This is a genomic window from Nocardia sp. NPDC003183, assembly GCF_053590715.1.
Map to the genome: position 1 here is coordinate 1,534,601 of NZ_JBSFTG010000001.1, position 115,343 is coordinate 1,649,943.

Annotated in this window: 102 protein-coding genes and 2 pseudogenes (2 of these 104 running past the window's edge); 49 read left to right on the plus strand and 55 right to left on the minus strand. The window is 64.7% G+C overall.

Annotated elements, in window-relative coordinates; translation table 11 throughout:
• From ACWDXS_RS07045 to ACWDXS_RS07060, 4 genes are all read left to right on the plus strand, one after another.
• Positions 1–445, plus strand: the 3' end of a protein-coding gene (locus tag ACWDXS_RS07045; RefSeq protein ID WP_378991958.1) for an LLM class flavin-dependent oxidoreductase. The gene continues 896 nt to the left of window position 1, outside the view; 445 of the gene's 1,341 nt are visible here — the last part of the coding sequence; the start codon falls outside the window, past its left edge; it ends in the stop codon at positions 443–445.
• A gap of 108 nt (positions 446–553) precedes the next feature.
• Entirely contained in the window at positions 554–1,489 is a 936-nt protein-coding gene (locus tag ACWDXS_RS07050; RefSeq protein ID WP_378991957.1) for a TauD/TfdA dioxygenase family protein, read from the plus strand.
• Between the two features lie 92 nt (positions 1,490–1,581).
• Entirely contained in the window at positions 1,582–3,174 is a 1,593-nt protein-coding gene (locus ACWDXS_RS07055; protein ID WP_449962984.1) for an FAD-binding protein, read from the plus strand.
• Positions 3,171–3,509, plus strand: coding sequence for a 4Fe-4S dicluster domain-containing protein (locus ACWDXS_RS07060; protein WP_379315814.1), 339 nt, complete (start codon positions 3,171–3,173; stop codon positions 3,507–3,509). Before ACWDXS_RS07055 ends, ACWDXS_RS07060 begins: the two co-directional genes overlap by 4 nt.
• Here ACWDXS_RS07060 and ACWDXS_RS07065 read toward each other — a convergent pair.
• The gene (locus ACWDXS_RS07065) at positions 3,499–4,218 is read right to left on the minus strand and encodes a 2'-5' RNA ligase family protein (protein ID WP_387444236.1); all 720 of its coding nucleotides are present in this window, start codon (positions 4,216–4,218) and stop codon (positions 3,499–3,501) included. The genes ACWDXS_RS07060 and ACWDXS_RS07065 overlap by 11 nt on opposite strands.
• A 184-nt stretch (positions 4,219–4,402) precedes the next feature.
• Here ACWDXS_RS07065 and ACWDXS_RS07070 point away from each other — a divergent pair, with 184 nt between their 5' ends.
• A complete protein-coding gene (locus ACWDXS_RS07070; protein ID WP_449962989.1) occupies positions 4,403–4,744 on the plus strand; it encodes a hypothetical protein in 342 nt (113 codons plus the stop codon).
• Here the strand turns inward: ACWDXS_RS07070 and ACWDXS_RS07075 are convergent, their stop codons facing one another.
• On the minus strand, positions 4,745–5,146 hold the full coding sequence (locus tag ACWDXS_RS07075; protein WP_378991950.1) for a YybH family protein: 402 nt from the start codon (positions 5,144–5,146) through the stop codon (positions 4,745–4,747).
• A gap of 78 nt (positions 5,147–5,224) precedes the next feature.
• Positions 5,225–5,791: a hypothetical protein gene (locus tag ACWDXS_RS07080; protein ID WP_449962992.1), complete on the minus strand. Its 567-nt coding sequence runs from the start codon at positions 5,789–5,791 to the stop codon at positions 5,225–5,227.
• A 784-nt stretch (positions 5,792–6,575) separates the two neighbouring features.
• Here ACWDXS_RS07080 and ACWDXS_RS07085 point away from each other — a divergent pair.
• The 5 genes from ACWDXS_RS07085 to ACWDXS_RS07105 are packed head-to-tail and all read left to right on the plus strand — an operon-like array spanning position 6,576 to position 12,610.
• Entirely contained in the window at positions 6,576–8,108 is a 1,533-nt protein-coding gene (locus tag ACWDXS_RS07085; RefSeq protein ID WP_449962995.1) for a condensation domain-containing protein, read from the plus strand.
• A 4-nt stretch (positions 8,109–8,112) separates the two neighbouring features.
• The gene (locus ACWDXS_RS07090) at positions 8,113–9,426 is read left to right on the plus strand and encodes a glycosyltransferase (protein ID WP_449962998.1); all 1,314 of its coding nucleotides are present in this window, start codon (positions 8,113–8,115) and stop codon (positions 9,424–9,426) included.
• Entirely contained in the window at positions 9,423–10,370 is a 948-nt protein-coding gene (locus tag ACWDXS_RS07095) for an ATP-binding cassette domain-containing protein (RefSeq protein WP_449963001.1), read from the plus strand. Before ACWDXS_RS07090 ends, ACWDXS_RS07095 begins: the two co-directional genes overlap by 4 nt.
• A gap of 20 nt (positions 10,371–10,390) precedes the next feature.
• Entirely contained in the window at positions 10,391–11,227 is an 837-nt protein-coding gene (locus tag ACWDXS_RS07100) for an ABC transporter permease (protein ID WP_449963003.1), read from the plus strand.
• Positions 11,228–11,236: 9 nt separating this feature from the next.
• Positions 11,237–12,610 (plus strand): hypothetical protein, encoded by a 1,374-nt coding sequence (locus ACWDXS_RS07105; protein WP_449963006.1) that lies wholly within the window; start codon positions 11,237–11,239, stop codon positions 12,608–12,610.
• Between the two features lie 10 nt (positions 12,611–12,620).
• On the opposite strand, the gene ACWDXS_RS07110 is transcribed toward ACWDXS_RS07105, so the two are convergent.
• The 8 genes from ACWDXS_RS07110 to ACWDXS_RS07145 form a co-directional block, all read right to left on the minus strand.
• On the minus strand, positions 12,621–13,994 hold the full coding sequence (locus ACWDXS_RS07110; RefSeq protein WP_378991938.1) for an FAD-dependent oxidoreductase: 1,374 nt from the start codon (positions 13,992–13,994) through the stop codon (positions 12,621–12,623).
• A gap of 112 nt (positions 13,995–14,106) precedes the next feature.
• Positions 14,107–14,466 carry a hypothetical protein gene (locus ACWDXS_RS07115; protein ID WP_378991937.1) on the minus strand — a complete coding sequence of 120 codons (360 nt, stop codon included), beginning with the start codon at positions 14,464–14,466 and terminating at the stop codon, positions 14,107–14,109.
• Positions 14,456–14,758 (minus strand): hypothetical protein, encoded by a 303-nt coding sequence (locus ACWDXS_RS07120; RefSeq protein ID WP_378659886.1) that lies wholly within the window; start codon positions 14,756–14,758, stop codon positions 14,456–14,458. Before ACWDXS_RS07120 ends, ACWDXS_RS07115 begins: the two co-directional genes overlap by 11 nt.
• A 48-nt stretch (positions 14,759–14,806) precedes the next feature.
• Positions 14,807–15,610 (minus strand): HEAT repeat domain-containing protein, encoded by an 804-nt coding sequence (locus ACWDXS_RS07125; protein ID WP_449963011.1) that lies wholly within the window; start codon positions 15,608–15,610, stop codon positions 14,807–14,809.
• Positions 15,611–15,950: 340 nt separating this feature from the next.
• Entirely contained in the window at positions 15,951–17,744 is a 1,794-nt protein-coding gene (locus tag ACWDXS_RS07130) for a multicopper oxidase family protein (protein ID WP_449963014.1), read from the minus strand.
• Positions 17,745–17,983: 239 nt separating this feature from the next.
• Positions 17,984–19,246: an acyl-CoA dehydrogenase family protein gene (locus ACWDXS_RS07135; protein WP_449963017.1), complete on the minus strand. Its 1,263-nt coding sequence runs from the start codon at positions 19,244–19,246 to the stop codon at positions 17,984–17,986.
• An 8-nt stretch (positions 19,247–19,254) separates the two neighbouring features.
• The gene (locus ACWDXS_RS07140) at positions 19,255–20,259 is read right to left on the minus strand and encodes a phosphotransferase (protein ID WP_449963020.1); all 1,005 of its coding nucleotides are present in this window, start codon (positions 20,257–20,259) and stop codon (positions 19,255–19,257) included.
• Positions 20,256–20,546: a DUF6285 domain-containing protein gene (locus ACWDXS_RS07145; protein WP_378991931.1), complete on the minus strand. Its 291-nt coding sequence runs from the start codon at positions 20,544–20,546 to the stop codon at positions 20,256–20,258. The genes ACWDXS_RS07140 and ACWDXS_RS07145 overlap by 4 nt, the downstream gene beginning before the upstream one ends.
• A gap of 159 nt (positions 20,547–20,705) precedes the next feature.
• Between ACWDXS_RS07145 and ACWDXS_RS07150 the strand changes: the two genes are divergently transcribed.
• Both ACWDXS_RS07150 and ACWDXS_RS07155 read left to right on the plus strand, forming a co-directional pair.
• Positions 20,706–21,995, plus strand: a complete 1,290-nt coding sequence (locus ACWDXS_RS07150) for a hypothetical protein (protein WP_449963024.1) — start codon at positions 20,706–20,708, stop codon at positions 21,993–21,995.
• Positions 21,992–22,759: a hypothetical protein gene (locus ACWDXS_RS07155; RefSeq protein ID WP_449963027.1), complete on the plus strand. Its 768-nt coding sequence runs from the start codon at positions 21,992–21,994 to the stop codon at positions 22,757–22,759. The genes ACWDXS_RS07150 and ACWDXS_RS07155 overlap by 4 nt, the downstream gene beginning before the upstream one ends.
• 537 nt (positions 22,760–23,296) lie before the next feature.
• On the opposite strand, the gene ACWDXS_RS07160 is transcribed toward ACWDXS_RS07155, so the two are convergent.
• The 4 genes from ACWDXS_RS07160 to ACWDXS_RS07175 form a co-directional block, all read right to left on the minus strand.
• A complete protein-coding gene (locus ACWDXS_RS07160; protein WP_449963029.1) occupies positions 23,297–24,637 on the minus strand; it encodes a tyrosine-type recombinase/integrase in 1,341 nt (446 codons plus the stop codon).
• 148 nt (positions 24,638–24,785) lie between these two features.
• A complete protein-coding gene (locus ACWDXS_RS07165) occupies positions 24,786–25,145 on the minus strand; it encodes a helix-turn-helix domain-containing protein (protein WP_449963032.1) in 360 nt (119 codons plus the stop codon).
• A 674-nt stretch (positions 25,146–25,819) separates the two neighbouring features.
• Positions 25,820–26,605, minus strand: a complete 786-nt coding sequence (locus ACWDXS_RS07170) for an SDR family NAD(P)-dependent oxidoreductase (RefSeq protein ID WP_449963035.1) — start codon at positions 26,603–26,605, stop codon at positions 25,820–25,822.
• A gap of 30 nt (positions 26,606–26,635) precedes the next feature.
• Positions 26,636–27,877, minus strand: a complete 1,242-nt coding sequence (locus ACWDXS_RS07175) for an SGNH/GDSL hydrolase family protein (protein WP_449963038.1) — start codon at positions 27,875–27,877, stop codon at positions 26,636–26,638.
• Between the two features lie 194 nt (positions 27,878–28,071).
• On the opposite strand from ACWDXS_RS07175, the gene ACWDXS_RS07180 reads away from it, so the two are divergent.
• On the plus strand, positions 28,072–29,004 hold the full coding sequence (locus ACWDXS_RS07180; protein ID WP_449963041.1) for a LysR family transcriptional regulator: 933 nt from the start codon (positions 28,072–28,074) through the stop codon (positions 29,002–29,004).
• A gap of 576 nt (positions 29,005–29,580) precedes the next feature.
• Here ACWDXS_RS07180 and ACWDXS_RS07185 read toward each other — a convergent pair.
• Both ACWDXS_RS07185 and ACWDXS_RS07190 read right to left on the minus strand, forming a co-directional pair.
• The gene (locus tag ACWDXS_RS07185; RefSeq protein WP_449963044.1) at positions 29,581–30,108 is read right to left on the minus strand and encodes a pyridoxamine 5'-phosphate oxidase family protein; all 528 of its coding nucleotides are present in this window, start codon (positions 30,106–30,108) and stop codon (positions 29,581–29,583) included.
• 470 nt (positions 30,109–30,578) lie between these two features.
• Positions 30,579–32,051, minus strand: a complete 1,473-nt coding sequence (locus ACWDXS_RS07190; RefSeq protein WP_449963047.1) for an MFS transporter — start codon at positions 32,049–32,051, stop codon at positions 30,579–30,581.
• Between the two features lie 21 nt (positions 32,052–32,072).
• Here ACWDXS_RS07190 and ACWDXS_RS07195 point away from each other — a divergent pair, with 21 nt between their 5' ends.
• Entirely contained in the window at positions 32,073–32,630 is a 558-nt protein-coding gene (locus tag ACWDXS_RS07195; RefSeq protein WP_449963050.1) for a TetR/AcrR family transcriptional regulator, read from the plus strand.
• Here ACWDXS_RS07195 and ACWDXS_RS07200 read toward each other — a convergent pair.
• Positions 32,613–33,395, minus strand: coding sequence for a TetR/AcrR family transcriptional regulator (locus tag ACWDXS_RS07200; protein ID WP_449963053.1), 783 nt, complete (start codon positions 33,393–33,395; stop codon positions 32,613–32,615). The two genes, ACWDXS_RS07195 and ACWDXS_RS07200, sit on opposite strands and share 18 nt — an antisense overlap.
• 126 nt (positions 33,396–33,521) lie before the next feature.
• Here ACWDXS_RS07200 and ACWDXS_RS07205 point away from each other — a divergent pair, with 126 nt between their 5' ends.
• Positions 33,522–37,244, plus strand: coding sequence for a type I polyketide synthase (locus ACWDXS_RS07205; RefSeq protein ID WP_449963056.1), 3,723 nt, complete (start codon positions 33,522–33,524; stop codon positions 37,242–37,244).
• A gap of 14 nt (positions 37,245–37,258) precedes the next feature.
• Here ACWDXS_RS07205 and ACWDXS_RS07210 read toward each other — a convergent pair whose 3' ends face one another.
• The 6 genes from ACWDXS_RS07210 to ACWDXS_RS07235 all read right to left on the minus strand — a co-directional run bounded on the left by ACWDXS_RS07210 (position 37,259) and on the right by ACWDXS_RS07235 (position 43,026).
• Positions 37,259–37,999 carry a flavin reductase family protein gene (locus ACWDXS_RS07210; RefSeq protein WP_449963059.1) on the minus strand — a complete coding sequence of 247 codons (741 nt, stop codon included), beginning with the start codon at positions 37,997–37,999 and terminating at the stop codon, positions 37,259–37,261.
• A 199-nt stretch (positions 38,000–38,198) separates the two neighbouring features.
• A complete protein-coding gene (locus ACWDXS_RS07215) occupies positions 38,199–38,663 on the minus strand; it encodes an MOSC domain-containing protein (protein WP_449963062.1) in 465 nt (154 codons plus the stop codon).
• Positions 38,663–40,036, minus strand: a complete 1,374-nt coding sequence (locus ACWDXS_RS07220) for a hypothetical protein (protein WP_449963065.1) — start codon at positions 40,034–40,036, stop codon at positions 38,663–38,665. The genes ACWDXS_RS07215 and ACWDXS_RS07220 overlap by 1 nt, the downstream gene beginning before the upstream one ends.
• Positions 40,033–40,482, minus strand: a complete 450-nt coding sequence (locus tag ACWDXS_RS07225; protein ID WP_449963068.1) for a cobalamin-dependent protein — start codon at positions 40,480–40,482, stop codon at positions 40,033–40,035. The genes ACWDXS_RS07220 and ACWDXS_RS07225 overlap by 4 nt, the downstream gene beginning before the upstream one ends.
• A 46-nt stretch (positions 40,483–40,528) precedes the next feature.
• Positions 40,529–41,743: a fatty acid desaturase gene (locus tag ACWDXS_RS07230; RefSeq protein WP_449963071.1), complete on the minus strand. Its 1,215-nt coding sequence runs from the start codon at positions 41,741–41,743 to the stop codon at positions 40,529–40,531.
• 260 nt (positions 41,744–42,003) lie between these two features.
• Positions 42,004–43,026: a hypothetical protein gene (locus ACWDXS_RS07235; protein WP_449963074.1), complete on the minus strand. Its 1,023-nt coding sequence runs from the start codon at positions 43,024–43,026 to the stop codon at positions 42,004–42,006.
• Between the two features lie 279 nt (positions 43,027–43,305).
• On the opposite strand from ACWDXS_RS07235, the gene ACWDXS_RS07240 reads away from it, so the two are divergent.
• Complete coding sequence (locus ACWDXS_RS07240; RefSeq protein ID WP_449963077.1) at positions 43,306–45,240, plus strand: FAD/NAD(P)-binding protein; 1,935 nt, start codon at positions 43,306–43,308, stop codon at positions 45,238–45,240.
• 30 nt (positions 45,241–45,270) lie between these two features.
• Positions 45,271–45,555: a YciI family protein gene (locus ACWDXS_RS07245; RefSeq protein WP_449963080.1), complete on the plus strand. Its 285-nt coding sequence runs from the start codon at positions 45,271–45,273 to the stop codon at positions 45,553–45,555.
• A gap of 34 nt (positions 45,556–45,589) precedes the next feature.
• Here ACWDXS_RS07245 and ACWDXS_RS07250 read toward each other — a convergent pair.
• Positions 45,590–46,767 (minus strand): IS3 family transposase gene (locus tag ACWDXS_RS07250; protein ID WP_449961616.1). Its coding sequence is split into 2 segments (ribosomal slippage): positions 45,590–46,480 and positions 46,483–46,767, totalling 1,176 coding nucleotides; the frame shifts between segments, so codons are not numbered across the junction.
• 229 nt (positions 46,768–46,996) lie between these two features.
• Between ACWDXS_RS07250 and ACWDXS_RS07255 the strand changes: the two genes are divergently transcribed.
• The 6 genes from ACWDXS_RS07255 (at position 46,997) to ACWDXS_RS07280 (ending at position 53,363) form a co-directional block, all read left to right on the plus strand.
• Entirely contained in the window at positions 46,997–47,350 is a 354-nt protein-coding gene (locus tag ACWDXS_RS07255) for a carboxymuconolactone decarboxylase family protein (protein ID WP_449963447.1), read from the plus strand.
• Between the two features lie 1,347 nt (positions 47,351–48,697).
• Positions 48,698–49,120, plus strand: coding sequence for a hypothetical protein (locus ACWDXS_RS07260; RefSeq protein ID WP_449963083.1), 423 nt, complete (start codon positions 48,698–48,700; stop codon positions 49,118–49,120).
• Positions 49,121–49,188: 68 nt separating this feature from the next.
• Positions 49,189–50,025 carry a hypothetical protein gene (locus ACWDXS_RS07265; protein ID WP_449963086.1) on the plus strand — a complete coding sequence of 279 codons (837 nt, stop codon included), beginning with the start codon at positions 49,189–49,191 and terminating at the stop codon, positions 50,023–50,025.
• 473 nt (positions 50,026–50,498) lie between these two features.
• Positions 50,499–50,849, plus strand: a complete 351-nt coding sequence (locus tag ACWDXS_RS07270) for a hypothetical protein (RefSeq protein WP_449963089.1) — start codon at positions 50,499–50,501, stop codon at positions 50,847–50,849.
• 55 nt (positions 50,850–50,904) lie between these two features.
• Positions 50,905–51,270 carry an effector-associated constant component EACC1 gene (locus ACWDXS_RS07275; RefSeq protein ID WP_449963092.1) on the plus strand — a complete coding sequence of 122 codons (366 nt, stop codon included), beginning with the start codon at positions 50,905–50,907 and terminating at the stop codon, positions 51,268–51,270.
• On the plus strand, positions 51,267–53,363 hold the full coding sequence (locus ACWDXS_RS07280; protein WP_449963095.1) for a caspase, EACC1-associated type: 2,097 nt from the start codon (positions 51,267–51,269) through the stop codon (positions 53,361–53,363). The genes ACWDXS_RS07275 and ACWDXS_RS07280 overlap by 4 nt, the downstream gene beginning before the upstream one ends.
• Positions 53,364–53,664: 301 nt before the next feature.
• Here ACWDXS_RS07280 and ACWDXS_RS07285 read toward each other — a convergent pair whose 3' ends face one another.
• The 4 genes from ACWDXS_RS07285 to ACWDXS_RS07300 form a co-directional block, all read right to left on the minus strand.
• Positions 53,665–55,509: an FG-GAP repeat domain-containing protein gene (locus ACWDXS_RS07285; RefSeq protein WP_449963098.1), complete on the minus strand. Its 1,845-nt coding sequence runs from the start codon at positions 55,507–55,509 to the stop codon at positions 53,665–53,667.
• A 26-nt stretch (positions 55,510–55,535) separates the two neighbouring features.
• A complete protein-coding gene (locus ACWDXS_RS07290) occupies positions 55,536–56,789 on the minus strand; it encodes an effector-associated domain EAD1-containing protein (RefSeq protein WP_449963101.1) in 1,254 nt (417 codons plus the stop codon).
• 12 nt (positions 56,790–56,801) lie between these two features.
• Positions 56,802–57,035: a hypothetical protein gene (locus ACWDXS_RS07295; protein WP_449963104.1), complete on the minus strand. Its 234-nt coding sequence runs from the start codon at positions 57,033–57,035 to the stop codon at positions 56,802–56,804.
• Between the two features lie 822 nt (positions 57,036–57,857).
• Positions 57,858–59,636: a DUF6777 domain-containing protein gene (locus ACWDXS_RS07300; protein ID WP_449963107.1), complete on the minus strand. Its 1,779-nt coding sequence runs from the start codon at positions 59,634–59,636 to the stop codon at positions 57,858–57,860.
• Between the two features lie 174 nt (positions 59,637–59,810).
• Between ACWDXS_RS07300 and ACWDXS_RS07305 the strand changes: the two genes are divergently transcribed.
• Positions 59,811–63,353: an NACHT domain-containing protein gene (locus ACWDXS_RS07305; RefSeq protein ID WP_449963110.1), complete on the plus strand. Its 3,543-nt coding sequence runs from the start codon at positions 59,811–59,813 to the stop codon at positions 63,351–63,353.
• Between the two features lie 14 nt (positions 63,354–63,367).
• On the opposite strand, the gene ACWDXS_RS07310 is transcribed toward ACWDXS_RS07305, so the two are convergent.
• Complete coding sequence (locus ACWDXS_RS07310; RefSeq protein WP_449963113.1) at positions 63,368–64,402, minus strand: trypsin-like peptidase domain-containing protein; 1,035 nt, start codon at positions 64,400–64,402, stop codon at positions 63,368–63,370.
• Between the two features lie 411 nt (positions 64,403–64,813).
• Between ACWDXS_RS07310 and ACWDXS_RS07315 the strand changes: the two genes are divergently transcribed.
• The 3 genes from ACWDXS_RS07315 to ACWDXS_RS07325 all read left to right on the plus strand — a co-directional run bounded on the left by ACWDXS_RS07315 (position 64,814) and on the right by ACWDXS_RS07325 (position 70,567).
• Complete coding sequence (locus ACWDXS_RS07315) at positions 64,814–65,254, plus strand: hypothetical protein (RefSeq protein WP_449963115.1); 441 nt, start codon at positions 64,814–64,816, stop codon at positions 65,252–65,254.
• A gap of 488 nt (positions 65,255–65,742) precedes the next feature.
• Positions 65,743–67,797, plus strand: a complete 2,055-nt coding sequence (locus ACWDXS_RS07320) for a DNA/RNA non-specific endonuclease (RefSeq protein WP_449963118.1) — start codon at positions 65,743–65,745, stop codon at positions 67,795–67,797.
• Between the two features lie 481 nt (positions 67,798–68,278).
• The gene (locus ACWDXS_RS07325) at positions 68,279–70,567 is read left to right on the plus strand and encodes a S8 family serine peptidase (protein WP_449963121.1); all 2,289 of its coding nucleotides are present in this window, start codon (positions 68,279–68,281) and stop codon (positions 70,565–70,567) included.
• A gap of 94 nt (positions 70,568–70,661) precedes the next feature.
• Here the strand turns inward: ACWDXS_RS07325 and ACWDXS_RS07330 are convergent, their stop codons facing one another.
• Together ACWDXS_RS07330 and ACWDXS_RS07335 are read right to left on the minus strand one after the other, a co-directional pair.
• A complete protein-coding gene (locus ACWDXS_RS07330; RefSeq protein ID WP_449963124.1) occupies positions 70,662–71,126 on the minus strand; it encodes a hypothetical protein in 465 nt (154 codons plus the stop codon).
• Between the two features lie 149 nt (positions 71,127–71,275).
• Positions 71,276–71,704 carry a hypothetical protein gene (locus ACWDXS_RS07335; RefSeq protein ID WP_449963468.1) on the minus strand — a complete coding sequence of 143 codons (429 nt, stop codon included), beginning with the start codon at positions 71,702–71,704 and terminating at the stop codon, positions 71,276–71,278.
• On the opposite strand from ACWDXS_RS07335, the pseudogene ACWDXS_RS07340 reads away from it, so the two are divergent.
• Positions 71,649–71,807: pseudogene (locus ACWDXS_RS07340) on the plus strand (NADPH:quinone reductase); the annotation flags it as partial. The gene ACWDXS_RS07335 and the pseudogene ACWDXS_RS07340 sit on opposite strands and share 56 nt — an antisense overlap.
• Before the next feature lie 110 nt (positions 71,808–71,917).
• On the opposite strand, the gene ACWDXS_RS07345 reads toward ACWDXS_RS07340, so the two are convergent.
• From ACWDXS_RS07345 to ACWDXS_RS07380, 8 genes are all read right to left on the minus strand, one after another.
• The gene (locus tag ACWDXS_RS07345) at positions 71,918–72,151 is read right to left on the minus strand and encodes a lipase family protein (protein ID WP_449963450.1); all 234 of its coding nucleotides are present in this window, start codon (positions 72,149–72,151) and stop codon (positions 71,918–71,920) included.
• 484 nt (positions 72,152–72,635) lie between these two features.
• On the minus strand, positions 72,636–72,800 hold the full coding sequence (locus tag ACWDXS_RS07350; RefSeq protein WP_449963127.1) for a hypothetical protein: 165 nt from the start codon (positions 72,798–72,800) through the stop codon (positions 72,636–72,638).
• Between the two features lie 336 nt (positions 72,801–73,136).
• Positions 73,137–73,373 (minus strand): hypothetical protein, encoded by a 237-nt coding sequence (locus ACWDXS_RS07355; protein ID WP_449963130.1) that lies wholly within the window; start codon positions 73,371–73,373, stop codon positions 73,137–73,139.
• A gap of 306 nt (positions 73,374–73,679) precedes the next feature.
• Positions 73,680–74,432, minus strand: coding sequence for an SDR family oxidoreductase (locus tag ACWDXS_RS07360; protein ID WP_449963133.1), 753 nt, complete (start codon positions 74,430–74,432; stop codon positions 73,680–73,682).
• Positions 74,429–74,857: a hypothetical protein gene (locus tag ACWDXS_RS07365; protein ID WP_449963136.1), complete on the minus strand. Its 429-nt coding sequence runs from the start codon at positions 74,855–74,857 to the stop codon at positions 74,429–74,431. The genes ACWDXS_RS07360 and ACWDXS_RS07365 overlap by 4 nt, the downstream gene beginning before the upstream one ends.
• Positions 74,858–75,015: 158 nt before the next feature.
• Positions 75,016–76,473 (minus strand): peptide MFS transporter, encoded by a 1,458-nt coding sequence (locus ACWDXS_RS07370; protein WP_449963139.1) that lies wholly within the window; start codon positions 76,471–76,473, stop codon positions 75,016–75,018.
• Positions 76,470–77,900, minus strand: coding sequence for a flavin monoamine oxidase family protein (locus ACWDXS_RS07375; RefSeq protein WP_449963142.1), 1,431 nt, complete (start codon positions 77,898–77,900; stop codon positions 76,470–76,472). The genes ACWDXS_RS07370 and ACWDXS_RS07375 overlap by 4 nt, the downstream gene beginning before the upstream one ends.
• Complete coding sequence (locus ACWDXS_RS07380) at positions 77,897–78,241, minus strand: RidA family protein (RefSeq protein WP_449963145.1); 345 nt, start codon at positions 78,239–78,241, stop codon at positions 77,897–77,899. Before ACWDXS_RS07380 ends, ACWDXS_RS07375 begins: the two co-directional genes overlap by 4 nt.
• 222 nt (positions 78,242–78,463) lie before the next feature.
• Here ACWDXS_RS07380 and ACWDXS_RS07385 point away from each other — a divergent pair, with 222 nt between their 5' ends.
• From ACWDXS_RS07385 to ACWDXS_RS07430, 10 genes are all read left to right on the plus strand, one after another.
• Positions 78,464–79,705 carry a PucR family transcriptional regulator gene (locus tag ACWDXS_RS07385; protein ID WP_449963148.1) on the plus strand — a complete coding sequence of 414 codons (1,242 nt, stop codon included), beginning with the start codon at positions 78,464–78,466 and terminating at the stop codon, positions 79,703–79,705.
• Between the two features lie 166 nt (positions 79,706–79,871).
• On the plus strand, positions 79,872–80,561 hold the full coding sequence (locus ACWDXS_RS07390; RefSeq protein ID WP_449963151.1) for an MspA family porin: 690 nt from the start codon (positions 79,872–79,874) through the stop codon (positions 80,559–80,561).
• A gap of 64 nt (positions 80,562–80,625) precedes the next feature.
• Positions 80,626–81,291, plus strand: coding sequence for an MspA family porin (locus tag ACWDXS_RS07395; RefSeq protein WP_449963154.1), 666 nt, complete (start codon positions 80,626–80,628; stop codon positions 81,289–81,291).
• Positions 81,292–81,592: 301 nt separating this feature from the next.
• Positions 81,593–82,954: a flavin monoamine oxidase family protein gene (locus ACWDXS_RS07400; RefSeq protein ID WP_449963157.1), complete on the plus strand. Its 1,362-nt coding sequence runs from the start codon at positions 81,593–81,595 to the stop codon at positions 82,952–82,954.
• Positions 82,955–83,009: 55 nt separating this feature from the next.
• A complete protein-coding gene (locus ACWDXS_RS07405) occupies positions 83,010–84,614 on the plus strand; it encodes an AMP-binding protein (protein ID WP_449963160.1) in 1,605 nt (534 codons plus the stop codon).
• A 67-nt stretch (positions 84,615–84,681) separates the two neighbouring features.
• Positions 84,682–85,860 carry an alpha/beta fold hydrolase gene (locus ACWDXS_RS07410; protein ID WP_449963163.1) on the plus strand — a complete coding sequence of 393 codons (1,179 nt, stop codon included), beginning with the start codon at positions 84,682–84,684 and terminating at the stop codon, positions 85,858–85,860.
• Positions 85,861–85,936: 76 nt separating this feature from the next.
• Positions 85,937–86,749 (plus strand): enoyl-CoA hydratase-related protein, encoded by an 813-nt coding sequence (locus tag ACWDXS_RS07415; protein ID WP_449963165.1) that lies wholly within the window; start codon positions 85,937–85,939, stop codon positions 86,747–86,749.
• Positions 86,750–86,868: 119 nt separating this feature from the next.
• Positions 86,869–88,407 (plus strand): class I adenylate-forming enzyme family protein, encoded by a 1,539-nt coding sequence (locus ACWDXS_RS07420; RefSeq protein WP_449963168.1) that lies wholly within the window; start codon positions 86,869–86,871, stop codon positions 88,405–88,407.
• Positions 88,408–88,502: 95 nt separating this feature from the next.
• Positions 88,503–88,919: an acyl-CoA thioesterase gene (locus ACWDXS_RS07425; RefSeq protein ID WP_449963171.1), complete on the plus strand. Its 417-nt coding sequence runs from the start codon at positions 88,503–88,505 to the stop codon at positions 88,917–88,919.
• A gap of 862 nt (positions 88,920–89,781) precedes the next feature.
• Positions 89,782–90,384, plus strand: coding sequence for a TetR family transcriptional regulator (locus tag ACWDXS_RS07430; protein ID WP_449963174.1), 603 nt, complete (start codon positions 89,782–89,784; stop codon positions 90,382–90,384).
• A gap of 94 nt (positions 90,385–90,478) precedes the next feature.
• Here the strand turns inward: ACWDXS_RS07430 and ACWDXS_RS07435 are convergent, their stop codons facing one another.
• The 3 genes from ACWDXS_RS07435 to ACWDXS_RS07445 are packed head-to-tail and all read right to left on the minus strand — an operon-like array spanning position 90,479 to position 92,930.
• Complete coding sequence (locus tag ACWDXS_RS07435) at positions 90,479–90,931, minus strand: MaoC family dehydratase (protein ID WP_449963176.1); 453 nt, start codon at positions 90,929–90,931, stop codon at positions 90,479–90,481.
• Positions 90,928–91,683 (minus strand): 3-oxoacyl-ACP reductase FabG, encoded by a 756-nt coding sequence (gene fabG / locus ACWDXS_RS07440; RefSeq protein WP_449963179.1) that lies wholly within the window; start codon positions 91,681–91,683, stop codon positions 90,928–90,930. The genes ACWDXS_RS07435 and fabG overlap by 4 nt, the downstream gene beginning before the upstream one ends.
• A 29-nt stretch (positions 91,684–91,712) precedes the next feature.
• Positions 91,713–92,930 carry an acetyl-CoA C-acetyltransferase gene (locus ACWDXS_RS07445; protein ID WP_449963453.1) on the minus strand — a complete coding sequence of 406 codons (1,218 nt, stop codon included), beginning with the start codon at positions 92,928–92,930 and terminating at the stop codon, positions 91,713–91,715.
• A gap of 390 nt (positions 92,931–93,320) precedes the next feature.
• Here ACWDXS_RS07445 and ACWDXS_RS07450 point away from each other — a divergent pair, with 390 nt between their 5' ends.
• Entirely contained in the window at positions 93,321–93,770 is a 450-nt protein-coding gene (locus tag ACWDXS_RS07450) for a hypothetical protein (RefSeq protein WP_449963182.1), read from the plus strand.
• A gap of 315 nt (positions 93,771–94,085) precedes the next feature.
• On the opposite strand, the gene ACWDXS_RS07455 is transcribed toward ACWDXS_RS07450, so the two are convergent.
• From ACWDXS_RS07455 to ACWDXS_RS07465, 3 genes are all read right to left on the minus strand, one after another.
• Entirely contained in the window at positions 94,086–94,682 is a 597-nt protein-coding gene (locus ACWDXS_RS07455; RefSeq protein ID WP_449963185.1) for an NADPH-dependent F420 reductase, read from the minus strand.
• Between the two features lie 43 nt (positions 94,683–94,725).
• Positions 94,726–95,559 (minus strand): inositol monophosphatase family protein, encoded by an 834-nt coding sequence (locus ACWDXS_RS07460; RefSeq protein ID WP_449963188.1) that lies wholly within the window; start codon positions 95,557–95,559, stop codon positions 94,726–94,728.
• Positions 95,560–95,696: 137 nt separating this feature from the next.
• The gene (locus ACWDXS_RS07465) at positions 95,697–97,652 is read right to left on the minus strand and encodes an alpha/beta fold hydrolase (protein ID WP_449963191.1); all 1,956 of its coding nucleotides are present in this window, start codon (positions 97,650–97,652) and stop codon (positions 95,697–95,699) included.
• A 107-nt stretch (positions 97,653–97,759) separates the two neighbouring features.
• Here ACWDXS_RS07465 and ACWDXS_RS07470 point away from each other — a divergent pair, with 107 nt between their 5' ends.
• A complete protein-coding gene (locus ACWDXS_RS07470) occupies positions 97,760–98,992 on the plus strand; it encodes a sensor histidine kinase (protein WP_449963194.1) in 1,233 nt (410 codons plus the stop codon).
• The gene (locus ACWDXS_RS07475) at positions 98,989–99,672 is read left to right on the plus strand and encodes a response regulator (protein ID WP_449963196.1); all 684 of its coding nucleotides are present in this window, start codon (positions 98,989–98,991) and stop codon (positions 99,670–99,672) included. The genes ACWDXS_RS07470 and ACWDXS_RS07475 overlap by 4 nt, the downstream gene beginning before the upstream one ends.
• 27 nt (positions 99,673–99,699) lie before the next feature.
• On the opposite strand, the gene ACWDXS_RS07480 is transcribed toward ACWDXS_RS07475, so the two are convergent.
• Complete coding sequence (locus ACWDXS_RS07480) at positions 99,700–100,266, minus strand: TetR/AcrR family transcriptional regulator (protein ID WP_449963199.1); 567 nt, start codon at positions 100,264–100,266, stop codon at positions 99,700–99,702.
• A gap of 120 nt (positions 100,267–100,386) precedes the next feature.
• On the opposite strand from ACWDXS_RS07480, the gene ACWDXS_RS07485 reads away from it, so the two are divergent.
• A complete protein-coding gene (locus ACWDXS_RS07485; RefSeq protein WP_449963202.1) occupies positions 100,387–101,400 on the plus strand; it encodes an NADP-dependent oxidoreductase in 1,014 nt (337 codons plus the stop codon).
• A gap of 130 nt (positions 101,401–101,530) precedes the next feature.
• On the opposite strand, the gene ACWDXS_RS07490 is transcribed toward ACWDXS_RS07485, so the two are convergent.
• Positions 101,531–101,677, minus strand: a complete 147-nt coding sequence (locus ACWDXS_RS07490) for a hypothetical protein (protein ID WP_449963205.1) — start codon at positions 101,675–101,677, stop codon at positions 101,531–101,533.
• A 233-nt stretch (positions 101,678–101,910) separates the two neighbouring features.
• Positions 101,911–102,489, minus strand: coding sequence for a helix-turn-helix domain-containing protein (locus ACWDXS_RS07495; RefSeq protein ID WP_449963208.1), 579 nt, complete (start codon positions 102,487–102,489; stop codon positions 101,911–101,913).
• A 47-nt stretch (positions 102,490–102,536) separates the two neighbouring features.
• Between ACWDXS_RS07495 and ACWDXS_RS07500 the strand changes: the two genes are divergently transcribed.
• The 3 genes from ACWDXS_RS07500 to ACWDXS_RS07510 are packed head-to-tail and all read left to right on the plus strand — an operon-like array spanning position 102,537 to position 106,176.
• Entirely contained in the window at positions 102,537–103,394 is an 858-nt protein-coding gene (locus ACWDXS_RS07500) for a methyltransferase domain-containing protein (RefSeq protein ID WP_449963211.1), read from the plus strand.
• A gap of 56 nt (positions 103,395–103,450) precedes the next feature.
• Positions 103,451–104,953 (plus strand): MFS transporter, encoded by a 1,503-nt coding sequence (locus tag ACWDXS_RS07505; protein ID WP_449963214.1) that lies wholly within the window; start codon positions 103,451–103,453, stop codon positions 104,951–104,953.
• Between the two features lie 47 nt (positions 104,954–105,000).
• Positions 105,001–106,176: a serine hydrolase domain-containing protein gene (locus ACWDXS_RS07510; RefSeq protein WP_449963217.1), complete on the plus strand. Its 1,176-nt coding sequence runs from the start codon at positions 105,001–105,003 to the stop codon at positions 106,174–106,176.
• Between the two features lie 254 nt (positions 106,177–106,430).
• On the opposite strand, the gene ACWDXS_RS07515 is transcribed toward ACWDXS_RS07510, so the two are convergent.
• Positions 106,431–106,634, minus strand: a complete 204-nt coding sequence (locus ACWDXS_RS07515) for a hypothetical protein (RefSeq protein ID WP_449963220.1) — start codon at positions 106,632–106,634, stop codon at positions 106,431–106,433.
• Positions 106,635–106,721: 87 nt separating this feature from the next.
• Between ACWDXS_RS07515 and ACWDXS_RS07520 the strand changes: the two genes are divergently transcribed.
• Positions 106,722–108,080, plus strand: a complete 1,359-nt coding sequence (locus ACWDXS_RS07520) for a diguanylate cyclase domain-containing protein (RefSeq protein ID WP_449963223.1) — start codon at positions 106,722–106,724, stop codon at positions 108,078–108,080.
• Between the two features lie 21 nt (positions 108,081–108,101).
• Here the strand turns inward: ACWDXS_RS07520 and ACWDXS_RS07525 are convergent.
• Positions 108,102–109,318 (minus strand): annotated as a pseudogene (locus ACWDXS_RS07525) (alkane 1-monooxygenase).
• Positions 109,319–109,469: 151 nt separating this feature from the next.
• Positions 109,470–110,720, minus strand: a complete 1,251-nt coding sequence (locus ACWDXS_RS07530; RefSeq protein WP_449963226.1) for a lipase family protein — start codon at positions 110,718–110,720, stop codon at positions 109,470–109,472.
• A 1,060-nt stretch (positions 110,721–111,780) separates the two neighbouring features.
• Here ACWDXS_RS07530 and ACWDXS_RS07535 point away from each other — a divergent pair.
• Positions 111,781–112,419 carry a hypothetical protein gene (locus ACWDXS_RS07535; RefSeq protein WP_449963229.1) on the plus strand — a complete coding sequence of 213 codons (639 nt, stop codon included), beginning with the start codon at positions 111,781–111,783 and terminating at the stop codon, positions 112,417–112,419.
• 467 nt (positions 112,420–112,886) lie between these two features.
• On the plus strand, positions 112,887–113,348 hold the full coding sequence (locus tag ACWDXS_RS07540) for a hypothetical protein (RefSeq protein ID WP_449963231.1): 462 nt from the start codon (positions 112,887–112,889) through the stop codon (positions 113,346–113,348).
• Positions 113,349–113,478: 130 nt separating this feature from the next.
• Here ACWDXS_RS07540 and ACWDXS_RS07545 read toward each other — a convergent pair whose 3' ends face one another.
• Positions 113,479–113,883: a hypothetical protein gene (locus ACWDXS_RS07545; RefSeq protein ID WP_449963234.1), complete on the minus strand. Its 405-nt coding sequence runs from the start codon at positions 113,881–113,883 to the stop codon at positions 113,479–113,481.
• 86 nt (positions 113,884–113,969) lie between these two features.
• Here ACWDXS_RS07545 and ACWDXS_RS07550 point away from each other — a divergent pair, with 86 nt between their 5' ends.
• Positions 113,970–114,473 carry a MarR family winged helix-turn-helix transcriptional regulator gene (locus ACWDXS_RS07550; protein WP_449963236.1) on the plus strand — a complete coding sequence of 168 codons (504 nt, stop codon included), beginning with the start codon at positions 113,970–113,972 and terminating at the stop codon, positions 114,471–114,473.
• A gap of 302 nt (positions 114,474–114,775) precedes the next feature.
• Here the strand turns inward: ACWDXS_RS07550 and ACWDXS_RS07555 are convergent, their stop codons facing one another.
• Both ACWDXS_RS07555 and ACWDXS_RS07560 read right to left on the minus strand, forming a co-directional pair.
• Entirely contained in the window at positions 114,776–115,213 is a 438-nt protein-coding gene (locus ACWDXS_RS07555; RefSeq protein WP_449963239.1) for an STAS domain-containing protein, read from the minus strand.
• Positions 115,210–115,343 carry the final stretch of a hypothetical protein gene (locus ACWDXS_RS07560; protein ID WP_449963242.1) on the minus strand. It continues 181 nt past the right edge of the window, so 134 of the gene's 315 nt are visible here — the last part of the coding sequence; the start codon falls outside the window, past its right edge — the gene reads right to left on this strand; the stop codon is at positions 115,210–115,212. The genes ACWDXS_RS07555 and ACWDXS_RS07560 overlap by 4 nt, the downstream gene beginning before the upstream one ends.

The window sequence follows — 115,343 nt, forward strand, 5'->3', positions numbered from 1 at the left end:
CCAACTGTCCTCGATGCTCGGCGTCGATCTCACCGCGCACGCGCTGGACGCACCGTTGCCGCCGCTGCCCGCCGAGAGCGAGATCGAGGGCGGCAAGAGCCGGTTCACGCTGGTCAAGCAACTCGCCGAGACCGAGGACCTCACGGTGCGTCAGCTCATCGGCAAGCTGGGCGGCGGCCGCGGTCACCGCACCTTCGCCGGCACCCCCGAACAGGTCGCCGATGAGCTGCAGAGCTGGTTCGACGCGGGCGCGGCCGACGGGTTCAACATCATGGCGCCCTACCTGCCCGGCGGCCTGGCGGACTTCGTGGACCGCGTGGTGCCGATCCTGCAGGAACGCGGACTGTTCCGCACCGATTACGAATCCACCACCCTGCGCGGCCATTACGGGCTCGCTCCGGTGGAAAGCCAGTTCGCCGAGCAGGACGCACGGGTGAGCGCCTGATGCGCGCCCGCCGACTCGATATCGAGTTCATGCGGGTGGTGAGCAGTTCCTGTCGGGAGTGAGGACTCCCGCACCCCCGCAACAGACTTCCCACGAAGGACCACCGACATGACCACCATCGAAAACCCCAGCGTCGTCACCGCTCTCGAGATCACCCCGGTCGCGGGCCACATCGGCGCCGAGGTGACCGGCGTCGACCTGCGCGAGCAACTCGCCGACTCCCAGGTCGACGAGCTCACCGCGGCGCTGCACCGGCACAAGGTGCTGTTCTTCCGCGACCAGCAGATCGGGCACACCGAACAGATCGCGTTCTCGCGCCGCTTCGGCGCGGTCACCCCGTCACACCCCTACGACGACGACGCGCCCACCGAGCACCCCGAGATCCTGGCTGTCGACAGTCGCCTCTACGAGAAGAAGTTCGGCCGCAAGAAGTTCAGCTACACCAACCAGTGGCACACCGACGTCTCGCCGCTGATCAACCCGCCCGCGGCCTCGATCCTGCGCGCCGAGATCGCGCCGGAGACCGGCGGCGACACCCAGTGGACCAACCTCGCCGCGGCCTACGCCGGGCTGCCGGAATCGCTGCGCACCTTCCTGGACGGGCTGCGCGCCGAGCACCGCTTCGGCGGCCGGATCCCGCCGTGGGAGGCGGGCAGCGAGTACGCCCGCAAGATCGCCGCCGCGCCGCTGGTGACCGAACACCCCGTCGTCCGCGTCCACCCGGTGACCGGTGAGCGCGTGCTGTTCGTCAACCCCGGCTTCACCACCAGGATCCTGGGGCTGACTCCGCCACAGAGCGATGCTCTGTTGCAGCTGCTGTTCGACGAGATCTCCCATCCCTCCTACACCGTCCGCTTCCGCTGGAGCAAGGGCTCCATCGCGTTCTGGGACAACCGCGCCACCGCGCATCTGGCACCCAGCGACCTCGACCACCTCGACGTCACCCGGGTCCTCTACCGCACCACCCTCGAGGGCGACATCCCGGTCGGCGTCGACGGCCGGTCGTCCACCCCGATCGCCGGCGCGAAGTTCACCGGCGCCTGAGAACCGTTGCGGTGCCCGCGTCCTCGATGCGGGCACCGCATTCTCGGCCCTCGGTGGCCACCACCTCCCCGCGCGACACACAGGAGCACACTATGACCGAACCATGGCACACCAGGACCGACGTGCTCGTCATCGGCGGCGGTCCCGCGGCATCCTGGGCCGCGATCCACGCCCGCGAGGCAGGCGCCGAGGTGATCTTGGTCGACAAGGGCTACTGCGGAACCAGCGGCGCCACAGCACCTTCGGGCACCGGTGTCTGGTACGTCGCGCCCGAGGCCGAGGCCCGCGCCAACGCGAAAGCGAGCAGGGAAGCCCTCGGCGGCTACCTCGCCGACCACTACTGGATGGATCGCGTCCTCGATCAGACCTACGTCAACATGAACCGACTCGCCGTCGAGGGCCGCTACCCGTTCCCGGTCGACCCGGCCACCGGTGCGCAGTTGCGCACGGGCGTCCAGGGGCCGGAGTACATGCGCCGGATGCGCGCGTGGCTCACCCGGCTCGGCGTCCAGGTCCACGATCACTCCCCCGCGCTGGAACTGCTGGTCGACGAAGCGGGCGCGGTGCGCGGCGCGGCGGGCTACCAGCGTCAACTCGACCGGGACTACCGGATCACCGCGGGAGCGGTGGTACTCGCGACCGGTGGTTGTGCGTTCCTCTCGCGTGCCCTCGGCACCAACGTCGACACCGGTGACGGCGCGCTGATGGCGGCCGAGGCCGGCGCGCGATTCTCCGGTATGGAGTTCTCCAACGCCTATGCCATCGTGCCCAAGGGTTCCACCATCACCAAGACCGCCTACTACGGCTACGCCACCTTCTTCGGCGAGGACGGCAGGGTGCTCGAGGAGGCGGGGTCGACGAAGGGCCGCTCGGTGATCGCCCGAACCCTCCTGCAGGAGAAGGTGTTCGCCCAGCTGGATCGCGCGGACGAGAGCGTGCAGGCGCAGATGCGGGTCGGTCAGCCGAACTTCTTCCTGCAGTTCGACCGGCGCGGCATCGATCCGTTCACCGACCGATTCGAGATCGACCTGCTCGCCGAGGGCACGGTGCGCGGCACCGGCGGCATCGACGTGGTCGACGACGACTGCGCGACAACGGTTCCCGGGCTCTACGTCGCGGGGGACGCGGCCACCCGCGAACGCATCTGCGGTGGTTTCACCGGAGGCGGGAGCCACAACGCCGCGTGGGCGATGTCGTCGGGAAGCTGGGCGGGCACGGGCGCCGCCGAACATGCTGTGACAGCGGCCCGATCCACCGGTGCGGTGCACGGCATCGGCGGGGTCGGCCTGCGCCCCGGCGACGCACCGTCGGTGACCGCGGCGGAAGTCGTCGCCGCCGCGCAGGACGAGCTGATCCCCTTCGAGAAGAACTACCTGCGCCACGGTGACCGGATGCGCCCCGCACTGGCTCGCCTCGACGAACTGTGGGACGTCGCGGCAGCCGGTCTCGGTGGCGGGACCGGCGACGAGCGGGTCAGGGCCCGGCAAGCGGCGGCGATCACCGCGGTCGGACGTCTCGTGTACCGATCCGCGTTGGCGCGCACCGAGACTCGCGGCATGAGCAAGCGCGCCGATCATCCCGACCTCGACGCGGCACAGCATCACCACCTGCACTCGGGCGGTCTCGACCGGCCGTGGGTCGATCCGTCGGACGCGCACAACTCGGGTCTGGCGGTGGCGTCGTGATCGAACTACTGCGCGCGCAGGACTGCATCGGCTGCGACAAGTGCGTGAGTGCCTGCCCCACCAACGTCTTCGACCGCGTCGACGGCGGGATCCCGGTTATCGCACGGCAATCCGATTGCCAGACCTGCTTCATGTGCGAGGCGTACTGCCCCACCGACGCGCTCTACGTCGCGCCCGAGGTGACCCCGCTGCCGCCGGACGCACCGGTCCCCACCGAGCACATCGGTCGATATCGGGAGAAGCTCGGGTGGGGACACGGGCGCATCGCCGGCGCCCAGCTCGCGGTGGGGCCGCGGCTTCCGCACGGCGCGCCGCCGCCGCGGCTCAACTCTTGAACGCGGCCACCGTCGGCTGCCGCAACGGACCGAACAGCGGGTCGTCGAACACGCTCCGCTCGACGACCGGGTCCGGCTCCCGCAACAGCTCGGCGGTGCTGATGTCGGACCAGTCGTAACGTCCGTCCTCGCACTGCATTTCGACCATCGAGACCGCCGAGACGGTGTCGTCGAGGGCGAAGTCGGCGAACCCGTCCTCGGCGAGCGCGGTGCGGATCTCGTGCACCGGTGACGGGTGGGTCACGTGGGCCAGCGCCAGGTAGGGACGCAGCGGCTCCCCGAAATCGGGGATCCGCTCGCGGATCCACACATCGGTCAGCGCATCGGTCAGATCCGCGCGCACCCGCAGCAGTTCCTCCGACACAGTGACCGGCAGCCGGATCGTCTCGGCGGTGACCTCGGGCGGCCCGAAGGCGAGCTGGAACGGCGCGAGTTCGGCGAGCAGGTCGCGGGCGCCCGCCACCAGCGCCGCCAGGTGCACCCCTTTGACCCCGTCGGCGAACCCGATGCCCTGCACGCCGATCCGCAGCCGGGCGGCGTCGACCTGTTCGAGTCCGGGCAGGCGTGACAACGTGGGCGCGAAGATCTCGACCAGCTTGTCGGCGACCGGCTGGGTCGGCATGATCTGCCAGTTGTAGAACGAACGACCCGGCGTCCACCCCGGACGCCACCACCAGCGACTGGCAACAGTCATTTCGCTCGCGATCATCGTGCGCCACCTCCCGATCTCGGCCGACCCGCGGGTGAACACCCGGCTGGCCGGTCGTCCGCCCGACACGATCGGCACCGATGCTGCGATGCCAGTTACCTCACAGCGACGGTATTCCCGGTGTGATCGGCGGGCAACCTGGTGAGACCGTTCCGTTGTGTCTTCGACGCACTACACTGACGCCATGCCTGTTCGACGGCTGATCACGCTCTCCGCGTTCGCCCTCCTGCTTCCCTTCACTGTTTCCGCGTGCACGATGACCGGACCCGGTACCACCTCCGAATGCAGTGTGAGCGGGTGCACCGTCACCTTCGATCGTGGAGTGAGCGCCAAAGCCTCGGTGCTCGGTATCGACGTGGAGCTCGTCGCGGTGAACGGTGACATGGTCACCTTGAGCGTCGGCGGTCAGCAGATCACGGTTCCGGTCGGCCAGTCGCAGGCCAGCAACGGGACCGATGTGCGGGTCAGCGAGGTGACCGACGACAAGGTCGTCGTCGTCTTCGCGACCGGCCTGAACCCGAACTGATCATCCGGGCACGTTCGACCGTTCTCCCGCTTCGCTGACCACCCAGGGCGCGTTCGGTTGATCGAGAATCCAGCGCCAGCTCCCGTCGGGTTGCCTGCGCGCCACCTCGACGGTCGCGCCGGTGCCTCCCGGCAACCGCGACGACGTCAGCGCCAGATCGCCCGCGAGCAAGGCGGGCGCCTGGTGCCCGGGTTGGAACACCGGTCGATCGGCGACCAGCCGCGCGTACGCCGCCCGTATCTCGTCCACGCCCGTCGCGACGACACCGTCGGGCAGTGCGAGCACCGCGTCGGACTCGTACAGCTCGACGAGTCCGTCCACATCACCGGCGTTCAATCGCTCGACCACCAGCCGACTCAGATCCTCCGGGCGCTGCGCACGTTCGCGCATCTTCTCGGCCATCGCCACCCTCCCTCGACTCGGGTTGTGCGACAACGGTAACGCCGGGGTCCGACATGAATCGGACACTCGGCACGGAGGTCAGGGGTGGTCGTGCATCGTCACCGCGAATCGGTGCCAATTCCCGTCATAGGGGGTGTAGACGGGCTGATATCCCGCACCGCCGTGATCCGGCGGCGGAGTTCCGGGCGGGAAGTAGGCCAGACCGCCCACAATCGCCATGTCATCGATAGTGAACTGGCACCCGCCGTCACTGGACCTGACCCTGTCGGTCCGAATGACCCCGAACCACTCTTCCTCGGATTCCCGGCAGCTCTGCGCGGCATCGGTCATCGCGTCGGCCGACAGCCACCACCCGACTTTCTCCGGCACCCCGAACCACACCAGACCCAGCCCGGCGATCACCACTACCGGCGCGACGGCGACGGCCCGGTACTCCCGATACCGAGCACACCCGATCGGCGCCAGAATCATCCACGACAGCCCGCAGGCCAGCAGTATCAGTACCGCGAGAACCCAGCCGAGAACGTCGATGTGCGTGGCATCGACCACTAGCATCAGCGCGATCGCCCCCATCGCGGCCCCGGTGGTGACCCGCATCGTCACCGACCATCGCCGTGGCGCCCGAACCGTCCCCACCGTCGTCATCAGCCCACTCTACGAGCGCCCCGCCCCCGCAGTGACGGCGAAACCCCCGAAGGCCAACGGCCTCCAGGGGTTTCGCGGACACCACGTGATGTCAGCCGATCACAGCGGCGGGAATCCCGACGATCCGGTCGCCATCCAGTTCCAGAACTCGGTGACGCGGTTGAGGACCAACGCCATGATGTCGAGGGCAGTGCTTCCCATTGTCTTCCTTCACATCCGAACGAACACTTCGCGCGTTCACCATAGCAACCGGCATCGAGTGAGCAACGTTGTGATAACGGACAGATGACAGCGACCATGGTGGTCTCCGGTGACGAGCCTGATCGCCGTGACCGGATAAATCCGGCAGCCGATCATCGGATGCACCGGTCGCCATATAGCGAAATGCCCATATGAAACGCGCCAGGTGAACGTCAGGGAAACGCACCTGTACAGACGGCTGCCGACAGTGTGACGGTGCCTACAAAAATCATCCCATCCGGAATGAACAAAATATAGACAGACAATCACGTACCCGAATACGGCCTTTTCCAACCCCGATGCAGGACAGGTGAATCCGTGCCGCAATCGCGAAAAGCAGCAGGCAACAGAGTTTTGTTCAGCTAAACCGTGATGCCCATCACGGTGCTGCTCTCAGCAGAATCACATATACGATCAATCTCGCCGAGGCTTCACGGAAATGTTTTCACCGCCGAAGTTCAACGCAGCAGGTGACACAGTGCGGTGTTCTCCTCCCCCATCCTTCCGCCGCTTCGGCATGCATTCGTCACGAGGTGAACCGGTCATGGAATACACCCACCTGTCCGAATTCGAAATCCGTTCAGGCGCTTTGTCGATGTGGACGCCCGAGCTCGCCGCCGACGCGTGGCAGCCCGACGATCGCCCGCTCACCAGCGTGCACGCCGATTACTGCGCGAGCGTCGATCCCACCGATCCGCTGCCCGGTCGCGGGCGCTGGATCGGCACCGTCTTCGAGATGGACGCCCCGCTCGACGGTCCCACCTGGCGTGAGACGCTGCGGCGCTGGCATGCCAGGCACGAAGGTCTGCGCACCACGGTGACCACCGCATCGGCGGGCGAGCCGCGCAGACTCGTCGCCGCGCCCACCGCCGTCGATATCACCGAACAGCCCGTTGCCGACTGCACCGACGGTACCCGGATCAACGAATTCCTCAGCGGCACACTCGAAGAGCGCCTGTCGCCACTGGTGTGGCCGCACTGCCTGGCCGCCACGGTCGAGCACGCAGGCACCGGTGACTTCACCGTCCTCGTCGCGGCCGATCATTCCGTGATGGACGCCTACGCACAGGCCATCCTGATCCTCGAACTGCGCACGCTCTACCGGGAGGTCATGGCGGGCGAGGCGTCGCGCGAGTCGGTCACCTTCGGTAGCGCGGCCGACTTCGCCGTCCTGGAGCGAGCGAGCGCGGCCGAACTCGGTCCGGATTCGCCCGCGGTCGCGACGTGGCGCGAATTCCTCGCCGACGGTGCCATGCCGCGCTTCGCCCCGCAGGCCCAGCGGCCCGCGCGCGCGGATCTGCCCCAGCCCAGTGTGTCGCGACGGCTGCTCGATCTCCCCGAACTCGAGCAGGTCGAAGCGGTCCTCGACCAGGTGCGCCACCGGATGTCGGTGGCGGTGTTCGCCGCGCTGGCGGTGGCCAATCAGCGGCGGTTCGGCGCGGACCGGATGCGTACCGCGATGCCGATCGCGACCCGCCCCGATCTGCGCTGGCTGGAGTCGATGGGCTGGTTCGTCAATGTGGTCCCGGTCGATATCGCGCTCACCCCCGGTGTCGGCATCGCCGGAGCCATGGATCTGGCGCGGGCCGCACTGCGTCGTTCACGCACCGCCAACGACGCCTCCTGGTCGCGCGTCCTCGACCTGCTCGATGTCGCCGAGACGCCGCGTTTCGGCATCTCCTTCCTCGACATCCGCGTACTGCCCGGCTACGAATTGGTCGCCGACCTGCGCGGACGGACCCTGCGGGCCGAGTCGTACTCGGCCGACGAGGTGTTCCTGTGGGTTGTGCGCGCCGCCGACGGCCTGTACGTGTCGACACGGTATCCGGCCGGCTTCCCCGCCGAGGTCATGGACGAGTTCCTGACCGCGTTCGGTCAGGCACTGTCGTCGATCACGGCCGCGGTGCACGCGGATCCGGCGGTCGACCAGGTCGGCGCCGGCCAACCGTCCGCAGCGGTTCATGCGGGGTCGGCGGCCGACGGACTGCCGCCGTCGGTGGTGGCGGAAACACCGATGCCGACCGATGCCCGAGCACTGCGAGCCGACACGCTGCGTGTCGCCGTGCAGGCGGGGTGAGCGGATGCGCCCCCTGTTGGCCTTCACCGGCAGCCGAGGAGACGCCCAGCCCGGCATCCTGCTGGCTCGTGCGCTGCGTGCGCGCGGTCACGACGTGACCTTGGCGCTCGCCCCGAACCTCGTCGCCTTCGCCCGTGACCACGGGGTTGCGGCGGTGCCGTTCGGCTGCGATACGGCCGACCTCTTAATGGCGCAGCGCACCGATCGACGGTTCGCCGGCCGTGATCCGCGCGCCCGGCTACGGGCGCTGTTCGATCTGCAACGGCGTGGCGTGCCCGAGCAGCTTCACGACCTGCGCACGCTGGCACCCGGACATGACCTGGTGGTCGCGGGGATGGCAGGCGAGGAAGTGGCCGAGGCGGTGGCGCGGGCGCTCGGACTGCCGTTCGCGGCGGTGCACTTCTTCCCGATCCAGCCGAACAGTACGGTCCCGGTCGCGCCAGTGCGCTGGGCCGACCGGCTTCCCGGGTTCGTGCACCGATGGGGCTGGTCGCTCCTGGCATGGGCACGTGCGGCCGCGTTGGCCCCCGTTCTGCCGAGCGGGCGGCCGCCCGCTCGCGCGGCGACAGCGTCATCGGTAGCGTCCGCCGAAGCTGGGGCGACTGCGCGAATCCAGGCCTATGACCCGCGGCTGTTCCCTGGTCTGCGTCAGCAGTTGCCGGGCCCGTTCACGGGATTCCTGACCGATGTGGACGGATTCCTCACCGGTGTACCAGGTTTCGCGAGCCACGCACCTGCCGCCACCGCGGCCGGGGATCTCGATGCGTGGCTCGATGCCGGAACCGCGCCGATCTATGTCGGGTTCGGTTCCATGGATGTCGGCGATCCGGCTGCCTTCGTCGCGATGTTGCGCGAGGTGTGCGCCCGGCGGGGCCGTCGGCTGCTGCTGGCGTCGGGCTGGGCGAGGATCGATCCGGGATTCGAGGATGCCGTCGCGATCGTCGGTCACATCGACCACGCTCGGATACTGCCTCGTTGCGCCGTGGCCGTGCACCACGGCGGCGCCGGCACGACGGCGGCCGCACTGAGAGCAGGTGTGCCGCAAGTGATCTGCTCGGTCCAGGCCGACCAGCCCTACTGGGGCCAGGCGTTACGGCGACTCGGTCTCGCGGCCACGATTCCCGCGACGAAGCTCACCGCCGAACGCCTCGACGCACTACTCGACCAGGTCTCACGTCCCGACGTGGTCGAGCGCGCGGCCTCCTGGGCCGCCGGTTTCACCACCGACGGTGTCGAGCGAGCCGCCGATGCCGTCGAGGCGCTGCTGGGTTCGCCTGACGCCCCTGAACTGCTCCATTCCGCCGGGAGGCAACTGTGAGTACCGACATCGCCATCCGCACCACCGGTCTCGGCAAGTCCTACGGCGATTTCACCGCCGTCGGCAGCGTCGACCTCACCATCGCGGCGGGGACCGTGTTCGCCCTGCTCGGCCCCAACGGCGCGGGTAAGACCACCACCGTGCGCATGCTCGCGACCCTGGTCCGTCCCGATCGCGGCTCCGCCGAGATCTTCGGCTACGACATCACACGCGACGCGACCGCCGTGCGCTCGATGATCGGGTTGACCGGCCAGTACGCCTCCGTCGACGAAACCCTCACCGCCGGTGAGAATTTGCGGCTCTTCGGGCGCTTGCTCGGGCTGTCCCGCCGTGATGCCGCACGCCGCAGTGCCGAGCTGCTCGAGGAGTTCGAGCTGTCGAAGGTCACCGACCGGCCGGTGAACCAGTTCTCCGGTGGTATGCGCCGGCGGCTCGATCTGGCGGCGACGCTGATCACCGATCCGCCGCTGATCTTCCTCGACGAGCCGACCACCGGACTCGACCCGCACACCCGCGACAAGATGTGGGGCGTGATCCGGCGTCTGGTCGCCCGCGGCGCGACCGTTCTGCTCACCACGCAGTACCTCGAAGAGGCCGACGCGCTGGCCGACCGGATCGCCGTCATCGACCGCGGGACGATCGTCGCCGAGGGCACTGCGGCCGAGTTGAAGTCGTCCATCGGCGATCAGGTGTTGCGCCTGGATCTCGCCGACCCCGCCCGATCCGCCCACGCGGAGGCCATCATCGTCTCGCTCACCGGCGAGGTGCCGGAAGGGTCGTCGGCGGGCATGCTCACCGTCGCACTCACCGATGCGGGCACCGCCGCCGATATCGTCGCCGCCTGCCGTGGCGCGGGCATCGCACTGCGCGGGTTCGCTGTCGACCGTCCCGATCTCAACGAGGTCTTCCTCGCGCTGACCGGCACCGACCGCGTCGCCGCCTGATCCGAAAGACCGAGGCCACCATGACTGCCACCATCGCCGAGAGCACCGTCGAGCTCACCGCGGCACCGACGATCGACCGCCGTCCCCGGATCACCCATGTCACCCTGCGCGCCTCGCTATTCCAGTCGCTGATGATGGCGTGGCGCGGTGTGCTCACCTTCCGGCACAGCCCGCAGTTGCTCTACGACGCGCTGCTGCTGCCCATTGTGGGGCCGTTGCTGTTCGGCAGCATCTTCGGCACCGCCATCGCGGGCAGCATGCAGGCCTACCTACCGATTCTGATTCCCGGCGTGCTGGTGCAGATCGTGCTGACGTCGTCGGTCGCGACCGGCGTGCAGTTGTCCGAAGACATTCGGTCCGGGGTCTTCGATCGGTTCGTCGCCATGCCGATCGCCCGATCCGCACCGGTCGCCGGAGCCCTGCTGGCCGGGGCGACCCGGTATGTCATCGCCGCGACCACGGTGGTGATCGTGGGATTCGCGATGGGGTATCGGCCCGATCATCCGGTCGGGTTCGCCGCCGGTGCGGTGCTCGTCGTCCTGGCCACCACCGCGATCAGCTGGTTGTTCGCGTTCATCGGCGTCACCGTATCGAGACCCGCTGCGGTCCAAGGCATGTCGATGCTGGTGCTCACCTTCCTGAGCTTCGCGTCCAATGCCCTGGTGCCCGAGTCGGCGATGCCGACCTGGCTGCGCTATGTCTCCGATTACAACCCGGTGTCCTATCTGGTGTCCGCGGTGCGCGGGCTCGCCGAGAACGGCGTCATCGGCACCGACGCCCTGTGGTCGGTGGTGGCCTCGCTCGTGATCGCCGCCGTCTTCGCACCCCTGACCGTCCGCACCCTGCGTGCTCGCTGAGGAGTTCTGATGACACTCACCATGTCGACCCCGCCCGTCATCTCCCGGGTCGGCGTCAACCGGCTCACCGCCGACGACGACCTGTTCCTCAAGCTGCACAGCCTCTACGGCAACGCCCTGGTCAATCAGCTCGCGTGGCGGTTCGACGAGCCCCTCGACCCCGCACTGCTCGCCCGATTCCACACCCGATTGACCCAGGGTTTCCTGGCCCGGCGCGTGCAACCGACCCGGGTGCCGTTCTCCCGTCCCTACTGGCTGCCCGCGACGGAATCGCTTCCGCTGGTCTGGGATTCGGTGCCCGTCGCCGACGAGGAGATCCTCGACTGGTACTTCGCGCAGAGCCGGGTCGACTTCGATCCCGAGACCGGTCGGGTGTGGCGACTGTCCGCGGCGCCGACCACGGCGGGCGGGACGCTGGTGTCGCTGGTCACCTCGCATGTGGCATCCGACGGCGGCGCGGTGCTGTTCGCCGTGGGCGACGCACTGGCGCGGCTCGATGAGAGCCCGGACGTGACAACCGGTTCGGGCCTGCTGGTCGGGACACAGCCACGCAACACGCTGGGTGCGAATCTTATCGATGCGGGCCGCCAGCTACGTGCGGTCGCACACGGGATTCGCGCGGCGATCGCCACCCGTGGCGTCATCGAGCCGGACCGCAACCCTCGCCCCGCGCTGCCCGAGCTGCCCCTGCCGGCCCAGTGGTCACCGGCGGATCTGGTGGTCCAGGTCGATCTCGCGGAGTGGAACGCCGCCGCCACACGGCATTCCGGCACCACGAACGGGCTCCTGATCGCCCTGGGCGCCGGTCTCCTCGGGCGCAGCGGGCGCGTCGGTGACACCGCCGGCATCCGCGTCGACATCCCCCATTCGATGCGCATCCCCGACGACCCCCGGGCCAATGCCACCACCGGCCTGCCGATCTCGGTCACCTACCGCACCGGCGAACGCATCGACCTCGCCGCCGTTCGCTCGGCTGTGAAGCGCGCCGCTACCGCCTATCGCGACCCGGCGACCACGCCCGCTCTGCAACACCTCCAGCCGTTGCAGATGATCCTGCCCCGTTTCGTCCTCCGTCGTTTCGCGCGCACCGCCAAGGCCCCAGAATGCCTGTGCACAAACCTCGGCGAAACTGCCAGTGGCGTAGCCGATTTCGCAGGTCATCATGCCTCCGCCGTCCTCATGCGGCCTGTCGTCTGCACCAACGACACCGCCATGTTCCGCCGAGTGGAGGTAGGTGTGAATCTGTCCTTCTCCACCGACGGCCACACGGTCACCTTGGCTGTCACCGGCGCCGACCCCGACCGCTTTCCCAGCCGCACCGCCCTGCGTGAGCTGCTGACGGCAGAATGCGCGTCGTGGGGTCTCGCCCCCGACTTCTGGTGACTCCTCCGCGTCAGTGACCCGTCGCCACCGCACGCACAGCCGCCCGAGCCGCGACGAGGACGGGGTCCCATACCGGGGAGAACGGTGGGGCGTAGCCGAGGTCGAGCGCGGTCACCTGTTCCACCGTCATTCTGGCGGTGAGCGCCACTGCCGCGATGTCGATTCGCTTGGCGGCGCCGGTGTAGCCGACGATCTGCACGCCGAGCAGCCGGCCGGTGCGGCGTTCGGCGAGCATTTTCACCGTCATGGGTTCCGCGCCGGGGAAATACCCTGCGCGACCGGTGGATTCGATGGTGACGGAGTGGAACTGCAACCCCGCCCGCCCAGCGTCGTCCTCTCCCAGGCCGGTCCGCGCCACCTCGAGGTCGCAGACTTTGCTCATGGCGGTACCGACCACGCCGGGGAAGGTGGCGTATCCGCCGCCGACCCCTGATCCGATCACCTGCCCGTGCTTGTTCGCGTGGGTGCCGAGCGGAATGTGGCGCAGCGAGCCCGACACCAGGTCCAGCACCTCCACGCAGTCACCGCCGGCCCAGATGTCGTCGTATCCGCGCACGCGCTGAGCGAGATCGGTGAGCAGACCACCGCTCTCCCCCAGCGGAAGCCCGGCCCGACGCGCCAGCTCGGTCGCCGGTTGCACGCCGATCCCGAGCACGACCACATCGGCCGGGTACTCGGTGTCGGCGGTCGTCACGGCGCGGACCCTGCCCTCCTCCGAGGTCCGCATTCCGGTTACCTCGGTACCGCGAACGACCCGTATTCCCATCCCCTCCATGGCTTCTCGCACGCGCGCACCCATATCCGGATCCAACGTGGACATGGGTTCAGCGCCCCGAGTGACCATGGTGACCTCGAACCCCCGACGCACCAACGCCTCAGCCATCTCGACACCGATGTAGCCCGCACCCACCACAACGGCTCTACGCCCGCCGGCAGACTCCAGGCCTTCGATCAGCGCCTGCCCGTCGTCGAGGGTCTGCACCCCGTAGACCCCCTCGGCGTCGATCCCGGGCAGTGGCGGACGGATCGGTGTCGCCCCCGTGGCCAACACGAGCTGGTCGTAACCCGTCCACGCTTGTACGCCGGTGTCGAGATCGCGAGACAGGACCCGTCGCCCCACCGGATCGATCTCGAGAGCCTCGGTCCGCATCCGCAGGTCGATGTCACGAGCGCGATGTTCGGCCACCGAGCGCGCGATCAGATGATCGGCATGGGCAACGTCACCGGCCACCCAGTACGGAATCCCGCACGCCGAATACGAGGAATGGTGCCCCTTCTCGAACACCACGATCTCGAGCTCACCGGCATCGCGCAATCTCCGCGCCTGCGACGCCGCCGCCATCCCCGTCGCATCCGCCCCGACAACCACCATCCGTGCGCCCATGCCACCACCGTACGAGAGCCTGTCGTGGTTTCGGCCACCAGCACCGCGAGTCGCCGGTTCACGAGTTTCACGGACCGAGGCAGTCGAAGATCCTATGAGTTGTCCGATCCACCTACGCCCAGGCGGTTCCCTTGCGTTCCAACCACTCCCAGATCAGCTCGGCGGCCGATTCACCATCGCGCAACGTTGTCGATGCCAGTTCGTCGAGGGAATCGGGTGAGCGGATCTCGAGGTAGTAGTCGGTGTCGCTGTGACGGTAGGTCTGGATGAATTCAGGGTGGTCAGGACGGGATACCGTCATGAACGGGCCGCCGCGACTGTATTGCAGTTTGCTGATCCAATAGCTCAGCTGGGTGCGGGTGAGTGTGGTCAGGGTGCGCCCGCCGACCGTCACGTCCAGATTTCTGTGTATCGCCGGCGCTGTTTCCGGCAGTACGTCGGGCCATTCGTGGCCGGTGTTGTCATTCTTCATCCGGATACCCCCAGTCGAAAGCCACGCGGGCCTGCGGGACGAGCGCCGTCACCCGACGGGTGAGGCGATCTTCGAAAGCCTCACTCCAGCGGAAGAATCCGCTGAAGATCACCGGGTAGTCCGAGTCCGCGCGGACGAACAGACCGTCCTCGGTCTCCCCCATCCAGACGAACACCTCGTCTTCCAGCCGCTCGTCCTTGAACACTTCGACGAGCAAGTCGGTCATTCCCACCCACTCGCGTTCGTTCGCGAGCCCCCGAACAGTCAGGGCGACATCGATATTCACTGACACCGGACGAGACTATCGCCCGCCACCGACAACGTTTCTCGAGCTGAACGCTCAGGATTCGCGCGCGGCGATCGCGGCTTGGATTCTGCGTAGCGTGCGCAGGCCCTTCTTCGCGGCGACGCTCACCATGCCGTCGAAGACGGTGGAACCGCGATCGTTGGCCATCAATCGTTCCAGTGTCGGCACGGCGCGATCGTCGCCGGTCGAACCGAGGGCGACGGCCGCCCAGTACCGCTTGTCGGGATCGCCGCTGGAGGCCGCCTCGATCAGCCTCGGGATGATGCCGGGAGCGAACTCCGACAACGCACTGGCGATGTAGCCGATGCGGTAATAGCGGCGGTTCTCGAATTCGTCCCAGAGCGCTGCCAGTGCCGCGTCACCACCGATCATGCCGAGCGCTTCGGCGGTGCGTTCGCGCATTCCGCTGATCGAGTCCTGCAGCAGGGGCGCGAGGGCCGGGACCACCGCTTCGTCGCCGAGGACGCCGAGGGCGATCACCGCCTGGTCTCGGGCGATGTCCTGTGGGTGGTCCAGCATCGCGACCAAGCCGGGAACCGCATCGCGGATGCCGAGGGCCGCGCAGCCCATCGCGGCCCATGCCTGGCAGTTGTAACGGGTGTCGGCGAGGGACGCGAGCAGGGGTTCGCGCAGGGTGTCGTCACCGAAGACCTCCGCCCGGTTCAGCGCCCTGCTGTAGAGCGACCGATGGTAGTCGGGATAGTCGCGAACGAGCGTGCGCAGGGTCTCCTCGGCGGATGCGTCGCCGTCCTCAGCCCGCACGAGCAGGAGCCGCAGATTGTCCTCGCGGGTCTCGAGATCGCCGTCTTTCAGGAGTCGCACATCAGCTGGGTTCACCGCCCAACGGTACCTGGCGATCAACCGGATACTTGGCAAGCCGCAGGTCACAGGGCCGGCCCCCCTTGGCGGGAACCGCGACCCTTCCTTTCGCCACAGCACCACACCCGCCGCCGGCAGCACCGCGGTCGCCGCGAGTGCGGAATCGGCAGCGCAGGGTTCGGTCTCGGCATCGCTTATGACTCAGTGGTTTTCGGAGTCACACAGCAATCCGGGCCCGCGATGGCCGCGTACGCCATCGCGACCTACGGTAACGCGCGGTGCGCCATCATGTACCGGTGGTTCGGAGCCACAGACCGCAGGTCACCGCGTCGCGACCCCACGCGCCGATCCCCACCCGCTACGGCACAATGCGGTATCGCAGCATCATGTCGTGGTCTTCGTGGTCGAGCAGGTGGCAGTGCCAGACATAGCCCTGCAGCGCACTGGTCGCATGGTCGGAGTGCCGGTGGTCGCCGTGATCGTGGCCCTCGGCGAGCTCGGTCGGAACCCGGCGCGGGAACGTCGCGTCCGGATCGAAGCCCAATTCGGCCGCGGTCGGGAACCGGACGATGATGCTGGTGACGGTGCCGCCATCGACGCGAACGATGTCTTTGCGGCCCGCTTCCCACGGCTGCGGCGGCTGCATCGGACCGGCCAGGAAGCCATCGGCCGACGGCGCCCACCTGGTCCCGATCGGTGGCTGCGGATACGCGCTCTGATAGTCGAGAGTCCGCAGCGGCGTCCGGCCGAGAATGCGAAAAGTGACCAGGTGCAAGTGGATCGGGTGCGGATCGGGCGTGATGTTGATGATGTTCCACTGCTCGACGGTGCCCTGCCGTGGCATTTCGATCTCGGGACTGGTGAAGGTGAGGTTGTTGAGCGACATGATCGCCGGCGGCACCCGCAGTTCGTAGGGCTGACTCACGGTGACATCGCGAATCACCGTCGGTGTCTCGATCGGCGGCACCATCGGCGGCTGAAATGCCCCGCCGCGCAACCGTTGCGGCACGCCGCCGGACCAACCCGGCCGATCCTGCACCCGGAACTGGCAGAACCTCGGCATCGCGACCTCGCCGAGGATCGCGGCTTGGGATACCGGTGCCTCGTCGTTGCACAGCTCCACGGTCTCGCCCGGAGCCAACTCGGCAAAGTCGACGAGCACGTCCACCCGTTCGCCCGGTGACAAGCGCAACTCGCGGACGGCGACCGCGGCGTCGAGCAGCCCGTGATCGCCGCCGATCACCCAGAACCGCATCCGGTTGCCGAAGAACAGATTCCACACACTGAACGACGCCGCGTTGAGCACCCGGAACCGGTACAGACCACGGGCGACCGGCAGGTACGGCCAGATCTTGCCGTTGACCAGACCGATGTCGCCGACCGCACCGCCTTCCCATCCGCCTGCCGGCACGATCGGAGTCGAACGGACCGACTGTTGCCCAGCGGCGGTGAACAGTTTCTCCTGCAGGACGAGGGGAATCTCGAACTCGCCTGCGGGCAGGCCGAGCGGATTGCCGGGTTCGCCGGTGTCGAATTCGTCGCGCAGCAGCAGCATTCCGGCCAGCCCGGCGTAGACGTTGAGTCGGGTGATACCCATGGCGTGGTCGTGATACCAGAGGTGTCCTGCGTCCTGGGCCAGCGGGAATTCGTGGTCGATGCCGCCGCCGGGATAGACGAGTTGCTCGGGGTGCCCGTCGCTGTCGGGCGGTGTCACACCGCCGTGCAGGTGCAGCGATGACGGTGCGGCGGTGCGGAAACTCGCTGTGACGCCGTGCAGGCTGGTGTCGACGTCGTCGGCGAGCGGGTGGGTGGTCAGCCGATTCTCGAACCGCAGCCGCAGTGCTGTGCCCACCGGATGCTCGATCGTGGGGCCCAGATAGCTCAGGCCGTTGTAGCCGAGTGCCGCCGATTCCGGCAGGTCACGGTGGAAGCGATGGGTGGTGGTCGAGGCGATGAGATCGAGTTGGGTGCCCCGCAGCACGGGCAGCCGGGGTAGCTCGTCGACGAACGGTTCGACCTGCGGGGAATGAAACAACAGTGGACTTCGTACGCCGGGCGGGACGGCCGAGACCGGTATTTCGAGCAGCGCCGCGCCGAGCAGACCCGCCCCCGCCGCGCGTAGCAACCGGCGGCGGTCGATCGGATGTTCCATGGTCGAACCCTTTCCGGGCGGCACCGTTGCCCACCCGAACGGGGCGACCATACCACCAGGTATGGCTATCCATACCAATTCGAATGGAACCGGCCGGGTCGATCCTCGGTGCGTGAAACACCCGCGCACCGGGGCGAACTCACGAATCGACCGACTGGGTGAGGCCGTAGACCGTGGTGCCGCCGACGCTGACCACGGTGTAGTTCGCCTCGACCCAGGCGGCGATAGAGGAGGCGGACTCACACCCCCTTGACCCCGGTTCGGTCCATGAACCCGAACAGGTACCCGGCCACCCGCCGCATCTGAATCTCCTCCGCCCCCTCGGTGATGCGGTAGCGCCGATGGTGCCGATAGATGTGCTCGAAGGGCTTGTGCCGCGAGTAGCCGAGACCACCGTGCACTTGCATGGCCCGGTCGGCGGCTTCGCAGCACAGCCGGTTGGCCCAGTAGTTGCACATCGAAACCTGTTCGGAGGCAGCGAAAGTGCCGTAGGTGTCCATGGACCAGGCGGTCTTGTGAACGAGCGCGCGCAGCATCTCGCACTGTGTGTGCAATTCCACCAGCGGGAATTGGACGGCCTGGTTGACTGCCAGCGGCTTGCCGAAAGGCTTGCGCTCCTTGGCGTAGGCGACGGACTGGTCGATGCAGTACTGCGCCGCACCGAGACTGGAGGCCGCTTGGCGGATCCGGTTCTCGTTGAAGAAATGCTGGACGACGCCGAGCCCGAGACCCTCCTGCCCGAAGATCGCCGAACTCGGGACCCGCACCTCGGTCAGCGAGATGCGCGCGTGGTCGGTGGGCATGTTGAAGGTCCAGAGGTACTCCTCGATCCGGAAGCCGGGCGCGTCGGTCGGCACCAGGAACGCGGTGATGCCGTGTCCGTCGCCGGGTCGCCCCGCGGTGCGGGCGAAGATCAGATCGGCGTCGGCGATGTGGACTCCGGTGTTCCAGGTCTTGGCGCCGTTGATGATCCAGTCCTCGCCCGCCCGGACAGCGGTGGTCGCCATGTGGGTGGCGTCGGAACCGTGATCGGGCTCGGTGATGCCGAAGGCGAAGAACTTGGTGCCCGCGGCCAGCCCGTCCACCCACTGGGCCTGCTGGGCCGGGGTGCCGTACTCGAGCATCAGCAGCAGACCCACATTGTTGGCGACGATGGCGTGCTCGTTCTGCAGGTCGCAATGCAGACCGAGCCCCCGTCCGGCCAGGTGCTCACGAATCACGGCCATACCGAGATTGGTGCCGTCGCGCCCGCCGAACTCGCGTGGGAAGGCATAGCGGTAGTGACCCGCGGCATCGGCACGACGACGCGCTTCGGCCAGTAGTCGCTCCCACTCCGCGGTCGGCAGGCCGCCACGGTCCCAGTCGGTGCGGGCGTCCTCACGGCGGTGGTCGAAGAAACGAATGTTGTCGGCCTGCTGCTCGAGCGGGACGATCTCGGCTTCGATGAAGGCATCCAGCTCGGTCAGATATCCGGCCAGATCTTCGGGCAGTTCGAAATCCACTGTCTCTCCTAACCTTTCGCCTCGGGACGAATCTGCATGAGCAGGTCCCACTCGATTTCCGAAACACGACGTCCGCTGGCGGCCATGACGATGTCGCGCACGCTGCCGTCGACATGCGCGGCGGCCTGGGCGGCCAGGCCGACGCCCCAGGCCAGCGTGCCCATCACCTTCCACCAGCGGAATCTGTCGAGGTCGAAGTCACCGCCCGCGGCCTGGTAGCCGCGCAGGAAGCTCGCGCGGTCGGCGAAACCGCCGAACTCTCGTTCGTCCGCACCGAAGCGCCACATCCGCAGCGCGGGCCAGGCGAGGTCACGCATCGGGTCGCCGAAACGCTGAGCGCCCTCCCAATCCAGCACGGCCCGCAAACCGTCGGCGGCGACGACGATATTGCCGTTGCGCAGGTCGGTATGCAGCAGCGCGGTACGCGGCGGCGGGCCAGGGAGCCGCTGTTCCAGCCAGCGCAGCGCCAGCTCGAACACCTTCCGGTCGCCGAGCAGCACACGCACGTCCGCCTCGGCCGCGGCGAATAGGGCCGCGGCCGGATCGGCGCCCGCAGCGGGAACGGTGCGCGGAGCGACGGCCGGATCGATGGCGTGCAGCCTGCCCATCGCCTCGCCCCACTCGCGGGCCACCGTTTCGGCGTTGCCCGCGGCCGCGATGAGGCGTAATACCCTGCGCGGGACGGTCTCCCCGGCCACGTGCTCGCTGACAACGAACGGCTCGCCCACCACGGCCGGATCCGCGCAGACCGCCACCACCGCGGGCACCGCCACCCCGTGCGTGCGCGCCAGCTCACGCACCGCCGCCTCGTCCTCGACCGACATGATCTGCACGGCGGCAGGCACGAGCGTGGCGACGAGCTTGCGGGCCCGCTCCCCCTCGACGTGCGCGGTGAAGCCGACATTGCGTCGGCGCGCGCCGGCCGAAAGGTACTCCAGCTCGTCTACTCGCGTAGGCGCGGCCCAGGTCCGGGTCAGGAACTCGGCCAGACCTGCGACGAGATCGGTGGTCACTGCCCCTCCCAGCTGTCGTAACCGGGTTTGGCGATCGCCAGGTCGGCGCGCACCACCTCGACAAGCGCCTGCCACAAGGCGCGCTCGTCGTCGGCTGCGGCGAGCAGTTCGTGTTCGTGCCGCGTCGCCGCCGGCGCGAGATCGATCTCGCGCCGCACGATCCTGGCCAGATTCGCCCCCACCCGCGCACGGTGCTGCAGCGCGGGTGGCAAGGCCGGCAGCAATGTGCTCTCCAGTAGTTCGGCCAGGGACTCCAGCAGCTCGGCTGCGGGTGGTTGATTCTGCACAGTGACACCTCTGGCGCTGCCGCCATCGTGAACGAACTCAGCGTTTTGACTCGAAGGTGAAGCTACGGCAGATCGCGCAACGAGACAATAAGAGACTCAAAGCCTATATATCTCACGGCTTGCCGTGTTAGACATACCGCCAACGGCAAGGAGGCGGTTGTGACACGTCCGTATCGGCTGATCGTGTGGGGCCCCGGAGACATGGGCGGGCGGGCGCTGCGCACAGCGCTGGCATCCCCCGATTTCGAGGTCGTGGGAGTCAAGGTGTTCAGCCCGCACAAGCACGGCAAGGACATCGGCGAACTGGTCGGGCTGGCGCCAGTGGGCATCACGGCGACCACGTCCAAGGCGGAAATCCTTGCACTGAAAGCGGATTGCGTCGTGCACACGCCGACGACACCGTCTCTGGTGCAGGGCGCCGATGCCGATGTGCTCGACCTGCTCGAGTCCGGCAAGAACGTGGTGTCCGCGGCGTCCTATCACAATCCGGCCATGCCCACCTGGCTGTCCGAATCGCGTTCGCCGCTGGAGGTATTGCGCACTGTCGCGCAGATGCGGGTGACCGGAGGCGCCTTCGGGCCGCAGTTGCCCACGGCGCTGTCGGCGCTGAAAACGCTCATGCGCGTGGCAGATTCGGGCCCGCTTCGGTTCGCCGGTCCGGTCCTGGAGCGTCTGGCCGCACCGGTGGTGGACCGGGCGATCCCACGCCGAGCGACAGGCGAGCGACTTCAGGCTGCCTGCCTGCGGGGCGGGGTATCGCTGCACGGCACGGGCCTGCACCCCGGACTCATGGTGGAGCAACTGCTGCTGCGTCTGGCCGGGCTGCTCGACGAGGTGCGCGAGGTGAAATTCCTGGAGGTCGGTGATCTTTCGGCCGCGCCGGACGGCATGTGGGGCGGTCTGGCCAGCCTCGGTTTCGGGATGCCGCTCAGCGCGGTCGACTCCGACCACGCCATCGCGCTCATGCAGCACTTCTACTTCGACGCGGTGCTCGCCACCGTCGCGCACACGCTGTTCGGCGCCCGCGCCGAGGAGGTGCGGGTGGAACGGCACGTCTATCCCGTGCCGGCGCGGACCCGGGTGCAGGCCGGCGGCAGTGTGATCGAGCCGGGCACGGTCGGCGCCATCCACATGAGCTACCGCGGCTACCTCGGCGACCGGTTGTTCATGACCAACGCCGAATGCTGGCATGTCGGCCCGGGCAACGCCCACCTCGGGCCGGATCATCCGCGCAGCCTGGCCGGTGGGCATGTGATCACGCTGGACGGCAGCCCCGCCCGGATCGAGATGCGCAACGAACTCGACGACGAGTCCTACGAGGGCGATTGGTCCGCGGTCACCGACATCTCGGTCAAGGCGATGCTCGACGTCATCCCGGAACTGTGTTCGGCGCCGGCCGGTGTCGCGACGCCCGACCTGAGCCCTCGATACCGTCTGGAGACAGTATGACCTCCCCCCTGCTGGTCGCGGTGCTCGGCGCCGGGCCGCTCGCCGACCGGATCGCCGCGCACCCCGATATCGCTGTCGCGCCGCCTTCCTCGGCCGCGGTGGTCGTCCACCTGACTGCCGACGTCGATGCGGTTGTCGCCCAGCTCGGCGCGGGCCGTGACGTGGTGACCGCGCTGCCCCTCGAAGCCCTCCCCCTGGACGAGGTGCGGGACGCCTGCCGCGACGGATCGTCCACCCTGCACGCCACCGGCGGCTTCCAGTCGGCGGTCGCGGCGCGGCTCACCCGCTCGCTCGCCGCCGCGACGCGGGAGATCACCAGGATCGAACTGATCGAGGAGCTCGAGCTACCCGACGACGGCGTGTATCCGTGGAACACGGTGCCGGAGGAGATGTTGCCCGGCTACTACTTCTCCGGTCTGCGCGTACTGGACGACGCCGCCTTCACCGGCTCACGCTCCGACACTCCCGCGCAGGCCGGTGCCGTCTACACCCTGGGCGACCGGATCACTTACCGTTCGATCCGCACCCGAGACACCGGTACCGTTGCGTTGCGCTATCGCCTGGTCACTACCACCGCAGCTGGAACTGCCACGGCCACAGTCGATTTCCATCCCACCGACGGCGTTCACCCGGCCGATCATCTGACGTCGGTGGATCTGGTGAAGGCGCTCGGTCCGGTTCACGCGAGCGAGCCCGGCATCGTCCTGCGCGATCTCGGCATCACCTATTTGGTCCCGGACGACCGGCTGCCGCGGTCCGCGTAGGGCCGAAGGCGCTTGGATATCGCCTTCTCGTAGGTCGTTACCCAGACCTTGCCGGTAACTGCAGGTTCTGCTGCTCCGGATTCATCGCGAAGCCCACTTGCCTCACAGCCCACAGCCGCGCTTCTCCGCCGTGTCGTGACTGCAAACATATTCAGATGCGAATATCTATACCTCTTACTACCAGATGCTCGGCACCCCGACCGGTCCCAGCTGGGCCCGTGCCGGACATGGGCTTCACTGACCGTTTCGAGGCTGACGACCCGGTATCCAAGATGATGTCCGGTGACGGCAGCGGCCCCGCCTCGGAGATCTCCGAGGCGGGGCCGCAAGCGAAAAGAGCTGCTATGAGCTACTTTTCATGCACTCGACACCGCTACTTCTGCGCGGCCTTGAACTCACGACGACGCCGGTGCAGGATCGGCTCGGGGTAGCTCGCTCCAGCTCCTCACTCGGTCTGACCTGCTATTACTGCTGTCGGATGCTGTCCCGTGCCCGTTTTGTGGACGTCTTGAGCGGGTCAGCAGGCATAACCGGCCGTCATCGCGCATCAGCCAGATCGACAACCCGGCGCGGGTCAGGAACGTAGTGCCGTGCTGTTACAGGAGAATCCACCTCGTGCCCGAGGATCAGCCGAGCGGCCGGCAGGTCGTACTTTTCCGCTACCCGGGTCGCGCGTGTGGAGCGCAGTGTCCTGGGGGTGGACCATTGCAGGCCGGTTCCCGTCACGACTTTGCTCCAGGTCAACGACATCTGCTCCGACCGCACTACCTTTCCCGTGCGCGACGGGATAACCAGTCGATGTCCAGGAGTCGCGCCAATCCTCCGGCGCCGCAACATCGCCATGCATGCGGGGCCAGCTTTAATCGTTCGCATCGACTGCGCAGTCTTGGTGAACGGCTGCCGATACGCGACGCACACCACGTCCTCGTCGTCAAAATCTGGCCAGCCCCGCGGGTAGACGATCTCACCGTCCTGGAGGTTGTACTGCTCGACAATGCTCCTCACCTGATGTACGCGAAGCTCAGAATCGATAATGGTTCCTGCAACCGTGACCTCGCACCGGTCGTAGTCGACGTCCTCGTCCAGCCGCACAGCAAGCGCTTCGCTGGGACGCGCAGCTAGTTCGTACGCGAGGAGCGTGAAGTCCACGTATCGCTGCTCGAACCAACGGCTAGCGTTGGGACGATGGAAGTAGTCACGCTCTGCCTCCCAATACTGGTTCATCTCGTTCCTGCTGAACGGCTGCGGCTCGGCAGGAAAGTACGGGTTGACGGGGTTCCGACCGCGTGCGCGGTCGGTTGCCTTCGTGCGCGCGCCACCGTTACCCGCTACGCTGTTCACCGGATTGTCATCTCGGAGTCCGTCGTCGATCAACAACTGGAACGCGTTGCGCAGGATCGACTTCTGCCTGTTCTTCTTGTACGCGGTTCCGTTCATCTGCTCTAGGTGAATGCGGACGTGGAACGGCCTGACGTTCAATGCCTTCATCTTGCCCAGCACCGAACCCGAGATCGTGATCTTGTCTTTGTCGCCACGGCCCTTGGTCGCAGGGTTGATCTCCCGACGATAGTGTTTGGCGTTCTGGGGGCGTTTCGTCGCGTCGCGCTCATAGCGGTGAAGCCAGGCTTGGCACAGTTCCTCGACAGTCACATTCGAGCTGTACGCACCGAGCGATTCAACTCTTGGCTTCCATCCGGCGACGCGTCTCTTCAGATTCGCGCGGGCTTTCGGTTTGTTATTCCCCGAGGCGTGCAGCTTCGACGGTTTCCCATACGGCTCGCCCACCAGACAGTGAATCTGAAAATGTCGGCGCGCGGGGTTCCACTTCGGCTCGCTGAACTTCCCTGGGACTCCAGGTGCCAACTCAATCTGCGGCATACTTCACCGACCTCCCGGCCACGTGGTCGCTTCGGCGCGATCGGGCTCGCCATCAGCTATGACGTCCAGCGAGAGCGTAGGAAGACCAGGACGAACATGAAAGCCCATAAAGATAGCTGCAAGTTGGCTACGGAGTCTGCGAGTGGTACTAGTCATCGCCGACCGTGTGCTCTTCTATGAAGGCGCGTAGAGCGTCCCACGTGTACAGGACCCTGCGGCCGTACTTCACATAGGAGGGCCCGACGCCGTGGTGCCGGTCATTGGCGAGCTTTCCGACTGAAGTTCGCAGGTACTTCGCGGCTTCTGCCGGAGTTGCCAACTGACTGCGGGCTGGTTCTGAACGCGGGATTCGCTGCAGCAGCCGCAAAAGTGCATCTGCTGCAGCAGCATTGAGAACAGGTAGGTCTCGAGGGCCGACGACGCGGACTGCGTCGGGGTCGGCACCATCATCACGCTCGACCGGGCGGTTAGCCGGATTCGGCGAAGAGGGTTGACTGGAAGATGACATGACAGACTCCTGTGATCCCTGTCAACGGCTCTTCCACAGTCCATGAAACCTGAATTTTCGTCTGGGCGCCAGTCAATTCACACAATGTGACGAACCGTCGCTGATTCCTAGGCGCTGATTGGCCCATCCTGTACCTGTCAAGCGCACGTCGCTTCTGCCGTCGTCTGATTGGATCGCTTGCGGGCCAGGACACGTGCCAACACACAGGGTGGGCGCACGACAGGAGTAGGGCCACAGGTCCGATGCGGGCACGGTTGACTATGGCCGGCCGGGTCGGGTCGGTGAAGACCGACGTGTCCTGGCGGGACCTGCTCGAACGGACTTGCGATGGCTGATGCCGACATCAAATTATCGTGCCTGCCGTCGCCGCGGCTATTGGGCATGGATCGAAGTGCCCGGCGAATGGGTCCAGCCGTGTAACGGAGATCGGCAGACTGTCCTTGCCACCCACGCCGCGGCGCGCTAATAGCCCGGTAACGCGCGCGCACCGCCCAACTGGGCGGAAAGAACTGGCCCGTCGTGCAACGCGCCAGTCCGTTTCGCTGCTTCGATGGTGCGCACGGCGGGGTTAGATCGACAATAGGAACGACGCCCTGTGCATTTGAGCGCGTGGCTTGTTGTCGAAGCTATCCGCTGTAGGTGATTCGCGGAGTGTGGTGACCAGTCCAGCGGTGTCAGAGCTGGCGGAGGGCTCCGCCATCGACGGCCCATTCGGCGCCGGTGACCTGCCCGGCCAGTGGCGACAGTAGGTACGCGACAACGCGAGCGACGTCGTCAGCCGTGCCGATGCGGCCACTCGGTAGTCGACGCACATTGCGAACGAAATGGTCGACGGCTTCTTCGGCCGGCAGCCCGAAGCGTTCGGCGAGTTGCTCGGCGAAACCTCCTGGGGCGTCGAACAATGCCGTGCGGGTCGGTCCGGGCGAGACGATGTTGGAGCGTACTCCGCGCGGCCCGAACTCCGCAGCCAGCGCCTTGGAGACTGCCAACAATGCGGTCTTGGCTGCGGCATAATCGATGATCGGCGTGTCTGGTAGCCGCGCGGCCTCGCTGGCGATATGCACAATGCTCGCGGGCCTGTGCTCGAGCAGCACCGGGAGCGCTGCTCTGGTCATGCTCACCGCCGAGTGGAAGTTGAGCTCGAAGCTCTGCCGCCATTGCTCGCCGCTCACGTCGAGAAAGCCTGCACGCGAGCACAATCCGCCGACATTGTTCACCAGCCCGTCGAGTCGCCCGTGGCGTTTCAGGGCGGCGTCGACGATGTGTGCGGGTGCGTCGGGGTCGGTCACGTCTACCGCGATTCCCTCGATACCCGCACTGCGGTCGGTGATCGCGGCGGCTGTCCGTGCCACCCCGACGACAAATGCCCCTTCGGCGGCGAGTACGCGCGTGGTGGCGGCGCCGATACCCGCCGAGGCACCGGTCACAACGAAGACCTTTCCGTGGAGACGTAGTTCCATGGTTGTTCCTTTCCCACGTCGAGATTCCGGTCAGATCAGGGGCGTACGTGCTACCGCGGCGGCCATTTCTCGATAGCCGGCATCGTTGGGGTGCTTGTGGTCTCCGCTGTCGAATGCGGGGTTGAGACCTTCGGGATCGCCGGGGTTGGCGAGGACGCGGTTGAAGTCGACGACAGCGTCGAACTCGCCCGAGGTGCGGATCCATTCGTTGAGTTCGCGGATCTTGGCCGCGGATTCAGGGGTGTAGTACTCGGCGCCCTTCATCGGCAGCAGAGTGCCGCCGATGACCTTGATCCCGTGGTCGTGCGCCTGCTTGATGAGGCTGCGCTGAGCGTCGATGAGGTCCGATACCGAAACTTTCGGATTCGGCTTGTAGATGGTCAGATCGATCTCGCTGAACCCGATGTCATTGAGTCCCGCGAAGAGCACAACGGTGCCGACACCCGGCTTGTTCAGGACATCGCGGTCGAAGCGGGACCAGGCACTGTCGCCGAACCACGGGGAGTCGTTCAGAACGAGGTTTCCGCCGATGCCGGAGTTGAGCACCGGACGCGGCTTGCCTGCGGCCACCAGTTGCTCGGCCAGCTCATCCGGCCAGCGATTGTCGGCGTCGGTAGTCGAGCCGAACCCATCGGTGATCGAGTCGCCGAAGGCGACGATGGTGTCTTCGCTGTCCCGTGTGGTGTCGTCCCCGCGGACCTCGACGTCGGTGAGGTAGTACAGCGAGGAGGTGGTCTCGGTGAATGCTTGTCCGCTGTCCTCGGATCGGTGGTCGCCGCCGGCTCGATAGCTGGTGGCGTACGCCTGGTCATGAAAGGTGGCCGAGCCGGTGCGCTCCTGCAAGTATAGGGTGACGGTCAGCGACTGGAGCCGGTCGGCCTTCAGCTCTACCGGGTCACTGGCGAGCTCGCCACCGATGGGGATGACAGCGGACTGGCCACCGCCGAAGGCAAGCGGGCGTACGGTTCCCGGGATCTGGTCGGCCCCAGCGCCCGTGTGGGCGATTGTCGCACCGGTCACGCGCAGAGGCGACGTGCCGTACCGGTTGGACAGCCGGATGCGGACCTCGTCGCCGGGGCTGCTAACTCGGATAACCTGCCGCAGGGTGTGGTCGCGGAAACCCTCGTGGCTCCAGTTCTTCTGGAAGCTCATACTCGGGCGTTGTGGGGCGGCGGTCCAGGCGCTACCCCACAGGGAGGCTGCGGAGTCCTGATCGATCATCTGACAGGAAGTCGCGGCGACAGTGACAGCGAGAGCAACTGCGGTCGCCATACTGAGACGGATGGTGCGTGAGCGCATAGTGCGATTCATTTCGGTCGGGGATGAGTTCGAATCGATCGGCGGCCGTATCGGCACCGTTCTCGGTCGGTTCGATGGGAACAGAATCAATCCTGGCGGCGGCCCCGAGTCGGATCAACGGCCATCTGCTGCAGTATCATTCAGTCAGACTGAACGCTGGAGGATACGTGGAGCGACAGGAGTTGCTGGCGCTGCTGACCCTGGCCGAGGAACTACACTTCGGCCGGACCGCGGCCCGGTTGGGTATATCACCGAGCCGGGTCACCCAGATCATCCAGAAACTGGAACGCCGTGTCGGCGCAACGCTGGTCGAGCGGACCAGCCGCCGTGTGGTCTTGACCTTCATCGGCGAGCAACTGTGTGAAGACCTGCGGCAACCGCTCCAGATGATCGAGAACGCTGTCGCCCGAGCGGTTTCCGCCGGTCGCGGGATGACTGGCGAGCTCCGCGTCGGGTATTCCAACCCTCAGGCCGCCACCCTCTTGCTCGCCGCCGGCGAACGGTTTCGGGTCATGCATCCGGACTGCGAATTCAGGATTCAGGAGATCCAACTCTCCGACCCGTACAGCCCGCTGCGCAACCAGCAGGTGCATTTCCAGGTCACCGAGCTACCCGTGGACGAGCCCGATCTCACTGTGGGCCCGGAGCTTTTCTTCTCCAACCGAGCTCTGCTGGTACCGAGTGGCCATCCACTCGCCCGCCGCACCTCGGTGTCCCTGGAAGATCTCGCGGACACCACCTTGCTGACTATCGGCGGCGTGGCCCCACAACATTGGCTCGACTACCACTTTCCGCGCTTTACCCCGACCGGCCGTCGGATTCCCCACGGCCATGCCGCTATCTCATGGCAGGAGATACCCTTCCTCGTCGCCGCTGGCGCCGGTGTCTCCCTGGCCAGCGTCGGTGCGGCCACCCATGCCGGCAGCCCCGGTGTCACCTGGATCCCTGTCGAGGAGGAGCATCCGATCAGGTTCGCGGCTATCTGGCCGAAGGCGGGCACGAGCGCCCGGATGCGTGCATTCGTGGCCTTGTTGTACGAGACCGCGCAAACCGACGATGTGTGCACGCAACTCAACGGCCCGCAGGTTATCGACTGGTGACCGAAGACCTACCCTCAGAGCTCCCGCAGGATCAGGTACGTAGCGGCAAGTCCTGTTGTTGTGCAGGATGTTTCGTCGTGTGAGCTCCATGGAGCGACAATGACCGACTAGGGGCAGAACAGCAATGCCTGAACGCGACGTCGTGGTGAACTTCCTGCGTGGCTGTTACTGCCGCGCGCCCGAAGGGGCTCGATTGGTCGGCCAGACGTGTTTTGCCGTGACCGCCACCGGCGTGGATCAGTTTCACTGCCAAAATGGTCATGGGCATCAAGCCATCGGCGCCTTTCGCAGGTCGATCGCGGGCGCTGGTGCAGGGTTGTTCGTGTGGCTAAGCAAGCCCGAGTGCAGTCATATGCAGGCCGAGCACCGAGGCGCGGCGGGTCCGGTCGGGTTCAGCCCGACCCACCACCGCAGGTGCGTCAGCGCGGCACGGGCCAATGGCGCGAACGACCGGTCTGTGGTAGCCACTCCTGGCCTCGTGATCGAGCGCAAATCGGCAGATGCGAACGTTCGTGACCACACGCCCAGCGGCAGAAGAGTGCGTACAACTTGTGGGGCTGTTCCCGGACGGCAGCGTCAAACCTCAGGATCGTGGAAGGGCACCGAATCAGTTTGGGAAAGATGCGCCATCATCATGGGATAGCGCACAAGTCGCGAGCTGGTGAAGGTGATGTCACGAACGTGGCGGAAGTCCGACCACAGCAGCCGACCACCCTTGAGGAATCGCATCGGACGTACCCGCCGCCGTACTTGTGCGAGTTCCGAGTCTGTTGCCGGACGGAGAGTTCCTGCTGTTCCGTAGAGCCGCACGCCGGGGGCCACAGCGAATCGGCCGACCAGCAAAGATCGGAACCAGAACAACGTGCCACGATCGACTGCCATCAGGCAGACGCGGGGGTTCGTATCGAGATTGCGCGCAAGCGCAGATGTGTACTGGTCGAAGTAGAACGCGGTACGATCTTCGCGGAAGAAGACCGTGCCGACCGGCGTGATGTTCGGAACGCCATCGCTGTCTACCGACGCGATCGCGAAATGCCCAGTAGCTCTGCGTCCCCGGTCCAAGATCTCACGGACCTCGCGCCACTGCTCGTAGAGATCAGTCACAGTACAGCCACCCCGGAACTGATCTCACACTCGGCACGACGACAGACTTTCCCCCACCGCATCATGCTTTGGACGCTAACAGCCCCGATCTACTGCTGCCACAGAACCGCTGTTGGCAGATCCCGAGAACGGGCTGCCGCGCGATCGGTTCCCTCCGCCCGGCCACGCAAGCAACCAGGTCGCATCCCGGAAGGCCAGCGGACTGCGGGTCACTGACAACTATCGGATCAAGCGGCGTGCTCAATGACCTCCAACACGACTAATACCGCAGTCGGCCTGACGACCCCTGTGTCATCAGCCCGCTCGCGACGGTGCAGCCGCGAGCGGGTGGCATGCCGGGGCCGACTGTGGAAACCCGTTGCCATCTGTGGGGCGCCCCTCCGAGTGCCCGACTTACGCTGGCTAGGTGGGGGAACGTGGAGCGAGACCGCTGGCCTCGCTGCTGGCGGTGCGGTGCCCGGTCTCTGCCGTCAGTTCTGGTGCCCGGGGAGATAGCGGTAAGCGGAGATAGCGATGGACACAAACCCGACAGCTGTTATGGCGATGCCGATCCGTGCGCCGAGTATTGGGTCTGTTTGGACCAGGCACAGTCCCAAGACGGCGATTCCGACCGCCATGCCGATCTGGCGGGCAGTGTTCAACACCCCGGAGGCGAGCCCCGCGTAGTCGGGGTCTGCCGAGGAAATTGCCGCTCCATTGCAGCTCGGTCCGAAGAGCCCGCATCCGAATCCTGCGACAGCGGTTCCGAGCAGCAGGACCGGCCAACTACTTCGATCAGTCACGCCCAGGCAGATCAGTGAACCCAGCGCTGCGACGACAGCGCCTGCGATCAGCAGCCAGCGTGCTCCTTTGTGGGACCATCGCCTGTTCAGGACGAGGGTTGCAAATGTCCACAGCGTGGCGAAGGGAACGAAGAACAGGCCGGCGCCGAGGGCGTCGTATCCCCATCGGCTCTGCAGGAAGATCGCGATCATGAACTGCAGTCCGTAGGCCCCGAACTGGAAGGCGAATCCGTTGGCGATGGATGCGGAGAAGGCCGAGTTCCCGAACATGCCCAGTGGAAGGACGGGGGCACGGACGTGCAATTCCGTAGCGATGAACGCGATCAACAGCGCGGGGCCCGCCACCAGTGCAACGATTGTCAGTGGGTCGGTCCAGCCCCGCTCCCCGCCCTCGATCAGGGCAGCAACGAGGAACCCGAGTCCGAGAATCGCAAAAATCTGCCCGAGCCAGTCGAAGGATTCGCCGTCCCGCCGCGCCGTTTCACCGATGTGACGCCATGCCAGCCACAGGGCTAGGACTCCGATCGGGACATTGATGAAGAAGATCGACCGCCAGCCCAGTGTCTCGGTCAGTACTCCGCCACCGATCGGGCCAGCAATCAGCGCTATCCCACCAGTGGCCCCCCATACGGTAATCGCCTTGGCCCGTTGCGCAGGATCTGGATAGGTGCGCGCGATGATCGCCAACGTGGTCGGCAGCACACCCGCGGCGAAGAACCCCTGAAGGCAACGCGAGGTCATCAGCGCCACAAGCCCAGGACTGACCGCACAGGCCAGCGATGCCGCGGTGAAGCCGCCGAGTGCGCACAGAAACAGCCGCCGGGCACCGATGCGGTCGGCGAGCAGGCCGGCGCTGAGAAGCAGTGCGGCCAGCGGGATCGTGTAGATGTTGATCAGCCACTGCAATGCGGCCATGGTCCCGCCGGTATCGAGCTGAATCGACGGGAGCGCGATATTGAGCGCGCTGCCATCGAGCAAGATCATGAAAAAGCCCAGGCAGATCGCCGCCAGTGCGGCTCGTGGACTAGAACCCTCCGATGTCGTATTCCCCTGTGAGCGGGCCACTGTGGCCTTCCCGTGCCCCGAGGATGTCAACGCCTCCATTGTCGCCCCTTTCGACAGAAAGCTGTACCTACGAGTACAGCGCTGTCGACTGTACATACTGATAGGTACAATGGCTAGATGAGCACCGCCGACCGCCTCGTGGCGAGCATGCAGACACTGTTGTGGGAGAACGGTTTCACCGGGACCAGCCCGCGGGCGGTCCAGGAGCTCGCCGGTGCAGGCCAAGGCAGCATGTACCACCATTTCCGCGGCAAGACAGATCTAGCCATCGCCGCGGAACACCGGATGGCGGACGAGCTCAAGGCCCAGATCCAGCAGCGCCTGCAGAGTGGTTCGACGGTACGGGCCCGGATCGCCGCGTTCCTGACCGTCGACGAGAACGTTCTGCGAGGTTGCCGCCTCGGGCGTCTGGTTCAAGATTCAGCAGTCGTCGCAGATCCCGCACTACTGGAGCCGATCTCGACCATGTTCACCTGGATTCAGGGCCAGATCCGAGAGGTTCTGGCCGACGGTAAAGCGCAGGGTGAACTCGCGGCCGACTTGGACATCGATGCTCTGGCCACAACTATTTTGGCGCTCAGGCAAGGCGCCTACGTCCTGGCGCGTGGCGCTCAGTCCGAGGAGCCCTTCCGCCGGGCTGCGGCCGGGATCTTGCAGTTAATTCCCGGCCGATGATGTCTGCTCGTCGCCTCGCAGCGAAGCGTTCGACTCAGACGACCCTGTCCGTGCCATGATGCCGTGTAGCAGAATTTGCAGTACATCTCGCAGGTCTCGGCCGAGATCTCCGGGTTGTGTCGCCTGTCCGGACCATCGGTACAGTGCCCCGAGATAGGCATCACGCAACACATTTCCTATCCGATCCGCGTCGACATGCCGGTCGAACTCGTTGTCTCGCTGCCCCGCGCGGACCAGATCGGCGAACACGGTCGCCGTGTGCGGCGCCTCGGTCAACGGCTTGCCCGCCTTGACCCATGCCGTCAGCATGGTTTCCGACAGGGCGCGCTCTTCCTCGTTGACCTGGGCGAGGATTCCGATACACAAGTACAGCAAGGACGGGGCATCGACCGTCGCCAGACTCAGCGGAACCTTCAACCGCTCGACCAGCTTCTGACGCCGCCTTTCGGACCACTCGGTGATGAGGTCATCTTTGCGCTGATAGTGGTTGAAGAATGTCCCGCGGGCCACCCCAGCACGTTCGGTGATGTCGTCCACGGTGGCCCCGTCGTAGCCCTTCTCACTGAACAACGCGATCCCCGCGGCATAGATCCGCTCCCGCAGCTCCTGCTTGTTGCGTTCGCGACGCCCCGACAGCGGGGGTCGTACTGCGTCGATGGCCAACAAAGCTCCTAACGTCGGGTCAGTGGGATGGTCAACGCAATCAGCAGACTGCAGTACATGAAACTTGCACCGCCAGTCCGCACCAGAACCGAGAAATGGCATTTTACCAGCCCGCACAATCTGAACACCATTGTTCGTCGCAGGTATATTTAGACTTGAGTACAGTGTTTTCGGGAGGGCTCGCAGCATGCGCGTGCCGCCCGCACGGGTTCGGGAGGGGTACAGGCCATGGACAGTGACCTGAAGGGATTGTCAGCAGCGCACTTGGCAGTCATTGGCTTGAGCTGCAGGTTTCCGGGAGCCGACAGTATCGAGGAGTTCTGGCAGCTGCTGTGTTCGGGCAGTGACGCGGTGGGCGAGGTACCGACCACTCGATTCGATGTCGAGTCCGTCTACGATCCCAGGCCCACCGTTCCAGGAAGGACAGTGTCGCGATCCGGTGGCTTCATCACCGATCCGTTCGGTTTCGACGCGGCCTTCTTCGGCGTGGCGCCAATCGAGGCCCAGGCCATGGACCCCCAGCAGCGGCTGCTACTGCAGGTGGCCTGGGAAGCCTTCGAGAATGCCGGGATCCGGCCTTCTACTCTGGCGGGATCCCGGTGCGGCGTGTTCGTCGGACAGGCCACCGCCGACTACAGCGAACAACACAGCGGCCCAATGGATGTGCGCCAGTCGGCAGGTAGCCGTTTACGTGCAGTCACCGCTGGACGTCTGTCGTTCGCGTTGGATCTGCGCGGACCGAGCTTGACGATCGACACGGCGTGTTCTTCCTCGCTGGCCGCGGTGCATCTGGCCCGCCAGAGTCTGGTGTCGGGCGAAATCGACCTGGCCGTCGTCGCTGGCGTGAACCTCATCTTGAGCCCCGTCGATTCCATCACGTACTCGCAAGGAAACATGTTGTCCCCCCGGGGACGCTGCAGGTTCGCCGACCAAGACGCCGATGGGTTCGTACGCAGCGAGGGAGTCGGGGTGGTGATCCTCAAACGGCTTCCCGAAGCCACCCACGATCACAACCCCATCAAAGCCGTATTCCTGGGCAGCGCACTCAACAACGACGGGCAAGGCAGCGGTCTACTTCTGCAGCCCGCAGTCAGCGGGCAGGAAGCGATGCTGCGCCAAGCATGTGAGTCCGCAGGCGTAGCGCCCGCCGACATCGACTACGTGGAAGCCCATGGCACCGGGACCACGGTCGGCGACAGCGTCGAACTCGGCGCACTGATCGAAACCATGACAGCGCAGCGTCCCGACGACAGCCCCCTCCTGATCGGCTCGGTGAAATCGAACATCGGCCATGCCGAGGCGGCCGCCGGCATCGCGGGCTTCATCAAGGGAATCCTGATCGCCGAACACGGCCAAATCCCACCGTCCTTGCACGTGCGGACGCCACATCCCCTCCTCGACACCGCTCCGATCGAGGTCGTGCGCCAGATGAGGCCTCTCACCAGCACGAAAGATCGTGGACTCGTCGGTATCAGTTCGTTCGGTATCTCCGGGACGAATGTGCACACAGTGATAACCCAACCGCCCATCCCCTCCCCCACCGAATCAACTGCGCGCACACAAGATCCCGTGCTGCTCGTGCTGTCGGCACGCTCACCACGATCGCTGCGCCAGCTGGCCGAGCGGATGGCCGACTTCCTGCTCGGCGTGGGAGCTGACACCGCCCTGCATGACATCTGTGCAGCCGCAGCGCTGCACCGCGACCACCATCGTTTCCGGTACTGGGCCACCGGATCAACCCACCAGGACATGGCCGACACCCTCCGATCCCTGGCCCGCGGAACCTTCACACAGGCGGGGGGAACAGGTGAAGCCGCCCGCAGACGACGCCGCCTGACGTTCGTGTTCCCCGGGCAGGGAGCGCAGTGGGCAGGCATGGCCCGAGACCTACTGCACTCGGCGCCCTCGTTCGCCGCATCCATGCGCGAGTGCGACCACGCTGTTCGTGAGGAGCTCGGATGGTCGGTGCTGCGCCCCCTCGAGACCGGGGAACTGCCCGGCGATGTTGCCTCGATCCAACCGATCATCTGGTCTGTGCAGGTTGCGCTGGTCGCCTACTGGAAATCACTGGGCATCGAAGCCGAACTATGCATCGGACACAGCATGGGCGAGGCCGCCGCCGCGTTCGCCAGTGGTGCGCTGACCCTGCGAGAATCCGCGACCGTCATCTGCCGACGAAGCAAAGCACTGAGTCGGCTGACCGGTACCGGCGGCATGCTCGTCGTCGGACTCGGGCTCGCTGACGCCGAGAGACTTGTCGCAGAGCACGGCGCAGACGTATGCGTAGCCGCGGAAAACTCACCATCGGTCAGCGTTCTCTCCGGCGACAAGGCCACGCTTGGCACCATTGCCGACCGCCTCGATGGCGCCGGCATCCTCGCCCGCGCCGTCGCTTCGGACGTCGCATCACATACTCCTGGCACAGAAGTACTTCGCGATGAGCTGACCCAGGCATTGACCGAGCTCCGGCCCCAGGCTCCACGTGTACCGATGGTCTCATCAGTCACAGCGCGAAGAATCGTCGCAGGCGAGCTCGACGCCGAATACTGGATGTCCAATGTCCGCAATACAGTCCGGTTCACATCGGCGGTCCGGTCCGTCCTCCACGAGGGTGAGAACGACGTCTTCCTCGAGATCAGCCCGCACCCGCTGTTGCTGGCCTCAGCGACCGAACTGCAAATCGAAGCCGGCGTCGAACCCGCTGCCGTAGCAACACTGCACCGTCACGCCGGTGCAGTGACCAGCACGCTGGCCACACTCGGAACCCTCTACAGCTGCGGCATCGAGGTCGACTGGAGCATGTGCTACCCACGGCAGCTCTCGATCATCCGACTTCCCACCTACTGCTGGGACCTCGAGCAATTCCGCGACCGCTGGTACACGCCCACGCCTGCCGACCACCGACATGTCATCGAAGCACGACTCGATCGCCGGGCAGCCGGGATTCGAGTAGGCCGATACCGGCCCGTCCCTCCCGTCACATTCCTGCAGGCCATCATCGATGCGATGCAAGCAGTGGATCCCACAGACGACGTCGTTCTCGAAAATGTCGCATTGCACCGCACCATCGACGCCGAAGACGGTTCGCTGTCCCATGTCCAGGTAACGCTCGAACCGTCACGGTATGAAACGTGGACAGCGGCTGTCCACGTTTCCACTTCCGACCTCGGCGCCACACAGCCCTGTGTGACGGCAACCGTGCGTATCGGCCGACACGTGCCCACCGTGGCAGTGTCGCTCGATGAGGCGTTGTCGAACTGTGCCTTCTTCGTCCCAGGCGATGACTTCCGCGCCGTACCGGCACAACACGGGTTCGATATCGACCCCTCCTTCCCTGTCCCTCAGCGGGTCTGGCTCGGAACCAACGAGGTCGTCACACAGATCCACGTCGGACACGCACCTACGGCGGTTGCCCTGGAAGCGTGCCTATTGCCGCTGCTGGCACTGCTTCCACCAGGAGTCCATTTCCAACCGTCGGGATTCGGGCTAGTCACCGTCGACCAGCAGTCGCCTTTTCCTGCCGAACTCTGGAGCCATGTTCGCGCACAACATATCTCGCAGCACGAGGTCATCGTCGATGTCGACATCTTCGGACCCGACTCCCGGGCCGTGGCCACGTTCAGTCGCTTGGTGTGTGTGAACACCGACCAAGGACATGATCTGGTTGCCCCCCACCGCGAGATACCTGCGCAGGCCGACTTGGCCGAGCAATTCCTGCGGTATGCGGCACAGGTGTTGGGTACCTCCCCCGAGCGTATCGATACACAACGATCGCTTCGTGATCACGGGCTTGACTCCCTGATGGCCGTCGATCTGTGCAGGCGTATGCGTGCCATCGACGCCCGATCGGACTTGACGCCGTCGGTTCTGCTCGCTCAGACAGACATCGCCGAGATCGCTGAGAGTCTGAGTAGGATCAGCGGCCTGTGCGACTCGTCATCGAGGAGATAGCCTCGGTGTCGGTGTTACAACAGCAATCCCACCACCCCGATCCCGCGAGAGACACACGGGGCCATCGCGGACCGCCGCTCTGTGTCGGACAAGCATTCGTCACGGTGGTCCACCACGCCGTCCACCACCTCGACGACACATGTACCGCAGACGCCACCTTCACATTGGTAGTCGACGTCGACACCCGATCGGAGAAGTGCTTGCAACGCCGACTCGTCTTCTCCGACCCGGACGCATCCGCCGGTTTTGGCCAATTGGAGCTCGAATCCCGCGGCTTCGCGCACATCGAGACGGTCAGATCTTGATCCGAAGAGCTCGTGATAGGCGCGACCCTGCCATTGAGGCAGAACCGGTTCGATATCGCGAAGCATCCTAGGGGGTCCGCAGAAGTAGAGGTGCTCGCCGGGATCCGGTTGCGCGACAACCTCTCGTGCTGTCGGGCGATCTGGCCGGTCTCCGGCATGAATCCTCACCTTGACTCCCAAGTCGGCAAGTTCGTCGAGAAAGACCGCCTTGTCGTGCGAGGTCACGAAGTAGTGCAGGACAACTCGGCCAGCTGTCGCGGTAGCGTGTAGTTCGTAGAGCATCGACACAATCGGCGTGATCCCGATACCGCCGGCCACGAACCGGAATTTCTCCGCGCTCGGATCGAGGTAGAAGGCCTCCTGCGGGTAGGACAGAAACAATTGGTCGCCGACCTGTGTCTCGTGTGCCAGCCGCTCCGACACCGAACCCTTGACACAGTTGGACCGCACAGCAATTCGCCATGTCTGCTGAGACGGCGCCCCGCACAGACTGTAGGAGCGCACGGAGCCGTCGTCCAACCGCACCAGTGTGTGCGCCCCAGCACGGTACTCTGGATAGTCCGCACGGTGCACCGGGCGAAACGTCAACACTGTGTGTTCATCGGTGAGCCGACAGACATCGACGACCGTCGATTTGATCAGCAATCGCTTATTTTTCTGCACCGACGGTATCTCCCACATAGGCGACTCCACCTGTCAGTATTCGGCAGTTGATACCTGATCGCCCCATCAGGGCCGGCATCACGGGTAGTCCGATGAGCTGTTCCAGGTACGCGCACGGCGTATTCTCTCGGCCCGCGAACAACAGGCAGTTACCCAGCCAGAACTCGGTGCCGAGCAGTTGGTTCAGCCTTACTCCCGCGGTGACGACATTGCGCCGAGACTCCTCAGGCAACAACCTGATCCCGGTTTCGATCTCGATGGCGTCGAGCACCTCTTGTTCGATGATGGTGACCTGACGATCTGGATGTGGGCGGTGAGAGTAGTGACCACGGCCGGTGGCGTAGCGGTCACCATCGATGCCGCGGTCTGGCACCAGAAGCGCGGATTCGTGGGAAATCATCTCTGCACCAGCAATTTCGGCGGTGTAGATGCCCTTGACGATGCCGATCACTAGGGCGTCCCGCCGATCCCGGTATCGCTGTCCAGGCGGGTGATGAAGTAGTTGATGTCGGCTTCGAGTGCGGCGAAGAGCCCCGTCGTCCTGTCGCGACCATTGTGAAAGTCGTCGACCAGGCTACGGTTTCGGTGCCGGGAATGCGCAGATAGATTCAACCCGCCGGCGTCGAAGTATCGGATGGCTCCGGTCGGGTCGCGGCGGGGGATGACTGCTGATCGAGCGTATCGGCTGGCGCTGAACGGGATGTCGAGCGTGCCTCCGGCGAAGGCCTCCACCACCGCGCTGGAGAGGTCACCGGCGTCCAGCACCGATTCCAATAGCTCCCCGACCTCGGTGAGAATCCACTCGAGCTCGCGATCGCAGCAGTCGGTGTCATAGGTGACAAAACTGAACAGAGGCGAGGCCGCCAATCGTGCAAGCCGGATCCCTGCTGCATTCGCATCCGTGTCCGGTATGCCGACTGCTTCCTGATAGGTCTTGGTGATGAGTTTCGTCGCACCGCCGAGCCGCGCCACGAGCGCACCGTAAAGAATCAGGGACTCCGCCCCTGCACGGCTCCGCGGAAACGCGCCCATGAACTCGTGCAGCACGGTGAAGACTGAGACATCCGCGGGTAGGTAGCGCTCTGCCAGCAGAGGAATCGCTTTCAGCGCCGCGACATCCTGTTCCAGATTGCCTCCTTGCGGATAGGCCACCGAGATGCACTTCACCCCTTCTGCCGCCGCCAGGATTGCTTCGATCATGCTGATCGCCAGGCTGATCGATGGTGGCACAAGAACAGCGGTGAGAGTCCCGAACAGTTCACGGTCGACAATGATTCCACGTTCGGCCAGGCGTCCGCACCCGCGATCGACCTCTCGCCATGCCTGAAGGGACGACGGTAGCGGGACTGCTTTGGAATACGGCAAATTGTAGGAAATTCCCCCGCCCTCGAAAGACGTGATCCCGCTGGCAACAGCCACATCGAACAGAATCCGGGCATCTGGAGACCCATGCCGCACCTCGAGAGGCACCGACACCGACTCGTTCAACTCACGACCACGGCGCCAGCCGTGCGTGACCAGCGGGTAGCCGTTCAGTGTCTCGGGATGAGTGTTCAGACACCGCAGCGCACTGTCGAAGCGTTGGAGTCTTGTGTGGGAATCGATCGTCAGTGACAGAACATCCGGGCCTGCCTGTTGCGCCAGATCGTGAAGCAAGGCACGCATCTGATCGTGGTCACCCACACCGCATCGCGGCTGGAGAGCGAACCGTCCGTCTCGCCGTGCGGCGGTGAGGGTGTCGTAGGCCGACGGTTTCGATAGCTCCCGGATGTAGGTTGCCGTGTCGTCAAGAGAGGGCAGGTCCGCGACGACCGAGGCTGTCATGACGCACTGCGGCGTTGTGCGCCAGCGGATTCGGCCAGCTGAGTCAAGAGCGGCGGGAGCTCGGTGGCATCGCCCAGCACGAAGTCGACCCCGAGTCCGAACAGTTTGTCGTGGGACTCCGCGGACTTGTCGCTGCCGACGGAGAGGTTGCCTCCGACGACAACCGGGCAGCCGATTGCACCGCTCAGCTTGGCCTTACCCAGATCCCGCAGATCCTCATGAATGTGCCCATTCAGACTTCCTATGAGTATCGCAAGAGCATCGGGATGCTCTTGCGCTGCGGCGGCGAACTCGGAAACGGGAGTGCAGGTTCCGAGATTGACTACGAAGTAACCTCGCTCGCGCAGATCATGAGCGATCAATTGATTAGCGACGGCATGGGCATCGCTCGCCGCGACCCCCAAGATGACGGTTCCGCGATGGGCCTGAGCCACTCTGATGTCCAACTCGGTTTCCCTAACGTGAAAGAAGGTGCGGCACGGACTGCCGGATTTAGTCGTCGAACGCGGCAAAGATGGCGCGCGAACTGACACTGCCGATCTTGGCGCGATCGTAGAACTCTGGATTCGCTCGACCGAGTGTGTCGAAGACGTGACCGATGGCCTGCGTCAGACCCCAGACTTCGCTGTATGGAGGCCAGTCCGGTCGGGCAGCCTCGTGATCTGTCTGGCGTTCACTGATGAAGTCGAACCACAGCTTGTGGCGAGGATAGCGATGGTGAAAATCGTGACACACGGTGTCGCCGGTCAACACCAGATAGCGAGCCGGCGCGTGCACAAATCCCATCCGAAACATCCACCGCAGCCAGGCAACGATTCTGTGGCCAACTGCTAACCCGCGGTCGGGAACAGCCTCGCCGATGAAGATGGCGTTCGTCAGCGACGCCATCCGGGCCTTCCCGGTGACATTCTCCTGGCCGGGCTCAGGAAAAGTGTGTTTCACACACAGGCGCAGAGTGTTCGAGATCTGAAACAACGGAAACAGCGGGACTGCCCAACCCACCAGCAGCACCAGCCAAGTTCCCGTGGCTGAAGCCACAGCAGCAGCACCCACGTAGAAACCGATGGCGATCGATTTCTCAGCTCGCGTTGACCCGGCCCAGAACGACCGGATCCGGCCGATCGCGAAGGAAAGATGGAACGCCGGTGAAATGAGTTTGGCCAGTACCTTCCGCCACATGACCGCGCGGCTCATCCCGGGACCGAGTCCCAGGCCGATCAGGAAGGCCTGGACGGTGGGATCGCGAAGGGTCATGTGGTGGCGGGAGTGGTGCTCGCCGGTGTGCTCCTTGCTGTACTGAGAGAAGTTCTGTACCAGCAGGATCGCCGAACATACTTGCCCGATCGTTTTGTCCAGGCGCTCACGGCGGTACAGGTTCTTATGAGCGGCTTGGTGAAACACCATCATGCGTGCGTTACGCATCCCATGCAGTGTCATGGCCACACCGACAACACCGAGCAGTGTCCAGAATCCTGCGAGCGAGAGCGCAGCCGCCGTCACCGCAACGCCGAACAACATGCTGAGGCACGATCCGACTGTATGAAAGCTGGCACCTAGACGAATATCCGGTTGACCAGCATAGGGCTTTCCGGTGAACAGCGTCAGCGGCAGCTGCGCGAAGCTAGGAAGCCGCAGCATGGAATCGCGCGGATTGTCCGACATCACGACACTGCGACCGAGTACCGCTTTGGGCTCGTCAATTGTCAACGCTTCCCCTCCTTCCGAGAACACCGTCGACATCTCGTTCGCGCAGAGGCTGGAGTCGGCTCTCGCAGGTATACAACAATGCCGAACTGCCCGCGCCTGCCCGCGGCGAATGTCAACGGAAAGGTCGAGAATGAGAAATACACAAGCGGTCAACCAGCGGCTCGGACGAGCTCATACCGGGACTCTCCATCCACAGGATGGGCAAGGTCAATCTACCTCAACGACGTACAGCGTTGTCAACTAGGTTCTGCAGCTGGACATTACGTGCGGTGAATGACCACCAGGGCAGGAGTTACCGCCGCCGGCTCATCAAGGATCTGCGCCCGCATCTGCGCTCGAACCAGCTGACCGTCCCGGGTTTTGAGCCGCACGGGCAGACTCTGAGCTTGAGTCGGTGGCAACGCCGCTATCCGGTCAGCATCGAGGGCATCGACATCGGAAGAGGAAATCATCACAGCTTTGGTGAGCTCACCGCTGGTCGGCCAGTCGACTTCGGGCAGTCCTTGACCGATCCACCGCAGCAACCTCAAGTTCGGCAACTCCACCAGGGCCGACTGCGTGCCTGTCGCCTGACCGTGCAGCATTCCCAGGATCGATCGATTGGAAGAACCAGCACCGTCGAAGCCGGTCACGTCGATGCTCGTGCCCCGCCAAAGCCGACCGTGCTCAGCCGACTCGACGATCCGCCCGAACGAATGAAACCGCCGTAGCAGCTGGTTTGCCGAGGGCACCCAAAACGTCTCACCGACCAGCTGATCAGGTTCGGCCTCATCCACTTCGGCCAGCACACGAGCGACATTGATGGCATCTTCTGGCCCCAGCATCTGAAGAAACTCGTGGATCGAGCGGTTGCGGGGAGAGGCAGACTCGAGCCCATACAGGCTGCACAGCTCATCGGACCAATAGGTGATCCGCCGATCCGGCACCCAAGTCCACGCTCCGGCCTGCGGCACCTCGGGCAGGTTGAGTTCTGCCGAGCCGACCCACACGGCAACAGAGTGCACCGCGCCATCGATGCCCCGCACGCCCCGACCTACATGGCGCTCGGCGATACCGCGGCGAACGACTCGTATGTCGACGTCAAGCCCTGTTTCGGTGACTCGCCTCGCTACACCAACCGCTGCCTCGGCGAAGCGGGACGGCCGCAATCGGCTGGCAGAACGGCCGTTCACGATCGACTGTTTGTGGACCAACACCAACTCGTTGCCTGTCACCTGCCCGTCGATGAAGGTCCACCCGTTCGTCGCGAGACCATCCGAACCAGACGCATTGCCACTAGACATGAAGCCCCCCTGTCGAGCACAGTTGACGCCGAAATCTGCGCCAACCGAACGGTAACATTCCGGCCGTCATGGCATCGACGAAGATCGTTGCGAGACATTCGCTAGTACCGCGTTCCGTGTTGCGCAGTTGACAGGCAACGAAACCTCGAGGCAACCTTCAGTCGGCGCTTCGGCGCCTCCGCGTCCTGCGGGCTGACCACGATCGCCCCAGTCGACCCTTCTCCATATCCATCAACTGTGCTGCGCAATTCTGTGCAGCAGCGTGCTCTTGGGGGTCGAATGCCGAAAACCGATCTAGTCATCGTCGGCGCGGGACCGCGCGGGGTGATCACAGTAGACCGACTGTGTGCCAATGTGATCGACCTCGATATCACCGATCCGGTGACGGTTCATCTGGTAGATCCGTACCCAGCTGGCGGTGGGCGAATTTGGAACACCGATCAGCCACGATCACTGCTGATGAACACGGTCGCCTCCGACATAACCGTGTTCACCGACTCCACGGTGCAATGTGATGGGCCGATCGTTCCAGGGCCCAGCCACTACGAGTGGGCAATGGCCGTGGCACGCGGCGAGGAAACTGCGACCGGGCCGACCATCGCCGAGGCCGCGCAGATGGTGCCGTGGTCCTATCCGTCCCGTCCGATGCAAGGCGAATACCTCCGCTCGGCTCTTCGCCAGATCATCGACCGCGCACCGGACAATGTCCAGATCGTCGAGCACACAACGACAGCAACTTCTTTCGAAGAGCACGATGGCCGCTACCTCGTGGGGCTGCTCGATCAATCAGTGCTGACCGCCGATGCAGTGGTGCTTGCTGTCGGCCATTTCGAGACAGCCCTGTCGCCGCGGGCCACCGCGCTCCTCGATACGGCTCGCCGCCTCGGACTCGTGTATGTGCCACCTGGCAACGCAGGTGAAGTCGACCTGAACCAGGTTCCCGATCACAACCCCGTGATCCTGAACGGACTGGGGCTGAATTTCTTCGACTATGTGACACTGCTGACCACCGGCAGAGGTGGCCGATTCGTCCAAAACCACAGCGGAGGGCTCCGCTATCACCCCTCCGGTCGAGAACCGGTCATCCTGGCAGCTTCTCGCCGAGGTGTGCCCTACCTCGCCAGAGCAGAGCACCAAACTGCCAACGTCGCTCGCTATCAGCCCCGCTACCTCACCACCGAGGTCGTTCAGTCCTTCCGGCGACGAGCACAGAGCAGCGCGATCGACTTTCGCACGGAGGTGTGGCCGCTGGTGGAGAAGGAGACCGCCTGGGTCTACTACAAAACACTGCTCGCCGAAAACCCAACCGCAGTCTCGCAGCTGACATCATGTCTTGATCAATTCCATTGGGGCACAGCGGGAATCAGCGACACACTCGACCGACTAGTTCCCTCGCTCCACGACCGACTCGATTGGCGCACGATCGACCGGCCGACCGACAACCTTCACTTTCGCACCCGGGCGACCTACACACAGTGGGTCGAGGCGAAACTCGACGCCGACTACCGCGCCTCGGAGCAAGGACCGATCACGCACGCACTCAAAGCTGTCGGCGCCATCATGCGTGACCTACGCGACGAGGTCCGGCAGATAATCTCCCATCAGGGCATCAGCGGCGAGTCCTACCGCGACCACATCGACAACTGGTTCAGCGGCCTGAACAACCTGATCGCCTCCGGTCCTCCCCGATCCCGCATCGCAGAACTGTCCGCGCTCTCGCGCGCAGGGATCGTCAGCTTCGCCGGACCCAACCCAACGATTTCTGTCGACGAATCCGCACGACACTTCGCAATCGGCTCGCCAGCGGTCGCCGAAACCAGTGCAACCGCACACGTACTCATTGATGCGTTCTTGCCCAAGAACGACATTCGCTCGACAACAGATTCGCTACTCGACTCGATGGTCAAGTCGGGGAACTGCCGACCCCACATCATCCCCACCGCTGCACGAGAACCCTATGAGACCGGCGGAATCGACGTCGATGACCAGAGGTTCAGAGTGATACGAGCAGATGGGACTCCGCACCTGGCGGTGCATTCCTACGGTCCGCCGATCGAGTCGGTGCAGTGGGTCACGGCGATCGGTGCACGGCCCGGCGTGAATTCCCGCACGCTGCTTCAAGCCGACTCGATCGCACGCTCAATCCTGGAGCACGTCGCCAGTCTATCGACGCACACCCGTTTCGCCGTCGACACGATCTCGGTCGCCTCCTAGCCGCACCCATCCACCGGAAGGTCGAAGCACATGGCAATCTATGCCGTCACCTACAACTACGATCCCGAACTGGCTGACGCCAGAGCCGCCGTCAGAGCAGAACACAACGAATGGCTCGCGACCCTTGTCGACGAAGGCCAGGCGATGTGTACCGGACCGTTCAGCGATGGAGGCGGCGGACTGCTCATTTTCGAGGCCGACTCGGAGCCGCTACTAGTGGCACTGCTCGGCGCGGACCCCTTCGCTCGGGAAAGCCTGATCGAGTCGACTCAGATCAAAGAGTGGCGGCCGATTCACGGCCACGTGGGCAATTAGCCCCTGGGACTGCTGCACGATCAGGTGACAGCGGTTAAGCAGCTCGAAGAGCTGGTGTGGTCATGATGGCTTCGTATTCGACCGGGGTCAATCTGCCGAGCCTGGCCTGACGCCGACGCCGGTGATAGGTCCGCTCGATCCAGGTCACTATCGCGATCCGCAACTCGTCGCGGGTCGCCCAAGACTGCCGGTCAAGGACGTTCTTCTGTAGCAACGCGAAAAACGATTCCATCGCCGCATTGTCACCGCAGGCGCCGACTCGTCCCATGGATCCGACCAACGCATGTAAACCCAAGGAGCGAACAAACTTTCGAGATCGAAACTGCGACCCTCGGTCGCTGTGAACTACGCAGCCGGCGACCTGATCACCGACCGCGGTTCGCCTGGCCGCGGCGGAAGCGAGGGCATCGACAGCGAGGCGGGCCTTCATCCGCGAGTCGATCGAATAGCCCACGATCCGGTTCGAGAACACGTCCTTGACCGCGCAAAGATATAGCTTGCCTTCACCGGTGTGGTGTTCGGTGATATCGGTGAGCCACACCATATTTCGTGCATCAGCAGCGAATCTCCGCTCGACGAGATCGTCATGAACCGGTGGGCCCGATCGACTGTTCTTGGTGCCGCGTTTCTTGCCGAAACTGCTCCACCATCTGTTGGTCGAGCAGATCCTCCACGCGGTCCGCGCCGCCATCAGCTGGCCCGCGTCGGCGGCCTCGTCGGCGAGGAATCGGTACCCGAATTCGGGGTCGTCGCGGTGCGCATCGAACAAGGCGTTGGCCCGATACGCCTGCTTGAGATCGGCAGCGGTGACCGGATCAGCGAGCCACCGGTAGTACGGTTGGCGCGCGATATCGAGGACCCGGCACGTCACCGCGACAGGAATCCCGTCGGCGGCCAGCTCACGAACGAGCGGGTAGATCATTTTCCCGGCAGGTTCGCCTGCGACAAATAGGCTGCGGCCCTGCGCAACACTTCGTTCTCCTGCTCGAGTAACCGGATGCGTTTGCGCAGTTCAGCGTTGTCGGCGGACTGCTCGCTCGTGGTTCCGGTTTTTATGCCGTCTTCGACGTCGGCCTGCTTGAGCCAACCAGCCAGGCACGACTCGCTGATCCCGAAATCGGCGGCGATCTGCTTGAGCTTTTGACCTGGTTCTCGGTTACGAGCTACGCGGACGACGTCGTCGCGGAACTCTTTGGGGTAGGGCTTGGGCACGGCATACATCCTTCCAGCAGTGCCTGTCGGCACCACAGATCAGATGTCACCGATCTGTGCAGCAGTCCCCCTCAACGTAGGGGAGGGAACTCCACCGCACGCGTATGTCGACAGTTGACATGGACACCTGAATATCACTGCAGATCAACGCAATACACGACTACTTGGAGTGACCGTGGTACAGCAAGACACGTTTGATGGCTCGACACTGTTCGCTCGCGGCGTCACGATGCGCCGAGCAGTACTGGGTGACAGCTACGTCGACTCAGCCCTCACGCGAACCGAGAACACTGAGTCTGCAAGCGTTCAACAATTCGTCACCGAACACGTCTGGGCGGCGATCTGGACAAGGCCACAGCTGGACCTCCGCAGCCGCAGCCTTCTCACTCTAGGGATCCTTACCGCGCTACGCGCGCACGATGAAATAGCCGCTCACGTACGCGGTGCTCTCACCAACGGGTTGACCCGAGAGGAAATCACAGAAGCGATTGTGCATGCGGGTGGCTATTGCGGTGCTCCCGCAGCTCTTGCCGCGATGCGCGTAGTTCAGAAGTCCTTCGACGCCGAACCTCTCCAGAGTTGATACCGAACGCCACGGCCGCCGAGGGCTCATCCCGCTAGGCGGCCAGGATGCACCCAAGTTCCGGATTACCGACTATTCATGGCCGGGCGCCACTGCACGCCGGGGCGAGCTCGCGTTCGTCGGCTGGTGCCACGGCCATCTGGATCGCGCGGGCGCGGCAGTTCAGGATGTTCAGCGGGGGCTAACCCAGTAGCCTAATCGCCGAGGCGGTGACCAGCGCCTTCCTCACCGAAGGAACTATCCAGGGTCGTTCAACCGATCGTCTGCCTACTACCAGGCCTGGACCCAGAACTCGCACGACGGCATCCACGATCGCCGGGCATGGGTAGCGGCCGCCACCGAGCTTGTTACCGACCGACACAACGGCCTGTACCGGGTGCACAGGCCTGACGTTCCTCTGGATGCGCCGACCGTGCGGCTAAATGGTCAATCGTCCCGAACACTGTCGGTGAAGCAGGAGTATTTGGACCTCGCACTATTTGCCGCCTTCAGGATTTTCAGAATCGCCATGGACCTCCTCACGCCCGGCGAAGAAGCGCTTGTGCCGCGCGAAGTTCGGGAATACCGATGACACGGGCGGCGAGCACAAACACCAGCAGGGCTGCGGTGCGAGCGCGGACCTCGATCGGAGACATCAACAGCGGCGCTCGCAGTACGATCGGAGCGCGTGCGTCCCTTGCCTGCTCTCATCGGTGGATACCCGGCTCAGGACCGGGCGTCGAACGTCAACACCTTGTTCCTCGCTGAACCTGCGCACGACGTTGCGTGTCCGGGTGCAGGCGTCCTTGTATTCCTGCTGATCGCAGAAGAACTGACAGAGCCATTTTCTCACCTGAGATCGACTGCTGTGCAGCAGAATCAGGGACATTTCCCGAGATCAAGCGATGTCGTCTTCGTCAGCTTGAAGGTCAGCAGTATATTTCGGGCATCGAACCAAATGAGCTCCTTCGCGCACGCCTCTACCTTGGCCTGCATTACATTCTCGAGCCCCGTCGCCTTGCTTGTCATCGACAGCACCTCTCCAGAGGAACCAGACTGCGTCGAACCACCTCTGTAGCTCCCGGGGGCGTAATCCCAAGTCGGACAGCATGGCCGAACCACTGCGCGTACTCAACCCGCAAAAAATGACACCGACCAGCCTGTTTGCTAGACAGACCGAAGAATCCGGCGACGCCGAAACCCTGGCCCGAACGCCTACGAAACGGGCTGCAGCGCGAAGGTTTTCGCGCTAAGTTCTTTGCGCACCGATCTGGTAGCCGTTGCTTCGAGCGGAAGGTTCGACAGGTGGATCCGACGATTGTGGCTTCCGCGGTAGCGGCGGGAGCGACCGCCCTATCCACTGGAGTAGTGGCAGGACTGAGCGACGGCGCCAAGCTAGCGGTCACCGACGCCTACCACGGCCTCAAAGCGGTGATCGCCCGCAAGTACTCGACCGTCGACATCGACGTCGTCGAAGCACGCCCTCAGGTTCCAGCACGACAGAATGTGTTGGCCGCCGAACTCTCCGAGGCCGGCGCAGCCAGCGACGAGGAACTCGACGCTGCGGCGCAACGACTCTGGCTAGCGATCCACCAGCACGTGCCCCAAGTCGCCGACGTCGTCGGAGTGAAGCTGACACGCGTGAAGGCCGGAGAGCTGGAAATCGGCAAGATCACCGCCACGGGCGCCAGTGGAGTGATCGCCGAGGAGGTTGTCGTCGACGGCGCATTCAGGATCGGTGACGTCACCGCCACCCAGGCGCCGCCCCACCCTCCACAAGCGCGGCCCTGACCGAGGGACCAACCGCGCCAGCCATTGCCGCTCCCTCCACCTACCGGCACGTCTCGGTCGAACGAGACTTGACCCACGTCACCGTCATCGGCGGCCAGTACTACCACGGCGCACCGACCGCTCCCTTACCCGCGGAATCACCGAACACACCCACAGCCTCCCCCAGCTTCACCGGTCGGGGGCGTTCACGCTGGATCCTGGCCGCACTGGCCGCCAGTGCCGTACTCGCCGTTGCCGTCACTGTCATAGCGTGGCCTGAAGCGGAGAGCTCGGCAGAGATGCTGAACGTCGAGGCGGTCACCGCGGTCAACGGCTGGTGCGGCACCTACATCTTCGACAAACCTGTCACCGAGCTCGGGCAGCCACCCAGACCGCAAACCGACTACGCGCGCTGGATACGCGAACACGGTGGCGTCGAATCGATCCCCATGGGTGGAGACAACAGATCAGGTCGCGTTCAGCTCAGCCTGCAGGGAACCGGACCGACGCCAGTAACCATCACCAGCCTCGACACCGAAGTCGTGAACCGCACACCAGGACCGGTGAAGGGGACCCTCGTCAGCGGTCAATGCGGCTCGTCCACTGTCGGACGACTCGCCGAGATCGACGTGGACACCGATCCCCCGAAGATCGTGCGTTCCAATCGCGACCCCGACCAGACCTGGGGATCCGAAACCAACACCACACCCCTGCAGTTCCCATACCGAGTCAGTTCCACCGACCCAGAACTCCTGCTGATCATCGTCAACAAACGCAGCACCGACACTATCTCCTACCGGCTCCACATCGGTTGGACCGACGGTACCCACTCCGGCACGAAAGTCATCGACGACCACGGAACCCCTTTCCGCATCGGCACACCGGATCCGGTGGCCACTCCGCATCTCCCGAGCCAACTCAAGTAGCCAAGGGCCAACCCCGGCCTCGACCGTCGAACAACGGATGGATTGCACAGCGTCACGGCGACCGCGGCCAGCCGCGGCGCCGGATCGTCGGGCACGATGAGCAAGGACGGACCACCGCAGCGACGAACAGCAACAGCGTCGCCCGCCGACAAACGCACCGCAGTGATGCGCTCATGTTCCGCACCATCACCATCGGGACGTGCGTCCGCGCTCACAACTGGGTCGATCGTGCGGGGTGCAGAGTAGCGTAGTTCACTACTCTAGCGAGCCTACCGCCGCCGATGAAGACTGCTTTTCACACTGCACTCGCAGTGTGGAATTCACACAGAAACATGCGTCAGCGATGCCGGGTCATCACGTCCGGAGTACATCCGCATACTCAGGTTCTTGGGGACGGATGCGCACTGTTACTTTGCCGAGCAAATCGCGTCATGGGCATGTCAGGTGAGTTCCATGACCCAAGGAGATAAGTGATGGCTTCCTGCGAAACAACCCATTGGACACTCGATTGCGGCGAGGGGCACGGCTGCTACCTCTCCGAGTACAGCGACACCGGCGAGTTAGCTGGATGGGGGTGCAACAGTGAACCCGTGAAAGGACGACCCCGCCGCAAAGCCGACGAGCCTTCGTTTGTGGACGGAGCACGTGAGATCGAATTCTGCTGCAACAACATCACCCGGGCCGCGCTCGCGGAGGCCCTGGATGATCTGTTCGAGGCCGAGATCATTGTGCCCAAGGGCAGCCACAGAGAGCTCATCAACCAATGCACGACGGCCACGATCGGCCAGATCATCCGCGAGGTCGGTCTCTCGGTACGTGAATGAAATACCGATGCGGCAATATCGGCTCGACAGACTCAGGATAGGGCAAAATATCACTATGCCGGACCTGGATGACCAGCTCACGATTCAGACCAGCGGCGACTCCGACGAGTTGTTCCGCCTACTGGAATGGTTCCGTGGCGACGACGCATTGAGGGGCCGGGTGAGCCTGCCCCCGGCGCGCACACACGAGGGCCAGATGGGTGACCTGTCCGACGTGCTCGTCGTCGCGGTGGGCGCAGGAGGACTGGGGCCTGCCTTGGCGATGTCTTTGTCGGCGTGGTTGAACACTCGCCGTTCCGATATCCGAGTCATGTTGAAACGCAATGGTGTCGAGGTCGAACTCGACGCCAAGCGCGCCAACGCCCCCGAGCTCGTGCGTGAGATCCAGAACCTGCTCGCCGAGCCGGATACTCCACGGTGACCACATCCCCCTCACGCCGGGCAGGTTCCCGAGCGGTCCTTATCGGGACCGCCACCTACGCCCATCCCGATTTGACGGCGATCCCCGCAGCCGTCAACAACCTGCTCGACCTCCAGCAAGCCTTGACCTCAGCAACCGGTGGCGCGTTCGACCCCGAGCACTGCATCGTCTTACCCGATCCACAATCCGGCTCAAAGATCGGTGATGCCATAGCCCTAGCCGCAGGTGAAGCAACGGGAGTGCTGTTCGTCTACTACACCGGTCATGGCATTCTCGACAACCGTGGCAGGCTATATCTCGCAGTGTCTGGAACCGACCCGACTCGACCAGCCTGGACATCAGTGTCGTTCCAGACACTGCGCGAAGAAATCCTCGAATCGCCTGCCCAGGCCCGCATCCTGATCCTGGACTGCTGCTTCTCCGGCCGGGCATTCGAAGCGATGAGTGACACCGCCGCCGTGATCGCCGCCGAGACCGGCATCCATGGGACCTACACCATCACTTCCTCCGCGGCCAACGAAACCTCCATCGCTCCGACTGGCCATCGCAACACTGCCTTCACCGCCGCACTGCTGGCGACCGCTGACGACCCCGACCTCACTCTCGATGAGCTCTACCAGAGAACTGAACAGCACCTCATCCACCACGGGCACCCTCGACCGCGTCGCCGCGCGATCGACACCGCAGGCGCACTCAGGCTGTTCGGCAGGTTCGGCGATCACCGATCTCACCGCGCGACCGACAGTCCCGACTCCATCTACAACATTGGGCGTCTAGTCCACGAACGTGGCGATCTGGCCCAAGCTGAGGGCTTGTACCGCTACGCCGCCGAAGCCGGCCACGCTGCTGCCACGTACGAACTCGGCTGTCTATATCAGCAGCGTGGTGAGCTCACCGAGGCCGAGACCTGGTGGCGCCGTGCCGCGGACGCCGACAACTTCGACGCCATGAACAACCTCGGAGCTCTGCTCGAAAAGCGCGACGAACTCGCCAGCGCCGAAGCTTGGTACCAACGTGCAGCTGAAGCTGGCGTTGCCTACGCCATGAACAACCTGGGATTTCTGCTCGAAAAGCGTGGTGAGGTCACGGACGCCCGAACCTGGTACCTACGCGCCGCAGACGCTGGGGTCACACACGCCATGAACAACCTCGGGACTTTCTTCTATCACCGAGGTGAACTTGCTGAGGCCGAATCCTGGTGCCGGCGCGCCGCCGACGCCGGGGACACCGGAGCGATGGACAACCTCGGGTTCCTGCTGTCTGAGCGCGGCGAACTCGACGAAGCCGAACTCTGGTACCGACGCAGCACCGAGGCAGGCAACTCCAACGCCATGAACAACCTCGGGTTCCTGCTCTACCAGCGCGGTGATCAGGCCGAAGCTGTGGCCTGGTACCACCGCGCCGCCGACGCCGGCCATGCCCAGGCCATGAACAACCTCGGGATCTTTCACTTCGAGAGAGGCGAGCTCGCCGAGGCCGAAACCTGGCACCACCGCGCCGCCGACGCCGGGCACACCGAATCGATGGACAACCTCGGGTGGCTGCTGTCTCAGCGCGGCGAACTCGACGAAGCCGAACTCTGGTGCCGACGCAGCACCGAGGCGGGCTTCCCCAACGCCATGAACAACCTCGGGTCCCTGCTCGAAAGGCGTGGTGATCTCAGTGAAGCCGAAACCTGGTACCACCGCGCCGCCGACGCCGGGCACGCTGGCGGAATGAACAATCTCGGGTGGGTGCTGCACCGGCGCGGGGAACTTACAGATGCCGAAACCTGGTATCGCCGCGCCATCGATGCCGGCAACACCGACGCCATGAACAACCTCGGGTTTATCTATGAACAGCGGGCAGATCTGACTGAGGCAGAAGCCATATGGCGCCGCGCCAGCGACGCAGGTAACACCAACGCTATGGACAGCCTTGCGACGTTCCTCTACGGCAGAGGACAACAAGTTGAGGCCGAAACCTGGTACCGCCGCGCAGCCGACGCCGGTAATACCGAGGCCATGAGCAACCTCGGAGACCTCCTCGCACAACGCGGAGAACTTTCAGAAGCTGACATCTGGCGCCGCCGCGCTGCCGAAGCAAGCACATGAAACGCAGGTAGTCGTTGAGCCGGTGACCGAGGCCCGTTGCCAACACCCGTTCGCCGCTCGGGTACCGGCGCATACGAAGGGCAAGAGTCTCGACCATCTCAGCGCTGGCCGCGATGAGCTCCGACTCCCGCGGCTCAGCCAGGCTGATGCCATCGCCGCTAGTTTGCAGATCGTCTAGTACGCGTCGAAACCTGCTGCGATGCAGGCGATATGGACAGATCCGTCGGTACCGGCTTGCCTACACCACAACAAAGATCCTGACGGAAATCGTGCGGCGGACCGGGAAGAAGTGGCGGCGGCGTCAGTTCCGATACCGGCTCAGCCCTGGGCAATGCGCACCGACTTTTTCTTCAAATTCCTCCGGTAAGTGCGGCACACCGGTAAAGGGTTCGACATCAAATTTGAGCTGTCGGGCCGAAAGGCGATTCATGACACCATCGGAACCAGCTTCGAAAACCTCCTCTTGGCCGGTAGCCACACTTGCTGAATCGTCATACACAGTCAGTCGAAATCTTGTCAGACGCAGATGACCATCAACACGCTCACAGGTGAAACCGCCGAATTCGAACCTGTTGTATTCCCGATCCGGGTTTTCGGCATGCAGCAGAAGCATTCCCTTCTGGTAATCTTTGATCGCTTCGAACTTGCCGTTGACGAGTTTTATCGCGATCACTCCACCGATGTCGACCACGATGTCGCCTCGGCCGTCGCCGTCGATATCACTGATTCCGAGCCATCCCCACCCTGATCCAGTTCCGGTATCCACGACACCGCTGACGAAGCGACCGTTGCCGAGTTGACCGTAGAGTTCGAGCGAATCGGAGCGACTGGATTTATCCAGCACCAGCCCGATTTTGTCCACTTTGCCGTCCGCGTCGATGTCGCCCTCGCGGATACCCAGACAGGTTCCAGACGGGCAGATGTCTTTTATCGTGACGGGCAGGCGCTCGGAACTTGTACTTGAGCTCGGGTGCGGACGTGGCTGCGGAACTTCGATAGCGACAACGTCGTCTGCAATCTTGTGCCGACCTGAATGATATTCGGCGAACAGAGTACCGACGAGATTCACCTTGTCATGTAGGGCAACGACGAGATTCACGCTGTCGTTCAGTTCCCGCTTCGCTACTATTGCCTCGCGTGAAACCTGCACCCATCGGGTCTCTTTGAGAACCCATTCAGTGGGAAGTGTTGTCATACTGTCGGTTCCATCGCACACACCAGCCAACATCACCGCATGCAGATTTCCGGACTCGTCCCACCACAGGTCCGAGACGACAACTTGGGTGTCGACGCCACGCCGATATCCCGGCGGATCGAGTGCCGACAAATCCGTGTTCACAGCCTCCTTCCCGTCCAGCGACAGCAGCAGGACTTCATGACGTGCGGCGCAGTCGTTCTGAACGCTGCCGACGATCAACGCGACAGCGAACACCGGCGAACCGGTGGACGCGTCTTTGATTGCCGCGGGTCCGTCACTATAAGAACAGCCGGAACCGCCTCCGTAGCCTGGGATCTTCCGTTTTCCTATTCGATCGAACGACCCATCCGAACGCAACAGCAGAAACCGATTCTCGCATTGCTCGGCAAACGCGCCTACCAGCGCACCGCCGGGAGTTCCAGCGAGGACAAACGCCTCCTTGATATTGCCATTCATTTCACCTTTTACATCTCCACGGACAGCGGTGGCCAGTTCGACAGCAGGTCTGTTGTTCGATAGAGCGAAACGCAGGATCCCGAAACCATGCGTACTGTAGTCTTTAGTCAGCTGACTGGCCATTATCAGATCGTTTCCGATCGCGGCCAGCCCTACACAAAGAGGACAGGGAAGTCGTCGCGTATTTCCGCTGTGAGAGTCGATGACAACTAGCGTTCGTTTTTCCGATCGTAGTTCGACACCGGGTTTATCATTGGTCAGAATCGTGGCATATCGTCCGTCCTGGGTCCAGACGATCCCGCCGTAGCTTTGAGAGAACGAGATCTTCTCGCGAATCGGTTCGCGGACTCCACGGACCACGACCAACTCGGTGGCGGTCGCATAGGCGAACGTCGAGGGTTCAATGACCTGGACGTTCGAGGCGGCTACCGGCGCGACCGACGCTACCAGCACCAGTGCCGCCAGTAGACGAATTTTTGCTGACGCGAGCACGCGTACACTCCTTGCCTGAAATCCTGTCAATTTCCGCAGGCCACCGCGTAGTCATCGGCAGGGACCTCCTGCATTTCCCAGCCTTGTCCACTTTTCGCTGCGATCTTCTTCAGGACAGAGCTGTAGCGAAGTTTCCCGACATCCGCGGCGATGTCAGCAGCGACGTTATGGCGGCGAAGCCATTGGGGACACGCCCATGCCGTCACCTGGAATAGATGGCCGTAGTTGCTGATGGTTTCGGTTACCGAGCTCTCGGCGCCGGCCAGTCGATACTCGACTTCGATGTCGAAAGAAACAGACGCCGAGTCGGCATAGAAGTAGGTCATGAGCACCTTGCGCTCTCCCGGCATGATGCCCAGAAGTCGCGACTCGAAGAAGGCCGGATCGTTGATATTTCCTTCGGAACCGCCACCGGAGCGAGCGATCGGCTCGGAGTAATCGAGCCCGAACCACATCGAATTGTCTTCCGGACCAGCTCCTGAGGGCGGTATCCAGATCGCAGTGCCCAGTTTGATCGGAGACCGAACTCGATGCGCTGGTCTGACAGCCAGAATATCTACTTCTTCGGAACTGGAGTTCGTCACCTCTACTGCCACGCGGACGTATCCCGCATACCAACCGTACTCACGCAGACTGTCATGATCCTGATACTGAACGTCGTTGCGTACCAGCTCCGCGAATTCGGCCGCCTTTTCCCCGGCTTCCGGCGGGAAGATATAAGTCAATTTCCCAGCGCTTTGACCGAGGCCGTATACCTTGAGTGATACCGCACTGGCGGGGATCGAACCTCTCGCATCGCCGCCTTCGTTGCCGATGATCTTGTACGCTCCGATGGACACGACGACAGCCATCAAGACGAGCAGCGCCAGCGGGATACGAAATCTCGTGAACATCGCCCGCACGGAAGCTGGCGGCTTCGGTCTTGCTGATGTCTCCGGCGGGGTGCCGGGTCGACGTTGTGTCGGATCGGAACCCGACGGCATGTCTGATATCGGGGTAGCCGTCAGCGCGCGAAAGATCTCGTAGCCCGGGACACGATGATCCTTGGCTGCCTCGTCGACGAGTCTGCGCAGGAGCCCTCGATTGGTGGCCGTCTCGCAGATCGATAGCCACACGTCGGCCATCGGCTGTCCGAAGTAGATGTCCTGCTTCGCAATTCCGGTGTGCGACAGGAGCCGATACGCGTCCTGAGCCAGTGGATACCCGTTCCCCAGGGCCGCGAGCAGCTCCTGGGCCTGCGGATCGTTGACATCGAACGGGCGCCGATCGAGAAACGACATCCTCATCCTCTCCTACGGCCAGCCGATACCCGCGGCGGCCAAGCCCTCCACTGCGCGCGAGACGCGCGTTCCCTGATTGCACCCCTGCGGATCGGCGCTGTTCGATGTCTGGCCGTGATGCAACGCCACAAGCCGCCACTGGTTGTCGAACACCGGTGCCCCCGACGACCCGCCTTCGGTGTCGGTCCAGTACTGCACCGCGTCCCGATCGACAAGGCGCACGAGGTTGTGGGCCGGACCGTCCATATCGACGGTGGGCGGCCAAACCCCGCAACACGAGGCGTCTCGATCAGATACACATGGCACCACAGCACCCAGCGCCCAGCGGTCCATTTCCAGCTCCCTTGCCGACCGCAGTTCCGTACGCACCGTGTCGAATTAGCGATCAGCTTGCTGCCGATCCGGCGACAGTGTCAAGAACGCCCGGTCTCTTTGGTATTGCAACGACACTCAGCTCCGCAGGTGTCCTCGTCACCGGTGCGGACTTCGCGACGGGCAGGCACCGACAGCTCCGCTAAGCCGCGCTGTCTGCCAGAACCCGTACCAACCCACCCGGATCGGATCGCCACGCGCTGCCGTCACCGCGGTCAACACATTGTGCAATCCCTGTGCGGACGCACTGCAGGTACAGAACAAGCTCGAGCTCTCACCCGATGAGAACTTCATCCCACCGCGTGCCAGCACCCAATGATGCAGCGCGACATCGCCGCATCCACAGGCAAGGACATTCCATCCAAGCGCGGAATCCGTAGCTCCTGTCGCGGCGACGGCGTTGCCGCCGTCGTGGCGCGCGACCAGGACGACTGGTCCTCCGCTGTTGGGGAGAGTGTTCTTCAGATCGCTGCGGATGGTGGGTCTCGTCTCCGAACCACGAGGCACTCGAATCCGTTGGCCCACAGAATTCCTCGGCAGTGGCCAGACGGTCACGAGCGCTGCTTGTGCGCATCGACCTGTGCGGTTTGTGCCGGGGGCAGAAGCCCTGCAGCAGCGTGACCGACGCCAACGCCTCGTGTGGTTGACGACCCGAGCTGTTGCCTACGCGGATTGCCCACATCAGGACCCCGGCGACTATCCAGGAAAGAGACTGACCTCGTACTGTCCCAGCGACGGGTGAATGGGTGCGGTGATCACGCCGTCGAATCGGAACATCGAGCGATCCTGCCAACTGATGGCTGTGAGCGTGCCGCTGTAGGTCGAATCCGTGCCGAGAGTATCTCCATTCCCCGTCACGGTGTTTCGGCAGTTCATGGTGGCAGCTCCGCCGAGCTTCCCGATCAGCACACAGTCAAGTGTCGCGCGCACAGCGCCTGCGACTTCCTCGTTTCGGAAAGCGAACCCCTCTGCCGTGTGACTGACAGCGCCGGCGATGTCGCTGCCCAGCGATCGCATTGTCCACGGTCCGGACAGGTCCAGCGGTCGGCTGTCTGCCGCGGTCGTGGCTGTCGAAGACAATGACGTAGTCGGCGGCGCCGTGGTCACCACAGGTGAGGTACTCGATTCGACCGACCCTGCGGTGCGCTCGGTGTCGCGGTCACCGATCGAACCGACGGGACGGTCGAAGGCAACACCGGTACGGAGATCGATCAACACCAGCACGGTCAACAGGGTGCCGGTCGGCCGCATGGCGGCAATTGCCTTCTCGTCGAACCCGTTCCACTTCACACCGAGATACTGCGGCGTCTCGGAAACGTTCTGCATCGCGATCAGCGGAGACCCACCGGCCAGCCGGATTCTAGGCACCCCGAGGCCATCGACGAGGACGGCGGTACCGGACTGCAGGACGGCCTGGCGTGGGACGGGCGTGTTTCCGTCGAGCCCGTGATCGGTGACCCTGATGTCGAATCGGAGAACGACCGGAGTCAGCGCGCGCAGATAGGCGCCGAGTCCGGCCGCGGTGAGCGAGCCGCTGCGGGTGACTGCCGGGTCCTTGTTGAGCACTTCCACCAGTGCCGCAGCGGTTTCCGGGTGCCCTTCGAGGTACGCCGCGAGATCGTCACGACGCGAGATCGTCACATCACGCTCGCCTGCGTACGCCCCCGGCTCCGCGCCGTCGAAGGGCACCGCGCCCGCACCAGAATTGTGCACTGGCAGTGCTGCGCTCGACGGATGTGGAACTGGCTGCGTTGGCTGTGGGCCAGCTGGCATGAACGGCAGTGCGCCGAGGGAGTCGTAGCCTTCCAGCACGATCTCGCCGCCCGACTGCTGGTTGGGCGCAAGAATCACCACACCGATCGCCACCAATGCCACCACCGCTAGCACCGCAGTCACCAGGCCAAGGAGTCGGGCTGTGTTCTTTTGCGGCCGGACTGCAGGAACCGGCAGCGGCGATCGCGTGCTCGCCTCGACCGAGGTCTGGGCCAGTCGCGCGAAGATCTCGTGACCGGCGCTGTTGGGATCGGCAGCGATACCGCTCACCAATGCGCGCAACCTGCCCTGATTGGCGGCGGCGCGGAGTACGCGCGGCCACACGTCGGTCATCGCGTCATTGAGTGCGATGTCCTGGAGGCGGATGCCTGCGCGGGAAATCGGTCGTTGCGCTTGTGTCGCAAGGGGATACAGATGCCCTAGTGCGTCGAGCAAGTTCTGCGCTTCGGGGTCGGCGGGGTCGAACGGGCATCGGTCGAGCAACGACATTCGCGCAAACCTCGTGTTCGTGGACCCCAGGCTCGGCAAGCATAACCGCCGCCACGGCTGACGAAAGAGAATCAGGTGGCGCCAGTGACCCCCGCGGCTCATCGCGCCGATCCTCGAAACAAGCTGCCGCTTGGTCACTTCGATCGATGCACCGCTCTTCGGCCGGGCCGGAGTCAACCTCTGGGGATGCTCGACGGTTTCGCGTGAGCGCACCTGCGGGAGCCTGGGGTCGTCGAATCGACGAAAGCGCAGCTATATCCCCGGCGGAGATCCATTGGTCACAGCCCATCCATCGACGGGATCGCCAGTGCGCGGTACTCAGCGCTCGCGGTAGGTTGGTCTGTGTTGCCGGAGTCGTAGAGGTGCCGAACTCGTGGGGGTCGGGGGATGTCGCTGCTGGACCGCTTCCGCTTCGATGAGCAAGACCCTGCCACGAAAGATCTTCTCAGTGCCCTGTGCGTGGCCTTTCCCAAATCACCGCCTGACCGATTACTGCGGGCCGCCGGCCTGGCGTTGCACGAGATAGACCTCACGGGCGCGATGGTCGATGTGTGGCCGCGGATCTGCCGAAACGCAGCCGCCACCCAGCGACTGCGGACACTGATCGAGACGATCGCCGCAGACCCCGGCACCACAGGCTTCACTGTTCTACAGGACCTCGCCCGGACACCAGCGGCGCCGCTTGGTGACACAGGTGCGTCTGTGAGCGCAGGGTTGATGCGCACAGCCATGCGCGAGCGCCTCGAACTCGATCCTGAAGTTCTGCCCACCATGCAACGCGCGCAGCAACTGACGCGCTCACTGCACCGCGATGTCACCGAGGTCGACACTCTCGTTCTGATCGGAGAGGGAGGGCTCGGCAAGAGCGTGCTGCTCGGCCAGATCTTCGACGCGGTCGTTGAACAGGCCACGGGGCAAGCAATTCTGGTTCCCTGCAACCGGGTGTCGTCCACGGCGGCGTTGAATACCGTGGCCGACATCGATCAGGCATTCGGAGCCGCAGCGCTCGACCAGCCGGACGCATCACCGCTGACCGACCTGCTGAGAAACATCGCCTCTGCAGGCGACGTGCACGTTCTCGTCGACACAGTGGACCTGGTTGTGCGCGAACGCAACGCCGACGCCATCGCCGGGCTTCTGCGCAGGATCGCCGGACTCGGGCACCTGGTGTGGACATGCCGCGATCACGAGTGGACGAACTATCTGCGTACCGCCCGGGGGATCGCCGAATCGCAATATGTGATGCCGTTGCTCACTGGCGAGGAAATCACCGCATGGGCCCGCGCCTTCGTCTGCTCGCGCGCCGAGATCACCGACGACACCGGCACACACTTCATTGCGAGCCTGGCCGAACCGGGTGCATCACAAGTCCTGGCCACCCCTCTTCGTCTGGCCATGGCCTGCGAGGTGTATGCCGAATCTGGCGCAATCCCTGACGATCTCACCGTCACCGCCCTCTACGACGACTACTGGACCAAGCGGATCGCCGCCGATCGCCACGGCCGAGGCGCACGCAGCGCCAACGCACGACGCCAAGTCGCGGCCGCGAACGCACTCGCCGAAGAAACGTGGCTCGAGAGCGAACAACGCTTCGCCACCTCGGTATCCGGGCGGCTCAATACCGACGAGGGCGCCTTTGACCTGCTGCTCAGCGACGGCGCGGTAGTCACCGCCGCTGACCGTTACAGCTTCTTTCATCAGACCTTCGGCGAGTACGCGGTGGCCCGCCACCTGCGCCGGATCGGGACCGCCGCTGATTTCGCCCGGCTGCGCACTGGCCTCGACGGCTCACTGGTCCCAGCGTATTGGCCGATCGCCCGGCACTTGCCCATGCTGGCCATGGACGACAACCGCTTCGACGATGTCCGTGCCGCGATCCCCTTGGCCGAAGTCGAAGGAGTCAAAGCCCAACTGGCGGGCGCGTTCGCACGCCGATCGCCACAGCAGGTTTTGCGCATCGCCGCGGACGTCCCCGCCGATGCCGGCGCTGTCATCGACGCCAATGCCACCGTGCTCGCCAACGCACCGGCGGCGTGCCGCCGCGCCGCTCTCGAGGTGCTGATCGTCCGGATCGAACGCGCTCAGGGGCCGCAGCTGTCCGGGGTCGTGACCGGGGCAGCCCAACTGATCGCACAGATCACGGCGCAGGAAAGACCTACTGGGATCGGACAGGTGCTGGACGCCCTGTGCCCGCGCACCGACGTAGCCACGGCTGTGCTCTCCTCGACATCGAGGGCGTTCATTGCGGCAGTGGTGGCCGAGGGCGTTGACAACGCGACCGCGACGGCGTTGATCGACCGCTACGAAATGCTGCCCCCGTCAGCGCAACGGGTCGTGCTGCGGGCAATCACAGAAATGGGACCTGCTGCGCGCGATATCGACCTGATCGTCGCCGCTGCCCGATGTGCCTGCCCGGAAGGTTCCGTCGACGACCTGACCGGGCTGCTGATCAGATGCCAGCACCTCCCTGATTTCCGAACCCGCCTCGGCTGGTTCACCTGGCACGACATCTTGACTGCCGAACTGTTGGCCCGGTGGGACTCATGCCAGGTGCGTCTGGTGGCGCACCTGTGTACCGATCCCGGCACCGCGGGCGAGGTATTGCGGTATGCGACCGCGGGCGAGGTTGCGCGCGTGGCGGGCGACCGCTGCGTCAACGTCGCAAAATACATCGCCGACACACACCGGGAACTGGCGCTACGCACGGTGACAGCTCTCGGGAGCAATCCCACCACGACCGCGGTCGGCGTCGCCTGCGCCGTCGTCAACCACACTGCGGACTCGTTCGATCGTGCAGAACGGCTCGCGGTGACGCGGGTGCTGTCGCAATGGATCGACACGATGCCACGCAAGGTATGGCCCTCGGCGGTGAAAGCCTGCGGCACCCAGGGTGATTTACTGGCGGATCGGTTGCGCGCCCTGGTCGCGTTCCGTGATCAGGGCGGCGACGCTTCGGCCGTCACCAGCGCCTACGACACCTTCCTCAACATCACCGCCACCACACCGGCGGTCCTCGCTGAACTCGCCGCGGACTTGCGCACCCTGGTGTCTGGTGCCGACCCGGCCAGTCGAACCAGTCGGGCTCGCCTTGACGGGCTGGTCTGCGGCTACGACCCCAGTACCTGGACGCGGATCGTGGAGTACGCCCACGATAGAAGCACCAACGTCGCATCGGCGGCGATGACGGCGGTCAGCACCGCGCTGATGCACTGGCCGGCGGCATCAATCGGCGACGATGCCGCGGCCTGGCTGGTGGGGCTTCTGAACTCACCGCACACAAACTCTGTACGCATCGTGGCGGGCAAACTCCACGATTTGCGCAGCCAGATCGTGCTGAACCGGTCCCACGCTGAGCAGCTGTTGGGCCGCCTTCAGCACTCGCTCGACGCGGGCGAAGACCCGCAGACCGCCGAAGCCCTGCTGACACTGCTGATCGATATCGACCGCGCCGGGCATGGTCCTGCCGGTGCTCTCACACCGGAAATGGCCTCAGCGATCCTGGCCGCCTTGCGCGCCACCGTCCACCGACTCCTGCCAGAGGCAGTTGCTCAGCGCCAGCGCCGCCACTTGCCGGCACTGTTCGGCACCTACAAACAGTCATTGACGGCGCTGGGACTGCCGCACTTGGGCGTGGGCGCAGTCGAGGACGAGGTGGCCCAACTCCTGGTGAGCGTCGATGTCGGACGTATCGCCAGCCGATCTCAACGTCCGCTCGCGCATCTTCTCATCGTGCTGGCTCGCGCCGACGCGCAGTTCCTCACCCGCCTCGAGGACCTGTGGCCGAGGGTCTCGGTCGCGAACCGGGCTGCGATCGCCGAGGCATTCATCACGATCGAGACAGCGACCCCGGGCATTCGCAGCCTCGCACTGGCTCGTCGACCCGATTGCCCGCCTGGCGTGGCGGGCAATATTCACCGGCAGTTCGGGTGAGCGGAACGCCGCCCTCAGACCAGATCGATGTCGGCGCTCTGCAGTCCTGAGACCACGCGCCCGATGGTGGTGCCGAAGTTCTTGCCCCGTGCGAGTTGGGTCGACCCGACACCGGCACGGTGCAGCGCAACGAGATTCCAGTCGTTGTCGAACACCGGAGCGCCGGAGGAACCCGGTTCGGTGTCGGTCCAGTACTGCACCACTCGGTCATCGACATGGCGGACCAGATTATGGTGGATGCCGATCTTCTTCAGGCCGCCGCTGGGGTGCTGGATGATGTTGACGCGATCATCCTCCACCACAGAAGCCGACGTGGTGAGCCCGATCACGGGGATGTCGTCGGGCAGCGCCGAATCGGTGCGGATCACCGCCCAGTCATCACGTGGCTCACCGACGATGGTCTCGACTCGACCCTGAAAGATCAGCGGTTCGCGGGGCTGGTTGTCGGCACCCAACTCATAGTGGAACCACGCCTGCACCTCCCTCGCAGGCGGAGCGAAGTCGCGTTTGATGTCGTAGAGCACATGGTGGTTGGTCAGCAGTAGGTCAGCGCCGATGCGGAAGGCCGTGCCGTAGTAGCGTCCGGATTGCATGGTCACCAGCAGCCGACACACCGCGGCCGCGACGGCCGCTCCTCGCGCCATGAACGCCACGTCCAACAGGGTCGGTTTGTCGAAGATCTGAGCTTCGAGATATTTGGGATCGTCTGATCCGTACCAGTGCGGCCGGGAATCAGCTGCGGCAGGGGCTTCGACGATGGGAGCGGGACGCACGAGTTCGCCGATACGTCCGGCGATAGCTGGGCGGTCCTTGGCCGCTGCGTCGACCAGATCCCGCAGACGGTTCTGGTTGCGTGCAAGGTTGAGCAGGTCGTGCCAGACACCGACCATCGGCTGGGACCAATTGAGGTCAGCGGGCGATATGCCGACCTGTAGCACCAGCCGCTCGACCTCAGGGTCTCGGTAGTAGCTACGGGCGAGGATGTCGAGTAGCTCCTGGGCTTCCGGGCGAGTCCAATCGAAGGGCAGGGTGTCGAGCAGATCGGTCACAGGACGTGGCTTTCAGTCGGTGAGCGGGTTTGTGCGCGTTGGGTATTCGCAGTGTAGGAGGCTCATGGGTGGCACCGTCCTTGAAGCCGTACGACATCGGAGTTCGCCGAGGACCCGGAATTCGCTGGCACATCAAGCCGCGGCAGCGCTGAACACTCTGTCGATTATCCGCCGTGACCGTGGTCAGCGAACACCGCCAGATGACGTCAGTACCCCGGCCTACGATCCCGACAACAGCTCAGCTGGTTGCTCCGGTGCAGTCTCGACAGCTCCCCCGCTGCCCGCTGCCCGGCTGCCCCGTTGCCCCGCTGCCCGAACTATGAAGGACGCATCTGACGTGGCGATCATGGACAACGCCTTCAACAACGAGAGTCCCGGTTCAGCCGACTCCTCACCACACTCGCGCACCTGATGCTGTACGCGCTCGCGGCAGTCGCGGCAGCGCGTGTCACCACTTATTTCGACTACACAGGCACCCTCATCGAGCTCACGATCCTGATCGGGAACGCCGTTCTGCTTATCGGACTGATACACAACGACTTCCAGCGACTGTGCGTGCACTGCATGCGGGAGGTCCCTGCCGATGCCGGCCGACGCGCTGAACGCCAACAGCGGTTGCTGTGGCTACGACACTGGGTGAGTACCACCCCGCGGGTGCTGCTGGTCGTGGCGATGATCAGCGTGCCGGTGTTCGTTGTCCACTTCGTCGGTCTGCCGCGGGTGGTGTCGTTGCCCGTCGATGCGCTCTGGGCAGCCTTCATGTACTCGGTCTGGTTGCATCACAGGCTGCGTCCGTGGTGCCCCCTACTGCCGCGACTGGGACCAGGACGGCGCCCCCGAGCCGTCGCCTGACCCGGTGAGGAAGGCAGCGTTGTGAACTGCCCGCTCAGCTGACCGGCACTCACGCTGAGATCCGGCTACACCAGACCTCGCTGTCTGAGGAACGCGTATGCGCTACCGGATACCGTGAACGACTCGGCAGCACTGCGCGTAACCCGGGCAATATCGCGCAATTTCGCTCCATCACGAGTCGACGGGCTGCATATGGGGCAACCGAGCCACGGTCAACTCGACAGGAGAGGCCCTGGCTCTCACTGGGCGGCGAAATCGATGTCCATCAGCGATCTTCGAGACCCCGGTACGTGGCAGAGTCAGGAGCTACGATGGCGTGTGCACCTCAGGCTTGCTTTTCAGTCTCCGTTCTGCACCGGCCAGAACGTCGCCTCAGGCCACTGACCATCGGGGATGCGGCCAACGGAACCCACTGCAGCGCTTTGCCTTTCCCAGGTAAATTTCGCCGAACCTAGCAAGACCACCCACCCTCGTAATACTGTCTCGCTATGGATATTTCTGAGGGTGTCCAGGCTCGGCTCGCGCTCCACAACGCCACTATCGAAGACAGCGACGATGAGCTGCATGCCGAACTAGCCGAGACCCGCGCCGTCACCTCTGAGACCGAACTGGCGGCGGTTCCCGACACCCGCGAAACACTCGACGGCGCGCCGTCGTCGAGCCCTGCGGAGGAGTTCGGCGGGGTGGGCTTCCACACCGAGACGATTGTCGTCCGAACAGGCCGCCCCGTGCTGACCATCCATCGCGACGCCGCACAGCTGAGCTTCACCGATCCCGACAGCGAAGTCTGGCGGACCCGCCTGAGCACGGCCTCTGACTCCTTGATCCGCGCCGCGCGCGCCGTCGGCAGGATCGAGGTCACCGGCCACGACGCCTCCTGGCTGGGTACCGGGTGGCTACTGGCACCGAACGTGATAGTCACCAACCGCCACGTCGCCCAAGAATTCGGGCGCGCCGCCGGTGGCCAATTCGTGTTCCGTCAAGGCATTCTCGGACCGATGACCGCCTCCATCGACTTTCTCGAAGAAGCGAACCGTCCCGAAGACCTGACCTTCGCGATGACCGAGATCCTGCACATCGAAGACGACGCTGGCCCCGACATCGCGCTGTTGCGGGTGGATCAAACCGGTCCGGGCAAACCCGCGCCGATACCGATGTCCCAAGACCCGGTGGTGGACGACTTCTGCGCGGTGATCGGGTACCCCGCACGAGACAGCCGGATACCCGATCAAGCGCTCATGGAGCAGATCTACGGCAACCTCTACGACAAGAAGCGCCTGGCGCCGGGGCGACTGACCCGTAAGCAAGGACCGGTGATCCTGCACGACTGCACCACCCTCGGCGGGAACTCCGGGTCGGTCGTGGTGTCGTTGACCACCGGCGAAGCGGTCGGGCTGCACTTCGCCGGACGCTTCCTCGAAGCCAACTACGCTGTCGCTGCCCCGGTGGTCCAACAGCGCCTCACCGCAGTATTGGGCAGGCAGGGAAGACCGGCGACTCCCGCGGTCACCGTGGACGCTGTCGGTGCCGGCACGTTCGACAGTGCCGCACAGACCGCAGGCGGGCCGACGCGGTTCAGTGCTGTCGTGCCTTTGCGTATCACCGTCGAGATCGGAGATCCCTACGCGGACAACACCTCTGCGGTATCTGTTGCAGCGCCCACGACGTCCGCTCCCACTGCTCCCGGGCTCTCGACCGAGGACCTCGTCATCGAGGGAGTCGCCGCAGATTACCTCGGCCGCAGCGGATTCTCGGAAACATTCCTGGGCTCGGATGCGCCAGTCACGCTGCCGGAGGTCAACGATCGCGACGATGTCCTGGTCTTCGATGACAACGGCCGCGACAGCACTGTGCTGAACTACGAACACTTTTCGGTCGTGATGAGCAGAACACGGCGCATGTGCCTCTACAGTGCGGTCAACATCGACGGCAAGCAACGAGCCAGGGCCGATCGGACGCAGTGGCGGCGCGACCCGCGCATTCCCAACCACGCGCAGATCAGCAAGGAGTGCTACGGGCTGGCACCCAGGTTCTCCCGCGGCCACATGACTCGACGCGAAGACCCGGTCTGGGGTGCGGAAACCGTCGCCACACGCGCCAACAACGACTCCATGCACGTGACCAACGCTGTCCCGCAAATGCAAACCTTCAACGCCGGAGTCTGGCTCGACCTCGAGAACTACGCCCTGCAGAACGCACGCCGGGACCAGATGAGGATCTCGGTGATCACCGGCCCCTTCCTCCACGACGACGACCCGATCAAGTTCGACGTGCGAATCCCTGTCGCGTTCTGGAAGGTGATCGTCTTCATCCACGACACCACCGGGGCACTTACCGCGACCGGCTACAGCCTGTCGCAAGGCGAGTTCCTCTCCGAGCAGGAGTTCGTCTTCGGTCAGCACAAGACCACCCAGCGTCGGATCGACTGGATCGAGCAGAAGGCAGGGCTGTCGTTCGGTGACCTCACCGCGTTGGACCCGTTCCGCGAACCGGAAAGTCCGGACACCGAACTCGATAACGTTCATCAAATCCAATTCGTCTGATGCCGGGTCCATCCGCTCCGTCAACCGGCTGACTGTCGTCGCTGCTGTCGAACGACGAGGACGGCTGACGGCGGGCACACCCGATCTCCACCACACCGACGAGGCCGTAGGGATTGTTGTGTTCGAGGCCCCGCATTCTGCGGAAGGGTGTTGGGTTGGGGAGACGAGGCAACCGAATCCTCGGTCATCAGAACTACGGCGCGGACAGCGTTGGCGCGGTTGCACAGGATCCGAGTAGGCGGGTACTCGTGCGCACATCACGGCACTAGGACCATCATCGAGGTGACCTTGCCGGACAGAGGATTCGGCCACACCCCCAAGTGGACGAGATGAGCAAACGGGCGTTGAGTTGGCAGGGCCTCAGGCCGCGGGAGTGCGAACCGGCCGCGCCAGAGGTCCCAGCCGAGCTGTTCCAGCGGGAAAGCAGCGTAGCGGGAGCGTCATCTAGGTTCGCACACAACATTCGTGGAGGGAGTCGGACATGGACCGCACGCTCAAAGTGATCGCGAGCAAATCTGAGCAAGCCGCGCTCGCACGGGACCACACCGTGACAGCCAACTACGACGCGTTCGCGTTGGTGCAGGTCAATGAGGCCGAAGCCCGAGAGTTGAGCCAGCGCTACCTCGTCGAGGACATCACCGCGCAATACGAGATTCCACTCGGACCGACCGCAACAGACGCGATCGACACCAACCTGCCTCGAATCACCGGCGCAGCAAGGCCTTCGGCTCATCCCGCCTACCAGCGCACCCGGCGCCTGGACGCCGGACCGCACCACTACCTCGTCCAGTTCGTCGGGCCGATCAAGCCGCAATGGCGCGCAGACGTCGAGCAAGCAGGTGGATCGATCGTCGATGCCCGTGCTGGTTTCACGCTCGTCGTGCGCGCGACGGCCGAGCAGATCGCGGCGATCGCCGCGTTGCCGCACGTGCGCTGGGCCGGTCACCTGCCCGACCGCGCACGCCTGGACGTGACCACCGAACCCGCACTGCCCCGAACGAAGTTGCTCCCCAACGTCCTCACGGTCGAGTTCTTCACACCGACCACCGCACGCGCCGCCAAGGCGAAGATCCGCACCCTCGGACTCAAGATCATCGGCGACGGCCCGGCCACGCTCATCGTCGAGGCACCCGAAGGCACAGATGCCGCTCGGCGCAAGCAATTGGCCGCCCTGTCAGCTGTCCACGGTGTGCGCATGGTGCGCAACCGGCCGATCAATCGGATCAGCAACGACGTCGCCGCGACAATCATGCGCGGAACGGCGGCAACGCTGGGCGGGGTTTCCACCCTCGACGGTGATGGCGAGACGATCGCCGTGTGCGACACCGGGTTCGACACCGGCACCACCTCACCCGTGCACCCCGACTTCGCCGGCCGCGTCACAGCAGTCATGAGCTTTCCGGTCACCTCGGAATTCGCTCCCTACATCAACAACGCCGGCGGCGATGACGGAGCGGCCGACCTCGACTCCGGCCACGGCACCCACGTCACAGGATCAGTGCTCGGCGACGGCGTGGCGAGTACGGCGGTGCCGGGGCAACCGGCGATCCGCGGTCTGGCCACCAAAGCGAAGTTGGTGTTCCAGGCGGTCGAGCAAGCCTTGGACTGGACGAACCCGGCGTTCGTCGCGAAGTACGGTCGCTACCTGCTCGCGGGAATTCCGGTGGACCTCGCCGACCTGTTCACACCCGCGTTCAACAAAGGCGCACGCATCCACACCAATTCGTGGGGCGGAGGCGACCCCGGGGTTTACGACGACCAATGCCGCGCCGTGGACAAGTTCATGTGGGAGCACCCGTCGTTTGCCATCCTGTTCGCCGCGGGTAACGACGGGAGCGACTCCGACGGCGACGGCGAGATCAACCTCGGCTCGGTCACCTCACCCGGCACCGCCAAGAACTGCCTGACCGTCGGAGCGAGCGAGAACCTGCGACGCTCCTTCGACAGTGAGCGCTACGGCACCTGGTGGCCAGACGACTACCCGGCACCGCCGTACAAGAGCGCTCCGATGGCCGACGACCCGAATCAGGTCGTCGCGTTCTCCAGCCGTGGTCCGACCGCGGACGGACGCATCAAACCCGACGTCGTCGCCCCGGGCACATGGATCCTGTCGACGAAGTCGACGATGCTCAGCCCCACCGCAACAGGCTGGAAGCCATTCCCCGGCTCTTCAAAGTACTTTTACATGGGCGGCACAAGCATGGCCACGCCACTGACCGCAGGCGCGCTCGCGCTCCTGCGCCAGCACCTTCGCCGCGACCACGCCATCACAACGCCGTCGGGCGCCCTCCTCAAGGCCGTCGTGATCGCCGGTGCTCGTCGCCTGCCGGGCACAGCGCCCGCAACCACCGTGGCCGACAACCACCAGGGCTTCGGATGCGTCGACGTGACTGGGGTCGTTGCCCCGACAGCACCGTCCACGCTGCTTGTGCGCCAAGGCAGGAAGGTCTCGACGGGACAACTCCACACCCTCGAAATCGAGGTAACCTCGGCAGCTGTTCCGTTGCGGATCGTGCTCGCCTACAGCGACTTTCCCGGCGAGACGTTGGTCAACAACCTCAATCTCGTTGTCCGGGGCCCGGACGGAACACCCAGAGTCGGAAACGGCGGGCAGGGCCCCGGATTCACAATGGACTCGATCAACAACGTCGAGGTCGTCGAAGCCGGTTCACCCACAGTCGGTACGTGGACGATCGACGTCATCGGCTCGAACGTCCCGCAGGGACCCCAGCCCTACGCGCTGGCGATCCTCGGCGCGGCAGCTGGCTAATTCCTAGGTCGGCGAGCGCTCGGACGCGTTCCCAGTGTGCAGGCTATGCTGGTCGATGTCGCCGCCGTTCCGCGAGAACTCGCCGACGGGCCTACTAGGTGGCCGTGCCGTGTGCGCCGTCGCCGCGGGCTTCGATCGCCTCGACCGACTTCCTGAGCTCCTTACCCAGGATGCGCGTGCCGAAGGCTCCGAGCGCGATCGCGAGCAGCCGTCCCTTGAGGTTCTTCCCGTCGCGGACCACGACGACGTCCACGTCGGTCGTCCCAGTGGACTGCGGTGTGAGGGTGTAGGTGTGGCCAGAGGCGCCGCCCCACAGGTTGGAGTCGGTGGTCGTCATCAGGACGTGGTGAGGGTCGGTCCAGTCATAGTGCAGGCGTTCCCAGATGCCGCGCGAGCCCTCCGTGACGTCGGCATCATGAGGACCTTCGTGGTGCACCTCGAGATAGTTGTCGGCGCTGTTGCCGAAGAGTTCCTTGCGGCCCGGGCCGAAATCGGTGAGGCCGGCGAGGAACTGCTCGGGCGTCGCGGTGGTGGTCTGGTGGAGATGGATCGTGGTCATGGCGCCTTCCCCGTGGAGTTGGATGATGCGACTGCATGACGCCCTGGATGGCGTCCCCACCTACGTCGGCAGCCTGCGTGGAGATGCCGCCCCTGTGGTTCGAGGGTAGTCCGCCACCGCCCGCGGGAAAAGTCTTTGCGCAGGTCAGGTCAGGCGCTGAGTGAACCGACGGGCGGTAGGGCCAGCCATATCGTCGGCAGCGGCACCGCGGTCTCCTCGCGTCGCTCCTGCCCGCGTTTCATCTGCAGCTGCATCTGTTCGCTGCGGCGCTCCCGAGCGTCGCGGTCCCGGTCGTCGTCCGCCCGATCCCCGAACGAATCATCGATGCCGGCCGCTGCCACCGGTGCGGCTGCGACTTCTGGGATCGGCGAGGCCGAGACCTTCGTCGTCAACGGGATCACGGCGTGTGGCAGATGCTCGACCTCATCGCACGCATCCGCAGTGGCCAGACCGTCCCCGTTCGGCGCCAACGGCGGCGCGGGATCGGCACTCGTCCAGCTCGCCCGTGCCGCGGGGGTTCGGGTGGTCGGTACCGCGTCCGCCCGCAACCATCCTGCGGTCGAACAACTCGGCGCCATCCCGGTCGACTACCGGGGTGACGTGCCCGAACAGGTTCGCGCCCTCGCCTCGAACGGCGTGGACGCGATCTTCGACCACGTCGGCGGACCCAGAATCGTCGACTCGTTCCGGCTGCTCGCGCCGAATGGCACCCTCGTCTCGCACAGCACGGCCTCCACGAAGGACGTCGAGGACGACTCTCGGCTGCCCGTCCCTCAAGCTCTTCACCCGGCTCACTGTGCGGCGAGGGTGTGCAGCAGGTATCCGCTCGCGCCGCTGAGGGCGCCGATGGTGGCGGCTTTGAACAAGGTCGCCATGTCGATAGGTGCCGAGCCCGCGACGACGCCGCGCAGGTCGAGTTCGGGTGCGTAGGACGGCTGTTGTTCGGCCAGACACAAGGAAGTCAGCAATGACGCTGTGACACACTCATCGGCGCGCTGAGCGCCGCCCTGCTCGTCTGCCCTCACCAGGTGAACGTTGGCCCGTGCGTTCGAAGTTCCGCAACCACCGTGGCGCGGCGTCCTTGCCATGTTTGGGAGCCTCAACTGGGGAATATCCCCGCCCGCGTGGGGAGCACGCAAGCTTCAGTTGGGACCGGTGCGAACCACGGCGAGCACAATAGCGGCGAGAGCCGCGAAGACGATGCCGCGCCCCTCGGCGCACCTCCCTGATCAAGAGCTGCGACAGCCGACCTTCGAACGCGGCACAACCGGAGAACCACACCCATGATCGCCGCGATCGCAGCCCGGATCCCGGCCCCACGCCGGTGCTGAACCCATCTATCGGGAATACGTCGCGCTTCGGCGACTCCTTTAGCGCCGGCGTGATCACTTCCTTGCCCCCCACCCTCGGAATTCGTCCCCATCGACTGCGCGCAGTCCGCGTCCGACTATCCGCACCAGGTGGCCGCCGCCATGCAGGTTGCGGTCTTCCGTGACGCCACCTGCGACGTCAGCCGTCACCGCCGATATGAGCCGACCGCAAACGTTGCCGCTGGGCGGGATTGACCCACCGCAATTCGATCGGCTCAGCCCCGACGCAGATCTGGTTACCCTCGGCATCGATGGCAACGACATGGGAGCCTGCGATGACCATCCAGACCTGCATGAGTCGCACACCGGTCAACCTGCCGAGCGCCGGTTTGCCAGGCGCGCAACACAGTCGACGGCGTCGACCGGGCGAGCCAGGCGATCGCGACCAAAGTACGCGACGTCCTGGACGGCATCCGAACCCGCTCTCCGCTGTTCGCAGGATCACCGGATGCACATCCGCTAGTTCCCGACGGCGATGCCCCCAGCAATACAAGCGCACGCGGTGACTTCGCGCGAAAGCTAGACCGCAACGGCGGCAACCGATTTGACCCACCCCAAAGTTGCACCAAGGGCTGGTGGTCGACTTCTGCAGCTTTCGGTCACGCCCCGCAGTTCGGGGTCGGCGGGATCGGCACGACCATCAGGGAATTACCCAGTTTCGTTCACAAGGAAGTCGAGGCAACAGCAATGCGGTCGTACTCGCGCGCAGGATGGCGTTGCCATTGGCATGGGTCGCGTTGAACGCGGCGGTGAATCGCCGTGCCGCGCTGATGCATGCCTCGTAGAAGAGGTCCACGCACTCGCCGCCGATGTCGGTCCAGTGGATTTGGATCACGACATCAGGCTCCGTGGCGTGCGGTACCGAGTACTCGAACATGTCCATTCCATACGGGCGAAAGTTACTGAAATCAGCGGTAGATGTTATCCGCAGTTGACTGTCGAACGATGCGCTACAGCCCAGACTCCGATGACGGACACTACGGCGGCCGGTTCACCGCTGCGGAGGAATTGGCACCGACGCGGGACGGTGGATTGTCGCGTCCGTACCGAATCGACCGATATCTAGCGCCGCCGGTCAGCGTCGAGTACAAATCGATCTGGCGCCCGGGGAACAGATACCACGCCGACATCCCCATGCGTGCCTCTACTACCTTCTTCGCTTCCCCGGAGTTGTCGAAGGATCTCATCCGCTGGCGCCTTCGTTGACGTAGAGCACTTGCCCAGAGATCAATCCGGATTTTTCGTCTGCATAGAACGAAACGGCGTGTGCGATGCTTTCCGCCAAGCCGATTCCGACAGCGGATTTCTGCGGGAACTTGATCTTTTTGAATTCGTCGAGTTCCACTCCCAACCGCCCATCGGTGACTGGGGTCATGGTTGTCTCGACGACTCCGGGTGTGACCGCATTGACAGTCACCCCGAACTTTCCGAGTTCCTTTGCGAGAACCTTGGTGAATCCTTCCATGCCCGCGTCAGCGGTGGCGTTGTTCCTACCCTGATTGCCTCGTGCAGGTGTGCTGGATACATTGATGATTCGACCCCAACCGCTGTCAATCATGAACGGCTTCGCTGCGCGCGAAATAAGAAAAGAGCCACGCAGGTGGATAGCCATTCCCTCGTCCCGATCCTGGGAGGTCATCTTGTGCGGCAGGCGGCGACGGGCCTCGTCGGCATAGTTCACAACGACCGTTGGTCCGCCGAGTTCGGCACCGACATATTCGATGGCGAAATGAACTTCCTGCTCGTCGGAACTGTCAAGACCGACCGCTATGGCCTCACCACCGTTTCTTCGTATGTGTTCAACGACCGGCCTGCATGAATCCTCGGTCAGATCGGCGACGGCGACAGCGAATCCGTCGACAGCGAGCCGCTTTGCGACCGCAGCGCCGATGCCGGAAGCCGCCCCCGTCACGACCGCAGCGCGGGTGTTCGTCATGACAGTCGCTCCAAAGTCGCCGTGCCTTGACCACTGATGACGCATATGGTCTCGAGTCCGAATTGCTGGGAGTGATTTACTTGAGAATTGACCATTGCGCAAGCAGCCGGAACGGCGGGCATGCCAGGCGGGCGCCTGATTCCGATTCTCTGCAGGTTCACCGCACACCACCAGTTGACTGCACCTCCTGGCACCACTTTCGTGTCGGTTGGCGCCGTGCCGACCCAGGCGATGTTGAAGTTGGACTCACCTGCGTGCTTCCCTTCACCCATGATCAGACGCACGATCTCGGGCGGTTCGCTGGCGGACAAGGTTGCCGATCGGGCACACTGCACACCCATGACTCTGGCCGCATCCTTCAGCGATCCCTCGTCAGATCGTCCGCCCGGTGGTCGTGCATGGACGGTAATAAGGGTGTCAGCCATGGAATCTCCTCAACGCTGGTTTACAAACTATTCTCTTGTTGAATAAATTCGAATCCAGGCCCGATTCGTTTTCGCCAGCCTGTTGGTCGTGGCCCGGACAGGTCACCGACCGGACTCCAGGTCGTTGCACCAGGCTGACGACATCGATGGTGCCTGTTTCAGGATTGCAGCAAAGCCTCGATAGGTTTCGAGAACGCAGCCAGCACAGCAGCTGAGATCACACCGATAACTCCGGTCAGGAAGAAGAAGTGGCCGGCCGACATTGCCGTGTACAACGCTCCGAGCGCTCCATAGATGGTGGCCCCGGCGCCGAGTGTGAGGATCTGGAGCGCGACGAGCTGTGATTGGAATCGTCGCGGTGCGACGCGAGTCGCGAGTGCCAGCCCGATGGGGCCGACCAGGACCTCCGCGAAGCCTGTGATGATGAGGCAACCCGCCACGAACCAGGCTGGAACGGTGCGACCTGGCCACAGTTCGGTGGCCGTCAGCATGAAGTAGGCCGTCGCTGTGACCCCGATACCAAGTGCGTATTTGGTTGCAGTGTTGGTCCGGCCGAGCCACGAGGTCCGCAGCGCCGTGGCTGACAGCGGCGAGACCACGATCAGAGCAATCGATCCGATCACCGCCAGCCATGACTCGGGTATATGCCATCCCCCGACGTTCATATCGACGCGTTCGGTGACAAGCAGGGGCACGGTGGTGAAGACTTGGCCGCTGAGTCCGACAAATACAGACCCGGCGATCCACATCGGCACGAACCCTCGTGTTCTGCGCTTCTCAACTGGAGTGACGTGGTCCGAGGACAGGATTCGACTTATACAGCCGACGAATACGACGATGATCAGGAATCCGGCGAGCAGGTTGACGTTGCTGCCATGGATGAGTCCGGAGGCAACACCGCCGGCGAGGGTCGCGCATACCAGTGCTACGCAGAGCGCCACGTAGCCGAGCTGTTTACGACCTACCGGGTTCTTAACGATGCCCGCGGCGGGGGGAAGTGTTCGCATTGTGGCGGCATATTGGATCAATGCCGCAGCCATACCGATCGCGGCGAGACCGAATGCGACGTGGAAACCGAATCTGCTTTGGGTGAAACCGACACACAGCATGCCAGTGACAGCACCAAGGGAGATCGACATGTAGAAATAGGTGAAACCTGCGTCACGGTCTTCGACTGGTCGATCGTCGTAGAGCAGGCCTACGATAGTGGTGATCGAGGTTTTCAGTGCCCCGGTCCCGACAGAGACCAAAGCCAGCCCGGCGACTAGGCCGGCGATGCTGGGTATCAGTGCCAAAGCGACGTGTCCCAGCATGATGATGATGCCACCGGCCAGGATCATGCTGCGAGGGGAAAGTACCCTGTCGGCAAGCCACGCTCCGGGAATCTGGGCGAGGTAGACGCACGCACCGTAGGCACCGACGATGCCGACTGCGGTCGTCGGCACCAATTCCAAACCGCCATCGTTGATCGAGAACAGCAGGTAGTACGTCAGTGTGCCTTGCAGCCCGTAGTAGCTGAACCGCTCCCACAACTCGGTCAATGAGAGGTTCCAAAGGCCTTTTGGATGTCCTTTGCCGATGTTGTCGGCGCTTCGTTCGTTGAGTTCGGCGGTCATGGTGTCCTACTTCCGGGCAGCGACGCGGGACATGAGCCCGGCGCGGATGATCGTGAGGTCGCAGCACTGAGAGCGGCGGCCACTTCGGTGGCGACGCGTTCGCCGGCTTGTACCGCGCCGTCCATGAATCCGATCCAGTTCGTCGCAGTTTCGGTTCCCGCCCAATGGATGTTGCCGACAGGTGTCCGCACCGCTTCCCCGACCAGAGTCAGCAAGGTGGGAGGGAATGGCGATTCGCATCCTCCGACCCACTGCTCGTTCAGCCAGTCTTGTTGTAGGACGACGATCGGGTTGGCCGCTGCGGGGCCGAAGCAGTCTGTCAGGTCACGGATGTAACGGGCCTCACGCAGTTCGGGACTGTCGAAACTCTCTGCGGGGGAACCGAATTGATGTGGGGTCTGGTGAATCATCATGGTGGTCAGCACTCCGGGTGTTCCGGTGGCCGGAGTGTGGTCGTATATCACCCGCGTCCCCGGACGGTCGCTGACTACAGCACCGTTGAGACCTTCCCCGCGCCAGAACGGTGTGTCGTATACCGCGTGCATCTTGATGCAGCCGGCCATAGACAGCCGATCGTGCAGCAGTTGCCGTCGCGCGGGCAATCGCGGCTCGAAATGGATTTTTCCTGCATCGTGGGGGCTACACGCGATGATCGCTTTTCGCGCCGAGACCTCACCATCCGATGTTTCGATCAGAACCCCGATGGCGCTGGTGCGCACCGTTTGCACCGGCGAGTCGAAGACAACATTGTCGCCCAATCTCTCGGCCAGCCGCAGCGCCAGGTTCTGGGAGCCGCCCTCGAATCGTTCGCTTGCGCCCTTACGCGACTGTTCGAAGCCGCCGCAAGCAGCAAGGAATTGCAGTACGTAGAGCATCGACACCGCCGGCGGCGGTGCGGCCAACATCGAAGTGAATCGCAACCCGAGATACTCGATGATCGCCGGATCGGCGACGCTACGCTCTAGCCACTGCGCCAGACTGATTCCATCCAATTCGGCGGCATCGCCGCAATCCCACGGATGTTCCCGCGACACCGTGCGTGATAGCGCATCCATCTCAGCGACCGTGTTCCGATAGCAGGCTCTGGCGGTATTTCCGAGCGGTGGTTCGACTCCGTCGAAGCGAACCTTGCGCCCACCGACCCACCACAGCACGTCTCCGGAACGGTGCACTTGCGAGCGGTATCTGTTCACACCGAGCTCGTCAGCGAGTGCAATCACGGCGTCCTGTCCGGGTCCGACCCAGGCACCCCCCATTTCGAGAACCGTGTCGAGCACCGGCCCAGAGTTCAACAGCCGACCACCCGGGCGGGCCGATGCTTCCGCGACGATGACACTGTGTCCGGCCTGCCGCAGACGCCATGCCGCTGTCAGCCCCGACAACCCAGCGCCGATGACCACAGCATCTACCGTTGGTGAGCCGATCATTCGATCACCACCGCATCACATTCGATCTCGACGCGCGCACCGTGGTACAGGCCTGCCACCTGAACGAATGCACCACACGAAGGAAGGTGGTCACCGAACACCGCCCTGTGTTCGCTCGCCACGGCCGCGACATCGTCCATCGACGCCAGGTACACCCGCGTTCGGACCACATCGGCAGCTGAGCCGCCGAGCTGATTCACCACGGCAATGGCATTGGCCAGCGCCTGTCGGGCTTGGGCGCCTGCATCCCCGGCGACCAGGCTTCCGTCGTCGAGAGTTCCGACAACGCCGGAAACGTAGACGAACGGCCCGACGCGTAGTCCGGGCGTGGTTCCACACATGCGGTCCGCAGCGCGGACTTGAGGGAGTGTGATGCGTTGGTCGATGTTCAACTCGGGACTCCTGAAACGAGACGGATCGTGCGACTGAGACAGAGTCACGCAGCTATGTGATCTGACTCATACCGCTTATCGTGTCGTCAGACCGCGTCCCGTGGGTGTCTGATACCGGCCATTTGCACCTTCAATGTGGCCGAAATGGGAAGAATCGGATAGGAATATCAAATGGATCGAGTGACTGCGGCGATGACCGCCCTAGCCGACCGCTTGGAGCAGGATCCAACTGAGGCCAAGAATGCGATGCATCGACGGGTCACCGAGGACGTGCCGGAGTACTTCTCCGCGGATCCCGCGGTCACCGCCGCCGGCTACGAAAGCCTCGGCCCGGTCGCCCAGGAGTTCGCGGCCGCGCTTCGCCCGACTGCCACCCCGTTACCAGAGGGCATCCAAGGGCGAATGCTCGAGGAGATCGTGTTCGCCGCCCGGACCGGCATCGCTTGGGACCCACTCGAGGACGCCCTGCGGGCAGGGTTGGCCGGATTGTGGGAGTGGATGATGGCCACCGTACCCAGCCTCGGAGTTGACAGATCCACACAACTCGCGGTTATCGACAGCGGAACTCGCACCCTGTTCCGCTGGTTCGATCACACTATTCGCCACGCCCGTGCGACATACCTCGCAGAAAGAGCTCGACTCGGGCAGTCCGCATCACGCCGACGTGCCGAACTGGTCCGCGATCTGGTCGCAGGCCGACCGGTCAGAGAAGAACAACTCGGCTATCCACTGATGAGATCGCACCTCGCGCTGGTCATCTGGCGACCGGGCGGCATCGTCGACCGGGCGGCGGTGCCACGCTCGACCGACATCGCCGCGGTGATGTCAGCCGACGGCGACCTCGGCTCGATGTGGGTCTTCGCTGCGACAACCACGGCGAACCATCGGGTCGAGGACATCATCGACATGCTCGGTCTCGACGCCGGGATCCGAATAGCGGCGGGTTCGTTCCATCACGGAGCTCATGGCCTCGTGCGCAGCCATCACGAGGCTCTTGCCACCTATTCGCTGGCATTGCAGAAACTCGACGGACGCCCCCGCCGCCTCACCACGTACCGGGAAATCGACCTGGACACGCTGATCATGCGTGATCCGACAGCCGCGTCCCGCATGGCCAGGGCCGAACTCGGTGAGCTAGGCGCCAAGACCGGACGCGCAGAAAGGATCCGCGACACCGTCGCGGTCTATGTCAACAACGCCTGCAGCACTTCTCTCGCGGCGCGGGTTCTCGGGATCAGCGAGCGGACGATTCGAAACCGCCTGCTGACAGCCGAACAGCTACTGGGGGCATCCATCCAGGAGAGGACTGTTCAGCTCGGCGCCGCTCTCCGAATCCACGAGACGATCGCATGGCGTGACCTGCGCGCCGATGAGCTGGTCCTTCCCGCCCCCCATCGAGCAGGCGATTCCTAGCTGCCCAGGCACGAATACCTGCCGATGGACTGTGCGCACTCAGCAGTTCGGTCACTCGTCTATGCGTACCCAGAAGTCGTAAACAGATCCGGAAACAACCCTCGCTTCGGCGATATTTTCCGATATCGGTCATATGCGCTGACGTTTGACCGCCAATCATTCGTCTATGATCCAAATCACAATGAAGCGAGTGCGGGGCGGCCTCGCTCGCCCCGCACCTCCCTGTCTGGCCATCGCATTGACCATTGCCGCCGGAGCTGGCATCAGCCTGGGCGGCCCGGCGGCCGCAGACACGGCAATCGCGCTGCCCGACGGCTTCAAAGCGGGGCCCGGGGTCACCATTTCTCGTGAACAAGAGCGCGCTGTGATCTCCCCTTCGCTCGCGGCCAACGGCGCCGGCCGCGCAGTGTGGGTTTCGGGAATCGCACGAGCCAACGTCACCAGCACCCCCGAAGGGGAAGTCGGTCCGACCAACGGTGCCAGCGGAGCACCGGGCTCCAACAACTCCTCCACGCATGGTGCCTCACAGATCTCGACTGGATACATCGTCGGCTGCCAGGTCAGCATCGCGGAGGATGCGATCAGCGCAGGCGTGTCCGGCGGTATCTCCACCAGCGGAGGCAGCCTCGGCGGGTCGGTCGGTGTGAGTTTGGGACCGGGCCAAGTCAAGTTCGTTCAGATCGATTACAAGGACATCGCCGAGCCCGGCCAGTACTCGGTGGAATACCAGGATGCCGAGATCGAAATCCAAGGATGCGCAGGCTATGCACAGGCCCGTGCGTACACCGTTGTCGAGATCATCGGCGATCACTATTCCAAGACCACGCTCTACGGCGCCCCGTTCAGTATCGGCTGAAGCCGCCTATTTCGTTCACCGCCCCGCTCACTTCGGCGGACTCCCAATCTGAAGGTGATTTCAAATGTTCAAACGCAGAATTCTCACTGGTGTGTGCCTCGCCGCGGCTGCCAGCTTGGCGATCGGCATCCTTGCAGCCGAACCCGCGCTAGCCGACACGATCGTTGCCCTGCCTGGGGCAGAACTGGTGAAGACGCTCTCGGACGGCACGGTCGTAACCGTGCGGATCGTCGGCGAGTCCGTCAACATCAATCCATCGCTGGGATCCACACCAGTGCATCGAAATGCCTGGGTATCCGGCACGGCACAGGTCGAACTCGCCGGAACCGGCGCCGACGCCGGCGGTGTCGTGCTACCCGGCTATACCGTGGGCTGCCAGGTCAACATCGCCGGTGGCGGCGCGGCAGCCGGCGTGGAAGGCGCCTCCGATTGGGAAGGAAATGCAAGCGCAGGTGCCACTACAGGTGGCGAACTGTCGCTCGGACCAGGACAGGCCAAGTCGTTCTACATCCTCGATCGTGAGAAGGCCGATGACTTCGGCAACGAATCGCACAAGGCATACAACGTGTTCTCCGGCCGGAGCGGGTCGGTTGCCTGGTCGGATCAGACGATCGGCCTCACCGGATGCGGCGGCTACGCGCAGGCACGTTCGTTCGTCAGCGTCGAGGTCGTGACCGAGAACGTCACCAGCTGGGTGACCGTATGGGGCCAGCCCTTCAGCCTCGGGTAGCTCACCAGCCGTGCCTGACGAGCGGGCAAGCCGCTCATCGGAGTACCCCCACGCCTACCTGCCATAGGCGCCAACACACGCACAGTAGAAACGCTCGGTCGGACATCCCGGCCGAGCGTTTCTGCTGGTCGGCACCAGAGAGGACGACCGCTACCTGAAGTACGTGGACCAGTCCCGCCCCACCGAGCCAGCGATACCCCGGAGATCACCCCAGGCATGGCTTCCCACATCGGAAGGGAATCAAGAGAAATTGGCCGAGATCGGACCAATCATCGGCCGCCGATGCGCGCACGATCGTGAGGTGACTCACTCCGAACTACCTGACATCAACGCAGCTGTCGCGATCATCGGCGCCGGGCTGTCGGGCTCCGCAGCCGCGCATCACCTGCTCCGACACGGCATCACAGACATCGTGGTCCTCGAGGCCGGCGATCAACCCGGAGGACGGGTTCGCAGCGGAGTGCTTGCCGGCGAACCGGTCGACCTCGGAGCTCAATTCGTTGGCCCGAGTCAAACGTCTCTGCTCAGATTGCTCGCGGATCTCGGATTGTCCACGATCGCCATGCACAAAGCGGGCCGCAACATTGTGCACGATGACGACACCTACAACCATGCCGAGCTCGACCGATTCATATCCGCGCTGACAGATGTCGGCGTAGTGATGAATCTGGCCGAACCGTGGACCCACCCGGATGCCAAGTACCTGGACGGCATAACTGTCAACGAGTGGGCCAGGACTCTCGGGGTCCGAGACACCGAGGTGCTGGCCTTCATCAGCACCACGGTGGAAATGTTCATCTCAGGCTCAGGCGAGTCCGTGTCCGCGCTCTGGTTCGCGTACTTTGTCGCTGCGGCCGGCGGATGGCATGAGCTCGCGGGAGGCACCCTCGATGCACGGGTGTCGGGTGGGGTCCAGCAGGTTGCCCTGCGTGTGGCCGATATTCTCGCCGAACGTGTCCGGCTCCGAAGCCCGGTGACCCAGCTCGAGCACAACAGAGAATCCGTCACTCTCACGACAGAAGACGGATACACCGTCACAGCTGAACGAGTCATTGTCGCGTGCTCCCCCAGTGAGGTTGCTCGCATTCAGTTCGAGCCGCCGCTTCCGTCTGCGCGCACGCGCCTGGACACCGAGTGGACGATGTCGGCAGGAATGAAGTTCGCGATCGCGTTCGAGTCTCCGTTCTGGCGCGATCTCGGTCTCAGCGGCTCGATCTTCCCGTCCAGGACTTCACCGGTCGGAGCAATCATCGACAACACTCCGAAAAACGGATCAGGGCCCGGGGTTCTGATCGGTTTCGCTAACTCGCGACGATTGGCTTCCGGACAGCCCCGACGCATCGACCGTATGGCCGTCGTCGAATCCTATGTTCATGAGATGTTCGGTGTCTCAGCCCCCGCAGCGATCGACTACGTCGAACACATCTGGGCCGAGGAAACATGGATCTCAGGATGTATGTCCCCCAACCGTCCCGGTGTCCTACTGGACTCCTGGCCGACAATTCGTTCGGCGATCGGGCGAATCCACTTCGCAGGAACCGAAACTTCCGACCATTTCAACGGGTACATGGAGGGCGCGGTTCGAGCTGGCCAGCGCGCGGCCGACGAAATCCTCTCTTCACAGCACGAGCTGGACTCTGTGTCCGACGTCCCCGCGACCTGACCGCGGGCATTACCGGCCCTTCATATCACCACAGCACCGAATCGAGAAATCATCCATGAGCTTCCGCAGCCCGTTCTCTGATGTCGACATCCCGGATTTGTCGATCTATGACTTCTTGTTCGGTCAGATCGCTCAGGTCGACCTCGAGAAATCTGCGCTCGTAGATGGAAAGACTGGCAATCGTACGACCTACCGAGAGCTTATCGAGTGCATCGATGCCGTCGCCGGTGCACTGGCGGCGCGCGGTGCACGGGCAGGCGATGTCGTGGCGGTCCTATCGCCGAACAGTCCGCAGTTCGCCGTCGCGTTTCACGGTGCTATCCGTGCCGGCGCGACCGTGACGACCATCAACGCCCTCTATACTTCCGACGAGATCGCAAGCCAGCTCCAAGACTCAGACGCACAGTTTCTATTCACCGCTTCCGCGCTGCTTCCGCAGGCCATGGCGGCAGCTAATAAGGTTCAGATGGATCCGTCGAAGCTGATTGTCCTCGACGATGCGCACGCATGGTTCGGTAGCACGTTGACGGCGCTGTTGGACGAGCAACGGACAGCTCCCGAGGTCGCCATCGATCCGAAGCACCATATCGCTGTGCTGCCTTACTCCTCCGGCACCACTGGTCGGCCGAAAGGGGTAATGCTAACGCACCGTAATCTGGTAGCAAATATCTGCCAGATCGCGCCGCTCGGCGATTTCAACCACGACGATACGTTCCTGGCGGTCCTTCCGTTCTTCCACATCTACGGCCTGACGGTGCTTCTGAATTCGGCGCTGCATTCGCGCGCGACGTTGGTCACGATGGCCAAGTTCGAGCTCGACGACATGCTGCGCGTGGTTGCCGACCACCGGTGCACGTACCTGTTCATTGCGCCTCCGGTCGCGCTTGCGATCGCCAAGCACCCGCTCGACTCCGGACTGGATCTGTCGAGCATCCGAATGGTGATCTCCGGCGCGGCTCCGCTGGACGCCAACTTGGCTCGCATCGTCGCTGACCGCTTGGGCTGCCCTGTTCGCCAAGGCTATGGAATGAGCGAACTGAGCCCCGTCAGCCACGCGATTCCTGCTGGCGAAGCCGGTGATTCCATCGGTTTGGGTTCGGTGGGCTTTCCGGTTCCCAACACCGATAACAAACTCGTCGACCCTGTTTCCGGAGTCGAAATCGACCGTCCGGCTACCGGCACCAGCGAGCCGGGTGAGCTTTGGGTCCGGGGGCCCAATGTCATGGCAGGATATCGGAGTCGCGCTGACGACACCGCCGCGACAATCGATGCCGACGGGTATCTCCACACCGGCGACCTCGCCACTGTCGACGCGCGAGGGATTGTGACGATCACAGACCGGCTCAAGGAGCTGATCAAGTACAAGGGCTACCAAGTTCCCCCCGCTGAGCTCGAAGCGGTTCTTCTCCAGCACCCCGATATTGCCGACGCGGCGGTGGTGGGTGTTCGTGACGGCGACGGCGAGGAAGTGCCGAAGGCCTACATCGTGCTGGTCGACGGCGCTCACGTGGCTCCGTCGGAGGTCATCGACTTCGTGGCAGTACGTGTCGCCCCGCACAAGAAGGTACGACAGGTCGAGTTCATCTCGGCCATACCGAAATCCGCAGCCGGGAAAATCCTCCGCAACCAGCTCCGGACTCCCGCACAAGCCAGCCGATAAGCACACGTAATGGACGTAACGGTTTCGAACTGTTACAGCATTGCGAAACTCAATGAGGAGTGAAGAAATGAGTGAATCGCAGGGCCCCCATCCTCTCCGACACCGTAAGCAGACACGCCGTCTGGCCCGCATGTTCGCGTCCGCCATCGCGGTGACTGCGCTGGTCTCTGCTTGCAGTTCGGCAGCGCAATCTCCAAATGCCCCGGATCAGAATCGGGCAGCGGTCTATTCCACAGCAGCAGGGCGACCGGATCCCGGTTACCCCGCGGGGACAAATGTTCAGAACTTCGTCTACAGCACCACCGACCAAGACCACAATTCGGTTCAGTCCAGCGCTATGCTGCTGATCCCCCCGGGCGATGCGCCCGCTGGCGGCTGGCCGATTGTCGCCTGGGACCACGGAACAACCGGAATGGGCGATGATTGCGCACCCTCGACCACTTCCGGCCCCCACTACTACGCCGGATCGGTGAGCGCGCTGCTTCACGCTGGCTACGCAGTCGTCGCGACCGACTACGTCGGACTCGGCACGCCCGGGACCCACACCTACCTCGTCGCAGACTCTGCCGGTCGAGCCACGATCGACTCGGTACGCGCCGCCAAGACGATCGACAGCAGGCTGTCTGATCGGTGGGCCTCTGTCGGCCATTCGCAGGGCGGCCAAGCATCGTGGGCTACCAATGAACTGGCAGGATCGTACGGATCGGGACTCGACTACCGCGGTGCCGTCGCCATGGCTCCCGTCTCGTCACTGTCCAAAGACATCGATCAAGTCGCGGGCGCCAGCGACCCCATCTTCCAGATGTACTACGTGATGATCCTCGCAGGCATGAGGACTCAAGAAGAATTCGACTACGCCGACTACTTGGGCGAGCAGGCACGGTCGACGCTCCCCAGCCTCGAGAAGCTGTGCGTGATGGAGCTTGCCGAGTACTTCGCCAAGAAGAGCATTCCGGCAGATCAATTCACATTCCGATCCTCGCAAGCTCGCGAAAAACTGGTCGGCCTCCTCCGAGAACACGAGACAGGGCACAGTCCGCTCTCCAGGCCCCTGCTCGTCCTCCACGGCACTGCCGACGTCGATACTCCGATCGAAGGGATCGAGTCGGCGATCGCCGACGCCAAGAGGCTCGGCGGAAATGTGACGTTCACCGCCTTCCCGGGAGTGGGACATGACGAGCTGGCGACTGCAGGAATGCCGGAAACAATAAAGTGGCTCGCCGACAAGTTCTCATCGAATCAATAGTCGCAGTGTCCGCCAAGCAATCACATTTGATCCACCTCGTGCCTCGTGAAACCAACCTCGACAGGGGATAATTGCCGTGACCAGTCCAAGCCCAACGGCCAACGATGTCGTCCTAGCCGAAAGCCACGGTCCCGTTCTTGTTCTGACCCTGAACAGGCCCACGAAGCTGAATGCGTGGAATGACGCGATGGAATCTCGCTACTTCGCCCTGCTGGATGAAGCCGAGGCCGATCCCGACGTTCGCGCAGTCGTGTTGACCGGCGCAGGTCGCGGATTCTGTTCGGGCGCAGACATGGAAGACATGGCAATCGTGGGCGAGCGAGAGGATATCTCCATTCCACAGGCTGCCGTTCCTCATTATCGTCCACTCACCTTCAGGAAGCCACTGATCGCCGCGATAAACGGCGCTGCTGCGGGCATCGGCCTGGTGCATGCCCTCTACTGTGACATCAGGTTCGCGGCACCCGATACAAAATTCACCACCTCGTTCTCCCGACGTGGTTTGGTCGCAGAATACGGTGCCTCGTGGTTGTTGCCACGAATCGTCGGACGAGGCCGGGCTGCCGATCTTCTGTTCTCGAGCAGGGTTGTGAATGGAAAAGAGGCAACTTCCATCGGTTTGGTCGACTTCGTAGCCGAATCTGACCAGGTACTGTCGGCAGCAATAAAATATGCGTCTGATCTGGCCTCGAACTGCTCACCGGCGTCGGTGAGCACAATCAAAGCACAGCTGCTACTTGCCGAGGAAAACTCCTTCTACGAGGCATTCACAGATGCCGACGCTCGAACGCTGGAGGCGCTCAACAAACCCGACCTCGTGGAGGGAGTCATGAGTTACATCGAAGGCCGACCGCCGGCCTTTCCTGGACTGTCGTTCCCTCAAGAATGACGTGTTCGACACCTACTCGATCGACAGCCAGGAAGTTCGGCAAGGCCTACCTGCCGCTCCCCGCACAACCACGGACTAGGCACATGATTGACACTTGGGCAGAAGAACTCCGACCCAGAATGAAGCTCCACGAAGTACTGGAGCGCGCCGCAAGGCTGCACCAGGGGCGGATGGCTGTGCTCGACGGGAATACAGCACGAACCTTCGGTGAGCTTGCAGGTGATGTCGAGCTGGTCGCGACCGGTCTAAGCTCCATCGGCATCAGCCCTGGCGATCGCGTGATCGTCTCGATCTCGACCGGGCTCAAGGGGATCGTCGTACTGTACGCACTGTCCCAGATCGGCGCGGTTTCCGTTCCGATCAACGAGTACTGGACGCCGGTCGAAGTCGAGTCGGTGATTCGGCGCTCCGCCGCGATCTATGCCGTGTCCGATACAAGGCTCGGCGAACCGGGCCAGCCGCTGCCTGTCGCACTTGGCATGGTCGATCCCCTTCGAAGGCCGAGCTTTGGGGTGATCGACGACAACCTCGAGATCAGGTGGCAGCGGCCCGACATCAGCCCCGAGGCGCAGGCCTGCAACCCCGACGACACCGCGATGCTGCTATTCACAAGTGGAAGCACAAGCACTCCGAAGGGGGTGTTGATCACTCACGCCGGCCTCGTTGGCGCCGCTCATTATGTCGGCCTCACCGGTGAAATCTCGGCCGAAGACCGCATGATCCACATGCTCCCCCACTACCACGTGGGAGGAGTCGTCGACGGAATACTCAGCATGCACCTGGTCGGCGCAGCTACCATCCCGATCCGGTTCAACGCTGAACGGATCCTTCAGATCTTCGAGCACGCGCGAGCCACAGTCTTGGTCGGGTTCGATTCGATGATCGACGCAGTTCTCGCTGCGGCCACCTACGACCGACGACGTCACCCGTACTGGACGACCGCGATGATCACCGGCTCCGAGCAAACCTACGACCGCCTCCGCGCTGTCGGAGTGACGCGCATCGTGACCGGCTATGGCATGACCGAGACATCAGGACTGGCGGCCGGCACCCGCCCGTCACAGCCCGACGAGATCCGGCGCGCCGGTCACTGGATGCCCGTCCCGGGTGTCGAGGTCAAGGTCATTGACCCAGTGACCAACCAGCCGGTTCGCGAGGGCATGAGCGGAGAACTCGCTATCAGGGGGTGGAGTCTATTCCGCGGCTATGTCGACGGCGAAAAGCACTGTGATGAAGCCGGCTACTTCAGAACCGGCGACCGGGTGAGGCTCAACCCCGGACACACATTCTCTTTCGATGGCCGCCTGAAGGACATGGTCAAAACCGGCGGCGAGAATGTCGCCTGCCATGAAGTCGAGGAGTTTCTCGTCTCCAATGTCGACGCTATTCGGTCGACGGTTGTTGTCGGCGTCTCGGACGATCGCTGGGGACAGATCGTGGTCGCGCTTGTCGAGTTCCGACCAGGATCGGAACTTTCCGAGGATGCTGTCCGCGGAGTGTGTTCAGGAAAGTTGTCCGCATTCAAGATTCCCAAGCGAGTCATCGCGGTGCCACCCGGGACATGGCCATTAATGGCGTCCGGAAAGGTTGACCGCCAAGCGCTCACTTCACAGGCAAGCGAATACATCAATACTTCACAAGTGTCTTTCAAATCCTGACAAAGTTCATTTCTACCTACTCCGAAGAGGACACCAAAAAATGCCATTGACCAGCAATCCTTGTTCGCTCCACCGGTCATGGAGCCGATGAGCGGATGGTAGATACGGACTACATCCCCGTCAGTCTTCGCTGGCGCGACACCGACCAACTCGGTCACGTATACCATGCCTCACTTGTTTCGCTACTCGATGAAGCGCGTTCCCGTTGGATCCAACAACGCGGAATCAACACGATGAACTTCGTGATCGCCCACCTGGATATCACCTATAAGCAAGAGATCGTCATTGGCGATGAAGAAATCCGTGTCGGCGTCGAGATTTTCCACGTCGGCACCTCCAGCCTGGGTACTCGCGAAGTCATACGTACCGCCAAGCGCGGAATCTGCGCGGAATGCGAATCCACCTTGGTTCGGTGGGACCCCGTGACCCGCGCGTCCACACCCATGACCGACTACGAACGGGAAGCAGCGCTAGGCACGAACAGTGCCAGCTCGTTCAACCTTCACCACTGAACCTGCGGGGAAAGCACGCTGTCGCCGCGGGTTCGGTGTCCGGACTCCGAAACCGACCAAGCCACAGCCCCGGTACGACGCCGCCCCACTACCGCTCGGTCAACGCCTGGAACGGCGCCCAGACCTCCGCGCTCCGACCATGCGGAGGGCGAGTTCGACATATCCCGCAGCGATGACATCCGCGTCGGAGTAGGTCTTGAACACGGGGCAGACCATCGCTATCGACGGCGGCGTCACCATCACCTGAGCTCACCGACTGCACCGCGTATCGCTCTCCCCGAGACAGATCGCTGCGCGGCGGCAGGCAACAACCCATCCTCTCCACTCCCTGCCATTGGCAGGTCGACCCGGTAGGAAGGCTATGCTCCCCGAGGAACAACGACTGATCGATGTGGCCCTGGTGTGGGAGCCGTTCGGCGGGCCACCGAGCGAGGAACTTCTGGTCAGGTTCGGAATCTCGCCGGCGGTGTTCCGTGATCGGGTTCAGCGCATCTTGAAGGCCCGCAGTACCCGCAGGGATGAGCCCTTCCGACAACACGCGAGGTGGGTGCTGCGCTCCTACCTCGCCGACGACCCTATCTCGACCTCGGCACCGCACCGTCGATCGGACTAGGAACGCAGAGTTCATCGATCGGTGCCTCAGCTGATGGCCCGTCACCGGAGCCGTCTTCGGCAGCGGGTGGTGCGGTCGTAGGGTTGGCCGAACCCGACGAGCGTTCGACGTCACGATGGCATTCGCACTCGGCTAGCACACGGCCATAGACAAACAAGTCCCACCACGAACAGCACCTCGACAACCCTCGAGCACGCCACACGGCCCACTCCGCCGCAAATGGCACCCTCGCGAGATAATGGCCGCGAGATGACCGAGACCAGCGAAACCACCGAGCCCCGCGGCGATGCGACCCGAGCGCGCCTGCTGGATGCCGCCATCGCCGCCTTCGCAGAGAAGGGCTTCAACGGCACGACCACCCGCGACATCGCGACCGCGGCCGGGATGAGCCCGGCCGCGGTCTATGTGCACCACAAATCCAAGGAAGAGCTCCTCTACCTGATCTCGCGGTCGGGTCACCAGGAAACACTGGACGTGGTCCGCAACGCGGTCGCCTCCTCGAGCGAGCCGACCACGGCGCTGCGAAACGTCATTCATGACTTCGCCGTCCATCATGCCCAGGGGCAAACCGTGGCCCGCATCGTCAACTACGAGCTTGCCTCGCTCACCTCCGAGCATTTGGCCGAGATCCGTGCGGTTCGCCGTCGCATAGACCACACGATTCGTGAGCTCGTCGACCGAGGTGTCGCGGCCGGCGTCTTTCACACCCCTGACTCACGGATAGCCACCGTCGCGCTCCTTTCTCTCGGTATCGACATCGCTCGCTGGTACCGAGAGAGCGGCGACTGGAGCCCCGAAGACATCGCCAACACCTACGCCGAGATGGCTCTACGCATTGTCGGCGCTCGCTGACTCGCAATAACGAAATCCCGTGTCATCGATAGGCATCGGTGACACGGGAAGCCGGGCCGACCACAGACCCGCGCCGCTGAAGGTCCTTGCCGAGTCAGGCCACCACGAGCACGACGACATCGACCACACACCCGGGCTTGTCCCCACCCTCGCGTTCCACGGTGACCCGAGTCGTGATCCGATGTCCGGCGCCGGATTCGGCAACCGACAACAACTCCACCCCGGCTCGAAGCCTGGACTCGACCGGGACCGGCGCGGGAAAGCGCACTCTGTCGGCGCCGTAGTTGACGGCCATCTGCACCCCATCGATCCGATACACCTCGTCGATCAGGTGCGCGACCAGCGACAGCGTCAGATATCCGTGGGCGATGGTTGTCCCGAACGGACCCAGCGCAGCCTTGTCCGGGTCGACGTGGATCCACTGACGGTCACCGGTCACCTCGGCGAACAGATCGATCTGATCCTGGGTCACCGTGTGCCAACCGGAGTACCCGAGGTGTGTACCGACCGCGGCCTCGACCTCGCCGATGTTCTGGAAGATATTCACGAGGTGGGGCCTCCCGCGACGTAGAGCACTTGGCCGGACACGAACCCGGCACCGCGACTGGCAAAGAACGCCACGGCGTGGGCGATGTCGTCGGGGACACCGGTCCGGGCGACCGGAATCTGTGCCGCCACCGCAGATTTGAAGTCCTCGAAGGGCACACCCATGCGTTCCGCGGTCGCGGCCGTCATCTCGGTCTCGATGAATCCGGGCGCGATCGCGTTGACGGTCACACCGAACTTGCCCAGTTCCAGTGCGAGGGTCTTGGTGAAACCTTGCAGGCCTGCCTTGGCCGCCGAATAGTTCGCCTGGCCGCGGTTGCCCAGCGCCGAGGTGCTCGACAGGTTCACGATGCGCCCGAAACCAGCTGCGGTCATGTACTTCTGGGCCGCTCGGCTCATCAAGAACGAGCCGCGCAGATGCACATTCATCACGGTGTCCCAGTCGTCGGCGCTCATCCGGAACAACAGGTTGTCTCGGATGACGCCGGCGTTGTTGACCAGCACAGTGGGTGCGCCGAGCTCGGCGACAACCCGCTCGATCGCGACATCCACGGCGGCCTCGTCGGAAACATCGGCGCCGATGGCGATCGCGCGCCCGCCGCTGATCTCGATCTGCTCGACGACCGGCTTACATGCTGCCTCGTCGAGGTCGAGCACGGCAACGGCCAGTCCGTCGGCGGCGAGGCGGCGGGCCACGGTGGCACCGATACCCCTTGCCGCGCCGGTCACGATTGCAGTGTTGGTGGTGGTCATCGAATCACTCCTGATCTTTTCGGGTTGTGTCACGACAGTCGCTCCAGCACCATCGCCATGCCCTGTCCGCCACCGACGCACATGGTCTCCAAGCCGAACTGCTTGTCGTGGTAGCGCAGCGAGTTGATCAACGTGCTGGTGATCCGGGCGCCGGTCATGCCGAACGGATGTCCGATCGCGATCGCGCCACCGTTGATGTTGAGCTTGTCCTCGGGGATGCCGAGCTCGCGGGCCGAGCCGATCACCTGGACCGCGAAGGCTTCATTGATCTCGACCAGATCGATGTCACCGATACCGAGCCCGGCGCGCGCCAATGCTCGACGCGAGGCCTCGATCGGGCCCAGCCCCATGATCTCGGGCGAGAGCGCCGAAACGCCGGTGCTCACGACACGTGCGAGCGGCGTGACGCCCAGTTCCTTCGCGCGGGTGTCGGACATGATGACCAGTGCCGCCGCGCCGTCGTTGAGCGCGCAGCAATTGCCCGCGGTGACGGTCCCGTCGGGCCGGAAGACCGGCGCGAGCCCGGAGACAGTTTCTAGCGTGACCCCGGACCGGGGACCGTCGTCGGCGCTGACCACCGAACCGTCGGGCAGCGTGACCGGAGTGATGTCGTTGTCCCAGAATCCATTCGCGATGGCCTTTTCGGCCAGGTTCTGCGAGCGGACACCGAAGGCGTCCTGCTCGGCGCGGGTGATCCCGGTGCGCAGAGCGACGTTCTCGGCGGTCTGTCCCATGGCGATGTACACGTCGGGCAGCAGCCCATCGCCGCGCGGGTCAGTCCACGACGCGCTGCCCGCCGCACGCTGCGCGGAGCGGGCCACAGCCTCGGTGAAGAGCGGGTTCTCAGTGTCGGGCGCGCCGTCCGCGGAACCTTTGACGAAGCGGCTCACCGTCTCGACTCCTGCCGAGATGAACACATCGCCCTCGCCCGCCTTGATCGCATGCAGCGCCATACGCGTGGTCTGCAAGCTCGACGAACAGTAGCGGTTGACAGTCGTACCCGGCACTGTGTCCAGCCCGGCGGCGACAGCGACCACCCGGGCCATGTTGAACCCCGACTCACCAGCCGGCTGACCACAGCCCAGCACCAGGTCCTCGATTGAGGAGGGATCCAGTTCCGGCACCTGCGCCAGCGCCGCACGCACCATCTGGACAGTGAGGTCATCGGGACGCATGTCTTTGAGCGAGCCTTTGCCTGCGCGGCCGATCGGGGAACGGGCCGCAGCGACGATCACAGCTTCTGGCATCGAATCTCTCCTCAAACTAAGTAAGCGCTTGCTTAGCTCATCGTGCAGCAGGCCACACCTCTCGGTCAATAGAGACCGCGCCATAGGAGTGTCTGGCATGTCACATACCGACACGACGCAGCGTCGACGGTCGTATGGCATGGCCGATGCAACTCTCCACAGAGCTCCAAATACCCACCCACCCCGACATCTGCCTGTTGCCGCAGTTCACCACAGAACCCGGTCGGCCCGCCCCACAAAGTCCAACGTCGCCCGTAGCTCCGACCATCCACGTCACCGACCTGGCCGCAGCCGATCCAGATGGCAATTGATACGAGCCGGGACTACGTTCCGCTGCTGGTCGAAGACGACGCCGACCGAGTCCTGCCCAACTCCAGCTGAGCAGTCGGTATGAGCCACCCCGACGACGATCCGGACGTGGCTCAGGGCCGCAAATTCCTTGAAATCCTCACTGCACAGGCAGCGAGGCTCGAAACTGACATGACACTGGCGGGCTCTCCACAGCAGCGCGCCGCGTGGCACGGCGAATGGCGCCAGCTGCACCGCTTCATCGACGCCCTGCACCGCCTGTTCCCCGACCTTGCCGGCGAACAGGTCGACTATCACGCCGATTGGCGAATTCACCGCATCGTGATGTTGCGGCCTGCCCTCAACCTGCCGAATTGCATCGCAAATTCCCGGACGGACAGCGAATCCCCTTGCCAGACAACCTATTTGCCTCACTGCGTCCGCGAAATCGAGCGGCTATGGCCGCACGCCACGCACATAGCTCGACGGATGGACCCGGGCCGCCCGTGCAACCGGCCCCCAGCGGATGGCCGAGAACTGAAACTGGGTTGAGATCGTGCAGGTCGCTCTCCTGGATACCGATGCTTGTCCTCATCGGCGCAGGCTGCGGGATCCATCGCCGTCCACGGCTCCGCTTGTTCGGGCTGACAGTTTGTGGGCCGCTGGCCGTCGCTTCATCCTCCGACCGGCCCTGAAGCTGGCCCTGGACCAGCCTCATCACCGCCGTCCTCGGCCAGCTCGCATTCCTGCCGAACCACGGCTGAACAGCGAGTTCACAGACTCCTCGCCAGCCGGAGCAGCGTCCGTCGGCGTCCGCACGCCACGACAAGTCTGACGGTCATCCGCCGGCAGAGTTGGCCCGGGCTTTCAGCGGGCGATCGAGATGGCGAAGGGCGTGAATCCGGTGGATCGGATGACATGCGGTACGAACAGGATCGCGGCCTCCGTGGCCCGGGCGGTCTCGATCCCACCGAGGTCTGTGATCCACTCCTGCTGCCAGCTGAGGTCGGCGAGGAGCCCGCGTACGACCTGCTTGGCTTCCGGGTCCGCGCCGGAGAGGAAGACGGTCGGCGCCTGGGCGAGCGCGGCGGGAGCGGTCATTACCGGGAAGAGCATGGTGTTGAGGGTCTTGACAACGCGTGTTTCGGGAAGCGCTTGTTGGAGCTTCTCGGCCAGGCTCGAGCCGGGGTAGATCAGGTCAGCGGGCAGTCCGTCCGGTCCGTCGGTGGTCGCGTTGGAGACATCGATGAGGATCTTGTCTCGCAGTTCCTCGCGCAACGCGCTGAGCCGCTCCAGCGAGCCTGCTCCCGGGGTGGCGTTGATGACGATCTGGGCTGTTCGGGCGGCAGCGGCGCCAGCGCCTGGCGCGCGGTCGGCCACGGTTACCTCGTGCCCGGCCTGGGTGAGGGCCTCGGCCAGGTTGGCGCCGACGCGGCCGTTTCCGAGAACTGCGATCGAGCTCATGATGATGGAGTCCTTCCGTAGGTGTGGAGTGTTGTGGTGTGGGTCAGCGGGAGAGCGTGGTGACGGCCTCGGCGTGAACGCCGGGCGCGGCGGCCAGGAAGCTCTCGCTCTGCGGGGTCCAGGGGCGGCCCTCGGCGGTGGTGATCCGGCCACCGGCCTCGTTGACGAGCAGCGCCCCGGGCAGCAGGTCCGCGCGGGCACCGGCGAACTGCCAGAAGGCGTCGATGCGGCCGGCGGCCACGTTCAGCAGGTGCAAGGTGGCGGGCACGGACGTCCGCACGACAAGCGCGCCGAAGAGCATCGCGGTGATCGAGGAGCCGATGCGCTGCACAACCTGCTCGTCCTCGTCCGGCCGGGCCTGACTCGTGGACACCAGGCTCAGGCCGAGGTCCACGGTCTGGGACACGTGCAGCGGGCGGCCGTCGAGGTGGGCGCCCCCGCCGGCGAGTGCGGTGTAGGTCTCACCGGTCAACGGCAGGTGCACCGCGGTGAGCACCGGCTGGTTGTCGCGCACAAGAGTCGCGGTCACCGCCCACTCCGGCAGTGCGTGTAGGTGGTTGACGTTGCCTTCGGCCGGGTCCACGACCCACCATTCGCCGTCGGGCAGCGCCCCGCCCGCGAGCTCGTCCTCCACGAAGCGAGCGTGAGGGCGTAGGCGCCTGAGAGCGGGGGCCAAGACGTCGAGGGCCGCGTCATCGTTGGCAGCGAGCGCGCGCATCAACTCTTCGCGGGTCTCGTAGCGGACCACGTCTCCGAACCGTTCCCGCAGCACCGAACCCGCCGCGCGTACGGCGTCGGCGGTCTGGCCGAGCAGGTCGGCGTCGGACGTGGAGCCGGCGGTTGCGGCAATTGCGGAGGTCTGGATCGAATCGGACATGGAGGTGCTCCCATCTGAGCAGGGGTGGGGTGAACAGCAGGACCAGGCGGAACCGTGTTGCATTCGCGCCCGCATCTCGAAGGTAGAAGGGCTAACAATTAACAGCAAGTGCATGTAAAGCATTGCTGGAATGATTCTCACGCAATTGAAGGTGCACCTCCTCGAAACTCCACGACGAGGTTCGCGCCCAGCGCCGCGCCGAGGATCCCGAGGACCGGGATCATCAATCCCGTGCCCGCCAGCGACCCCAGCAACGCCCCAACGAGCGCCCCAGCCACTGTCGCGGCAGCCGTGAACCGGGGTCCGGGCTTGGCCGCCGGTCGAGCGAAGTGCGCACCGAGGCCGATCAGCAGTCCGGTGCCGGGCACCACCACGACCGGGTCGGCGATGAACCAGCCCGGCGCCAGCGTCCAGATGACCAACACCCCGAGAAACCAGCCGGCCAGGCCGAGCGGCACCATGGTCAGCGCCCGGATCCACTGGCTCGCCCGGCGATTCGAGGCGCCGCGACGCAGGCGCCTGCGGGCCAGCAGGCCGAGTACCAGCCCGCCCAGCACAACCCCGCCGGTGGGGACGCCGACGAGGAGACCGGCGATCGTCGACATGCTCAACGGCACGGCGTCGAAGGCGACGGGACGCCGGTCGAACTGAGTGCTGTCGACGTAACCGGTATCGAAGAAGGTGGTCAGCAGGTGCTTGCCCGCCTCGGGCTGGTGTTCCCAGAAGTCGTGGGTGTGGCCGAGACCGGGCAGCACCACCTGGTGCCCGCTCGACAGCGCGGGCAGCAGTTCGTTCGTCGCGTTCACCGGCGGGGTGGAGAAGTCGAGCTCGCCGCCGATGAGCAGCGTTTCGACCGCGCTGGGCCCGACCGTGCGATATCCGGCGTTGTCGGGGCTGTCCGGCCACACGGTGGAGAATCCGTTCGGGCCACCCCAGAGGAAGTCGGTCGAGGCGTTGCCGAGGATCGAGCCGGGATCGCCACCCTGGGCGTAGTAGTCCCGCACGGTGGGGGCGTCGATCATGGCGAACGACGCGAACTCGCCCCAGACGATGGAGGTCGGCAGCGCGGTCTCGGCAAGTACCGACATCGCCCACAGGGCGCATGGGCCGCCGTCGAGGAAGGCGTCGATGGCGGTGGGCGCGTTGTTGGGGGCTGATCCGCCGCCGTTGTGGTGCATCGCGTACTGGCCGAGGGCCCGCACGTTGGTGTTCTCGATGGGAAACGGCCCCCACCTCGAAGGCATCGTGGCGACGGTGTCGCGGATCGTGGTCGCGAGATCGGGGGTCTTCGCAGCGCACGCGGCGTCGGCCCGGCACAGCTGGGCGTACTGCGCGAACTGGGAGTCGGTGACGCGCGGGTTCCAGAACAGATGGCCGGGCGGGTTGACCGAGATCATGGCCGAGCGCAGCAGCGCCTCGGGGTGGCGCCACGCGTAGACCATCGCGGTCCGGGTTCCCGCACTCGAGCTGACCAGATTCACCCTCTGGTAGCCGAGAGCTCTTCTCGCCGATTCCATGTCCTCGACCCGCTGGACAGCCGAGTAGCCGGTCAGGTCGACGCCCGAGTGCTGGAGACGGTTCGAGCACTGACCGAACGCCCGGCTGGTCGAGGAAAGCGCGTCCGGTCCCGTCATGCCGTCCGACGACGATTGCAGCGCGGATCTCACCTCGGGACAGTCGAGGCGTCGTGAGCCGTCGACTCCCCGGTAACCGACGAGTACGACATCGTGGTGGTCGGTGAGTCGGCTCGCTTCGGGGAATTCCAGGTTCGTCAGGCCCGGTCCGCCGCCGAGCCGGATGATCGGTTCGCCCACGGGCTGCTCGGTGGCGCGGATCCGGACCAGGGGCAGGGCGATCAGGTTCGACGCCGGGTTCGAGCGGTTCTCCGCGACCACGAGCGTCCCGCAATCCGCGGGCCGCGTTCCCGCTTCCATGTCGTAGGTGCAGGACTCGAGGGTCAATGAGTCCGGCGCGGCACCGGGCGGGACACTCGGGGTGTCGTCGGGCCAGAAGGTGAGGGTGCTCAGGACGAGCAGAACGGCCCCGCCGCCGGCGAGGGCCACCATCCGGCGGCGGGAGAGGGACAAGCGCATAACGGCACGCTATGAGCCGCGGCTACCGGTCGGCGTCACCCTGTGATGTGATCACTATCCCTCTCGGGAGGGACTCCCGGCCGGTTCACGCCGGGCACAATGACCGGATGCTCAGCGCCAGAAACGAGGTGGACCGCGCTGCGCTGGGCCGATGGCTCGGGCGCGCGGGTACGAACGAGACGGAGCGTTCTCTGGCGCGTCAGTCCGTCCTGGTGGGCGTCGTGTGCCTGGTCGTCGACGTGGTGAGCTTCTTGACGCACGGTCCCGAATCAGGGCCGTGGAACCCCCTTCTGCTGACCGCGATAGTGATCGCGGACGTGGCCCTGGTGACTGCGCCGAGGTTCTCCGGCTGGGTCGCGGTCGGGCAGGTCACGCTGATGTGCGCGCTTGCGTTCGTGCTTCCCGGCCGGAGCGCGAGCACCGCGGGCCAGCTGGTCAGTGCGTACCGGGCCGGTGCCTGGCTGCGAGGTTGGCCGGCCGGTGCGGCGCTGGCGGCCTCGTGCGGTGGGGTCCTGTGTTCGTTGCTGATCGCTGGGCTCACTGCACCGGCTGCCCTGGTGAGCCTCGTGGCCGCCAATGCGCTGATGCCGTGGCTGGTCGGGCGATATACCACTGCACGCAAAGCGCATGTGGACGAACTGCGCCACCGACGCGAGGCCGCACTGCGAGACGCGCAAGCCGAGGTTGCCGAGGCAGTCGCCAAGGAGCGAGAAACGATCGCCGTCGAGCTGCACGACGTCATCTCCCACCATGTCAGCGCGATCGGCGTCCACGCCACGGCGGCCCGGCTCAACCTCGTTGCGGACCTGCGCACCGCCGACGGCGCGGTGCGCACCTCGCTCACCGCGGTCGAGGAGTCCAGTCAGGCCGCAATGGTCGATCTGCGCCGACTGCTTTCGCTGCTGCACGAGGGTGATGAGTCACCCGATCAGCCGGGACTGGCGATGCTGCCCGATCTGTTCGACGGTGTCGGGTCTTCGGGCCTTCAGGTGACCTACGTCGTCTACAACACCGCCTACCCGCTGCCCCGTGCCATCGACACCACGCTGTACCGGGTGGCGCAGGAGATGATGACCAACGCGCTGCGCCACGGTGACGGGAAACGTGCTCGAATAGAACTCGACTACGGTAGCGACCGCATATGCTTCACCGCCCGCAATCGGATCGTCTCCGGCGTGGATCCGATCGGGAGCGGCTCCCCGGCCGCCGGCTTCGGCATCGGACTCGAGGGAATGCGTAAGCGCGCGCAGACACTGGGCGGATCGGCAGCCTTCGGCATCGTCGGCGACGGGCTCTACTGGGAGTCGAGCGTCGCGATTCCGTTGAGAGGTCAGTCATGACCTTGCGGATCGTGATCGCCGACGACCACGCGATGTTCCGGTCCGGCTTTCGCGCGGTCCTCGACGCTCAGCCGGACATGGAATGCGTCGCCGACGTCGGTGACGGGTACAGCGCGATCGAGGCCATCCGGTCCCTTGACGCGGACCTCGCCGTCCTGGATGTGCGCATGCCGAAACTCGACGGTCTCTCCGCCGCCCGGCAGCTGATGTCGTCAGGGCGGCAGACCTTGAAAGTCCTCCTGCTCACCACGTTCGGCACCGACGACTACCTGCGCTCGGCATTGGCCTGCGGGGTGAGCGGGTTCGTCCTGAAAAGCTTGCCCCCCGAAGAACTCGTGACCGCGATCCGCGTCGCCGCCCGGGGCGACACCTATCTCGACCCGTCGATCACCAGCCGACTGGCCCCACGGCTGGTCCACGCGCTGACCCCGGATCCTCCGGACCGGGAACGAGCTCCCGGCCTGGATCGGCTCACCGCACGCGAACGGGAGGTGTTCCTGCTTATGGCCGCCGGCTTTTCCAACGCCGACATCGGCGAACAGCTCTACGTCGGCGAACAGACGGTCAAAACCCACGTCTCACGTGTGCTGGCCAAACTCGGACTCAGAGACCGCGTACATGCCGTACGCTTCGCCCATCACCACGGCCTGATCGAACCGAACGACACGTCCGGGCTATGACCGGACACGCCGTCACCGTCAACGGATTCACCCGCTCCCGCTGTCCTCCGTGCTCGTCAGGATCGCGTCAGCGACAACGGTGAACAGCCGGTCCGCCCGGGAAGCGAGCGCCGGTTGGTCACCTGCCCAGGCGAGCATGGCAATGAGTGCGAACAGGTCGTCGCCGTCGATGTCATCGCGCGCCGCGCCTACGGCCTGCGCCCGGGCAAGCAGGCGGGCACCGGCCGCGCGCAGGGTGGTGCACGAGACGTGCAGTGCGGACCCGGGGTCCTCGATAGCGGCCGTCATCAGCACCGTCACGCCGCGATATTCGGTGGTCCACGCGGCACACTCGCGCACCCACGCGACCAGCGCGACCTCGACTGCCTGCGACGCCTCTACCTCGGCTGCCCGGGCCGTCAGCTCGTGGAAGCTGGTGTGCAGCAGCGCCTCCAGCAACTCCTCGCGCGTCGGGAAGTGCCGCAGCAGCGTCGCGAGCCCGACGTCGGCCCTGCGTGCGATGTCGCGCATCGAGACATCGACACCCTGCTCACTGATGACGGTTCCCGCCACGGTGAGCACATGGTCGCGGTTTCTCCTGGCGTCGGCTCGCATGGCTCCCTCACTTATCCCTTGACTAAATGGTTCACTGATCCATATATTCGGATCAGTGAACCATTTAAATGGATCGCTGATCCGAATCAGCGTACCCGCACCACAGATGGAAGGAGAACGATGTCGGCCCACACGATGAACGCCATCCGGCTACACGAATTCGGCGGCCCCGAAGTGCTGCGCCACGAACAGGCAGAGATACCCGAACCGGCGCCGGGCGAGGTACTCGTCCGCGTGCACGCCGCCGGCCTCAACCCACCCGACTGGTACGTACGTGAGGGCATGCCTGGCATCCCGCCCGAGTTCAAGCCCACGCTCGACCTGCCCTTGATCCCGGGGACCGACATCTCGGGTACCGTGCACGCCGTCGCCGACGACGTCCACAGCTTCACCGCCGGGGACGAGGTCATCGGCATGTTGCGTTTCCCCGTCCTGATGCAAAGCGGTGCGTACGCCGAGTACGTCACCGCTGCGACATCCGATCTCGCCCCCAAGCCGGCCACGATCGACCACACGCGCGCCGCCGGGTTGCCGATGTCGGGGCTGACGGCGTGGCAATACCTGATCGATGTCGGCCACGACCATCCCTCCCCGTTTCAGGACGCCAGGCATCGTCCCCCGGAGCTGAACGGCGACACCACTGTGCTCGTCAACGGCGCAGCGGGCGGCGTGGGTCATCTTGCCGTGCAACTGGCCAAGTGGAAGGGGGCCCGCGTCATCGCCGTGGCATCCGGACGCCACGAGAAGTTCCTGCGCGAAATCGGCGCCGACGAGTTCATCGACTACACCGAGAGGCGTCCCGAAGACCACGTGCGGGGCATCGACGTCGTCCTGGATGCCGTCGGAGGCCCAACCAGCCGACGATTCCTGCCCACCCTGAAGCGCGGCGGAGCCCTTCACCCGGTTTACGTCGGGGAGTTCGACGACGAGGAGAACGCGGCACTCGGCATCACCGTCAGCGGCACACAAGTCCGCACGAACGGCACCCAGCTCGCCGAACTGGTGCGCTTGCTCGACGCGGGCGTGATCCGCGTCGCGATCGACAGCACGTTCACCCTCGCGGACGCCCGGGCCGCACACGCGCGCGCCGCGCACGGGCACCTTCAGGGCAAGGTCGTCCTCACGGTCACATAACCCCCGACCGGCTGCGCCGCCGAACCACCGACTACTGAATCCTGGTAAGAGGTGTATTTGTTGTGGCCACCACCGACATGATCGCTCGCACGCCACCGCCAACTGACCCGGCAGACCCCCGGTGCCGCTGTCACGATCGGTGCCGGGCGTGGCGGGTTGTGTCGGGTAATCGCCGTAGCCGGGCCGCGGCCGCGCCGATGCCGCGACTGGCGCCGGTGATGAACACGACCTTGCCGGTGAGCAGGCCGAGGGGCGTGGCGTTCGTTTCGTTAGTCATGGTGACAGCGTCCGTTCGACTGCCGGGCGGAGACAGCCACAGGCCTGCACCAGGCAACCGTCCCGGGTGACGGGCAGAGTTCAGTTATGGACAAGAAGGAACTCGGGGCGTTCCTGCGCAGCCGCCGCGAGCGGCTCCGCCCGGAGAACGTCGGCCTGCCCGCTGGCTTGCTGGACGTGCTCGGGGCGGAGGCCGACGAGTTCCGGCGAAGCCGCGCCCGCAGGCAGGGCGGCTCACACCGGGGGGTGCAGATGAGTGCGCTGTCCGTCGTGGTCGAGGATGACGAGGATCTCCGCCGGGCCGCCGTGTGCCTTGACAGCATGGGGGGTCATCGTGGAGAACTCGGCGGCCTGGCCGGTCTCGACCCGGACAGCGCGTTCGCCGAGGATCAGCGTGACGGTGCCGGATAGGACGGTGAACCATTCCCGGCCCGGGTGCACGCCGAGCTCGTCGACACCCGGTCCTCGCGCCTGGTCGGTGATGCGCATCTTGGCGACGCTGACACCGGCGGGCGCTGAGCCGCGGCTCAGCAGCCAGGTGGTCAGGCCCCGCTGCTCGTCACGCTCGGGCCTGATCACGACATCCTCGTCGTTGACTGCTTCCACCAGCTGGTCGATCGAGGTGCCGAGGGCTCGAGCCAGTGCGGTCAGCTGGTCCAGGCTGATGCGCTGACGCCCGGTCTCGATACGGCTCAGACCGGACGGACTCATCAGGGCACGCTCGGCGAGGTTGTCCAGAGACCAGCCACGTGCCCGCCGCAGACTCCGGATGCGCATGCGTACCGTGCTGTCCAAATCGCTTTCTTGCGTCATATGCAAGAGTGTATGCGATCTACGCAAGGCGGCGCTACGGTCGAAGCATGCACACGAACCCCGCCGAAACCACCACCTTTCACACGCACCAGGACCACGCGGGAGCCGACGCCGACACGGTCGCGATGGCCGAGCTCCTGGAGCTGGACGCCGAGGTTCTGCGGTCCTACCTCACGCAGCTGATCAACTGGCTGGGCGAGCTGTCCGACCGGGAGCCCGTTCGCATCGTCGATCTGGGCAGCGGGACCGGGACCGGCACCCTCGCCCTCGCACAGCGCTTCACACACGCCGCCGTCACAGCCTTGGATCTCTCCCCCCAGCTACTGCACCGGCTGGCGAAGAAAGCAACCGCGCTCGGACTCGCCGACCGGGTCCAGGGCGTCCGGACCGATCTGAACGAGGGCTGGCCGCAGTTGGAAACCAGCGACCTGGTCTGGGCGGCCGCATCACTGCACCACATGGCCGACCCCGACCGTGTGCTCGCCGAAGCGTTCGACAACCTGCGCCCGGGCGGCCTGCTGGCGGTCACCGAGATGGACTTCTTCCCCCGCTTCCTGCCCGACGACATCGGCGTGGGACGTCCCGGTCTCGAGGCCCGCGTCCACGCCACCCTGAACCCGGGCCCGCCCCTCGACTGGACCGAGCACCTGGACCGCGCGGGATTCGTCCTGGAAGCCGAGCGGCCGTTCGCCCTCGATCTGCCCGTACCGCTGCCACCGGCCACCGGCCGCTACGCGCAGGTGTGCCTGCACAAACAGCGCTCCCACCTCGGCGGTCGGCTCAGCCCTGACGACATGGCCGCACTCGACGCCGTCCTCGACAGCGACGGCCCCCACAGCATCCTGCGGCGCGCCGACCTCACCGTCCGGACCACCCGCACCACCTGGGCCGCCCGCCGCCCCTGACCCGAACGCCCCGACCTTCCCCGATTCCCCTGTTCGCGCCCAGAAACGGTTCTGTCATGAGCAACACACACCTGTCCCCCGCAACAGTGCCCGCCGAGACGCCGCCCGCGCCGCCGCTCCAGCCGAGGCGCTGGTGGATCCTGGTGATCATCGGCATCGCCCAGCTGATGATCGTCCTCGACACCACCATCGTGAACATCGCCCTGCCCTCGGCTCAGGCCGATCTCGGCTTCTCCGACGGTGACCGCCAGTGGATCATCACCGCCTACGCCTTGGCCTTCGCCTCCCTGCTGCTGCTCGGCGGCCGCCTAGCCGACCTCTTCGGCCGCAAACCCGCCTTCCTCATCGGCGCGGTCGGCTTCGCCACCGCCTCCGCCGTCGGCGGAATGGCGACCAGCTTCGACATGCTGGTCGCCGCCCGCACCTTCCAGGGCGTGTCCGCCGCTCTGCTCGCACCGGCCGCGCTGTCCCTGCTCAACACGACGTTCACCGAGGCCGGGGAGCGGGCGAAAGCCTTCGGGATCTTCGGCGCGATCGGGGCTTCCGGCACCGTGTTCGGCCTGCTCATCGGCGGCGCCCTCACCGAAGTCTTCGACTGGCGCTCGACGATGTACATCAACGTCCTCTTCTCCGCTGTCGCCCTCGTCGGCGGCTGGAAGCTCCTGTACAACACGCGCGACGCGGTGAACTCGAAACTGGACCTGCCCGGCACCCTGCTCATCTCGACAGGCCTGTTCACGCTGGTCTACGGATTCTCCAATGCCGAGTCGCACGACTGGAGCTCCCCCCTGACCTGGGGTGCCCTCGTCAGCGGCGCTCTGCTGGTGGTCACGTTCACCTGGTGGCAGACCCGCGCGAAGCACCCGCTGCTGCCGCTGCGCATCCTCACCGATCGCGACCGCGCCGCCTCGTTCACCACACTCACGGTCACCGGGGCCGGCCTGTTCGGTGTGCTGCTCTTTCTGACCTACTACCTCCAGCTCGATCTCGGCTTCAGCCCCATCAGGACCGGCCTGGCATTCCTGCCGATGATCGTCGCCATGATGGTCATGGCGCAGGTCGCCACGATGAAACTCGTCCCCCGCTTCGGGCCCAAGATCGTGCTGCCGACCGGATTCCTCCTCGCCGCCCTCAGCCTGGCCTTGCTGACCGGCATCAGTCTCACTTCCGATTACCTGACCAACATCTTGGCGCCGCTCCTGCTGATCGGCGCGGGGCTGGGCGCCATCGTGCCCGCCTCCATGTCGCTGGCCACCGACGGTGTCGCCGCCGCGGACGCGGGTGTGGCCTCGGCGACGGTCAACGCCATGCAGCAGATCGGCGGTTCGATCGGCACCGCCCTGCTCAACACCCTCGCCGCCGGCGCGGCAGCCACCTACATGGTCGGCAGGGACGCCACCGACGCCACGGCCCGGGCGAACGCCGCGATCACCAGCTACACCACCGCGTTCGGGTGGTCTGCGGCGCTGTTCGTCGTCGGCGCCGCCATCACCGCGCTGCTCTACCGGTCCAGGACCACAGCACCGACCCCGCAGGACCCAGCACCTTCCCTCGTGTGACGTAACCGCCCACCTGTCCCCCCGCAACAGTCCAGATGAGAGTGCTCATGACCGAGATCCACGGTTTCGCCGACGAAGGCTTCGGGCCCGTCGCCGACGCCTTCACCGACAATTTCACCCGCGGTTCCGAAACCGGCGCCGCCTGCGCGATCTACCATCGCGGCCGATTGGTGGTCGACCTGTACGGCGGGTATGCCGACAACACCACCGGACAGCCATGGAACGCCGACACCGTCGCCGTCGGGTTCTCCGCCACCAAGGGCCTGATGGCCCTGTGCGGCTACATCGCACAGCAACGCGGCCTGCTCGACTTCGATGCCCCTGTCACGTCCCTGTGGCCGGAGTTCGGCGCAAACGGCAAGCAGCGCACGACGATCCGTGACGTGTTCGCGCACCGCGCCGGACTGGTCGCGCTCGACACCGACCTCACCTTCGCAGACGTCGCCCGCTGGACACCCGTCATCGCTGCCATCCAAGCGCAGCGACCGCACTGGGAACCCGGCACCGATTTCGCCTACCACGCACTGACTTTCGGCTGGCTCACCGGCGAGATCCTGCGACGAGCCACCGGACTGCGACCCCACGACCTGCTGGCCGAGTACCTCACCACACCGTTGACCGCCGACGCCTGGATCGGTCTGCCCGCCCACGTCGAGCCCCGCGTCGCCCGTATCCACCCCGCACCGGAGATCACCGGACCGGAAGCACACGCCCTGCTCGAGAAGGTGATGAGCATGCCGGCCCTGGTGCGGTCGGTGACGCTGGGAGGTGCCCTTCCCGTCCGCTTCCTCGACAACAGCCCCACCGACTTCAACTCCGCTGCCCTGCACGCAACGGAGATCCCCGCGGCCAACGGCATCATGTCGGCCACCGCCCTGGCCAGGATCTACGCCGCGGCGGTGTCCACGATCGACAACGTCCCCCGGCTCCTGAGCGACCAGAGCATCACCGACGCGCTGGCACCACGCTCGAGCGGCACAGGCTGGCCCGGCGTGCTCACCCCGCCCGGCATCCGCTTCTCCACCGGATTCCTGATCAACAGCTCGGCCCGTCCCCTTCTCTCCGACTTCGCCTTCGGCCACGACGGATCCAGCGGCAGCCTCGGCTTCGCCGACGCCGACGCCGAGATCGGTTTCGGCTACCTCAACAACCAACTGACCAACACCGCCGACGAACGAGCCGACCGCCTCACCACAGCACTCCAGAAGTCCCTCGAGGCATAACGCATAGGCGACCACACGCACAGGGAGGTTCGTGGCAACACCCATGATCTGACTGTGCACATGACCTGAGAACCCAGTGCCCAAGCGTGAGTCGGCCGAAAATCCGGCAGCAGTTTGGTCATGCCATTGCGCTTCCATCGGCAGATGATCGCCACGAAATGGCGATCATCTGCCGCTTCGACGGCTGGCGTTGACACGCGCACTCGCCGCGGTGAGCTGGCCACCGCCAACACGCACACGGCCAACCGGCACCTTCAGTCACACAAGCGATGATCGCGATCGAACAGAGTGACGACGCTGTGAGGTGCTTCCCGGCCGAAGAAGACCTCCAGGTTCTGCGCCGAGCGGCTTGCGGCGTCGCTGCTGCGCGGGAAAAGCCGCTGTTCGTAGGCGGTGAGCGCGGCCTCGGTGTCGGATTGCTCGACCAGCTCAGCGGCCAGGTCGGCGCCGTCGTACATGGCGAGGTTTGCGCCCTCGCCGGCCGCGGCCGGTGGGCCTGCGGAAGCTACCTCGTCGCTGCGGCCGGTGCAGCTCACTGCGCTGAGGTGCTCAGTGTCCGACCGGTTCGGCGAGTCATTACGAAACCTCACTACATTAGGCAAGGATTCGCTACATTCTTGCGCATCGGGTGTTCGGCGCCGGTGATTCTCGCAGCCCAGGAGGGATCAGTCGTGCCAGTGCCCACTCTTGCCCGCGCGTGGGCCAGCCGGATCGCCGATCTCGCCGCGGCCCCACCAGCTCCGGAACATCTAGCCGCTGACCTGTGCGCTGTCCTCGAGTGTCTCGTCGACGCGCTGCGCGGACCGCGCCTGGACCTCGCCGGCGCCGAACGTGCGGGTATCGCTGTCGCCGGCCTCGGGTTCAGCGACCCCGCAGTGGTTGCACAGTCGATACCGATTCTGCAGACGCTGTGCACACACTGCGAGACCGCAACAGCCGACTTCGGCGTCCTGGCAGGCGGATTCGGTTGTGGCTATGGACGAACCGCGGCCACGTTGCAACAGCGTGGCGCTGCCGAAGGTATCGAAGCCGCCTTCCGGCACGCCGGCATCGCCATCTCCATCGGTGACGGGGATGGGCGGATCCTCGATGTCAACCCTGCCTTCGAGAAGATCACCGGATATCGGCTCGACGAACTTCGCGGCCGGAACGGATTCGAGCTAGCAGGAGAAGGCGCCCCCGAGATCAGGCGACAGGTCATGGCAGAGCTCTCCGAGCGACAGTCGACGCGTTTCGAAGGCGAATTCGCTCGCCCAGACGGTTCCGCCGGGTGGATCACCTGGACCGTGACTCGCTGCGAAACCCCCAACGGGGACAAGGAATTCATCCTCGGCGTCGCCGAGGACACCACCGAATACCACCTCACCACCCAACAACTGCAGTGGCAGGCATATCACGACCCGCTCACTCACCTGCCCAATCGGCGCTATCTGCTCGACCGCATGCGCGAACTGCTCGCAGACGACAGCATCGAGCGCCCACAACTGGTCTGCGCGCTCGACATCGACGAGTTCAAGCAGATCAATGACACCTACGGCCATGACACCGGCGACAGACTCCTGATCGAGATCGCCCACCGCCTGCAGACGTGTCTGCAACCTTCGGACTTTTTGGCTCGCTACGGCGGCGATGAGTTCATCGCGATCCTCGGCCACACCGACGATCCACACCACGGCTCCCGGATTCTGAGCCGACTACACGCGGTGTCTGACACCGGATTCGCAGTCCAGGACGGTCCCATCGGATTCTCGTTCAGCATCGGCGCGGTGAGCGTTGCCGGTGCGGGAGTAACACCGGAGCAGTTGCTGACCGCCGCCGATCAGCAGCTCTACGCTGCCAAGGCTATGGGTAGGAATCGAGTGATCCTGCGTAGCGATCCGGTCGCGCCCGCGACCGACGAATGAGGCGGGCGGCGCAGGGTGTACCTACCCGATGATTGCCTCGCGCGCCTGTCTCCGAGGTCGATGCCGTCCTGCCCGATCCACGCCCCTGGACCCGGCCCCTGCGCGCGGGTCGATGTTCGCCAGGGTCAGGTCACCTCCATAGTGGGCAGCGACTTTGCGGTCCATCACGCGCCGCCACAGGGGCGGGATCGTCGCGACCAGGATCTTGGTCGCGTAACCGGCAGGGAGCTGGGGTGATTCGGGGCTGGTGCGCAGGGTCTGGTACCGGCGGCCGGGGTTGGCGTGGTGGTCGCTGTGTCGCTGCAGGTGGAACAAGAAGATATTGGTGACCAGCCGGTCGCTGTTCCAACTGTCACGAGGTGAGCAGCGCGCCCAGCGACCGTCGGGGAGTCGGCGCCGCAGCAGCCCGTAGTGCTCGATGTAGTTGACCGTTTCGAGAATACCGATCATTGCCTGAATTGCCAGGTAGGGCAGGACCTGCGGCCCGAACACCGCGGTCAGTGCGACGAACAGCAACACTGTCATGGCCCATGCTTGGAGGAGGTTGTTGCGCCGACTCCACCACCTTCTGCCTTGACGTCGGAGCCGGTCTGTCTCGAGCGCCACCGCCGAGCACAGTCCTCCGAAGACACTTCGGGGCACAAACCTCCACAGGGATTCGCCGAGCCGTGCGCTGGCGGGGTCGTCGGGGGTCGCCACGCGGGCATGGTGGCCGCGGTTGTGTTCGACGTAGAAGTGGCCGTAGCCGGATTGGGCCAATGCCGACTTGGCCAGCCATCGCTCGGATCGTTGCGTCCGGTGGCCGAGTTCGTGCGCGGCGTTGATTCCGATCGCAGCCAGGAATCCGATCGTCACCGCCAGGCCGGTCTTGTCCACGATCGCCAACTCCGGGCCGGCCCACAGTCGGCAGGCGGTGATCAATGCGCCCGCTTGCAGCGGCAGGACCAGAAACGTGCACCACCGGTAGTACTTACTCGCGCTGAGCTTTTGGTAGTCGCCTCACAGAGATTTCGACCGTCCTCACCGACGAGCCGGTCCAGAACCGGGACGACGATCAGGACCAAGATCGGCTCGATCCACCAGAACACCGCTAACCCGCTGAGCCCGACCAACGTGCCCGGCAGCAGCGCCGAGGCCGGTGCGAGCAGACCGAACGTCCACAGCAGTCGTTTCGGGACACCTACCCGCTTGCGGTGTCGACCGGTCCGGGCCTGTCGGCGCGGTGACAGATACACCATCGGTGCAGCCCTCCCCCTTCCTGCCCTCAGGTTTTCGCCGATTCTTGTTGTTGCGCAGACGCGCTCATCGACCTCGTGGCGGCGAGGCCGATGAGCGCCTGCGGCGAGCCGCGACGTGGTGCCTGATGGCAGTCGGTGTCGAGGTCGCCAGTCAGGGAAGCGCCGGGCAGTTCGTCGGCGCGGGCAGACCGGCGAGCCGGTCGGTGATCCAGCGCTGCGATTTCTCCAGAGCAGGGAAGAATGCCCGCACATGGCTGGGCCCGACAGCCGGGACTGCCGGCATGTCGAGGTCGGTGACGAGTTCGACATCGGTTCCGGTACCGCACCACTGAGCTACCGTGGCCCGAACCGAGTCGTAGGGGGTGCCATCGTCGGTGCGGCTCGACGCGACCAGGACCGGCATTGTCGGCGCGCCGAATCCGATCCGCTGTTCGGCGAACACCTGCGCGAGCACGGGTGACCGGTCGATCACCGCCGGTAGCGGCTCACCACCGACCGTCCACTGCGCGGTGCTCGGGTGTTGTTGTGCCAGACCGGTAACGACAGCACATTTGCCTTGGGCCTCGCGCAGGATCTGCGCTGCGGTGTCGTTGAGTTCGGCATCGAGTACCGGGCGGGTGTCGGGATAGTCTGCGGCGATGCCGTTCAACATCCAGGCAAAGGTCGGGGCCATGTGCGCTCGGCCGTCGTTGTGTCTGATGAACGCCACGTCATCGACGACCGGGGCCCCGGCGTAGGCGCCTCGCACGTTCAGCTCGGGGGCGTAGGCGGCTTGCAGCTCCGCGGCAGCACCCGCCGCCGCGCCGCCCTGGGAGTAGCCGTAGAGCACGACCGGTGCGTCGGGGTCGAGTCCGTTGACCGGTAGCGCCAGCGCGGCGCGCGCGGCGTCCAGCAGTGCGAACCCCTGAGATTTCCGGTTGAGCAGGTCATGTACCGCGGGGGTGCCCAGACCGTAGTAGTCGGTCACCACCACCGCCATCCCTCGGGCCAGTAACGCATACAGCGCCACTACGTCGAACTCGACCATCACATCGGCCGGTGGCTCGACGTCGACCAGCGTGGTGAGCAGTTTCGATGGCGCGCATTGGTCTCCCTGGCCCTTGGAACCACCCGCGAAGGCAATGAGTGGCCGTTGACCCGGTCCGGTCCACGGCGCGGCCGGCTCCAGATACGTTCCCACCACCGCCGCCGGGACATCGTGGGTGTCGCTGCTGCGATACATGATCCGCGTCGCCGAGGCCGGAACAGGCTGTGGCACACCGGGAATCGAGAGTGCCAGGTTCGAGGGCTCGCTGCGGATGATCGATCCCGCAGCGATGTCGGGCAGCGGTGTTGGTGGCATATAGAAGTCCTCGGCGCCGACCTCTGTCACTGGCAGCGACCAGGTGGGCGGAGCTGTCACCACGGCGACGCAAGCCCCTGTGAGGGCTACGGAAAGTGCTGCAACACAACTATGAAACCGAATCCTCACACCTGCACCCTTCAGCGAAGTCGGACCTCTCGAACGCGTGCGTTGCAGACCGTACACAATGCGAACGATCTCAGCTAATTTGGGTAGCTACGCGTGTCCGAAATGCGAACTATCGCCCCAAAGCCAGCCTAAGGCATCAGATTGATCGATTACCAGAAATTTGCCGTGATGTGCGTGCTTGCGGGTGGGTTCGGCGCCGCTGCGTGGGGCGCCCGCGCGAGTGTTCGTGGTAGCCGGTTCGATACCGCACCGGTGCGGCGTGCTCGGCTCGTCGCCTCATCGGTCTCATTGCCGAGGCCGTCGCAGCCCAACAACTGCGCCACACCCCAACCGGCCAAGCCTGCGGAAGTGCAGACGTGGAGCGCATAGGCCATCAGCACGAGCGCCACGCCGTAGTCTCGCATCCACGCTCGGATCGGGAGCACCGCGACAACATCGAGCGCGAGCATGACCCGGCCACAGCCAACGCCGGGATTGCCAACGGCCGCGTCTGCGTGTCGTGCCGCGACAGCGACTCGTCGCAACCGCGGGCGCGACAGTCCTCGATCAGCATCAACGACTCCTGTTCTACTGGAGGTGGTCTCTGAAACTTTCGGCACCCGCGGGCCCAGATGCTTGCCAGGTGCGGGCGATAGCGCAACTGCGGACTCCCGGCCGCGAGTTGACCCGTCATATGTTCGTCTCCGCGGCCGCGCGGGATGGGCCCGATTTACTGTTACCGAAGAAATCAGCAACATTTCGGCGACACTGCCCGGGGTGATAGTTGGCGGGCGGAGCGGAATTTCGACACCTCGCCGCCGACATGGTTATCCGCTGGCACACATTTGTGCTAGATGTAGCAGCGCCCGCCGAATGGCCAGTAGCCCCGGTGCTCCGCGGCAGGCGGCACGAATCCACGACCGACCCGGCACAGTCCGATAGAGCGGGAGCACATGAGAATTGACATCCCCGGATGCGGCCGCCGGGCCCGGCACGGCCTACCGCGGCGACGATGAGCCGGGCACACGGCGACGCGGGTGGCCGCGAGATCGATCTGCAGGTATGGCAGGAAGTCGCCCGTATCCGCAACGAGTGGATCATCGATCTCACCCTGACCCCCGACGATCGCGCGCACGCCATCGACGCCGAGGCTGCCGCGCTCACCGAGCAGGTCGACAAGGTCGAGTCCACTCTGGTCGAGGAGGCGATCTCGACCTGGATCACCGCGCACGGGGGCGCAATTCCCTCGATCACCGCGGTGGCGATGGTGACGGCGGTGGCGCGCGGTGACGCTCAGCGACAGGTGTTGTGCGAGCAACTGTATTGCCACGTCTCGCCGGCGACCATCGCTCGCCGGCGAGCGGTCACCGAGCGCGCGGTAGCGCGCCGGCGCGAACAGGCTCTCGTCGTGCCGGATCCGCAACGGTGGCGGTTTCGGGCGACGATGCCGTCGCAGTTGGCCGCGGCGGTGATGCGGCGGACCTGGGGCATCGTCCATTCCGACGACTTCATGATCCTGGCGTTGGCGTTGATCCAGGTTCGCCTCGACGATGGGATGCCGATTCCGGTCACGCCATTGGAACCGCTCGCAGATGAGCTGGCCGCCGCGGTGCACGCCCAACTCCGCCTCGAGGGCCTGCCACCGGTCTGAGGACGCGCAGGGGCCTGCCCGCGATCTCCACGCTCGCGTGACCAGCCGCCCTGTCACGTCCTCGCAGAGCGGGCGATATCCGCTGTATCGCAGTGGGTTGCGGTGACTTGTAGCGAGTCCGTCGGCACCGGCATCGCGCCTCGGACCGCGCGGGTCGTTCCACACTGACAGTCGAGTCTCGTCTTCGAACACGCAAGCCTGCACCATCTCGGCGACGCCACGATCGCCTCGTCGCCGAGGTCGGCCGCCGCGACCCACCAGTCAACCGGGTGGTCGCCCTACGCAGCTCGCATGAACATAGCTCACAGATAGCTGCCGTGTCATCTGTCAGATTAGGCGGGTGGCGTCGGCCGCTGCCGCGACCGCTTGGTTGCCCGAATTTGCCCGAAATGGCTGGCAACAGAACCGTCCACTCGGTATGTTGCTTGAAGCTAGCTGGACTGGATCGAGTGGTAGCAGAGGCACGCATGGGTTCCGAGGACACCGTGGAGCGGTTGGTACAGAACTGGGGTGGTCCGGTCACCGCGTTCGCCGAATGGCTCCACAGTCTGGTGTGCCACTGGGAACGTCGCCACGGGTGCGAACTCAGCGCACAGCGTCTGGTCGAGCTCCCCACCGAGGCCGGATGCGTGGTTCGCGATGGCTACGCCCGGCAATTGCTCGCAGGGCATCGCGGTGCGCCATCACAGTTGGTCAAAGACGGTCTGGCATCAGTGTTCGGAGTCAGCGGCAGCCATTTCGATACCACCGCCGAGGTTTTGGGCGTGGATTCCGGGGACCTCGACCTGCTCGCAATATTGTCCGACACCGGCTTGCGGCGCCTGAGCACCGCCTGCCATGGACTCTCCGCCCAGAGCCAGTCCCTGCTCATCGAGATGGCCGGGCGCCTGCGAACGGTCGAAGGACGACACATGGTCACCGAGTACTGACCCTTGCCGTTCCAACGCGACAAGCAATCGCCGGGCGCGGGCCTGCACCGCCCGCGGCAGACCTCAGAACAGTCCGGCCGGTGCTTGCCGTGGGCCGCGGGGGCGAGCAGGGGCCACTCGGAGCTGTCGACTAGACACCGGTGTGCCGTTGCCGGCGCCAGGTGATCACAGCCGCCGGCACGATGATCAGATCCAGGAACACATGCCACACGCTGAACGGATTGGGGTGGCTGATGAAGCGGATCGTGCCCAGCGTGCCGCCGATGACCGGTAGGCCGATCGCCAGCACGAGCGACCACCGCAGGCGCCGCAGAACCGCGATGCCGAGCACGAGATACACCACGCCGTAGCCGACGGCTCCGAGTACGTGACCTGCGGTGTCATAGACAGCGAGCTGGGTCACATGGGTGATTCCGGTGAGAACCAGCAAAGCACCCGCGAGTCGACGTGGCATCCGGCCCGAGTCGGGCTCGCTGATGGGCTGGCCATCGAGGCGACCGACACTCGCCGGTGACGGCCCTGCAGGGTGATTCATCCCGATCTCCATCCGATTGAGGGCTCCAGTGACCGAAATTAGTACGGCGCCCTGACCGATCAGGAAGGTACGGTAGCCTTACTATTGTGTCAAGGATCACCGGCGCAGACGCCGCACACCTCGCCGACACCGAACTCGGCCCGCACTCGCGTATCGGCGCCCTCGCACGCCGCCTCGCGGTGATCGTGACCGATCAGGTCCAAGCCGCGCTGCGTGCGCAAGGACTGACCGAGGTACGCCCGGTCCATCTGCGCGTTTTCGCCGCCCTCGGCCTCGATGCCCGGCGCGTCACCCAAATTGCCGAACGTTTGGGCACCACCAAGCAGACGGTCGGGCCGATTGTCGACGAACTGGTCGCCCTGGGCTATCTGCAGCGCAGAGCCGACACCAACGATGCCCGCGCGAAACTCGTCGAACTCACCCCCGCGGGCCGCCACGTCGCCGAGGCCGCCCTGCGGGCCGCCGAGGCGATCGATGAGAGGCTGGCCGACCGAGTCGGCGCGGCGCGGCTCGCCGAGTGCCGCGCAACGCTCTGGGAACTCGTCGAGTTCGCATCGGCGACGATCGACCGACCCGCCGCGGCGAAGTAGAACCGACGCGACGGCCGCGGGCCCTGGGTTATGCGGTAGTACGTGTCACCACGTATCAGTCCACCGCGGTTCACTGGGCACGACTCCGACGCGTGTTCTGCTTCGGCGGCGACGACGAGTCGCGGGACCACAGGAACCAAGGCTCGGGTGCGTTCCTGCATGCGGGCCTGGCGCTGGCGCACCATCTGGCTGCGCATCTTTGCGCCCCAACCAAGATCACGACGTCAAAATTGGCCGATACGAACATCTCCCCGATCCGCATCCGCATCCGCATCGACGCTGACATCCACCGACGGGTGAGGTCACAGATCGCCGAGAGAACCCGCCAACGCCCCCTCGTCCGCGCTCTCGGGTGACCGCAACGCGGTGGGCAGATCTGGAAATATCTCGAGGTAACTACTCAGCCCCGTCGCGGTGACGATCCGGGCGGTCGTCGACGGTTCGTGGCGGTCGAGGACACTGATGGTCACCGGTGCACGCGTGCTCGGGCAGCGGTGTCGGGCGAGGTCGGCTATGGCGGACAGGGAAACGAAGGTGGTCTCGGAGAGGTCGACGAGTAGTCGCCGGCGGCCACTATCGGCGGTGGCGGCGAGTGCGTCGTCGAGCAGGTGCTGCCACACGGGAGCGGAGTGGGCGTCGATCTCGCCGTGGGTGCGCAAGATCATCACCTGCCCGCACGGTTCGAGATCGCCAGCGAGCTGGCGCGAGGCCGAGGTCTTGACCGGCAGAGCTCTGATCACTGAGCCAGCCGCTGCGCCGCACCTTGTGCGTTGGCAAACATTTGGCCATCTCGGATGCCGAATTCGAATCGCCCCGGCAGGATCGGCGGCAGACCGGTTCCGAAACGGGCGCCGTGTTCGGCCAGCGTCG

What these genes read in the sequence shown, in the direction of transcription:
- ACWDXS_RS07380 (WP_449963145.1), bottom strand. Translation starts at nt 78,241, where the DNA reads ATGTGTGGAACCACGCCCGGACTACGCGTCGGGCCGTTCGTCTACGTT.
- ACWDXS_RS07355 (WP_449963130.1), bottom strand. Translation starts at nt 73,373, where the DNA reads ATGTTCGAGTACTCGGTACCGCACGCCACGGAGCCTGATGTCGTGATC.
- ACWDXS_RS07495 (WP_449963208.1), bottom strand. Translation starts at nt 102,489, where the DNA reads ATGACGCAAGAAAGCGATTTGGACAGCACGGTACGCATGCGCATCCGG.
- ACWDXS_RS07085 (WP_449962995.1), top strand. Translation starts at nt 6,576, where the DNA reads ATGGAATACACCCACCTGTCCGAATTCGAAATCCGTTCAGGCGCTTTG.
- ACWDXS_RS07540 (WP_449963231.1), top strand. Translation starts at nt 112,887, where the DNA reads ATGGGTTCCGAGGACACCGTGGAGCGGTTGGTACAGAACTGGGGTGGT.
- ACWDXS_RS07290 (WP_449963101.1), bottom strand. Translation starts at nt 56,789, where the DNA reads ATGTCGTTTCTCGATCGGCGCCCGTTCGATGTCAACGATCCGCAGGCC.
- ACWDXS_RS07535 (WP_449963229.1), top strand. Translation starts at nt 111,781, where the DNA reads ATGAGCCGGGCACACGGCGACGCGGGTGGCCGCGAGATCGATCTGCAG.
- ACWDXS_RS07050 (WP_378991957.1), top strand. Translation starts at nt 554, where the DNA reads ATGACCACCATCGAAAACCCCAGCGTCGTCACCGCTCTCGAGATCACC.
- ACWDXS_RS07365 (WP_449963136.1), bottom strand. Translation starts at nt 74,857, where the DNA reads ATGGCTGACACCCTTATTACCGTCCATGCACGACCACCGGGCGGACGA.
- ACWDXS_RS07385 (WP_449963148.1), top strand. Translation starts at nt 78,464, where the DNA reads ATGGATCGAGTGACTGCGGCGATGACCGCCCTAGCCGACCGCTTGGAG.
- ACWDXS_RS07395 (WP_449963154.1), top strand. Translation starts at nt 80,626, where the DNA reads ATGTTCAAACGCAGAATTCTCACTGGTGTGTGCCTCGCCGCGGCTGCC.
- ACWDXS_RS07490 (WP_449963205.1), bottom strand. Translation starts at nt 101,677, where the DNA reads ATGACTAACGAAACGAACGCCACGCCCCTCGGCCTGCTCACCGGCAAG.
- ACWDXS_RS07220 (WP_449963065.1), bottom strand. Translation starts at nt 40,036, where the DNA reads ATGACAGCCTCGGTCGTCGCGGACCTGCCCTCTCTTGACGACACGGCA.
- ACWDXS_RS07360 (WP_449963133.1), bottom strand. Translation starts at nt 74,432, where the DNA reads ATGACGAACACCCGCGCTGCGGTCGTGACGGGGGCGGCTTCCGGCATC.
- ACWDXS_RS07445 (WP_449963453.1), bottom strand. Translation starts at nt 92,930, where the DNA reads ATGCCAGAAGCTGTGATCGTCGCTGCGGCCCGTTCCCCGATCGGCCGC.
- ACWDXS_RS07105 (WP_449963006.1), top strand. Translation starts at nt 11,237, where the DNA reads ATGACACTCACCATGTCGACCCCGCCCGTCATCTCCCGGGTCGGCGTC.
- ACWDXS_RS07165 (WP_449963032.1), bottom strand. Translation starts at nt 25,145, where the DNA reads ATGTCATCTTCCAGTCAACCCTCTTCGCCGAATCCGGCTAACCGCCCG.
- ACWDXS_RS07235 (WP_449963074.1), bottom strand. Translation starts at nt 43,026, where the DNA reads ATGTCTAGTGGCAATGCGTCTGGTTCGGATGGTCTCGCGACGAACGGG.
- ACWDXS_RS07065 (WP_387444236.1), bottom strand. Translation starts at nt 4,218, where the DNA reads ATGATCGCGAGCGAAATGACTGTTGCCAGTCGCTGGTGGTGGCGTCCG.
- ACWDXS_RS07455 (WP_449963185.1), bottom strand. Translation starts at nt 94,682, where the DNA reads ATGAGCTCGATCGCAGTTCTCGGAAACGGCCGCGTCGGCGCCAACCTG.
- ACWDXS_RS07425 (WP_449963171.1), top strand. Translation starts at nt 88,503, where the DNA reads ATGGTAGATACGGACTACATCCCCGTCAGTCTTCGCTGGCGCGACACC.
- ACWDXS_RS07510 (WP_449963217.1), top strand. Translation starts at nt 105,001, where the DNA reads ATGACCGAGATCCACGGTTTCGCCGACGAAGGCTTCGGGCCCGTCGCC.
- ACWDXS_RS07190 (WP_449963047.1), bottom strand. Translation starts at nt 32,051, where the DNA reads ATGTACAGTCGACAGCGCTGTACTCGTAGGTACAGCTTTCTGTCGAAA.
- ACWDXS_RS07130 (WP_449963014.1), bottom strand. Translation starts at nt 17,744, where the DNA reads ATGGAACATCCGATCGACCGCCGCCGGTTGCTACGCGCGGCGGGGGCG.
- ACWDXS_RS07080 (WP_449962992.1), bottom strand. Translation starts at nt 5,791, where the DNA reads ATGACGACGGTGGGGACGGTTCGGGCGCCACGGCGATGGTCGGTGACG.
- ACWDXS_RS07430 (WP_449963174.1), top strand. Translation starts at nt 89,782, where the DNA reads ATGACCGAGACCAGCGAAACCACCGAGCCCCGCGGCGATGCGACCCGA.
- ACWDXS_RS07075 (WP_378991950.1), bottom strand. Translation starts at nt 5,146, where the DNA reads ATGGCCGAGAAGATGCGCGAACGTGCGCAGCGCCCGGAGGATCTGAGT.
- ACWDXS_RS07175 (WP_449963038.1), bottom strand. Translation starts at nt 27,877, where the DNA reads ATGGCGACCGCAGTTGCTCTCGCTGTCACTGTCGCCGCGACTTCCTGT.
- ACWDXS_RS07110 (WP_378991938.1), bottom strand. Translation starts at nt 13,994, where the DNA reads ATGGGCGCACGGATGGTGGTTGTCGGGGCGGATGCGACGGGGATGGCG.
- ACWDXS_RS07460 (WP_449963188.1), bottom strand. Translation starts at nt 95,559, where the DNA reads ATGTCCGATTCGATCCAGACCTCCGCAATTGCCGCAACCGCCGGCTCC.
- ACWDXS_RS07295 (WP_449963104.1), bottom strand. Translation starts at nt 57,035, where the DNA reads ATGGACGGTCCGGCCCACAACCTCGTGCGCCTTGTCGATCGGGACGCG.
- ACWDXS_RS07155 (WP_449963027.1), top strand. Translation starts at nt 21,992, where the DNA reads ATGACCTCCCCCCTGCTGGTCGCGGTGCTCGGCGCCGGGCCGCTCGCC.
- ACWDXS_RS07480 (WP_449963199.1), bottom strand. Translation starts at nt 100,266, where the DNA reads ATGCGAGCCGACGCCAGGAGAAACCGCGACCATGTGCTCACCGTGGCG.
- ACWDXS_RS07240 (WP_449963077.1), top strand. Translation starts at nt 43,306, where the DNA reads ATGCCGAAAACCGATCTAGTCATCGTCGGCGCGGGACCGCGCGGGGTG.
- ACWDXS_RS07410 (WP_449963163.1), top strand. Translation starts at nt 84,682, where the DNA reads ATGAGTGAATCGCAGGGCCCCCATCCTCTCCGACACCGTAAGCAGACA.
- ACWDXS_RS07245 (WP_449963080.1), top strand. Translation starts at nt 45,271, where the DNA reads ATGGCAATCTATGCCGTCACCTACAACTACGATCCCGAACTGGCTGAC.
- ACWDXS_RS07335 (WP_449963468.1), bottom strand. Translation starts at nt 71,704, where the DNA reads ATGGCGCCGAGTTGTTCGACCGCAGGATGGTTGCGGGCGGACGCGGTA.
- ACWDXS_RS07390 (WP_449963151.1), top strand. Translation starts at nt 79,872, where the DNA reads ATGATCCAAATCACAATGAAGCGAGTGCGGGGCGGCCTCGCTCGCCCC.
- ACWDXS_RS07255 (WP_449963447.1), top strand. Translation starts at nt 46,997, where the DNA reads ATGCGCCGAGCAGTACTGGGTGACAGCTACGTCGACTCAGCCCTCACG.
- ACWDXS_RS07545 (WP_449963234.1), bottom strand. Translation starts at nt 113,883, where the DNA reads ATGAATCACCCTGCAGGGCCGTCACCGGCGAGTGTCGGTCGCCTCGAT.
- ACWDXS_RS07485 (WP_449963202.1), top strand. Translation starts at nt 100,387, where the DNA reads ATGTCGGCCCACACGATGAACGCCATCCGGCTACACGAATTCGGCGGC.
- ACWDXS_RS07205 (WP_449963056.1), top strand. Translation starts at nt 33,522, where the DNA reads ATGGACAGTGACCTGAAGGGATTGTCAGCAGCGCACTTGGCAGTCATT.
- ACWDXS_RS07475 (WP_449963196.1), top strand. Translation starts at nt 98,989, where the DNA reads ATGACCTTGCGGATCGTGATCGCCGACGACCACGCGATGTTCCGGTCC.
- ACWDXS_RS07420 (WP_449963168.1), top strand. Translation starts at nt 86,869, where the DNA reads ATGAAGCTCCACGAAGTACTGGAGCGCGCCGCAAGGCTGCACCAGGGG.
- ACWDXS_RS07450 (WP_449963182.1), top strand. Translation starts at nt 93,321, where the DNA reads ATGAGCCACCCCGACGACGATCCGGACGTGGCTCAGGGCCGCAAATTC.
- ACWDXS_RS07090 (WP_449962998.1), top strand. Translation starts at nt 8,113, where the DNA reads ATGCGCCCCCTGTTGGCCTTCACCGGCAGCCGAGGAGACGCCCAGCCC.
- ACWDXS_RS07465 (WP_449963191.1), bottom strand. Translation starts at nt 97,652, where the DNA reads ATGCGCTTGTCCCTCTCCCGCCGCCGGATGGTGGCCCTCGCCGGCGGC.
- fabG (WP_449963179.1), bottom strand. Translation starts at nt 91,683, where the DNA reads ATGACCACCACCAACACTGCAATCGTGACCGGCGCGGCAAGGGGTATC.
- ACWDXS_RS07315 (WP_449963115.1), top strand. Translation starts at nt 64,814, where the DNA reads ATGCTGTACGCGCTCGCGGCAGTCGCGGCAGCGCGTGTCACCACTTAT.
- ACWDXS_RS07305 (WP_449963110.1), top strand. Translation starts at nt 59,811, where the DNA reads ATGTCGCTGCTGGACCGCTTCCGCTTCGATGAGCAAGACCCTGCCACG.
- ACWDXS_RS07195 (WP_449963050.1), top strand. Translation starts at nt 32,073, where the DNA reads ATGAGCACCGCCGACCGCCTCGTGGCGAGCATGCAGACACTGTTGTGG.
- ACWDXS_RS07375 (WP_449963142.1), bottom strand. Translation starts at nt 77,900, where the DNA reads ATGATCGGCTCACCAACGGTAGATGCTGTGGTCATCGGCGCTGGGTTG.
- ACWDXS_RS07325 (WP_449963121.1), top strand. Translation starts at nt 68,279, where the DNA reads ATGGACCGCACGCTCAAAGTGATCGCGAGCAAATCTGAGCAAGCCGCG.
- ACWDXS_RS07500 (WP_449963211.1), top strand. Translation starts at nt 102,537, where the DNA reads ATGCACACGAACCCCGCCGAAACCACCACCTTTCACACGCACCAGGAC.
- ACWDXS_RS07405 (WP_449963160.1), top strand. Translation starts at nt 83,010, where the DNA reads ATGAGCTTCCGCAGCCCGTTCTCTGATGTCGACATCCCGGATTTGTCG.
- ACWDXS_RS07370 (WP_449963139.1), bottom strand. Translation starts at nt 76,473, where the DNA reads ATGACCGCCGAACTCAACGAACGAAGCGCCGACAACATCGGCAAAGGA.
- ACWDXS_RS07330 (WP_449963124.1), bottom strand. Translation starts at nt 71,126, where the DNA reads ATGACCACGATCCATCTCCACCAGACCACCACCGCGACGCCCGAGCAG.
- ACWDXS_RS07115 (WP_378991937.1), bottom strand. Translation starts at nt 14,466, where the DNA reads ATGAAGAATGACAACACCGGCCACGAATGGCCCGACGTACTGCCGGAA.
- ACWDXS_RS07100 (WP_449963003.1), top strand. Translation starts at nt 10,391, where the DNA reads ATGACTGCCACCATCGCCGAGAGCACCGTCGAGCTCACCGCGGCACCG.
- ACWDXS_RS07200 (WP_449963053.1), bottom strand. Translation starts at nt 33,395, where the DNA reads ATGCCATTTCTCGGTTCTGGTGCGGACTGGCGGTGCAAGTTTCATGTA.
- ACWDXS_RS07170 (WP_449963035.1), bottom strand. Translation starts at nt 26,605, where the DNA reads ATGGAACTACGTCTCCACGGAAAGGTCTTCGTTGTGACCGGTGCCTCG.
- ACWDXS_RS07275 (WP_449963092.1), top strand. Translation starts at nt 50,905, where the DNA reads ATGCCGGACCTGGATGACCAGCTCACGATTCAGACCAGCGGCGACTCC.
- ACWDXS_RS07270 (WP_449963089.1), top strand. Translation starts at nt 50,499, where the DNA reads ATGGCTTCCTGCGAAACAACCCATTGGACACTCGATTGCGGCGAGGGG.
- ACWDXS_RS07160 (WP_449963029.1), bottom strand. Translation starts at nt 24,637, where the DNA reads ATGCCGCAGATTGAGTTGGCACCTGGAGTCCCAGGGAAGTTCAGCGAG.
- ACWDXS_RS07515 (WP_449963220.1), bottom strand. Translation starts at nt 106,634, where the DNA reads ATGTACGACGGCGCCGACCTGGCCGCTGAGCTGGTCGAGCAATCCGAC.
- ACWDXS_RS07470 (WP_449963194.1), top strand. Translation starts at nt 97,760, where the DNA reads ATGCTCAGCGCCAGAAACGAGGTGGACCGCGCTGCGCTGGGCCGATGG.
- ACWDXS_RS07070 (WP_449962989.1), top strand. Translation starts at nt 4,403, where the DNA reads ATGCCTGTTCGACGGCTGATCACGCTCTCCGCGTTCGCCCTCCTGCTT.
- ACWDXS_RS07055 (WP_449962984.1), top strand. Translation starts at nt 1,582, where the DNA reads ATGACCGAACCATGGCACACCAGGACCGACGTGCTCGTCATCGGCGGC.
- ACWDXS_RS07505 (WP_449963214.1), top strand. Translation starts at nt 103,451, where the DNA reads ATGAGCAACACACACCTGTCCCCCGCAACAGTGCCCGCCGAGACGCCG.
- ACWDXS_RS07320 (WP_449963118.1), top strand. Translation starts at nt 65,743, where the DNA reads ATGGATATTTCTGAGGGTGTCCAGGCTCGGCTCGCGCTCCACAACGCC.